The organism is Paenibacillus sp. P5_B5, assembly GCF_056400365.1.
The window spans coordinates 228,172-311,334 of sequence record NZ_JBFULK010000003.1 but is presented as its reverse complement, the minus strand read 5'-3'; the positions used below and the strand labels follow the sequence as shown (position 1 = coordinate 311,334).

Genomic DNA, 83,163 nt, shown 5'->3' with positions numbered 1-83,163 from the left:
GCCTCCTGATAGTCCACACGATCAGTAAGATTCTCCTCAATATAGCTTAAAGATTTGTTCAGTTGCGCCAGCATATCCATGATTATCGCCTCCCCTCGTTACTTAAAGCATAGCAGAGAAGGTAATTCCCTTCCCGACATTTAGTGCACAATCCTGCAGGGTCTTTTGATGGTCGTAGGACATCCCCTTTAACTTTGCGTCAATATACCCTGTATCAGGCAGTTGTAACATGATTGATTCACAACTTAATCTCATGATTGTAGACCTCCAAATATCACAATCCTCAGGAGCTAATTTTACCATGACGATTCGTGACTTATTAAAGAAAACTGCCCGTTACTTCAGTAAAGAAAAAGGATCGCCTTACTGCTCGGCAGCAGGCGATCCTTTTTAAGTAACGTGTCCCGTTAGCTTAATGACCAATGAAACGCAACTTACATTTGATCAATGATTACCATCATTATTTTGCACCATATTTCCCTTGGCTGTCCGCTCTCACATAACTACCATCTTCCAACTGTATTGCAATTGATTTTTCCATATCAATGTTCTGAATATCATAATATTTCGTTCCTACTGGAAATTTATTAGAAAAATTTCCAGTGTAAGTTCCTTCATTGTCAGAATAATAGGTAACTTCCCCAATTTCCTTCACAATGTTAGTTACTTTCTCAGAGGTAACTACATAGATGTAACCATCATAAACTACAAATTCATATGCCCATGATGCTGTTGACATTGTTGTTGTCTCAGAATTCTTTGTTTGTTGGGAAACGCATCCAGATAAAATGGTTAAGCATAAGCATAACGAAACTAACATGTTAAGTATTTTCATACTGAATCACCCCGCTATAATTGACGATAGAAATATTTTATTGTTGCATGATATATTGAGCAATCCTGCCCGTTAGCTTAATACCTCATGAACCTCACTTTGATTTTGACGGATGTTTTATACTTAACAGGTTCACCTTTTTTTCTAAGGATGTGTATTCGTAACTCGCCAGATACTCATGATTTTCTTCAATAAGATTCCAAGTATTCTCATCATCAATTGTTATTTTAAATTGTTGTTTTGATTTAGAGAATGGGTCAGTTGTGGTTATCCAGTATTCCTTTTCTGTTATCCCCTTATTAGTAATCATCAAATATGACGTTGTGATTGATTTTGTTGTTGAGCTGCATCCTGCCATCAACACTAGAATGAGTAAGTAAAAGCATCACTGAATTAAACTACCCTTCACTTGAACAAAGGGCTACCAGTCCGCAGCCCTATCATTATTAAACTATCATGTTCTGTTAACTTAACTTTTCGATTTCAACTCTAATGATCGTTTTCCATGTTTCAGGTAGATGACATCTCATTGCTGGTGTGAGATATATTTCTCTTCGGTTTCCCTTCACTAGGTACCCTTGCTCCTCAACGTAATTATTGATTTTCTGAAGAGTTATCTGAGTATCACCATAATGTCCGACATGTAGTTTTTGTGCACATAGAACGGAATCCTTCCCTATAAACTTAGTTTCTGGGATTGTTTGTCCACGTAGATTCTTTGCCACACGGTATTTCGCCTCTTCATACATTTCCACAGTAATACAATCTGGGATCTGCATCATTTGAGTAACAGAGTATTTCTGATCCTCTTTTAATTCGTGCCAGATGATTTCGGGTGGCATCAGCTTAAATTTGTATCCCAATGTCTTCTTTGCAGTCTGCTTTAACTGATTCACAATTTTACATACGATCCACTGTTCATCTAAAGGTTCTGGGCGGCCTGCCCAATTCATATGGAATGCTGTGTTCATTTCCTGAGAAACATATTGCAAATTAGGAATCTGTTGAATATGTACAGGGCCTGGTTTCACTGCGTAAACTTGAGGATATACCTTACGATTATCATTCGTAATTAGCTTCACTTGTGCAATATCCAAGTCATTGCCTCCCTAAGATATGATGGGATTTTTATCCAACTCTATTATATAGTATGATAGTTAGTTATGAAATCCTTATTCATATAAATAATTCGTGATTCCTGCCCCCTACCTAAACAGGCTACCAATGTGATCGGCAGCCTGTTGTTATTGTATTATCGTCTCCTTTACACCAGTCGCCAAGATCAGTTTGACCATAGGATGCATGCGTAACAGCATTTCTGGGCTGATTGTTGTCAAACAATGCTACACTCCGTCTTGCCCTGCTAAGCACTAGGGCTGCATTCAACCCAGAGGGTCCACCACCAATAATGGCACAATCGTAAATCATGAAGCTCATCTCCTTTAAGTCAGATATCAAAGACTAATTATATCTATGATAAAGCGAAAAAAAATCGCTTTTTATACGTAGTGAACCCTACTCTTCTTATTTATATATATTGGCTCACCTTAAACTTGCGTTGCTTTTTTCAGGTCCACTAACTTCGTATTTTTGAGATGCTGCTCCATCTTCTCTTCAGCTATCTTCATGACGGATTGAATCGTACATTCATCACCGTGGACAAAATTACATTCAAATAACGAAGCCGTACCCTCAATAGCATGGATAATATCCAAAAATGTAATGTCGTCTATGTTGCGAGATAGCCTGTATCCTCCGTTGGCTCCGGAAACCGATTCGATCATCCCTGCCTTCACAAGCCGCGTTAATATTTTGGATAGATAGGTTGGTGAAACACCTTGCGATTCCGCCAATTGCTGGACGCCTACCAGCTTAACAGGCGAAGATTCAATGAGCATAAGCATGGTGTGCAGTGCATAATTTGTTGCCTTTGTAAACTTCATGGTTTCACCTCAATTAAAGAGTTAACGGGTATATAATATCCCTATATTTACTAGTATGTCAAGTTGCATTTTGGTTTCTACACTTAGATTGGATGCGAATAACAGACCAAAAGGACCTTCAACAGGTCCTTTTCTGCCATCTTTCACTTGTAGTTAGTTCAATGACTTGCTCATATTATAATCCGTAATCATGTAACCTGATTTTTCATATAATTTCAGAGCTTTGGGATTGTTACCAAACACGTGTAACGATATTTTATCCGCTCCGAGTTCTCTCGCAACAACGTCCAATGCGGCCATCGTTTGTTTGCCATATCCCTGACTCTGGAAAGCCTCATAAATTAATATATCGTATAGGAATGCCGATTTTCCATAAGGGTGTTCCGAAATTTGTATCCAGACATACCCTACGGATTGCTCTGAGTCACATATGGAATAAAGATAGGCTCCCTTTGTCTCTAGTCCTTCCGGCAATAAGCGCTGGAATGATTCTTCCGACAATCGTGTGGCTTCTTCTTCTCTCCATGCGCCATTCATGACTTTGTCCGCCGCATAATCCAATACAGATCGGGATAAGAAACGATCATATTCATCTCTATTCATTCTATTAAGCTTCACCATTTCTTTTCCTCTTTTACTTATCATATTTTTATTATCCTATATAAATCCCATCAGTTCTTTGACTCGATTCGTGTTAGATTCTGAAGTTAGTTTCGCTAATAGAATAAAAGCAACCTCGAATCCTGTACTCGGATTAGCTGATGTAATGATATGATCCTCTACGACGATAAGCTGATCTTGAACAAGAGCACCATACTCTTTAAGCTGACCTCTTCGTATACTGGTCGGGTGATTGTATGTAGTTGCTTGGCGATCAACTAGAATACCAGCTCGTCCTAGAGCTAGTGCCGCCACACAGATGCTCGCAATTGGTTTATGTCCCTCATGAAAATGCCTTATGACATCCAAGAATTTATCGTCATATGCATCTTGATAGAACCCTGTTTCTTCAAAGCCTCCCGGAATTGCAAGTGCATCAAATTCATCCAAATCAAGCTCCGATACAAGCTTCTCTGGGATTACAGTAAAATTCCATGTACAGGATAACTTCGGATGCAACCCAGCTGTCACGACTTCCGTCGTGCCATCCCCTTCGAACTTATTCCATCCAAGGACGTCTGTAAATACACTTGCTTCAACAGCTTCAAATCCATTTGCTAACAATAACAGTACTTTTTTCATTTTACCATCTCCTTGTAGAAGATTATAGTAAACTTAAATGGAGATTGGGATACATAAGATAAGCTTATTCATCAAAATTTCTTTACTTAATCAGGTATTTATTCAATAATAAATAATTATTGAAGGTAGGTGTTAGAGTGGATCATATCGATCGTCAAATCATTCATGAACTACAGCTAAATGCCAAAATATCAATGAAGGATCTCGCGAATAAAGTATTCTTATCCTCCCCTGCAACGATTGAACGAGTTAGAAAGCTTGAAGAAAACGGAATCATTACAGGATATAGGGCCGTCATTGATCGCGACAAATTAAACAAATCCATTACTGCAATTGTGTTGTTCGAGACTACAAAATGCAAAGAACTATATGCATTCTGCCAAAGTCATCCAGATGTACTCGAATGCTATCGTGTTGCCGGTCAAATCAGCTATATTGCAAAGGTATGCACCGAATCAGTACACACCTTAGAACAATTTATCGATGAATCGATGGTATTCGGAACCCCATCGACAAATATCGTTCTATCCTCACATGAACATATGGAATTCAAATTATCTGAAACAAAACATGCTTAGATAACAAGAAGAAACGGCTTCGCCGACCTTATAGGACGGAAGGAACCGCCAAATACCTAGTTTCCTTCACCTTTTATTCTAGTGCTTGTTTAATAGTTTCAGTAACTCTTACTTGCTTTTCATATTCAATTTGAGGCCAAATGGGTAGCGATAATACTTCTTTCGCTGCCTCTTCCGTATGCTGCAAATGCAATTCCATGTGTTTATACATTGGAAACTGGTATACAGGGACGGGATAACAGATCATTGAAGTTATATTTTGTTCTGCAAGCATCTCATGAACAAGATCGCGCTTCCCCTCTTGTACACGAATCGTGTATTGATGATAGACATGCTTACCATAAGAGGCTTCAAAAGGTAGTACGATTCCCTTCACATCACGTAATAATTCATTATAGTGAAGAGCCACCGCATGTCTCATCCGATTCCATTGATCAAGACAAGGAAGCTTCAGTCTTAAAATAGCCGCTTGCAATTCATCTAACCTCGAATTATAGCCAATTAATTCATTATGGTATCTCTTACGAGAGCCATGAACTCTAAGCATACGGGCTGTTTCTGCCATCGTATCACTAGCGGTTGTTATTAAGCCCCCATCGCCATAAGCTCCGAGATTTTTAGTTGGAAAGAATGAATAGCAGCCAATTTCACCAAAGGAACCTAGCTTCTTTCCTCTATACTCACCGCCAAATGCTTGTGCGACATCTTCAATAACAATCAGATTATGATAAGAGCATAGATCAAGAAGTGGCTTCATATGTACCGACTGACCGAATAAATGCACCGGAATAACTGCTTTTGTTCTAGGAGTGATTACTTGTTCAATCGCATGATGATCCAAATTCAAGGTTTGCGGATCGATATCAACAAATACGGGAGTCGCACCCACAAGACTAATCGCCTCTGCAGTTGCAAAAAAAGTAAATGAAGTCGTTATAACCTCATCTCCATCTCCAATTCCAGCAGCCCTCAAACCGATAACAAGTGCATCTGTCCCTGAATTAACAGCTATTGCATGCTTTACGCCCAAGTAGGCAGCCGCTTCTTGTTCAAATGCCGTCACATGAGGTCCCATAATGAAGTGGCCAGACCGTAGAACCTGCCCAATCGCTACTTGCAGCTCATCCCATAATTCATCAATCTCTGGTTTTAAATCTAATATTGGAATTGAATTCACTCACTATTCCCTCCGAATCGTCTGCTGTGCTAGGCTGCAAATCAGACTACATGCCTAATGTAGATGTATTCACGATAAGAGAATGGTATGCTCAGCGTTTTCTAATTGCTCGTAGCCATAGCCATCCAGCTACTAGACATAAAGCAAACAATGCAATAAATAGCAGGATAGAGCTATTCGTAGAACTAGGTTCTAATAAGGAAAAATTATCCACCGGCTCCTTACCCGCTCCCAGATAACTTAGATCTGCAGATGCCTGAGACAGTAGCACTGTTCCTGAACAAAGTCCCGATTCAAGCGATTTCCCTTCGTTTTCGTATGCATATACCAAATACTCATCATTTATATTGAATTCATATCCACAGCTAGCTGAGCTTTCGGCAGTTGTTAGGGTGACTTTCTTCGTTGCAGGGCCTTTCCAAATCTCCGACACCACGAATGTCACTTCTACTGGATCAGCACTAGATTTAAAAATCGAAAAATTAGAATTTTTGATATTTACTACTTTGCCAGCAAATACAGCATCCTTCTTCGCAAAATTCTCCTCTACGGAAGTTATCGCTGCACATGAGCATGCATAAGCTGGACTAGCCGGCTTCATTAACATCACCACACTGAATATCAATACCAGGACAATAACAATACTTATGTTTCGTTTCAACCATCCTATGGCAAACATACCCCCGCCTCCTTTGTATACATCCATCTATACAAAGTAAACGTTCGGATGAACGATTATGTTTCGGATTACTTGGCTGTTTACTTTGCTTCTTCTTGTTCTTCACCGATTGCTCGACCAATTGGCGTCAACAAGCCATCCATGCTAATCGTATTTTTTTCTTGATGATAGGTTTTGAGTCCCTCCTCACCCTTCTTAACAGCCCACTGCTTGAGCGTATCCCGTTCGCCTTCGTATTGATAGAATGGAACACTGAAACCACAAGATGTTTTGACTGCATGTAACTTGGCATAAATGATTTGACGTGCACCTGGAATCAGGTCAAAATGACCAATTAATTCTTCCCATCTTGGAGTTCCAGATAGGATCACTTCACCTTTGCCATATAAACGAAGTATCATAGGTGAGCCTTCATAGGCCATAAACAGAATAGTGATTCTGCCATTCTCATCCATGTGAGCACTTGTTTCATTACCACTGCCTGTTAAGTCTAAATAAGCCACTTCTGTAGATGATAGTATACGCAGTACATCATGACCTTTGGGTGAAATGTTAACATGACCTTCCACATCTAGTGGAGCTGAGCCGACAAAAAATATTTTTTGCTTCTTGATAAACTCTTCATGCACTGGAAGTATTTCTGAAAATAACTTTCCCACGTAAATCCCCCTAATTATTTGTAACTTTACGAACGTTTGTTATGTGAAACTGCTTACTCTTATTGCTCTCGTAGCAAAAACTTCACTACACTATCTTCCTCATTCGAACCAATCACATGTGTGGCAACAGCCTTTAATCCTTCGACTGCATTGGCAACCGCAATGGAACGCGCAGCCATAGTGAATAGCTTATAATCATTCATTTCATCACCAAACACAGTTAAATCATCTACCTTATAACCAAATTGGTCCATAATTTGTTCGATTGCTTGATCTTTAGTAGCCTTCTTATGATGAATTGTGAGCCAGTACCAGCCCTTCGTATAATAGCTTTCATAGAAATAGATCTCCACTTCACCAGCGTATCTTTGGTGCAGCTCATCATAAATATCTTGAAGAGCCTCCTTGGTATCTATAATCGTAAAACAGACGATTTCCTCACCTATTGTTCTTCTGAGATTGTGACGATAGGTTAATCGCTTATCTCCAGCTTGAAGTCGATCTTGATAGTACCAATTCATGCCTTCATTCAGAACTTCAGAGTAATATAAACAATCATCCTGACCATTATAACTAGAAACGAAATAACCGGCATGATGCCGATCCAGTAGTAAGAACAGTTCAACGACAAGTGAGGGAGCAATTGCATTAATGATTTGATGCTGTCCCGTATGATAGTCCGTTACAAAAGCCCCATTGAATTCAACAATAGGTAAACGAAAATCAACATCCCCTAATATACGTTGCATCGCAACTACACTACGTGCACTTGCTACTGTGAAGTGCATACCACTCGCTAATAGTTGATTCAAATTATGTTGGCTAAATTCAGATAATCTCCCATTGTTATGTAATAGTGTTCCATCCAAATCAGAAACATATAGCTTCATCATAAGCCCTCCCTGTTATCTGAAATTTCATTTTATTATAACTTGTATGCATGCTACTACCAATACACTCATAGGCTAAATAGTAACACAATTTTAGAAAAATTTTACAAGGCGGTGTTGCCGTATCACTTGTAAGATTCTTTTTTGCTTTCCGTATTTACTCGAACAAGAATTCTATTTCAATAACCTCGGGGGACAAACGTATGAAGAAAAAAGAAATTGTCGCTATGCTGTTAGCAGGTGGTCAAGGTACAAGATTGAAGTCGTTAACGAAGAAAGTGGCTAAGCCAGCTGTCTACTTTGGAGGGAATTATCGAATTATTGATTTTACTCTCAGTAATTGTTCAAATTCTGGCATAGATACAGTTGGTGTGCTGACTCAATATGAACCACTCGTCTTACACTCTTATATTGGTATTGGAAGTGATTGGGGTTTAGACCGCAAAACTGGAGGAATTTATGTATTGCCCCCTCACGAGAAACAAGATGGAAGTAATTGGTACCATGGAACAGCCGATGCCATCTATCGGAATATGACCTTCATCGAACAATTTGATCCTGATCATGTCCTTATTCTTTCAGGGGATCATATCTACAAAATGGACTATGCGGATATGCTTCAGGCTCATAAAGACAAGGATGCAGACTGTACAATCTCTGTCATTGAAGTTCCCCTTCATGAAGCGAGTCGGTTTGGCATTATGAATACGGATGAAGATTTACGAATATACGAATTTGAAGAAAAACCTGCAAACCCTAAGAATAACTTGGCTTCTATGGGCGTTTACCTATTTAAATGGAAGGTTCTCAAGCAATATTTATTGCAAGATCAGCAGAATCCCGCTTCAGCCAAAGATTTTGGTAAGAATATTATCCCGATGATGGTTGATGATGAGCTGAGCGTTTTCGCCTATGCCTTTAATGGATATTGGAAAGATGTAGGAACGATTGAAAGTCTATGGCAGGCTAATATGGACTTATTATCTGACGACCCTCCTCTTAATTTGAATGATCCCAAATGGCGTATTTACACACGTAACCCCAATCAAGCGCCACATTATATGGGTTCTAGTGCTTCCGTTACGAATTCAATTATCAATGAAGGCTGTTCTATTTATGGTGAAGTCAATCAATCCGTGCTGTTCTACGGGGTAGAAATTGGTGAAGGAAGTGTCATTACGGAATCCATCCTAATGCCCAAGGTCAAAATCGGACGTAATGTACGCATACACAAAGCCATCATTAGTGAGAAAGTCGTCATTGAAGATGACACCATTATTCATCCCGATCAATCAGGATCGAATGAAATATCCCTTATTAGCAATGAAATAGAGATGATAAAGAAAAGGTGATCGCCATGCAACAACTTATGGGAATTATTAATCTAGACCATGAGCTCGATCAATTAAATGAATTGACTTACTTCCGCTGTGGTGCAGCAGTGCCATTCGCTGGACGATACCGTTTAATTGATTTTGTGCTATCAAACATGGTTCATGCTCAAATTAATGACATTGCTCTCTTCGTAAGACGTAAGTATCGTTCCTTGTTAGATCATTTAGGAGAAGGTAAGCCTTGGGATCTCGCACATAAACGTGGTGGATTATTCGTATTACCGCCAGATTGGCATGACCCAACAGATACTTCGCGTGGCGATTTACAACATTTTCACAATAACATGGATTTCTTCCACCGAGGCTCCGCTAATTACATTGTACATACAGGTAGTCAACATATTTGTACAATCGATTTTCAAGATGTATTTCGTTATCATCAGCAGCAAGGAGCAGATGTAACCCTCGTGTACACCAAGGTACCCCAGCTAGAGGAGCAGCATGCTTCCTGTATTCGACTTGAAATCGATGAAGAAACAGGGCAAGTTCACAATATCCATCATGAGCTTAATCATCCGAATGTGTATATGGAGACGTTCATTATAGAGAAGAGCTTATTTATCGAGTTAGTTCAGCGCTGCATCGCGCATGGTCAGAGCTTCTTTTTTCGGGATGCCATTCAGCGTAATAAACAAAACCTCAAGATCGCAGCTTATGAATATACGGGTTACCATGCAATCATCAATTCCGTCCAAAGCTACTACCGCACTAGCCTCGATTTATTAAATCAAGAGAACTATCAGCAGCTATTCAAGCCCAAAATGATCCACACCAAGATCAAATACGAACCACCTGCTAGATATCTGGGTCATGCGCAGGTCAGTAACTCTCTCATTTCTAATGGGTGTGTTATTGAAGGAATTGTGGAGAATAGTATTCTATTTCGCGGGGTTAAAGTGCATAAGGGAGCCATTATAAAGAATGCAATTATCATGCAAAAATGTGAGATTGACTCTAACACCCTACTTGAAAATGTCATTATGGATAAAGAGGTACATATTACGTCTAACCGCATGCTGATTGGTGATGTTAAGAAGCCATTCATGATCGCCAAAAGACATGTTCTATGAAAGTACTATTCATAGCAACAGAATGTACCCCTTTTATCAAAACGGGCGGATTAGCAGATGTGATTGGCGCCCTTCCCCAAGCTTTGGAGAAAGAGAACGTCGAAGTTCGAGTGATGTTACCCAAGTACGTGGATATACCTACGAATTATAAGGAACAGATGAAGCTCATCACAGTTCTAAATATAACTTTAGGTTGGCGGAATCAGTATTGTGGATTGTGGCAGCTTAAGCATGATCACATCACATACTATTTCATAGACAATGAATATTATTTCAAAAGATCCAGTCTATATGGGCATGGAGACGATGCGGAACGATTTGCATTCTTTAATCGTGCGGTCATGGAACTACTGCCTTATCTCGACTTTCAACCCGATATTCTTCACGCTAACGATTGGCATGCTGGACTTATTAGTTTGTATTTACAAGATTTTTATCGATTTCAGCCCTTTTATCAGAATATGCGATCGATCTTCACCATCCATAATCTCATGTATCAAGGCATTTATCCCCCCAATATTCTAGGAGATCTTTTGGGACTCGGCTCTGAATATTTAGCTGTAGATAAAATGGAGTATTTCGGACAAGTGAATTTCATGAAGGCAGCCTTACAATATGCGGATCGGATAACAACGGTTAGTCCCTCTTATGCGGAAGAAATACAAACTGCCTATTATGGTGAACACTTAGACGGTTTACTTCGTAAGCGTAGCGCTGACCTTTATGGCATTATCAATGGAATTGATATTGAGAATTATAATCCGTTAACGGACCGCCATCTCGTCGTCAACTATAGTCATTCCGAAAGCAAGAAGCAGGCTAATAAAGTGAAGATGCAAGAAATGCTACACTTGCCTGTGAATGCCCAAATTCCGATGATCGCTATCGTCTCCCGCCTCGTTGAGCAAAAAGGATTCGATCTTGTAGCACATATTCTAGATGAAATAGTGACTCTTGATATGCAGCTTATCATTCTAGGAACTGGCGAATATAAATATGAACAATTATTCCGAGAAGCAGCCCATAAGTATCCTGATAAAATATCGGCTCTCATTACCTTTAATGAGGGACTTAGCCACCAAATTTATGCCAGCAGCGATTTGTTTCTGATGCCATCCAGATTTGAGCCTTGTGGTATAGGGCAATTAATTGCACTCAGGTATGGATCAGCACCCATCGTGCGCGAAACTGGCGGATTGAAGGACACGATCAAATCCTTTAATGAGTATACACGTGAAGGAAATGGATTTACATTTACGAACTTTAATGCCCATGATTTATTACATACTATCCACTATGCTCTCCACCAGTATCATGATAAAAACAATTGGAATACGATAAAGCAGAACATCCAGAAATCGAGCTACAGCTGGCAGCAATCTGCTAAGGCTTACAAAGAGCTTTATCTCTCAACCCTCGTGAATCATGATTTGTAGGAGGCGCAACTTGTTTAATAGCAAATCAACATTCAAACAAGCTTTTGTAGACAATATCGTGAATAAGCTGGGAAAGCCAATTGAAGAGGCATCAAATCTCGACATTTATCAAGTATTGGGACATCTAATTCGTGAATCCATCGGTAAAGATTGGGTCGATACAAATAAAGAATATCTAGAACATCAGGAGAAGCAAGTCTACTATTTCTCAATGGAATTCTTAATAGGTCGCTTACTTGGAAATAATTTACTAAATCTTGGTACACTAAATCTTGTCCGTGAAGGCTTACAGGAGCTAGGCTTTAGCTTAGAGGATATTGAAGAACAGGAAACAGACGCAGGACTTGGAAACGGTGGCTTAGGAAGACTTGCTGCTTGCTTTCTTGATTCCTTAGCCTCTATGCAATATCCAGGTCATGGCTGTGGTATTCGTTATAAATATGGGCTTTTCGAACAAAAAATCATTGATGGCTACCAAGCTGAGTTACCTGATTACTGGCTGCAAAAGGATTATGTATGGGAAGTACGTCGCTCGGACAAAAAGATAGGTATCAAGTTCGGCGGATACGTGGAATCCTATGAGCGCAGCGGTAGAATGATCTATGAGCATCGAGATTATGAACATGTATGGGCCGTTCCCTATGATATACCTGTTATTGGCTACCATTATCACAATGTTAACACCTTACGACTGTGGAGTGCAGAGTCTAGTTTAGATCAATCAACGCGGATGAACGCTGCAGATCAAGACTATTACAAGTACTTAAATTATAGTCGGACGGTCGAATCCATTTCTGAGTTTCTATATCCTAATGATACGGAATATGAAGGTAAACGACTTCGACTTAAGCAGCAATATTTCTTATGCTCGGCGGGTCTACAAAGCATTCTGCGCACCTTTGACAAGAGTCAATTATCTTATCAAGCGTTATCCAGTAAAGTTGCCATACACATCAATGATACTCACCCTACTCTACTCATTCCTGAATTAATGCGGATCTTAATTGATGATAAGGGTTTAAGCTGGGACAATGCTTGGGATATTACAACACAGACTGTGTCCTATACCAATCATACTACTTTAAGCGAAGCGCTTGAGAAATGGCCCGTGTCAATGGTCAAAGAGCTGCTCCCTCGCATCTATATGATTATTGAAGAGATCAATGAGCGGTTCTGTCGTTTTCTATGGACTAAGTACCCAGGTCAGTTCAATCGTATTGCCCAAATGGCAATCATCGCAGATGGTCAAGTTAAAATGGCTCACTTAGCAATTGTCGGAAGTTATAGTATCAATGGGGTTGCGGAGCTTCATACCCAAATCCTGAAGGAGCGGGAAATGAAGCTGTTCTACGAGGTTTTTCCTAAACGTTTCAATAATAAAACGAATGGCATTACCCATCGCAGATGGCTTATGCATGCGAATCCGGATCTCTCCAGCTTAATACGCGAAGCCATTGGTGACCGGTGGATTGCACAGCCGCATAAGCTCATTGAGCTCCTACCATATCGCAATGACAAGGCTTTCCAGCAACGATTAGAGGCCATAAAACAAGGGAATAAAGAGAAGCTAGCCACTTATATACAATATAAGCATGACATCCGAGTAGATTCTAACTCCATATTTGATGTACTTGTAAAACGAATGCATGGGTATAAACGGCAATTACTGAATGTTCTTCATATCATGCACCTATATAATCGAATCAAGGATAATCCAGACATCGATCTCGTGCCTCGGACATTTATTTTTGGAGCCAAAGCAGCACCTAGCTATTATTTAGCCAAGAAGGTTATTAAACTCATCCATGTTGTAGCGAATACCATTAACCGAGATCCCGTGGTCAGCCAGAAAATTAAAATTGTCTTTATGGAAAATTACGGTGTTTCCCTTGCGGAGAAGATCATTCCTGCAACGGATATAAGCGAACAAATTTCTACTGCTAGTAAAGAGGCTTCTGGAACAAGCAATATGAAATTTATGATGAACGGAGCACTGACAATTGCTACATTAGATGGTGCCAATGTCGAAATGCATAATCTAATTGGTTCAGATCCTATGTTCATCTTTGGACTAAGTGCTGCAGAAGTTCTTCACTACAATCAATTTGGCGGGTATTCTGCACAGCAGACCTATAACAATGATGCTCGGATTAAGCAAGTCATGGATCAACTCATTCAATCGAGCCCATTCGTACAATCCTCTTCCGAATTCCTGGATATATACAATTCTATCCTAGGGTGTAATGATGAATTTTACCTACTCAAAGATTTTGATAGCTATGCGACTGCACATCAGCGGATTGACGCTGCCTATCGTAATCCAAGTGAATGGCTGCAGAACAGTATTATCAATATCGCTCATTCGGGTAAATTCGCTAGTGATCGGACGATTACCGAGTATGCAAAGGAAATATGGGATACTCATCCTGTTCCAGTTCATGTACACAGAGTCCATTCTTCTTAACAATTCCGACGGAAGGAAGCCTAAATGATGCCGATGAAGCCATATAACCTTCAATCACCCGATCATTTATTAAGCGAATATGACCTATATCTATATCATCAAGGTAATCTAAATCACAGCTATCGTATGTTAGGTGCTCATCTAATTGAAGTAGATGGTTTAACTGGTGTTCGTTTTGCCACTTGGGCTCCCCATGCTCACCGCGTATCAGTAGTTGGTAATTTTAATGAATGGGATGCGATTACGCATCCCATGAAACATATTAATAAGGAGGGTATTTGGGTAACCTTTATACCCGGCATTACCTCTCTCGCCATCTATAAATACCACATTATAACCCAAGAAGGTACAAGCTTAATTAAAGCTGATCCATACGCTTTCTATGCTGAGCTTAGACCGCTAACCGCTTCAGTCGTCTATCCTTTAGACGAATATGAATGGCAGGATGAGGATTGGCAATCCGCTCATAAGAATAAACAAGTGTACCAAGAACCAATGAACATTTATGAGGTTCATCTGAGTTCATGGAAGCATACAGCCGAAGGCTCCTTCTATACCTATAGAGAACTAGCCACTCAGCTAGTTGATTATGTCGTGAAGATGGGTTACACACATATTGAGATTTTACCGATTACCGAACATCCATACGACCGTTCATGGGGTTATCAAAGCACGGGATATTATGCGGTGACAAGCCGTTATGGCACTCCTGATGATTTTAAATACTTGGTAGATCGCTGTCACCAAGCAGGAATCGCCGTTATACTCGACTGGGTACCAGGACATTTTTGCAAAGATGATCATGGACTTAGGCAGTTTGATGGGATGCCTTTATACGAATATGAAGATTCTCAGAAAGCTGAGAAACGGGACTGGGGTACACTCAGCTTTGATTTTGGTAAGACTGAAGTGCAAAGCTTCCTTATCTCAAACATTATTTTCTGGATGGAGCAATTTCACATAGATGGCATTCGTGTAGATGCTGTCGCTAGTATGCTGTACCTAGATTTCGGCAAAAAAGACGGAGAATGGTCACCCAATGTGCTGGGAGGTCGTGAAAACTTAGAAGCCATCGCTTTCTTGAAGAAGCTAAATGAAGCTGTGTTTAGCCACTTTCCTCATGCCCTTATGATGGCTGAAGAATCGACGGACTTTCCTCTAACCACATCCCCTACCTATCTAGGTGGACTAGGCTTTAATTACAAGTGGAATATGGGCTGGATGAACGATATGCTTCGCTATATGGCCATTGATCCGAGCAATCGGAAGTGGCATCATCAGAAAATTACATTCTCATTCCTGTATGCTTTCTCGGAAAATTTCGTCCTTCCCCTCTCACATGATGAGGTTGTGCACGGTAAACGGTCACTCTTAAATCGAATGCCAGGCGATTACTGGCAGAAGTTCGCTAATCTTCGGGTACTGTTAGGTTATATGATCACTCATCCCGGCAAGAAGCTTCTATTTATGGGTGGCGAATTCGGTCAGTTCGATGAATGGAAGGATTTAGAGGATATTGATTGGGAGTTGCTCGACTTTGATATGCACAAAAAAATGCATAACTATGTGCAGGAGCTCAATCATTTTTATTTAGAGGAAACTGCACTTTGGGAGCTTGATCATGAGCATCAAGGGTTTACTTGGATTGATGCGGATAATAGTGATCAAAGTATTATTATTTTCACTCGCAACTCTCTTGCTGATAAAGAACGACTAATCGTACTCTGTAATTTCACCCCCACTTACTATCCAGAATATAGAGTTGGCGTGCCTGCCAAAGGAACCTACAAGGAAGTGTTTAATAGCGACCATCAGCACTATGGCGGATCGGGCAAACGAAATGCGGGTAAACGTCAAGCCAAATCCATTCCCTTACATAAGCAACCTTATCACATTACAATTTCCGTTCCTCCGCTCTCGATTATCATTTTGAAACACACTATTATGAATCAAATCATAGAAAATGAGGATCCGTTTTTTAAATTTTCGACTCCGCATCATATAACGATAGACAATTAAACCGCCTGAGGGCGGTTTTCTTTTGGCCAAAAATCAACAATAGGATTTAACACAGTCAAAAAGTTCTATTTCCATTTGAAGTCGAGAATCGAAATATGATCAATTGGTTAATAAAGTATATGTGATACTTAAAGGGGAGATAATATATCGAACTCAGAAATACCATGATCAACCAAGACCATATTCCATAACAAGAGAGGGATAAAAATAGATGGCATATTTCAAGAAACTATTAAAGAAAATATCTCATCGCCCTTCGATCGAACAAACCAATCAATGTAAGGTATCCCATGAAGAATTATTAAAAGCAAACCTCCAGGAAAATATCCAATACATAAAAAATAGGCTTGGAAATAGCAACGATATTGTGATCAGGGAAATTCAGATTGGAACAGAACATCGAATTAAAATATGCCTTTTCTATACGGACGGATTGACGGATTCCAAGTCCGTTCAGGACTTTATTATGGAATCACTCATGGCCCCTACCCCTACAACCCAACTGGATCAAATGATATCGTCTGAACAGAACGCCTTAAAGGTCTTGAAAAACCAGATACTTACTGTCGGGGGGATCGAGGATGTAACGGAGTTTAGTTCTTTGTTTACATCCATGTTATCAGGAGATGTTATCCTTTTATTGGATGGGTATACACAAGGTTTCACCATCAGTATGCGTGGATGGAAGGATCGTGGTGTAACAGAATCTACCACGGAAACCGTCATCCGGGGACCAAAGGAAAGTTTCACCGAAAACTTGCGGACCAATACCGCGTTAGTCCGCCGAAAAATAAAAGACCCCAATCTTTGGCTGGAAACGAAAAAAATCGGCAGAGTGACGAAAACCGATGTGGCGATTATGTATATTAATGGTATTGTAAATGACAAAATTGTGGAAGAAGTGCATCAACGCTTGGATCGAATCGATATCGATGGAATATTGGAAAGCGGTTATATTGAGGAGTTGATCCAAGATGAAACGTACACACCTTTTCCAACGATATATCATTCAGAACGCCCGGATGTGATTGCCGCTGAACTTTTGGAAGGGAAAGTTGCCATATTAGTGGATGGGACACCGATTGTTTTGGTTGTCCCGGCATTGCTTATCACTTTTATACAGGCTGCAGAGGATTATTATCAGCGTGCGGACATTAGCACACTCATTCGTATACTTCGTTTTTTCTCGGTTGTTATTGCTTTGCTGGGACAATCCCTATATATCGCCATCACCACATTTCATCAGGAAATGTTACCCACAGATATGCTAATCAGCTTAGCTGCTCAACGGGAAGGCGTTCCGATCCCTGCGTTCATCGAAGCACTTGGGATGGAAGTGACATTTGAAATATTGCGTGAGGCTGGCTTAAGAATGCCCAAGCCCATAGCGCAAGCAGTCTCCATTGTGGGAACGTTGGTAATTGGTACTGCGGCGGTTGAGGCTGGAATCATATCCGCTGCCATGGTAGTCGTCGTCGCAATCACAGCGATTTGCACCTTTGTGCTTCCTGCCTACGACATGTCCATGTCCTTTAGAATGCTCCGGTTCCCAGTAATGGCACTTGCCGCTTCCTTCGGTTTGTTTGGGATTATCATCGCGATCATTGCGATTATTCTTCACTTGTGCAGCCTGCGTACTTTTGGGATTCCCTATTTGAGTCCCTTTGCTCCTTTTGATCTTGAGGGGCAAAAGGATTCGGTTCTTCGGTTCCCCATTTGGGCAATGTTTTCCCGCCCTCGGCTCGCCAATCGGAAAAATAGAATACGCGAACAAAATAATCCCCCGGAACCTCCGCGGGATAAAACGGGTGGTTGACCTGCTATGCTAAAAAGAGCCTTACTTTTCTTATTAGTCACCTCACTGATATTCGTTGCCGGTTGCTGGAATAGCAAGGAATTGAATACACTGGCTATTGCTGTAGGTATGGGGATTGATAAAAATGGGGATCAATACAAAGTTTCCGTGCAAGTCGTGGAGCCGGGTGAAGTCGCAGGAAAAAAAGGAGGCGGCAAGACGCCGGTAATCCTGTTTCAAGCGACATCAACCAATATACTTGAAGCACTTCGTAAAATAACAACGGAAAGCCCACGAAAAGTTTATATGTCCCATCTTCGAATACTGGTCTTTGGCGAATCATTGGCCCGAGAAGGAATTGGTAAAGTGCTGGATTTTATATCGAGAGACCATGAAATGCGACAAGACTTTTTTATTGTTGTAGCAAGACAAACGACTGCCGAAAATACGCTAAAAGTATTGACTCACCTCGAAAAAATCCCTGCTTTCAAATTGTTTTCTACGTTGAGGACATCGCAGGATACATGGGCACCTACGACGACGGTTACATTAGATAAATTAATATCCGAGATCGTAAGCGAAGGATCACAACCTGTGTTAACAGGTCTTCGTATCGATGGAGAACAAGAAACAAGTGGAGACATGAAAAATGTACTATCCATCGATTCTCCCATGAAATTGAGGTATTCGGGAATGGCAGTATTTAATGGAGATAAGCAAATTGGTTGGTTGAACGAAGATGAAGGCGCCACGTACACTTTTGTTAATAACAAGGTTAAAAGTACGGTTGGTTCTATATCTTGTCCCCACGGGGAAGGAAGAGTTACGTTCGAAGTCATTCGCTCTAAAACGAAAGTCTACGGCAGCGTAAGCGATGAACAACCTAAAATCGATATCGAAATACGACCGGAAGTAAATTTAGCGGAGGTACAATGTGCGCTGGATCTGACAAAGACTGAAACGATTGACAAATTGGAGAAATTGGTAAATCAGAAGTTGGAAAATTATGTTATAACAAATATAAAAAAGGTGCAAAAAGATTTTAAAGTTGATATTTTTGGATTTGGCGAGGTTATTCATCGGTCGGAGCCGAAGGCATGGAAAAGATTGAAACATAACTGGGACCAAACCTTTATAAATATGCCGGTAACCGTAAAGGTTACTCATCAGATTCGGCATTTGGGTACAATATTCAATTCGAATCTGGAAGAGATAGAAAAAATGAAATGAGGTGAAGACGATTCTAGAGAAGGGTATAATTAGTATTCGCCAATTTATCCTGCTAGTGGCGCTCATTACCATTGGTGATTCGATTTTGGTATTACCTTCGATTCCCGCTTACGAAGCAAATCGAGATGCATGGATATCCGGACTGATTGGACTTATGGCAGGTTTGTTGGTCGTGACTATTTGCAGTATGGCAGGCAAACTCTATCCTCATTTGACCTTGGTTGAATCTATTCAAAAAATTCTAGGCAATTGGGTCGGGTCATTAGTATCTCTAATGTTCCTAGCCTACCCCTTTCTCTCTGCTGCCACGCATTTAAGGGAGATGGGGGACTTTATGACAACCGAAATCATGCCAGAGACTCCAATACAAGCGATTCTAATCTTAGCGACATGTATTATTGTCATGGCGGTACGTCTGGGCCTTGAGGTTATTGGACGTGCGGGGGAGATTTTCTTTCCCTGGGTCATCGTTTTTTTTCTCATATTGACTATTTTTCTACTTCCTCAAATCGAGATTGATAAAATAAAGCCGGTTCTTGAGAATGGGCTGAAGCCTGTATTGCGTGGGTCTCTTACCTTTACTGCCTTTCCCTTTATGGAACTTGTCGTTTTTTTGATGATATTTCCTAATGTTAAACAAGCTAATAAGATACATAAAGGCTTTTTACAAGGTGCATTGCTCGGAGGAATTGTATTAGTTATCCTTATGGTTATGTCCCTGCTTGTGCTTGGCGCAGATCAGACTGCGAGAAGCATATATCCCGCTTATTCTTTAGCTCGGAAGGTGCGTATCGGTCTCTATTTAGAACGAGTTGAAGTCATGTTAACGCTTATGTGGAATCTAACAATCTTTTTTAAAATTGCTTTTTATTTTTATGTTTTCAATCTAGGGTTAGCACAATTGTTAAAGCTCAAAGAATATCGGGTATTAGTCTTACCTACAGCCCTGACCATGATCGCACTTGCATTGTCCATTGCTCCAAATACCACCTATTTCTATAAGGTAATTGCAAAATACTGGCCATTTTTCGACTTAACCTATGCTGTCTTTCTACCTTTGTTATTGTTAGGGGTCTATTATATACGAAAAAGATTCAAGGGCTTGGAGTAAAACTTATAGGAAGAGGTGTAATGTCATAGTGTCTATAATAGGGATACTTGCAGTTGTTGTTGTAATCATCGCAATTGATGTTCCCCGACTCTTGAAAACAAAATTAAAAAAAGAGTTATGGATATTTTCCTTTCTTCTGTTGTTTGGAACCGTATTTAGTATTGCTCAAGCCCTACATATGAACATCCCCACCCCATTGGATTGGATGATTACCGTTTACAAACCGGTTGCTGATCTATTTGAAACATGGCAATGATACGATCAACCAATACCATATTAATACAACAGACCAAGGAGCGTAAGCTATGCAGCGGGAACATGATGTTAGGTAATGTATTCGACTTCTTTGAAATGCTTACAAAATTCTAATTTAATTTTAATTCTATCTTTCAACACTTTCGCTTGTTTAGCATTTACAAAATCACTCGTTGTCTATTTAACTAAATTATTCAGCTTTAAGTTGCCGTTTTAGTTAACAACACCATCCACTCATCTATAGATATAGATACAATTTCCCCATCTTCCATAACGAGTTCGATATATTCCTTTATCTCAGGGTCTGCCTGTAAAACATGCTGTTTAACATGATTAACCTGGTCTTCGGATTCAGTGGTGCGTTCTACCCAGGTCAAAAATTCGAAAGTCTTTTTACGGACCCGACTGTTTCTCTCCTGAAACCCCGCTTCATTCATCCAAAATAGCCACTCTGCTTTGCTATAACAACGTACATGGCTGTAATCTCTTAATTTTTCAAGTTGGTTTACAAAAATATCAAGAGAATCCTTATCTGACGCAATATTGTCAATGAGAAGCAGCTTTCCCCCTGGCTTTAACACTCTCGCTGCTTCGAGGATAAACTGCTGAGGATTAGGAAAATGGTGAGCTGCGATTCTACAAGTAACAGCTTCAAACGAATGATCCAAGAATGGCAGATTCTCTGCATCAGCCACGACATACCAAACATTAGCTACATGCTGGTTCACATGCTCTTGTGCAGCGGCTAACATTTCTTTCGTCATATCTGTAGCGAATAACTGTGCAACATGTGGGGCAAGCTGTTTCGCTACATGACCCCCGCCCGTAGCAATGTCTAAGACTACCCAATTGTTCTTAGGCTCTAGCCATTCCGTCAATAGGGCAAGATCATTACTCTTAGCATGCGTTTCACTAATTACATATTTATCTGCATTTTTAGCAAACTGCTCCATGATCTGTTGTTTAACGTTATGTGTATTCAACATATGATCACCGCTCCTGTTGGTTTCAATAAATGAAACTTAGTTTCATATGGTAATATTATATGTGAACAATCTTCAAATTAACACCATTATCTAACAATACTTCGAACATTTTATAACTTCTGTATGACTTTACGTTCGAAAGAAAGAGCTCCGGCACCCTCACTCTACATAATATATTTTATGGAAAAATATACTTGTACTTCGGACTGTAAATACTAGAATTAATCCTATGATGGTTTAAAACTTCAAAAGAGGTATTGGCTTGGTCCCATACAAATATCCATTAATGAACTTCAAAGATATTGTGGTCCTGAGGAAAATATGGAATACCATAATTCATTAGATTGCTGGGCAATCTTATGGGATAGTGAGCATCCGAATAATTTAAGCAAATGGAGCCAATTGGATAATAGTTTGTAATCAACAAGAAGACAGCCAAAAGGCTGTCTTCTTGTTCGGTATCCCTTGCCAAAAAACGAGCTAACGCTATATCAGCTTGTAATAAAGAACCGTTGATTGCATCTCCCCATTTTTTACTAACAGCAATCCATAATAAATTATCCGGCCTCACAACACCTCTCCAGTAATCTCACCCTGCGTCATTAAAATACCCACTCCTCTCGTAATACACCCATCCGAATCGAATCGTAGTAGTGCCCATTATAAAACCGACATTTGCGCATACGGCCTTCCATTAACATGCCTAATTTCTCAGCAGTACGAACCATTCTTTCATTGCCTGACCATGTGGTAAGTCCAACTCTTACAAGAGGCATTGTTTGAAATAAATGACTTATCCATAAACGTAAAGCCTCTGTGCCATAACCCGAACTCCAATAAGCTGATTTATAGATGACAATTCCAACTTCTAACCACTTAGACGACAATTTCCATTCAGGATTTGGATCTCCATAAATTAGTTGCCACATGATCGGATAATCTGCCTGTTGTATACTGCGAAGCGTCATTCTATCGCCTGTTAGGATGGTTGTCATACTGTCATCTTCCGTTCATACATAAAACGTAGATTATTATAGAAAAATTGATCCACCTTCCATTCGACAAATTCAAGTGGTATCGGAGTACTATTTAATGCTTCTACGGCTTGTCCACTCACAATATGAGAATCTACAATATGGAATAATTGCTGTAAATAATCTTTGAGCTTATTTGCTGCTTCGAAAGTACCTACTTGTCCATGGCCTGGAACGAGTTTCTTAATTGGTAGCTCACTAATTTCATCTAACACTACTATCCAGTGTTCAGGATCTCCATTCAACATCATCGGGTGATTATCAACAAGAACTGTATCAGCAGCAAAGAGAATTTGATCGTTTGGTATGTAAAGAATAGTGTCATCTATAGTATGAGCAGCCCCAACAGATCGTAGTTCAACATAGCGTTTAGTACCATGCAATGTAAGCTTCGTATCAAACAGTAAGCTTGGTAGCGTCAACTTAAGGGTTGGCAGTGAAAGAACGATCTCTTGTATCCCTGAGATTTCATCTGCAATAACAAGCTTACTTTGCTCATCTGGAGCAGCTTCAAGCTTCTCCCTTAAGGAAGTAATGTAGGACTCTATTTCCAGCAACCCGTCTATTTGCTTTTGGATGCGTTCTGGATGAATACTCTTCATAAGTTCGTAGGTGGTATTCGTTGCAATGATAGTTGAATCCTCAAAAACTTGGTTCCCACGAATATGATCCCCGTGCCAATGACTATTAACAACATATTGAGGAGCCCTATCTGTTAACTCACCAGCTGCTTTACGAAGGTCAAGTGCCGCTTGCTGTGTATTAAACGTATCAAATATTAAAGTTGCATTACCTAGATCTACTATCCCCGCATTACCTACTGACCCAGTCCCTTTAATCGCAATTGCTGCATAAACGCCATCACTTATTTGTTCTAGATCAAAATGCTTGGAGTTACTATATTTTAGATTATTCAATTTTTTAATCTCCTTCAAAATCGCCATCTACTTGGCATATCAATTTAACTTTACCAAATGAAAATACACATGGATAGACTTATTTTTTATCTGTTGAGGAGCATAGAGATGCAAAATGTCATTGATGGTTTAAATTATTGGATAAGAACAACCATATGTTATTGGATCTTATCAGCAAGAACAATGGGTAGGATTACAGGATTATCTAGAACAAATGGAACGGGAACATCATTCTAAAAATCACGTCTTCAAATAAAATGAATCGCAAAAAAACACCAAGCCATTTATGGACTTGGTGATTGTGTTTTTGCACGTTAATCATGAATACACATCATGCGCAGATGTTATAAAGGCAGGTCGCGTTTACGAAATAGAACAATAGCTAGACCGAATGAAACCAATCCGATAGCGGAAAGTATGATGGAGGTTACAAGTATATCTCCACTGCCGTTTATAATTTCACCCGGCTTATATAAGGAGAAGATTGAGAAGTATTTTGTCCAATCGAGCTTATCGCTGAATTTACCAAGGAGATCCAAACTGAAGAACCCAAAAGTAATCAATCCGGAAATGCCAAGCGCCTTCCTCTCGTCATTGCAAAGAGAGGACACGAGGAAGGCGATGCCGCCGACAGCAAAGAATAGCAAGAACGCAGAGATATTCATCTGCATGAATTTGGATGTATCAAACTCGTAGTCAGCTCCTAGAAACCAAACGTTTCCTGCAAACCCGGCGATGGTCGTGACGGCTATGATCAGGAATAGTCCGGTTGTCAAAACAGTTGCTTGCGTGAAAGCAACTTTCCCTCTAGTCGTCGGGGTCGACAAAATATAAGCCATGGAGCCTTGATCCACTAGTTTAGCCATGAGCTGAGTCGATAACTGGACACATAGGATCGCGAGGATGAGAACGAGAATTAATCCGTAGTATTCCCCCGAGATGAATGCCTCTGCAGTGCCAAAGCCGTTAAGACCAAAGGCTTTCCCAACTCCTGCCGGCATAGACTGAACCAGCTCGTCTATGGCTTTGGAGCTTTTGGCGATACCGGGATATAACCAGAACATAAGTAGGATATAAAATGCAGACCCAAATGCGTAGTTCATGAAGCCTTTCATGTTGACTTTCATCATCTGCTTATATAAGGTAGCATTCATTTCATCATCCCCTTCCGATCGTAGTAATCCATAAATATATCTTCTAAGTTCTGAGTAAAGATATCGATATTGCGCACCTTGTACTTTGACGTTTCTTCCACAAATTTATCATAATTGCCTAGAACGGCAACTCTCACCCGATTCCCTTCGTGCGATTCAATTAGTAAACCGGAATTCAGGAATGATTTCGCATCTGCTTGGTTATCAAAGGTGACTTCGAACAGCTTTCGCTGCATGGATTGCAGTTCATGGATATCCTTGATGGCAATGATAATGCCGTCCTTGATTATGGCAGCACGGTCGCAGGTCCTCTCAATTTCCGGAAAACTGTGTGATGACATCAGGAATGTTTTCCCTCTGGCCTTCTCCTCCAGCACAATTTCAATAAATACCTTCTGCATAAGCGGATCAAGACCGGATGTTGGTTCATCCAGAACAATCACTTCTGGGTCATGCATGAATGCGGCTACGATCCCCACCTTTTGTTTCATACCTTTGGACATTTTGCGGATGGGTGTATGAACGTCGAACTGCAGGCGGTCGATTAAGCGAGTGCGCTTGGACAGATCTTTGATTCCCTGCATGTTAGCCATGAAATCCAAGAACGTCTTCCCCGTCATCCCTTCAATAAAAGATATTTCTCCCGGTAAGTACCCGACATAGGATTGGACTTTCCCCTGCTCTTTCCATGTATCTAGTCCATGCACCTTCACATTCCCATTGTCCGCCTTCATGAAGCCCATGATATGCCGAATCGTTGTAGACTTCCCCGCTCCGTTCGGTCCCAAAAAGCCGAAAACTTCACCTTTCTTCACCGAAAAAGATACGTCGAATATTCCTTTCCCGTTCGAGAATGTCTTCGTTAAATGTTCAACGATTATCACACTGACACCTCCAATAATTAAAAAAAAAATGAAATATCCGTAATATAATATTTCATATATATGCTATACTATGCTCAGGTAGCTGTTTAGTCAATCATTTTATGAAATATATTTATATAATTATTTCATTAAATTAATTATATTCTATAAAGTTAGGGTGAACGAAGATGAATGGTTTCGAGAAAAGGGCCAACCTAATTAAAGAGAAAATTATGAAAACCACCTTGAACATACTCCGGACAACAGATCTTAAGAGGGTTCGGATCACTGATATTTCTAAGTTGGCTAAAGTTTCGCAGGTCACGATCTATAATTATTTCGGAAGCAAGGAAGCACTGCTCCGTGAAGTATTCAAGAACTACGTTAACAAGTCCATTCGCGATTTTGAGGAATATATGAACGAGGGACATTCGTTAAAGGAAAAGATCGAGCATATCATCCTTCTGAAGAAAGAATCCTTTAATGAATTCCCACCTAGCCTGATTAAAGAACTATTAATCGAAGATCACGAGCTAACCCGTTATATCGAAGAGCAATACAAAGAAAGAACGATCCCTTTGACTGTTCGGATCATTCAGGAAGGAAAAGATAGCGGTGAGATTTCGGACGACGTTTCCATTGATCATGTCCTGGCCTTTATTCAACTGTATATGAATCAGTATGAATCGATACTGGCAATGGCTGAGCAAAGTGGGAACATAGATAAATTTCTGGAGGGTATGGTCCATATGTTCTTTTACGGAATTTGCGGAAAACCATAAGAAAGGGAGGTTGATTCGTATTACAAATTGTAGAGGGCTATGGATCAGAGTTATTCGTTATATTGTAGAAAAATTAGCTGGTGCAGGCTTTTCGTATTTTTTACTTGCACTTCTCTTTTTGTTAATGTCTTTTGATATGTTCAAGTTTGTGGATCAATTCAGGAACACAAATTTGGTGCTAATTATATACGGATATGGTATGGCCTGTTCATTGTTCATTGATCTAATTACTTATCGAATTTCGAAATTCAAGAATAGAGTTCAATTAGTTCTTTAGCAAGCAAAAAAAGATACTACATAAGCAAATACGAGATTGCTTACATAGTATCCTTTATGTATTCAATAATTAAGATTATGACACTTTATACGGTACTGTTACGATGGGACCCTTCTGTCCGCTTGTACTCGTTGCATGAAACCGAGTTGTATAATTTCCTGCTGGAGCTTCGTGCGGAATTTTGAATTGAAGACGATAGCGTCCGTCCCCTAAATCTTGAAAAATTTGAAATATACCATATTCTATTACTGTAAATACCACATTCTTCACTGGCTCAGTTGCTCCGCTTAAATTAGCTACAATCACCAGATTATCTCCTCTACGTCCTTGATCTGTTGGTTCTACATTTACACTTAAGTCATAATTAAATTCGGACATTACGTACACTTCCTCTTCGAAATAATTATTCTGACTAGTCAGTATATTAACAATGTAAGCGTAAACTATGATTCTGTCAATAAAGGAAAATACTACAAAAAAACATCAAGTGATCTACACTTGATGTTTTTGAAATAAACTTTAGATACTTCTTCCAATGACCTCTTCGTAGGTTGGAAGTACCGCAACAGCCCCTACTTTGGTACAAACAATGGCACCTACCTGGTTGGCCAAACTACTACTTCACAAGTGCATCTAACACTTTGCCAACACTATCATGAATAATATAATTAGCGCGACCATCATAAGGTGTTGCTTCTTTATTAATGAGTATTAGTTTATTGCCTCGATAATAACGAATCAGCCCTGCAGCTGGGTTAACAGTGAGTGAAGTTCCTCCAATAATCAATACCTCAGCATCTGATATGAATTGTAAGGATTGCTCAAGTACATCTGAATCCAAAGCTTCTTCATATAAAACAACGTCTGGTTTAATGATTCCATCACATACCTTGCAATGGGGTACAATAGACTCACTAGCAATTACATAGGTCAAATCATAGAATTCTCCACAATCCATACAATGATTCCGATGTACGGAACCATGAAGTTCCATAACACGATGACTACCAGCGATCTGATGAAGTCCGTCGATATTTTGCGTAATGACGGATTTTAACTGGTCTCTACGCTCAAACTCCACTAGTGCATGATGAGTTTTATTCGGCTTCGCATGCGGGTAAACCATCTTGCTTTTATAAAAGGAATAGAAATCCTCCGTATGACTCTTAAAGAACGAATAACTTAACATAACCTCTGGAGGATATGCAGATCCCTTCGTATCTTTATATAAACCTGCAGCGGATCTAAAATCAGGGATATCACTTTCCGTCGATGTACCCGCTCCACCGAAAAATACGATATTTTGACTTGCCTTAACGAGTTCCTTTAGCTGATTCATATCCATATCTGTGACCTCTCTTTGTTTAGTTAATACAAATATACCTCAATCTATCCTATAGATACATATTATAAAAGCATCTAACCCTCATCAGATTAGATGCTCTCTTATTAATTCTTTTTGTTTCCCATGAAAACTAATCCAATAATACCCGCACCCGTATGAGTCCCAATGATCGGTCCTATGGAGCTGATAATGATTTCTTTAACGATATTTTTCTCTTGAATTAGCTCTGCCAGCTTCTCAGCATTCTCTAGATTATCACCATGTCCGATAATGACAGTTTGATTGTGTAAATCTACGCCTTCTTCAAGCATATGCTCTAGTAACACTTCGAGAGATTTCTTCTTACCCCTCACTTTAGTGACAGTAATCAAACGTCCTTCATGGTCTACACTCAAAACAGGTCTGATTTTCAAGGTAGATCCTATTAAAGCTTCTACAGACGTAATTCTTCCTCCACGTTTGAGATGATTCAAGTCTTCCACAGTGAACCAGTGACGCACATGATCTTTATTTTGTTCAATCCATTCCTGCAATTCATCCATATTCATGCCCTCTTGCTTTTTGTGCGCAGCATGATATACAAGAAGTCCTTCGCCAATTGATGCAGCAATAGAATCGATACTTACAATCATTCTTTCCGGATATTCTTCTAGAAGATCTCTTATGATAATCTGTGAAGTATTATAAGTACCACTTAATCCTGAAGAAAAAGCAATATATAGAATATCTTTACCCGCTTTAAGGATCTTTTCAAAAAATTCTCTATAAATACCATAATTAATTTGAGTAGTTTTGGATGTCTTTCCTTGTCTTAGATTATCATAGAACTCAGGAAAGCTCATTTCTCTTTCATCTGGATAATGCATGTAGCTCTGATCATCCAAATCAAAACTCATAGGTATGACTGAAACACCTATATGATCAAGTAGCTCTGACGGTAGGTCTGCTGTCGAATCTGTAACAATAACGTATTCTGGCACGTATAGTAATCCTCCTGATCTCTTTTATGCAAAAAAAGCGTAGTGTAGTTTAGAGATAGATAAATACCATTTTAACACTACCAAAATCGATCGTATATGCACAGAACATTACTTTTGTGTAAAATCTGCTCTATTGTTCTCTTGCTGCAAATCGTTCAAGCGCTTGCCTCATTGAACCTTCTACTGTGATTAATACTTGTTCAGTTATATGGTCAGGGTCCTCTTTCATACCATTTCGTAACCAATGACTCACAATCCCAACAAGTGAGATCGTATAATAATGGGCCACAAAATCCTTATCCTTCAATTGCACGTTCAAATCACAAGATATTTCATTTACAATTTCTCTAGTAACACGATATGTTACTGCGTACATATACTTTTCCAAATGTTCTCGTTCAAGAGAACATAAAGCACTTAATAAAAATTTACCTTCATTAGTTAAGTAGTTAAATAAGTGCAACAATCCTTCTCTCCAATTATGATAACTATTATAAATTTCTAACTGATTCAGGGCATCTTCTTTGTAAACCCACTCTAATAGCTCATAAATATCTCGGAAATGATAATAAAAGGTTCGTCTATTTAATTGACACTCATTTACAATCTCTTGAATCGTAATTCTCTCTAAAGGTTTATTATTCATGTGTTTTTTTAACGCATAACCTAGTAAAACTTTGGTTTTATGACTAGGAGGAAGTTCTTCCAAGATATATCCCCCCTTCTTTATGAAACTCAAAAATCAACTTCAAATTCCATTTTATATTACTCAAGTATTTAATCAATTTCAAGATATTTATGTAACAGCTCTCGCTCTTTACCCGCGTCTAATCCTGCTTTTCGCTTCATACTAATGTCCCTCGCTTTATCCCATTCGACTGTATCTTGAATCGTTTCACTTAAAGGACGAAATGCAAGTCCTACCTCAACTGCTTTCCGATTACTGACCTGTTGAAAATAAGCCATATCCGCATGATCTTCTGTTGCTGGTATCCATAAAGGCATTTCCATCCAAGCGCCAACTCCCTGTTCAACTAAGTATGTATCTTCGATCCATATGAGTTCAGCGTTACTTTGTGATGTTTGTATACAAGTCTCCAGTAAATCCTTCATTGTCAGCAATTGATCTGGTCCCGTAGCCTGATAAACACCCGTTTGTTTCACTTCTACCATCGTGATAATCCAATTCGCTAAGTCACGCACATCAATAAATTGTATAAGAGTATCTGGATTCCCTGGAGCAAGTACTTTACCCCCTTGGTCAATACGAACAGGCCAATAGGTGAATCGATCCGACGGATCTCTTGGTCCTACAATCAAGCCAGGGCGAATAATCAAAGCTTTATTAGGCATTATTTCTTCAACGATTTGTTCACATCGTGCTTTCAAGGGTCCATACCATTCGGCCACATTCTCCGATAATTCATCGTCTAACTGAGCAACTGGAGCTGTCTCATCCATTTGCGGCAAAGTGAAATCCTGATAGACCGAGATGCTCGAAATGAATGTATAATGATCCGTAGCATCGCGCAATAAAATTACCGAGTCACGTACAACCCGCGGTACATAACCAGATGTGTCAATTATTGCATCCCAGCGTCTTCCTTCTAAGGCTTGCAGGTTCCCATCACGATCACCAACTAATCGTTCAACCTCTGGAAATACATTCGGCTCACTCTTCCCACGCGTAAATATCGTCACCTCATGACCGTTACGTAGTGCCGCTTCAACTAGGTGATAACCAAGAAATAACGTTCCTCCCAAAATTAAGATCCGCATCCATCATTCCCCCTTTATAATGTAGTTTATTATAAGAACCACTAGGGAGCAATCCACCTATTTATATATAACAAAAAGGGTTCGAGATCATTCATTACGAATCCATCTCTAGCCCTTTTATGAATCAAACCTTATTCAATTAACTTCTATTCAAAGGATACGAACTGCATTCTCATAATTACATTTATTTCATGTCTATTGCTTTATCAGCTTTGGGTAGGTAAGCAAGCTTATAAATACCAGCAACAAATATAGCGCCACCAGTTAAATTACCTAGGAAAACCGGTGCAAAGTTCTGTAAATAATCAAGCCATGTCATATCTGCTCCGGCAAATATAGCTGCAGGTATAACGAACATATTCGCAACAACGTGCTGAAAACCGATCGCAACGAATGCCATAGTCGGGAACCAGATGCCAAGAATTTTACCACTTAAATCATTAGCTCCATAGGATAACCAAACTGCTAGAGCGACAAGCCAGTTACACCCAATGCCAGAAATAAATGCTTGTAAGAAGGAATCATGAATTTTATGCTCGGCAATGCTAATCGTTTTCTCCAAAAAAGGCCCTGTTTCGGTAAGTCCCACAATATGTCCGAAGAAGTAAGCAACGAACAGCGCTCCTGCAAAGTTACTAATTGTGACTAATACAATGTTTTTTGTCATTTGCATGGTTGATATTTTACGCTGCATACGTGCTAACGGCACAGCCATCATATTACCAGTTAATAATTCTCCACCCGCAATAAGCACAAGTATAAGTCCTACCGGGAATAACGATGCACCTATAAAGGTCGTCATGCTTCCCCATTCCGCAGGTGTATTAGCTATCACCCGAATATAGAGTAAATAACCAAGTGCGATAAAAGCACCCGCTGCAAATCCCAAGACTAGCACGCTTTGTGTAGATTGCGTTGCCTTTTTAGTCCCATTCTCAACTGTTATTTCTGCAATTTGCTGAGGTTTGTGGTAAGCCATCAAGCAACCCCCCTGTTCGTAATCGAAAATCAATATAACATCACTATTATAAATTAACATCATTAATAATAATGTGAAATAAATTACATATTAAACAAAAAAGAAATCCGTATCAAATGGATATGGATTTCTCATAAGTATATTTATAATTACTTTATCTTAAACCCAGCCGCGTGCGATTAATGCTTCAGAAATACGTTTAAGAGAGATCATGAATGCTGCTGTACGAAGATCTGTATTGTACTCTTTGGACAAGGTACGAACTGCAGCATAAGCATTCTTCATAGAAACTTCTAGCTTCTCGTTAACTTCTTCTTCACTCCAGTAGTAGTTCATTAGGTTCTGTACCCATTCGAAGTAAGAAACCGTTACACCACCAGCGTTAGCAAGAATATCAGGAATTACGATAATTCCTTTGTTATTCAGAACTTTGTCTGCCTCTGGAGTTGTTGGACCATTAGCTGCTTCAGCGATGATTTTTGCTTGAATACGATCTGCATTTGAAGAAGTGATTACGTTCTCAAGTGCCGCAGGAACTAAGATATCCACTTTAAGCTCAAGAATTTGTTCTGCACTAATTTCATATTCTTTACCGTAGTCGATTAATGAACCATTATCTTTGCAAGCTGTTAATTTCTTAACATCAAGACCATTCTTATTATAAAGCGCGGTTTTGGAATCAGATACTGCTACAATGTTGCAACCAATTTCGGATAACAATTCAGCAGCAATGCGGCCAGCGTTACCAAATCCTTGAATAGCTACTGTTGCTTCGCTTGGAGCAAGACCGATTTCTTTAAGCGCTTCTTGAATCGTGAACACGCAACCACGTGCTGTTGCTTCGTTACGACCCTTGGATCCACCAAGGATTAGTGGCTTACCAGTAATAACGCCTGGTTGGTTAGAACCTTTAAGACGGCTGTATGTATCCATCATCCATGCCATCGTTTGTGCATTCGTATAAACGTCTGGTGCAGGAATATCGCGGTCAGGTCCAATAATATCAGCAATAGCTTCGATATAAGCACGACTGACGCGCTCAAGCTCACCTTTGCTCATTTTCGTTGGGTCACAAATTACCCCACCTTTACCACCGCCGTACGGTAATCCTACTACGCCACATTTAAAGCTCATCCACATGGATAACGCTTTAACTTCATCTAGAGATACTTGTGGGTGAAAACGAATACCACCTTTAGTTGGTCCAATCGCATCACTATGTTGTGAGCGATAGCCTTCAAATACTTGACAAGTACCATCATCCATTTTTACTGGAAAGTTTACTGTGAGTACACGTTTTGGTTTTTTTAGCACCTCAACAATATGTTTAGGTAAGCTAAGTTTGGCAGCTGCTAGCTCCACTTGTATTTGAGCAATTTCATATGGGTTAAGTGATTCTTGTTGTGTAGCGTTTACAGTTGTCATAGTCTCATCATCCTTCTCTATCTTTTGTTAAGTATTCTAACATAATATATTTTAAAAGAAAATACAAAATCAATTAATGTTTTTTATTGGAGTGAAAAATACTTTTGCAGTAAAGCGCTAAAACGACACAACATAGAATAACTAATGATATATGGTAACTGATGTTTTATGCATTGTCTGTGTTATAATTTACAGGCAGCATCAAGAGCTTCAGATCATATAATTAACAAAGGAGAGCCATGAAACAGACCTTTACTATTAAGCAAAAGATACAGCAATTGCTTGTTATCTTACTCCCCATTCTTGTCACTCAATTAGCCCTTTTCTCCATGAGTTTCTTTGACACAACGATGTCTGGTCATGCGAGTCCAATTGATTTAGCCGGAGTTGCCATTGGCACAAGCATCTGGATGCCGGTCAACACCGGCCTTACGGGTATTCTATTAGCAGTTACCCCGATCATCGCTCAGCTCATTGGCGCTAAGCGTAAGGAACAGATTCCTTTTAAGATCATGCAAGCCCTTTATTTAGCGATAACAATCGCTGTCATTATCATCATTATTGGAGCCTTTGCACTATCTCCACTATTAAATACGATGAATCTAGAACAAGGGGTATACGATGTTGCGAAACATTTCTTAATAGCCATCTCACTTGGAATTGTCCCCCTATTTTCATACACTGTATTGCGCTGTTTTATCGATGCACATGGATTTACTCGTATTACGATGTTTATCACGCTAGTAACTTTGCCTGTCAATGTTTTGCTAAATTACTTGCTTATTTTCGGTAAATTCGGGTTTCCGAAGCTTGGAGGAGTTGGTTCAGGCTACGCCTCAGCAATTACATATTGGATTATTCTTCTGATCACGGTCTACTTTATTTGGAAGAAAGAACCCTTTATAGAATTACGTGTTTTCAGCAAATTACATCGCCTTTCACTTCAGACATGGAAAGAATTATTAAAACTCGGCGTACCTGTAGGCTTTGCTATCTTTTTTGAAACTGGCATTTTCGCTGCAGTAACCCTGATGATGAGTCAATTCAATACGATTACCATAGCTGCTCACCAAGCTGCTATGAACTTTGCATCTTTCTTGTATATGGTGCCACTTAGCATTTCGATGGGTCTTACGATTATGATTGGCCATGAGGTCGGTGCTAAGCGATATAAGGATGCCAAAATCTATAGTTATCTTGGAATAGGATTAGCGGTTTCATTATCCCTTCTATGTGCAGCTGGTTTGTTCATGTTCAGTGAACAGGTTGCAGGCTTCTATACAACCAATGATACCGTATTAGCTCTTGCTCAGCAGTTCCTCGTATTCGCAGTCTTCTTCCAACTGTCTGATGCAATTGCTGCACCGATCCAAGGGGCTCTACGCGGCTATAAAGATGTTAATTTTACCTTGATCATGGCATTCATATCCTATTGGATTATTAGCCTACCTCTAGGCTATATATTAGCTAATTACACATCATTACAAGCGTTCGGCTATTGGATTGGACTTATTTCTGGTCTTGGCATTGGGGCCATTGGTCTATTAGGGCGTTTGATCCGTTTACAACGTAAACAAGAGCGACTCACACCTGTTAAACCAACTGAAAGTAAACGTATAAGTAACTCATAATACCCAAAAGGCGCTATACCTCTTGCCGTACATTAGTACGATCAAGAAGTATAGCGCCTTTATACTTGCATAACTTTATACTGATATATCTTTATGCTTTACCTATATGTGTAATCGTTCATTCGAAGTTCATCATCTTCGCCTTGAGACCTTCCCCGTTTTCACCTTTGTCTTAGGGACACTGACTTTAGCTGGCTTCTTGGTGACTGAAGATGATTTCTTACTGCTTGAGCTACTCGAATTACTAGAATTGCTCGAGCTACCCTTATCCCGAATAATTTTACCAGTAATTCCACCTGAATCACTCGATTTCGTATCTTTCACTGATTCAGACTTCTTGCTTGTAGAACCAGTACTGCCACTGTTACGTTTCGTAATCGATCCCGTTTTATTTACCGTTATCGGTGGTTTAGCCTTCTTATCTTGCTCTGTTGGCTTGGTATAAACCGTCTTTGGCTGATACGTATCACGTGAGTTATAACCACGATATTTGCCCGATCCCATTGATCCTAAGGAATCAAAGATCGAACCAATAATAGATGCGGTTAGATACCCTTTCAGAAAATCAGAGGAATAATTGTTCTTCACATATTGCTTGGAACTGATTTCAATCAGGGAGTCTTCTGGTTTGGCTGTATCCTTTTGGACATGATAAATCTCATCATTGTAAACTAGGAACATACGCTCCGTATCTTCCTTGGAAATTTCCTTCGGTTTCTTCTCCTCGGCTATTTCCTTTGCAACCTCTGGTACGGTCTGATTCGCTGCGCGATACACATAAGAAGTTTCGTTGCCGTTCTTATTGACCGATTCTAGCGGAAAAGACTCGCTGACAGAATAAGTACATGCCGCAAGCAGTGGAATAATAAGGCTCACGACAAGCAAACATTTTAAACTGTATAAGAGCCGTTTAGCCACGTGATCACCTCACCTTTAAGTTCCTCGAATCACTTTAACGTCAGCATTCAAGATCCATTCACCTTCATATAGCATGAATCGTCCATCCTGCCACTCAATTCGAAGCAGCCTGGAGGAATCAGATTGGTACTGCCAAACATGTTGTTCTCCAACTTGTTGAAATGGCGTTCTACCATTTACTTGAACAAACCCGGAATACTGTTCTTCCAAATGATAGATTTCATCATCTAGCTCCATAGAGGTCGGAACTTCATCAGGGGAGTCCAGTCTGCCATCAATTGGTGTATATAATGAATAAACGAGTCTCTCTCGCTCTTCGATATGCAAGTAACGAATCGTATTGCCGTCTTGCAAGGTCAGAACGACAGCATTACGTTGTTTATTATGCAAGCGGCCTGTCACTTGGTAGGTTACAAGAGACACTTCACAAATGTCACCCGCTCCAAGCTGCAGCATACTTTTCTCTACAATTGGTGCTTCAGGCTTAGCTAGAATATTCTTAATACGCTTAAACAAACTCATTGCATAGTCTCCTTCATTAAAGTTGTCATTAGCTGATATAAGTTGCACCTACGATGATTAATGCACCGACCATATGCAAAGAACCAGCAATTAAACCATATGTGACTTTACCATCATGTGTACCTTCAACTAGCTTCATGCCAGTAATCAGTGATAGTAATAAACGAACGATTAATTCTAGTACTAATAAAATGAGGAATGCAATAAACGAGAATAGCAGCCCTGCCCACAAATCGTTAAATACACTGATCGATTCGGAAAGGATGTAACCTTGAGCAAATAGCTTCATGACAAATCTTAGTGTCACTGCCATATTGCCTTTTTTCATTTCTTCAAAATCTTTATAACGTGTTATTAACGAGTCAATCGTCATTAATACAAATAAAAGTACAGCCCCAGCACCTGCCCATACGAGCGTGCCAAGTACGACCGTCCATGCCATATCTGTTCCTCCCTAAGGCTAATAATACTTTCGGATAACATATAAATTCGATATCACGCAAAAAGAGAAACGTCCTAAGACGCTCTCTTCCTGCATGCAATAACCTCTTTATGCGTTTTATTCGTATTTTTTCATTAGGGCAGCAAGCTCATCATCGACAGCTTTGTTTGATCCTAATTTAGCGATCTCATCATCTAACGAAGCATCTTTCGCTGCAAGCTCGTTGCTTGCTTCAGCTTGAGCTTCCATTTGCATCATTTTTTCTTCCATGCGCTTAAGTCCATTAGCAGCCGTGTCGGAGCCTAAACCACTCATCGCTTTATTGATCTCATTTTGTGCTTTGGCAGCATTAAAACGAGCAACAAGCGTTTCACGTTTGTTCTTCATATCTACTAGCTGCTTACGCATTTCATCAAGTTTAGCACGCAGGTTATTTGCAGCTGTTTTGTTCTGATCGTACGCTGTTTTGTATTCAGCCATTTTCGCTTCTGCTGATTTCTTCTCTTCCAGCGCACGACGAGCTAAATCAATATTTTGTGCTTGAGCAGCAATATTGGCTTGCTCTTCACGTTTCTTCACAAGCGCTTCTTGCTCTTCGTACAAGGCTTTGAATTTCTTCTCAATCGCGATCTGTGCAGCTACTGCCTTCTCTGCATCCTCTAAATCTTCTTGCATATCACGTAAGTACTGATCAGTCATTTTGATTGGATCTTCTGCTTTTTCAATAAGGGAATAAATGTTAGACATTGTTAAATCTCTAAAACGTTTAAAAATAGACATATATGGTTTCCTCCTCGAGAAATGGTTTCATAACTGTAATACGCAACATGAAAAACTAAGTTTCAAAAGTATTCTACTTTATATCATTATTTTAGCATCATTTACCAAAGCTGTGTACTGGATATGATATAAAAAAACCGGAGCGCAATAAATGCGTATCCGGATTATCAATTGTTTTGAATAAATTAAGGCATGTATGTGCCAGAGCCCGGTCCAATTTCCCATCCCATGAATATCCAAATAATGAGCATGAAATTAACAATCTGATGAGGGGGGGCACCATTTAATGCAGAGCAAACTAAAAAGCTATATTCCAAGCAAATGGGAAAAAACGATTGTGTTAAACAGACATTCCAATATTCGCCGCTACATTCCCGAGACTGCTCTTTTTACGACTCATAAAACCAGACAATTGCTTAAACGCTACAAAGTCATGTTTATTAAGCCTGATACAGGTTCCAAAGGTATAGGGATCGTTCAAGCACTACAACAATCGAGCCATCATAAACAGCCCTTCCACTTAAAATGGAAAACAAAGAAAAAATCATTCCGTACCGCCGCACACATGTTCAAACAATTAGACAAACAAATGACTAAACGTAAATATATTGTGCAAAAAGGAGTTCGTTTACTAGAAAGAGATGGAAGGCCTTTTGATTTTCGTGTCATGATTCAGCGGAATAAAGATGGTAAGTGGGAAGGAAGCGGTGTTATAGGGAGACTCGCTCAGCGCAACAAAATTGTAACCAATGGCGCTCAGGGAGCTAGTTTACATTCGATCCACGAGCTGCTTGAACCTTATTTAACAGAGAATGAAATTGATGGATATATTAGCTTTTTATATTACTTAGGCACACAAGCGAGTAAGCAAATCCGAACTGCATTTCCTGATGTGTGGGAGATTGGGATGGATATTGGGATCGATAAGAATCTAAAGCCTTGGATCATTGAAGTGAATACACGTCCTGAATATGAACCCCTATCTAAGCTTCAAGACCAGACCATTTATCGCCGTTTATTACGTAATTGGAAACACGCCCGTGAACTAGGTTATAAGCGCTATAAATAGCAAAAGATCGATCGCCATTTGAACAACTCTGAAGGAATCGATCTTTTGCTCATTCTTAAACGTTCTTAAATACCACATTTAGAGGATGAGTCCTCTTCTGTCCCAGCTTCAACACTAATTTTATCAGAGATCGTATCTCGAATGATCCCCATAACCAGCTGGAGCATGTAATTAATATCCTCTTGTGATTGCTTGAATTCATTTACAATTGGTACTGAATCAAGCTCATCTTGTAGTTGATCGATTTCGTTCTCAATCTTCTGTACCATTTGTGAGTTCTGGAACGACTTGAACGCAACAATTTCTTTTTGTTTTTTCTTAATTTTATTAATTAATTGTTGAATACCTTCATTACTTGAGATTTGCTTCTCCGCTTGTTGAAAAAATTGAATTTCAGTAGATGTTGTTAATAGCTCTGCTAACTCTTTTGTTTTAGCCATGATATCTTCACGGATTACGAATTCAACATTCGTATGATGCTCTATCGGACAAGGTTCTAGCTCATTGTGGTTCGACATATTCATACACTCTCCCAGTTTGATCGAAATAATCGACAGTTTAGATAGTCATTTTTATTGCTTCCTCTACTTGATCCCCTTTAAGGAAGTAGGTTTTGGCTTCTGTAATTCGCACATTAACGAATGAACCGATGAGTGTTCTCGATCCGGTAAAGTGGACTAGCTTATTCGACCGAGTTCTACCCGAAAGTACATTAACATCATACTTACTATCGCCTTCAACAAGCACTTCAAGCACTTCGCCAATCAACTTATCATTGTTTTGTTTGCTATATTCACCTATTGCATCATTCAGGCGATATAAGCGCTGTTTCTTCGTTTCCATTGGGACATCATCTACCATAGATGCGGCAGGTGTTCCTTCTCGCGGTGAGTAGATGAACGTAAACGCCATATCAAAACCAACTTGTCTTACAAGTGACATCGTCTCTTCAAACTGCTCGTCCGTTTCCCCAGGAAAGCCTACGATAATGTCGGTAGACAGGACTGCATCTGGAATTGCTTCGCGGATTTGGTCAACAAGTTGAAGATACCGCTCACGTGTATATTTACGTCCCATTTTCTTCAGCACATCCGAGCTACCTGATTGAACAGGTAAATGAATATGCTCCATTAGATTACCTTTTTTAGCCAAAACTTCAACAAGTCGATCATCAAAATCACGGGGATGTGATGTCATGAATCGAATCCGAGGAACATCGATCTTATGAATGTCATCCATCAAATCGCCAAACGTATATTCCAAATCATCAAAATCTTTACCATAGGCGTTCACATTCTGACCAAGCAAAGTTATCTCCTTGAAGCCTTGCCGCGCGAGATCCCGTACCTCTGCTAGAACATCCTGAGGTCTGCGACTACGCTCCTTACCACGTGTATAAGGTACAATGCAGTACGTACAGAACTTATCACAACCATACATGATATTTACCCATGCACGCATACCTTCTCGCTTATGCGGTAAGTTCTCAACAATGTCGCCCTCTTTAGACCACACTTCAACGACCATTTCTTTGGAGAAATAAGCTTCCTGTAATAGACGTGGCAATCGATGTATATTGTGTGTACCGAAGATCATATCAACGAATACATGCTTCTGAAGAATTCGGCTAACTACGCCCTCTTCCTGTGACATACAACCGCATACCCCAAGGATAAGACCTGGTTTTTGTGTTTTGAGCGTTTTGAGATGTCCTAACTCACCGAACACTTTATCTTCTGCATTCTCACGAATCGCACAAGTGTTAAGTAGAATCACATCCGCCTGTTTTCTGTCCTCTGTCGGCTGATAACCCATTTGCTCGAGCAAGCCTTTCATCGTCTCAGAATCATGTTCATTCATTTGGCAGCCAAATGTATAAACTAAATAAAACTTACCTTTTCCGAGTTCCCTCAGCTCTTCCAAAACTGCATTTTCATAAAAAACTTGAATGTCTTCTCTGCCCCTGCGCTTCTCGTCTTTATGAGATGGCTGACTCTTAATTTGAACTTCACGTCCGCCAATCCGATACTTCTTACCGTTCTCATCCTCAGCAAGTAATTTAGCACCTGAGAAATCAAAGTATTTGGAGTAGTCCTTAGCACCCTTGACGGATTTTAAGTCCGTTGAGTCACTTGCCTCCTTCTTCATTCTGTAATCACATCCCTCTATGTTTATAAACAATTATCTTTATAGTCAATACAAAATTATATCATACTGAGACACCGTATTTCTATCTACTGAAAAAGGCAATATACGCACAAAACTTGATGAATTAAAAACAATTCAGATTTTTATGAGTGAAAATCAGGTTTGATCGTAAGGACAATCCGTTCACGCAGCGTTCATCTTGCGACACTATAAATAAAACTCCCCTAAATTATAGAGGAGTTTCGTATAACGAAGTGAATGAATCGATTACCCGATAATTTCTGCCATTTGACCGGTTCTTACACCAGCAGCATTGCCTTCATCCGTGTCGATATGCATATCAAGTGCAAAGGAATCCGATACACGAGCAATTACATCGTCAAAAGTTAAAGGACGGAGGCCATTAAGTTTTACTTTTAATACTTGCTTATCTTGAATGCCCCACTTAGCTGCATCTGAAGTGTGGAAATGAATGTGACGAGCAGCTACAATTACACCTTTGTCAAGTTCAACTTCACCCTTAGGTCCTGTTAGCTTCACGCCAGGTGTTCCTTCGATATGACCTGATTCACGTACTGGAGCTGGGATACCAAGCTTCATCGTATCAGTCATCGCAACTTCAAGTTGTGATTCTTTACGAGCTGGACCGAGAATACGAACCTTGTCGAAACCACCTTTAGGACCGGATACTGCTACAGTTTCTTCAGCTGCAAACTGTCCTGGTTGCGTAAGATCCTTCATCACTTTAAGCTCATATCCTGCACCGAATAAGATGTCAATATGTTCCTGTGATAAGTGAATATGTCTAGCTGAAATGCCGATTGGTACTAATTTGCTCTCTGAATTCGTTACTTGTTCATTATTCATGTGTTTGTCCCATCCTTCATTATGCGAGTACAGTATGATATGTCTACTTCATTTTATAAAAAACGAGCCTCAAAGTAAACCCATAGTCATATTAAGACAACATAGAAAAAGCATGTGGTTCGAAAACCACATGCTTAAGTAAGTAAAATAATTATTTGAATTCAGATACGAGTTTTTCGAAATCAGGCTTCGAAAGGTGAATATCTTGGTTAACAAGACCTTGTGTCTTAAATCCAGGCACCAAATCTTCATAGCTCTTTCTTGATTTATCTTGATAGATAATACCAGTGATTAGACCGTTAGTTTCCATCAATTTAGACATTGCAGCTATGCGGTTCGACGAATCGTAATCAGGTGTATCATCAAGATCTTGCACATGTTCTCTGAACCAATCGTAAGTGTTCACTTTATTGAAAGTTACACATGGGCTAAATACATTGATCATCGAGAAACCTTTATGATTAATACCTGCTTCAATAATAGCAGTTAATTGCTTAACATTGGATGAGAACGCTTGAGCTACGAACGTTGCACCTACTGCTAGAGCCATTTCTAATGGAGCTAGTGGCGTTTCAATTGAACCAGCTGGAGTACTCTTCGTCTTGAAGCCTTCACCACTACGAGGTGATGTTTGACCTTTAGTCAAACCATAGATTTGGTTATCCATTACAATATAAGTCATATCAATGTTACGACGAATCGCATGTACAGTATGACCCATACCAATTGCAAAACCATCTCCGTCACCGCCTGATGCGATAACTGTTAATTCTCTATTTGCCATTTTTAAACCTTGTGCAATCGGCAATGATCTACCATGTACACCATGTAAGCCGTATGCATTAATGTAACCAGAGATACGTCCTGAGCAACCGATCCCTGAAACGATAGCGAGTTGTTCTGGTTCAAGACCAAGATTCACAGAAGCTCTTTGAATAGATGCTTGAACAGAAAAGTCACCACAGCCGGGGCACCAGTTAGGTTTTACGTTATTACGGAAATCTTTTAATGTTGCCATGTGAGTGTCATCCCCTTACATTCTTCATGAATTTCAGCCGGTAAAAATGGATTACCGTTATATTTAAGAAGGTTCTTAATTTTATCGTGATTACCAATGTTTAGCTTAATCAAGTTTGCTAACTGACCTGTCGCGTTATTTTCAACAACAACTACAGTTTTAGCTTTATCAATCAAAGGTTTCAACTCTTCGACTGGGAACGGATGCATTAAACGAACTGTTACATGATTCGTTGCAATTCCATCAGCGCTTAAACGAGTTCTTGCTTCATCAATTGTACCGCCAGTCGAACCCATGCCGATAATCAACAAATCTGGATTTTCTACTGGAGCATCAACTAGAATTGGGTTTGTAACCTTCACATGCTTCATTTTCTCCATACGTTTATCCATCATTTGCTTACGGTTAACCGGGCTTTCAGATGGACGACCGAATTGGTCATGTTCCACACCAGTTACGTGGTGAATACCATTCTTAACACCTGGTATAATCCTTGGAGAAACACCATCTTCACTAAATTCATAACGCTTAAATAATTGATTCTCAGGAAGTGACGGTGCTTCGGTCACTAATCTACCGCGATCAATTACAATTTTATCATAATCAAGCAATTCAGACGATTGTTTACCTAGCGATAGTTGCAAATCTGTTAATAGAATAACAGGACATTGATATTTCTCTGCTAGATTAAACGCCTCAATAGTGTCATAGAAACATTCTTCAATTGTACTTGGTGAAAGTACGATCTTAGGAATCTCACCATGTGTACCATAGATCATTGCGTTCAAATCACTTTGTTCTTGCTTAGTTGGAAGTCCTGTACTTGGACCTCCACGCTGTGTATCTACAATAACAACTGGTGTTTCTGTAATACCAGCTAGACCAATTGCTTCAGTCATTAGTGAAAGGCCAGGACCTGCAGATGCAGTCATCGCTCTAACACCACCGTAACCAGCACCAATTGCCATTGTCACAGCTGCAATTTCATCCTCAGTCTGAATAACTGCACCGCCGTATTTAGGAAGCGTCTTAGTCAGATACTCCATAATTTCAGATGCTGGAGTAATCGGATAAGCTGGCATAAATCTGCAGCCCGCTGCAACAGCTCCTAAAGCAATCGCATCGTTACCAATGATAAACATTTTTTCTAAACCGTCTGCAGGTTCTAACTGCAATTCTGGAATAGGACCACCAGCAAGCTCAAGCACGAATTCTGCGCCCTTACGAACCGCCTCAATATTCTTCTCTACGATAGCGGCACCTTTACGTCCATATTCCTCTTCTACTGCTTTATTAAACACTTCAACTGGTAATCCAAGTAAAGCCCATGATGCACCAGATGCCGCCATATTCTTAAATAATGATGTGCCAAGCTCCTCAGCAATTGCTGTGATAGGTACTGGGAACAACCGTGCTTTTACCCCCTCAGGTAAAGTCGGGTTAAATTTTGCATCGGCAACAATAACACCTGTATTGCCAAGTTCGTGCGCATTAAGATCGATCGTTTCTTGGTCAAAAGCAACCAAGATGTCTAAATCATCGGATATCGAGCGAATTGGCTTTGTCGAAATACGAATCTTGTTATTCGTGTGACCACCTTTAATTCTTGAAGAAAAATGTCGATAGCCATACAAAAAATAGCCAAGCCGATTAAGGGCAGTTGAGAAAATACGGTCTGTACTTTCGACCCCTTCTCCCTGCTGACCTCCGATTTTCCAAGACAACTGACTAATCACTTGCGTCCTCTCCTTCTGTTTTGCAGCTTTTAAATAGCGCGTAAGTTGTTTAGATACAAGCTATGTTAAATAAATAATTAGTTAAATAAAAATTTTCTAACATATCTATAAATAAAATTTTATGTCTTCTACACAAAAAATACAAGTAGTTTTAATAAATTAGTGATATTCTATTTTTAGATTGAATCTATCTATATTTTAGATGGATTGAATTATTTAATTTGGTAAATTTTGTCGTAAAAATCGATGCCAATTTCCAAATAGAAATCCTTCTACCTCTTCCTTTTTATATCTTCTATAGAGTTCATTCCCCAAATTGACAAACCCTCCGGCATGTTCTAGGCCCGGAATCATTTGATCGAAGCCATCGAAATCCGAGCCAAAGGCTAGTTGGTTCACTCCTCCAAGCGCACATACATAATCTACGTGCCTAAGTAGATCGTCGATCGTAACTGGTTTTTCTTGTTTTACAAAATAAGGAACAAATGTCAAACCAACAATTCCATCCCGGTTTAGAAGCGCTTGCAGTTGATCTCTCCGTAAATTCCGATTATTCGGACATAAGTCATAAACATTGGAATGAGATGCAAAAAAAGGATTATTGGTTTCTTTTTCCAAATCCCAAAAAGCTCGTTCTGATAAATGAGAAACATCCAAAATAATTCCAATTCGTTCACATTCTCTCACAAATCGCTTGCCCTTTATTGTCAATCCACCCTGACGAGGTTCTACTGCTCCATCACCTGCCCAATTGCTATAATTCCATGTCAAACCAATTGTTCTCACACCTAAGCGAAAAGCTGTACGTAAGAGCATCAGATTACCATCAAATGCATCTGCTCCTTCTATATGTAGTAAAGTCCCTATTACACCTTCTGTATGAATTGCATCAAGCTCGGCCTTTGTACGCACGGGTCTAATGTTCGGATGACTTATAAGCTGTCTTTCGTAAATATCCACATATTCGAGTACTTGTTCAAACGTAGGAGTACCCACCTCATCCTCATCGATAAATATGGCACAGAATTGGAGCTTTACGCCACCTTCAACCAGCCTAGGTAAACCTGCTAGGAGCTCCTTACTATGCGGGTCATCAAAACGTAATCGTTTATCACTAAATAGCTTCAATAGTACATCACAATGTCCGTCTATCACCATTTTGTATCTACCTCCTACCTTTTTATACCTACTCAAGAAGAAATAGTTTCACCGTCTATATTAAGACGGGACGCGTTTCTTAAGGTGATTACTAGAAAGTATGTGTGCTTAGCCTATACTTTCTTAATGACTCAAAAAGAAAAGCCCTATTAAGGGCTATCTTTGGGTTACAATTATCTTGGTTCTACGATTAGTTTAATCGCAGTACGATCTTCACCATCAATTACAATATCCGTAAAAGCTGGTACACAAATCAAATCAACTCCACTGGGCGCTACGAATCCTCGAGCAATTGCTACTGCCTTGATCGCTTGATTAAGTGCACCTGCCCCAATCGCTTGGAGCTCTGCCGCACCGCGTTCCCGTAACACGCCAGCAAGTGCACCTGCTACGGAGTTTGGATTGGATTTTGCTGAAACTTTTAATACTTCCATGAATAAGTTCCTCCCCAGGAATAGCTAATAAATTCCATTATCAAGTCTATTCGCGATGGGAACCCTAAATTCCTTCTTCTACCAAGTAAGGAATAAAAAAGATTACGCAAAAATAAAACTATCTTCATCAAATCGTAGCAATTTAATCGATTCAGCTGCCCCAGTCGTATCATTTAATTCGATAAATACCGCATGGAAATGCCATTTTCCTTCATCGACATTGAAACGAACTGGTAATTGTGTCACGAATTTCTGAATGACTGCTGAACGCTCCATTCCAAGGATGCCATCTCTAGGACCTGTCATACCGATATCTGTTAAAACCGCTGTCCCTTGAGGTAAAATACGCTCGTCATTGGTCTGTACATGTGTATGTGTACCAACAACCGCTGATACTCTGCCATCCAAATACCAACCCATTGCGATTTTCTCAGAGGTTGCTTCCGCATGGAAATCAACAATTACATATTTGTATTGGTTACGTGCTTCTTCCAGAATTTCATCCACCTTACGGAATGGACAATCAATTGGTGGTAAGAACGTTCGTCCCTGCAAATTAATTAACAGGACTTCTCCTTCCATAGCCTTAAGAACAGTAGCACCAAGTCCAGGTGTTCCTTCTGGGAAGTTAGCAGGTCTAATTAGTCGATGATCATCATCTATAAAATCAAAAATTTCCTTCTGATCCCAGGTATGATTACCAAGTGTAATCCCACTAATTCCTTGCTCATAGAATTCTCTAGCGATTTGATGAGTGATACCGCGGCCACCTGCCGCATTCTCACCATTGGCAATAAACAGTGCGCGTGGGTAATTCGTCTTCAATCTGGGTAATACAGCTCGAAGCGCCTTACGTCCAACTGAACCTACAACATCTCCAATAAATACAACTTGTATGATCATTCACTCCCAAATACACTCTTTATATAAAAAAATGAAAAGTGGCATATCGCAGCCACTTTTCTAGTTTAAACTATTTACTTAGCGTATTCAACTGCACGCGTTTCGCGAATAACAGTTACTTTAATATGACCTGGATAATCGAGTTCTTCTTCGATCTTCTTCGTAATATCACGTGCTAAGCGGAATGATTCTGTATCATCGATCTTCTCAGGTTGTACCATAACGCGGACTTCACGTCCCGCTTGAATGGCATATGATTTTTCAACACCTTCGAAGGATTCTGTAATCTCTTCAAGCTTCTCAAGTCGTTTGATGTATGTTTCAAGCGTCTCACGTCTTGCTCCTGGTCTAGCCGCTGATAAAGCATCAGCTGCACCAACGAGCATAGCAATGATAGAAGTCGCTTCACAATCACCATGATGGGAAGCAATCGCGTTAATAACAACCGGATGCTCTTTGTATTTCTTCCCGATCTCCACGCCAATCTCAACGTGCGATCCCTCAACTTCGTGATCAAGCGCCTTGCCGATGTCATGCAAAAGCCCGGCACGTTTCGCCAAAGTTACGTCTTCACCGAGTTCTCCAGCCATCAATCCGGATAAATAAGCCACTTCCATTGAGTGTTTCAATACGTTCTGTCCGTAACTAGTTCTGAAGCGAAGTCTACCCAAAATCTTAATAAGGTCTGGATGTAATCCATGTACCCCTACCTCAAAAGTTGCTTGCTCACCATATTCACGGATACGCTCATCAATTTCCTTACGGGATTTCTCGACCATCTCTTCAATACGTGCAGGATGGATACGTCCATCTGCTACTAATTTTTCAAGAGAATTACGGGCAATCTCACGACGAATCGGATCGAAACCTGAAAGAATTACAGCTTCCGGAGTATCATCAATAATAAGATCAATACCCGTTAATGTTTCAAGTGCACGAATATTACGTCCTTCACGACCAATAATTCGGCCTTTCATCTCTTCATTCGGAAGGGTAACCACTGACACCGTTGTTTCCGCTACGTGATCGGCAGCACAGCGTTGGATAGCAAGTGTAATTACTTCTCTTGCTTTCTTATCGCCTTCTTCTTTGGCTTGCTGTTCAATCTCTTTAATCAATTGAGCAGCTTCATGACGCACTTCTTGTTCAACATTCGTAAGAATAATACTTTTGGCTTCTTCCATCGTTAAACCAGAGATGCGCTCTAATTCTGATACTTGTGATTTATAAAGCTCGTTGATCTGTGTTTGTGTTTCTTCAATTCGTTTCTCTTTGTTGGCTACTTGTTCCTCTTTTCGTTCAAGAGATTCTATTTTCTTATCCAGCGATTCCTCTTTTTGCAACAATCGTCTTTCTTGTCGCTGTGTTTCATTGCGACGTTCACGAATGTCTTTTTCAGCTTCAGTCCGGAGCTTATAAATATCATCTTTAGCTTCCAGAACCGTTTCCTTCTTCAGTGCTTCAGCTTCTTTGACTGCTGATTCCCTTATCTGTACGGCTGCAATTTCGGCACTGGAAATTTTTGCTTCTGCAAGAGATTTGCGGATAAAATAACCAATCCATAAGAAAACGAGGCCAACAACGAGAACGATGATGATCCATACCCAGGTGTCTAACATAGGCGTCTAGTTCACCTCCCCGTTGATTCTCCAAGTGTTTATCTTGGGACATTCGGTTTTTTAATCCGATTTTTAATTGGTTTGTTAGCGTATGTCTTTTCCATTGCCCTAAAAGAATCAGACAAGAAGAAACGGTTTCACCCGTCTCTATATGACGGATGCGCTTCTTAAAGTTACAAGAGTTTATACCTGCATATAAATTCTTATTAACCAAGAAGAAACGGTTTACGCCTTCCTTGCAAAGACGAGAGCGTTTCCTTAATTCATAAAGTACTAGCTTGTCTTCATGAATATTAATGCGCACAACATCTTCTGTGCTTGTTTGTTCAACTACCCACAAGTAAAAATTGGCGATTTTTACGATGAGTGAATCAAAATCATAATACAATATGAAGTTGATATAGAAAATATACAATTTTATTTTAGCTTTTGTCGAAGAGTATTGTCAAGGTAACCTGAATAAAGATAACTGGATTTTCTTCATATTGAACAAAAATATTGTCATATCTTCTTATTTATTGTAAATCAGTAGATTCTTCATCAAATTCTGTCGATCGTTGTATTTCTTCTATAACCCGTCTTACTAGTGATTGTGTATAGCCTCTACGAAGTAATAGACCCATAGTTTTGCGTTTCTTATCGATACGAGTACCAGAGGTACTCTTCCACTTACGCAAGGCAAGTGGAAGGGCAGCTTCATACTCAGCTTCTACGTCTAACGATTCCAATGTTTGTGCAATTTGCTCTTTGCTGACTCCCTTAGCTTGCAGTTCATGACGCACAAAGTTCCGCCCTTTGCGATTGAAGGAAATTCGCTGATCAGCTAATTGCTGTGCAAACATCGTATCATTCAAGTATCCTTGATCTTGCAGACGCTCGATCACATACTCACATACCTGTGCTTCATATCCAGCGGTTCTTAGCTTCTGCTTCATCTCTAACCTCGAATGCGACCTTCTGCCGAGTATTAGCAGCCCCCTGAGATAAGCCGCATGTCTCTCTTCATCCTGCATGATTCTTTCAACTGCTGGCCGATCGATCTCTTCACCCTTATGTAATCGATGCTTGATCAACATATCTTCGTGAAGTGAGAATGCATATTCCTCATTAATATAAATATTATAACGATTCTTCTTACGTACTTGTAGTTCCACCTTCGTAATGATGGAATGTGTGGATTGGTTATCTTCCCCCATCCAAATCACCCCTCTTCAATCAACATATTCTGTTGTCAAATGTAAAAGCACTCTGTATAAGTAGAAAGCACTTCTACATACAATCGATGTAAAAGTGCCACTCACTTATACTATGAATTTATTAATCCTCAAGTTCAAAATCATCTTCATCATCTTCAACAGCATCTTTGAGATTAACAGCTGCAGCCAAATTACTATTATCGCGAATCTTCTTCTCAATTTCATCAGCCATTTGCGGATTATCTTTGAGGAACTGCTTCGCATTTTCACGACCTTGACCAAGTCGTTCATTATTGTAGGAGTACCAGGCGCCACTTTTGTTGACGATATCGAGATCTGTTCCAATATCGATGATACTACCTTCTTTGGAAATACCTTCACCGTACATAATATCGATATCCGCTTGTTTAAACGGAGGAGCTACTTTATTCTTCACGACTTTAATTCGTGTACGGTTACCAACCATGTCATTGCCTTGCTTCAGTGTCTCAATCCGGCGAACGTCAAGACGAACGGACGAATAGAACTTAAGAGCACGACCACCTGGAGTTGTCTCCGGATTACCGAACATCACACCGATTTTCTCACGAAGCTGGTTAATAAAAATCGCAATTACATTCGATTTATTAATTGCACCAGATAGCTTACGTAATGCCTGTGACATTAAACGTGCTTGCAAACCAACATGTGAATCACCCATGTCACCTTCGATTTCGGCCTTCGGCACGAGTGCTGCGACGGAATCGACTACGATAATATCAACAGCTCCACTGCGTACTAGTGCTTCAGCGATTTCAAGCGCTTGTTCACCAGTATCTGGCTGAGATAGCAATAGTTCATCAATATTAATACCTAGGGCGCTTGCATACTTAGGGTCTAGCGCATGCTCAGCATCAATAAATGCTGCTTGTCCACCGGATCTTTGTACAGATGCAATTGCATGTAGAGCTACAGTTGTTTTACCAGATGATTCAGGACCATATATTTCAATAATACGTCCACGTGGATAACCACCAACACCTAGTGCAATATCCAGCGCTATGGAACCACTTGGGACTGTTTCAATTTGTGAATGTGCAGATTCTCCGAGTTTCATGATGGAGCCTTTTCCGAATTGCTTCTCTATTTGGCGTAGTGCCTGTTCTAATGCAGCTTTACGATCCGTCAAAACTGTCACTTCCTTTTATCATTATAGATATATAATAACTGCTTTTAACACCGTTGCCAAGTACTTTTTCGAACATATATTCGTCTTTTTGAGTTTCTTGATGTAATTTACCAATTTAGAGCTTATGAGAGATACATTCTGCCACAAAAAAAACCGTAGCAAAGATCATCTTTGCTACGGTTCTTCCGTTAACGTTGTTTCTATTATATAGCAATTTCCATAAAATTGCAAGAATCCTTATTTAATCCTTTGTCTGCTTGAGCATTTTCCACAGCAAGTAAAGTGCGCTCTTCGCAGAACGCAGCTTAATCGTGTCGCGGTTGCCATACGCATGCGTCTTCTGCACATGCGTATTGCCATGTATGTCTGCATAGCCGACATACACAAGCCCAACCGGCTTCCCTTCGGAAGAAGCCGGTCCCGCTACGCCGGTAATCGATACGGCGTAGTCTGCGCCTGTTGCTTGCAGCGTACCGCGTGCAAGCAGCTCCGCTGTCTCCGCTGACACAGCCCCTGGGGCGTCAGCGCCTTCTAGCACTTCCATCGGCACGCCCAGCAGCCGATGCTTGACCTCGTTCGTGTAACACACGAGGCCGCCTTTGAACACTGCTGAGCTGCCTGGGAGGGCTGTGACGAGGTCGCTGAGGCGACCGCCTGAGCAGCTCTCAGCTGCTGCGAAGGTCGCTCCGCGAGCGGTGAGGAGCTCTAGGATCGCCGATTCAAGCGAAGCTTCCTTCTCCGCATACAGATGCTCCCCTATGCGAGCACGAATCTCAGTCTCGACCTTCTCGAATCTGAGATTGGCTTCCTCTTCCGTAGCAGCACGCGTCGTAAGACGAATTGCAACCTCGCCTTCCTTCGCATAAGGCGCAATGGTTGGATCTGTCTGAGCTTGAATCAGATCAATTAACCGATCTTCAAGGGTGGATTCTCCAATGCCTCCGAACATAAGCATTTTGGAGCGAAGTGGCGTGTTTTCCTGCATGACACCAAGTAACCATGGCTTGGCATAATTCTTGAACATCGGTCGCATTTCACTCGGAGGTCCTGGTAACACGATATAATGATTATCCGCTTGTGACAGCCCAATACCAACAGCCATTCCTGTTTCGTTAAACAAAGGATCGCTTCCCTCAAGAAGTAGCGCTTGCCGTTTATTGCTTTCTACCATATGCGTCCCTCGAGTTTCGAAGAATGCTGTAATTTTAGCTAGTGATGGCTCATGCATAACAATGTTGCGATTTAAATACTTCGCTAGCACATCTTTGGTTAGATCATCTTGTGTTGGCCCAATTCCACCTGTACATACGATTAAATCAGCCCGCGAGGATGCAAGCTTGAATGCTTCCATTAACCTTCCTTCGTTATCACCAACGACAGTCTGAAAGTACACATCAATGCCCATCAGTGCTAATTCTTGTGATAAGAATTGCGCATTCGTATTCACAATTTGTCCTAACAACAGTTCTGTTCCAACCGCGATTATTTCGGCTTTCATCGCATGCCCTCCCATTCATAAACTACCTGTTTACAGCAAGAAGCAACTTACCATCCAAGACAAGATGGCCAAGCCGCTTCTTAGGGTGAAACCTTATTCGTCAATTAAGCTTTATCCGTAAAATCAAGAACATGCTTATTCTTAATGAAATAATCAATTCCTGAATAAACCGTAATTATCGCTGCAACCCATGAAGCAATAAGGTCAAACGGAAAATTAATGAACGCAAACGGAAAATTATTAATGAGTAGCGCAATAATCGCCGTAATCTGTGCTGCAGTTTTGAGCTTGCCCCATCCACTCGCTGCGATAACCTTACCTTCAAGTAATGCAATTTGACGCAATCCGGTTACGGCAAATTCCCTTGAAATAATGACTACCGCTATCCAAGCGTACAATTTGTCCATTTCTACAAGAGATACAAGCACCGCTGTAACAAGTAGTTTGTCAGCAAGCGGATCAAGAAGCTTACCTAAATTGGTAACTAGCTTATTCTTTCTTGCTATGTACCCATCAAGTGAATCTGTGCTAGCCGCAATAATGAAAATAAGCGCAGCAATAATCTGATTGTAAGTGATGCTGAAATCCTTGATATGAATTTCAGGAAACTTCACTTGAATCAGAAGGAAAAACATAATAATTGGAACAAGAAAAATTCTTGTTATTGTAATTTTATTGGCCAAATTCATTACACTACCACCCCAGATAAATCAAACTCAAAAGAATGTGTAACACGTACTTTCACTAGCTCACCAATCTCAATGTTGTCCCCTGTCACAAATACTTCTCCGTCAATTTCTGGTGCGTCATATTGAGACCTACCAATGTAGACGTTACTTCGTCCATCATAGCGCTCAATAAGTACGTCCAATTCCTCACCGACGCGATTTCCGCCACGTTTGTCTGAGATGCCTCGTTGTAATTCCATCAACGTATTCGCTCGGAATTCCTTGATATCTTCACTCAAATGATTAGGGAGTCTTGCAGCAGGTGTATCTTCTTCAGGTGAATACGTAAAGACACCAAGTCGATCAAATTCCATTTCCGTAATAAATTGTTTCAAGCCCTCAAAATCCACTTCTGTTTCACCAGGAAAGCCCACGATTAACGAAGTACGTAACGCCACGTTAGGAATACGATCACGAATCTTGCGAATCAATTCACGTGAATCCTTCTGTCTGCCTGGTCGTCTCATACGTTTTAGGATCGTATCCTCACTGTGTTGAAGTGGTACGTCAATGTATTTGCAAATTTTAGGATTTGAAGCAATCGTCTCAATTAACTCGTCTGTAAAAAAGCCTGGATAAGTATAGTGAAGTCGTACCCACTCAATCCCAGGTACATCACTTACTTTGTTCAGTAATTCAGGTAGCTTGAAGCCTTCGTATAGATCGGTTCCATAATTCGTAGAATCCTGCGCGATCAAGCTAACTTCCTTGACGCCTTGAGCTGCTAAATTGGTAACCTCAGCTACAATCGACTCCATCGATCGGCTACGGAATTTACCTCTCATAATCGGAATAGAGCAGAACGTACATGCGTTATCGCAACCTTCAGCAATTTTGATAAAGGCTGTATAACGAGGTGTCGTTACTCTTCTTGGTAATACTTGCTCATAGTTAAAAATTGGATTGCCCACATAAATCGGTTTTTTACCAGCAAGTGCAGCATCAACGATTTCATTAATGTTATGAAAATCACCTGTGCCTACAATCCCATCAATCTCTGGCATTTCTTGCATGAGCTGTTCTTTATAGCGCTGGGTTAGACAACCTGAGACAATCAATGCCTTTAAATTGCCTGTTTGTTTCAAATCCGCAATATCCAGAATTGTATTTACAGACTCTTCTTTAGCAGCGTCTATAAAACCACAAGTGTTAACAATGATTATGGTCGCCTCTTCATTGTCCTCCACAAGTGCATAACCGCGCTCATGAATTAATCCGGCCATAATTTCCGAATCAACCAGATTTTTCTCGCATCCAAGCGTAACTACTTTCACCTTCTCCGACATGTTGTTGAACCCTCCAGTTTCCTTACAGAACCATTCGCAGAGCCATTTCTAACAAGTATAATATATGGTGAAAATAGTGTCAAAAAAGAACACCCTTAAGTGTTATTCAACAACACTTAAGGGAATTCAATTCAATACTTACAGTTGCATGCTATTTAAAGTTAGCAAATGCTAATTCTAGAGGTATGTCAGCACCTTTAAGCAATTGCATCACTTGCTGTAAATCATCTTTGCTTTTACCTGTAACACGAATTTGATCGCCTTGGATCTGACTTTTGACTTTCAATTTGGAATCGCGAATTAGAACATTAATTTTCTTAGCATTCGTTTGGTCAATTCCAGACATTAATTTAATCCGTTGTTTCACTGTACTTGATGCGGCTGGTTCCACCTTGCCATGATCTAAGTTTTTGAGTGAAATTCCACGTTTGGACATTTTGGAATATAAGATATCGAGGACGTTCTGCAATTTAAAATCATCATCAGAGACAACAATTAGCTCCTCTTTCTCCAAAGTAATGGAGCTTTTGCTGCCTTTAAAATCGAACCGAGTCTCGATTTCTCGAAGTGCTTGGCTAATTGCATTGCTCATTTCTTGCATATCAAGCTTTGATACAATATCAAATGAACTTTCAGAACTCAAAGCAAAACACGCCCTTCCTATCTTAATAAGCCTTAAGGCTTTTGAATGTTTAATTGGATGTTTCTTACATTAAGGGAATCCCCGACTGGCACACTCATGCCGTTGGCTTTTAACTCAACAGCTCCTGCAGCTCCAAGAACGATCTGAGTTGTTGAGGTAACTTCCCACTCTTTAGTTTCGCCATTCTTAAGCGTACCGTTATGAATGTTGGTTTTCTTGTTGTTAGCATCAATTGTTGTAACACTTACCCAGCATTCCTTACCAATAACATTCAGTGCAATTGTCATTTTATCGGTATTGGTAACCTCGTATACCTCAAACTTACCATTTTTCCCTACCGATTTTAACTCAACAACTTGATTTGGTGTTGGTGTAGGCGTAGGCGTAGGAGTTGGAGTTGAAGACGGTGTCGTCGAAGGAGACAGAGTAGCTTCAATTGTCGGCGGAGACGCTTTTTCAGTAATTTTATTCGATTCTGCTGACGTTTCAGGGCTTCGATTGCTGTTATTATAATTAAAATAATAGATAACAATAATAATTAGCACAATGAAGGAAATAACGAGAACAGTTGAAGCAATTCGACTCCATTTTTCGGTATTTCGAGAACTGCGATTGCGTTTTCGAATCGTTGGTTCTACAGGCACCTCTTCCTCTGGTTCAGGTGAAGCCTCCATTTTATACAAACTGAGTGCTTCATTTGGATCGATACCAAGAGCTTCTGCATACGTGCGAATAAACGCTTTTACATAAAAGCTTCCCGGCAAAATCCGATAGTTACCATCTTCAATCGCTTCTAAATAACCTTTGCGTATTTTGGTTAGTTCCTGAAGCTCATCAAGTGATACCTTGTTCTTAAGTCTTGTCTCTCGTAGCAATTGACCAAGTTGTGACACAAACTCACCTCCCTTTTTGAAGTAATTACATGTTGTTTGTGAAGTCATCATAATGAATAACTTCATCTGGTGTGTTCCGCAATTCAATCATACAGGTAAAATCATCGTACGTATAGCGAGATTCACGAACAAATATATCCGGATGCTCGATAACTTTGGTCGCAGGCATTGCCATGATTTCTTCTAGAAGTATAAAATGCTGTTCATTCGACCTGAGCGTTGATACAATCCCATCAATAATGAACACATTGCTTGCGGACATTTCATCTACAGACATCTGATTGCGAACCGTTTGGCGGAGTAAGGTAGACGAGACGAATGACCAGCGTTTGCTTGCACATACACTCCCGGCAATAATAGATTCGGTTTTACCAACACGAGGCATTCCTCGAAGGCCTATTAATTGATGTCCATCCCTCTTACATAATTCACCAAGAAAATCGACCAGCAGTCCTAACTCATCCCGTACAAATCGAAATGTCTTCTGATCATCTGTATCACGCTCAATATAACGACCATGCCGAACAGCAAGCCGGTCAACAAGCTTAGGTTGGCGCAAGGCATTAATGGTAATATTATTTACTTTATTCAACATTTTACCCATCATTTCAACTTTTTCGTTGTCATCTGTTTGGATAATCATGCCACGTGCCCGATCGTCCATCCCATTAATTGCTACAATATTGATATCCAGCATACCCATTAAGGACGTTATGTCGCCAAGAAGACCAGGCCTGTTCTTATGAATTTCGTATTCAAAATACCAATCAGTGGTTACAGTAGTCTCATTTGACTTCTTAAGCGTATTATCGTCCAATTGGTTCACCCTTGCAAATTATTTGGCTTATACTTTATACCTAGTTATTAAAAAAAAATCTTTAATAAAATCATAATCCCTTCTTATATTTTACTTAATTCTCGCATTTGTGCAACTCACAATCTTTATCTATTCTTCAATCACAGTCATGATCCGTTGGTCATTGAAAAACCGTCGTACAGTTGAATCAATTTCAGATCAGATATGAAATTAATTCAGTTACCTTGTTTATCACAAAAAAAAGCCTCACAAATGAGGCTTGCTAAAAGTAACCATTATATTAAGATTTATCAACCATTTTGACCATCATACGCGCTAATGTTTTCTGTTCTTCCTCATTGCCTGCATCCCATAAATCTTTGAGCATACGCTCTTCATTATTTTCCGGGTCTACTTTATTAGATAGAAAATCACCAATATGAAAAGCAACTTTATTGATCATCTCGTCACTCATCCCGGCCCTATCACCTTGAGTTACTTTTTCGCCTAAGAATTGTTTCCACTTGTCAAACACACTAATTACGCTCATATGGGTACTTTGCCTCCTTCACTGTCTCTTTCACGAGTACATTACAGTTCTAGTGTTTGCAGATAGGTGGCAAAATATACGAACAGAAGTTACATTACGTAAGCCATCCGCCATTAGGCGAAATGATTTGCCCCGTAATATAACTTGATTCAGGCAATGCTAGGAAGTACACCAAAGAGGCAATTTCGTCTGGCATCCCAAATCTACCCATTGGAATATCATTTTCAATATCATTCTTATCTGAAGCATCAAAGCTCTGCATCATATCAGTGTCTACTGCACCTGGTGCAACTGCATTGACCGTAACGCCAGAAGGAGCAAGCTCCTTTGCAAGTGCTTTGGTAAATGCATTAATGCCACCTTTAGCAGTTGAATACACGACTTCACATGAAGCACCAGCGATCCCCCAGATCGATGAGACATTGATGATTCTGCCATATTTTTGAGCAATCATGTTAGGCATGAACGTTTGAGAGCATAGGAACGGTGCCTTTAAATTTACTGAAAGCACTCTGTCCCATTCCTCTTCCGTTACATCGGACAGAAGACCGTAATGTGATATACCAGCGTTATTAATTAGAATGTCTGGCATCATATCATAACTCTCTAATTTCTCTCTCATTTTCTCAATTTGGTCCTTACTCTGTAAATCAGCTGTTACAGTCATTACTTTGGCACCTGACTGTAAGCATGTACGTGCAACTTCATTGGCTAATTCGTGTGATTGTAAATAATGAATCACTACATTCATTCCTATGGACGCGAACCTCTGTGCGATAGCAGCGCCGATTCCCCGCGACGCTCCTGTTATCAGCACCGTTTGTTCATTAAATGGCTTCAACTGTACAGCCCCTAATTAGCTTCCTGCTTAGAGCGCACAATATTCACTGCTAAACGATTCCAGTTAAAGTGATTACGTAATCGGGAATTCACATCATCCAAAATCATTTGTTCATAGACCGGCAAAATATCAAACATATTTATGCCATTAAATAAATATTTGGTAAACTCATTAGCAATCGCTTCTGGAGAATTCAACATTCTCAGAAAGCTGCCAATTTTTTTATTGCGAGCACGTTCAAATGAAACTGAATCGATTCCATTCTCTAGCACCTGCTGTATTTCTTGCTTCAATCTTGAAACAAGCTGCTCAGGGTCTTTCGTGTCGCCTCCGATGATCGAGAATGCATATTGTTCAGCACAGTTATACTCATACCCGAATCCATCTGAAATGAGCCCTTCGTCATACAAACGTTGATAGATCGGTGAAGAACCCGAAAATAATAAATCAAGCATAAGCTTCGTAGTCAATTCTTGATGGAGTAATTCTTTGCCCTTTGCTTGTGGAGCACTTTCCTTAAAGCCCATAAGACATTTGGGTAAGGAGATGGATAGCTCACTAACCTTCAGTTTCTCATTAATTTCATTCGGCTCTTGTTCAAAAAACCGATGTATTTGACCTTGCTTTGGAAATGTTTTACTTGCTTGATTACTAATCACATATTGCATGATTTCTTCAGGCTGTACACCACCAACGACGAACAACACCATATTACTTGGGTGATAGAACGTATGGTAACAATCGAGTAGTAGTTGCTTCGTAATGTGTGAAATGGATTCAATCGTACCTGCAATATCAATATGGATTGGGTGTATTTTATACATGGCTTCTATTAAGCCATAATAAGCGCGCCAGTCGGGATGATCTTGATACATTTTGATCTCTTGACCAATAATCCCTTTCTCCTTCTCTACGCTCTCTTCTGTCCAATAGGGTGATTGTACAAAATCAAGTAAAGTTCCTAAACTTTCTGTGATATGCTCAGTTGCAGAGAATAAGTATACGGTGCGATCAAAGCTAGTAAACGCATTTGCAGAAGCACCTAGTCCAGCAAATTTATTAAAGACATCTCCCTCAGGCTCTTCGAACATCTTATGTTCCAAGAAATGTGCTATTCCGTCAGGTACCTTAATTTCTTGACTGCCCTCTACCTTAAAATGATTATCAATCGAACCATACTTTGTAGAGAAAGCAGCATATGTTTTCTTAAAACCATTCTTTGGCAACACATAAACGGTTAGCCCATTCGGTAATGTATCCGTATATAAGGTTTCGTTTAACCGAGGGTATGGGATTGTTTGCATCGTCATGATTAATTACCCCCTTTATCCCGCAAGAAATATATAGTATCCAGCTGTACTTGTTTGGCTACCTCTTGAATTGCAGCTAAATCAACTGCGTTTACTTCCTGTAACAAAGAGTGTACTGACCGCTCCTTACCAGACAATACGGTATTAAAATCAAGTGAAATAAGCTCATATGCTGAGTCTTGAATTTCCCGAAGATGATTGCTAAGCATTGCTCGAGTTTGCTCAATCTCAGACTCACTTATTTCTCCTTGCTTCATAGCTTCAAGTTGATTACGGATAATATCAACAGCTCGCTCATAATCCTCAACCTCAATACCAGATTGAATAGCAATAATCCCTTTATGACCATCTAATCTTGAGGAAGCATAGTAGGCAAGAGATGCCTTCTCTCTTACATTCATAAACAATTTAGAATGCGGATATCCGCCCAATATACCGTTATACATGAGAGCTGCAGCGTATGCGTCATCCGCATAAGTAACACTCGAACGAAGCCCTAAATTAAGCTTTCCCTGATTGACGTCAAGCTTCTCAATTATGGTCTTTGGATCCCTATTTACTGGCTGCAGCTGCCCCACTTGATAGGAATAGCACTCTTCTCGATTCAATTGGAATGCTTCTTTGACAAGCTGTTCTACTTCACCAAGAGTCGTTTGTCCAACAACATATAGATCAATTGGAGACGTACTGAGCCATTTTCTATACCCTTCGTACAGATTTACTGGCGTAATCGATTCCAGATCATCTATACGGCCAAGAGGATGTAATCTGAATGGATCACCCTGATTCATTTCCTCCATGCATCTCTCAGCTGCGTAGCGGATTTTATCGTTTATGATCGCTTCTATTTTCTTCTGTAAGGTTACTTTCTCAGCAGAAACATATTTATCACGAAAATGACCAGCTTCAAGCGCAGGTTTTGTAATGGCTTCTCCCATAAATTTAATCGCTTGCTTAAGTAATGACTCATTCGTGGATACGAATCTGTCATTAATCATATCCAAACGGAATTGTACCAATTGATTGTTACCACGTTTATAAATATCGAACCCAAAGCCCGCTCCATATAATTCATCCAATTTCTCACGAAACTGCTGCGTATCGGGCAGTTTCTGTGTTCCTCTCCTTAATACAAAAGGGGTTAAAGCAACTCGTGTCACGTCCTGTTCATTCAGAGGTTGCCCGATGTAAACCGATAAAGAAAATGTTTTAAATCGATCTGTTGGCAGTACATGTACACGAATGTTTCCTACAACACTTCTTTCAAAAGTTAATGTCATTAAATATATTTCTCCCTTCCGACACGTTCCTATTTCCATTATATTCATATAGAAACAGAAGAAGCAACCGATGCGGTTACTTCTTCGCTCAAAAATCAACTGGCCGTTATAGTTGCCTTACCTACAAAAAATATGTTGCCCTATAGTCTTATATTGGGGACGGGACCAAATCCATTTGGAAGTTGCTGTTTTGGGATTAAAGTAATACTCACAACCATCCGTAGGATCAGTCCCATTAATCGCATCATGTACAGCTCTCGTTGCTGTTTCATTGGGAGTCAGATAAATCTGCCCATCCGCAACAGCTGTAAATGCACCCGGTTGAAAAATAACACCATGTACTGTATTAGGGAAGCTTGATGATTTAACACGATTAAGTATAACCGCAGCTACTGCGACTTGTCCTTCGAATGGCTCACCTCGAGATTCACCATACACTGCATTCGACATCAATTGAATGTCTTCCTTCGAGTAGCCTCCGTGACCGGATTGATTTAAATTCGGTTTCGTTCCACTCGGTTTACTAGGTGACGGTGCAGCTTGTTCTGCTGTAGGTTCTGCTGTAGGTTTCCAATCCTTAGTTGCTTCCCATAACTTTAACTTCGTCTTGGAACCGACAAGGCCATCTACTTTCATGCCGAAAGCTTTTTGAAATTTCTTGACACCTTGTAAGGTTTCGTAACCAAAATCGCCATCAATTTTACCGTTAAAATATCCAAGGAATTTCATTCTGCCTTGTAATTCCCTTACGTCTGATCCGCTTGAACCGTACTTAACCATATTTTTGGAGAATGTTTCTTTGGTAGTTAAGTTTGTCTTCAATTGAATGCCGGCGAATAACAACATTACAGCGCATAAAGTAATGACAATCAATCGCTTGTTCATAGCCTTATTCAACCTTTCCTTCCACTAGCCAGTTTGATATGGCTTATTATGAGAAAGGTTGAAAGATCTTATTCACTGTTTAAGACGATATCCGATTATGGTTATACTGCTCAATCGATATCAATACTTCACGAGGTTTACTACCCTCATAAGGGCCGATAATACCTTTACCTTCAATGTAGTCAATTAGTCTTGCAGCACGTGTATAGCCGATTCTCATCCTACGCTGTAAAAGCGACACTGAGGCTTGCTTAGCTTCTAGGATAATTTGTACGGCTTGGTCAAACAGCTCGTCCTCTCGCTCATCAACAGTATCTGGCGTATCTTCTATCTCCGGCACCATTTCTTCTTGGTACTCAGCTTTCTCCTGTGAGCTAACAAAGCTAACAACCTGTTCAACCTCGTGATCGGATAGAAAAGCCCCTTGTACACGAACTGGCTTCGAAGCACCTACTGGTAAATATAGCATGTCCCCACGACCAAGTAACTTCTCCGCCCCAACCATGTCGAGAATTGTACGGGAATCAACTTGAGAGGAAACACCAAATGCTATTCTTGAAGGAATGTTCGCTTTAATAACACCTGTGATGACGTCAACAGACGGACGTTGTGTGGCGATGATCAAATGTATGCCAGCTGCACGTGCCATTTGCGCAAGACGACATATCGCATCTTCAACGTCATGAGCTGCAACCATCATCAAATCCGCAAGCTCGTCCACAATAACCACGATATACGGCAATGGCTCTTCTGTACCGTTCTCGGTTAATAGAGCATTGTATCCTTCAATATTACGCGTAGAGCTCTTGGAAAAGAGTTCATAACGTCGTTCCATTTCGGAGACAATTTTCTTAAGCGCTAATGATGCACGCCGCGGGTCCGTTACGACAGGCGCAAGTAAATGCGGAATTCCGTTATAAACATTTAATTCAACCATTTTGGGGTCAATCATCATAAACTTAACTTCATTTGGCTTAGCTTTATACAGAATGCTCGTTATAATGCCATTAATACAGACCGATTTACCTGAACCAGTTGCACCCGCAACGAGTAAATGTGGCATTTTCGCTAAATTACCTACAATTGGCTGGCCTGAAATATCGCGACCTAAGGTAACTGTAAGACGCGATGAAGCATCCTGAAATGCAGGTGTTTCCATAACTTCTCGTAATGTGACAATCGATACCTCCATATTCGGCACTTCGATACCAATCGCTGACTTACCAGGAATCGGCGCTTCCATGCGAATATCTTTGGCAGCAAGCGCCAAAGCGATATCATCTGTCAACGATACAATACGACTGACCTTAACGCCGACATCAGGTTGTATTTCGTATCTGGTAACAGCTGGTCCATGAACAACCTGCAACACCTTAGCACGCACACCAAAGCTCTCAAGTGTAGCTTCAAGCTTCTTCGCATTCGCTTTAGAATCGGCTTGTTCCCCAGACTTGGAGCCTTGGGGCTTCGCTAGTAAAGTAAACGAAGGCATTACATACGGAATTGCGGCAACTTGCTTTTCAAGTCTAGTTAGTGTTAGATCAATTGAATCATCTAACCCAGACTCAGAAGGCGCATGATTAGACTTGGCCACATTATGTACTACTTGGACATTCTGGACATTCTCCATCTCATCGTCACTACTATCGATGTGATCCTGAAAACTTCGAATTAGTGGCATTTCATCCTCAGTTTGATTGTCTTGAATGAGATCCTCTTGATCATCGTCTTGAATAGACTCAGTAAGTTTCATAGCAGCCGATTTATGTGTCTTCTCAGGTTGAAGCCTTTGCAGCCAAGTCGATTTCTTAGTAGGTGCAGTTTCCTCGACTAGCTCGTCCTCATATTCATCTTCTTCATATTCATCTATGTATGGTGTAGTTGTTTTTGATCCATTCACCAATGCTGGTTTAACAGCCTTCTTGCGAGACATAATCGAGCGTAGCCAGGCAACAAAGCGTTCCTCTAATTTACCTTTACCTTTGAAACGCGAGCGAAGCCTCTCAATAGCACCAACTACAGAAAACTCTGTAATCATGACAATAGAGATAATTAACATAACAATCAAAACAAATTTGGTTCCTGGAACATCGAATAAAAAGTATGTAGCTGTAAAAAGCGTTGCTCCGATTACTCCTCCGCCAATACTTTCAATTAAGCTATTAGCAGCCCCCGTCATTTTGAACGCATTCATGATCTCATCCCATGTAATCGACCAGATCATTCCTGCTGAACTGAAAATATTGGGACCGAACTCCTCATAGAAAGAAATGTGACTAAACCCAGCTAAGCATAGAACGAATAAGAAGATGCCAACATTACGCATCGTGATTACATTCGGCCAGCATCGTTTAATCATCACATGCAAACCAATCAAAATAGCTATTATTGGTACAATATAGCCGATTGGATTGCCCAAAAAAACAAAGCACACATTGATTAATGTACGTCCTACATGCCCTTGACCAGCGAGAGCAATGACCGAGAACGTTAGGATCAGAATTCCGTACAATTCAAACATTAAATTTCTCTTGATGGCGTTCTTCTTGCTTCTCTTACTCTTGCGTGCCACACCCTCACCTCCAATGACTCATTATATCATACATTATTGGAGGAGAATACTAGTAAGGGGAACAAATTTTCGCATATAAGAATCGATCTAATCTAGTGGAATTTGTACAATTGAGCCAGGTGACCAAATTGGATTTAAATAGTCCTGAGGATCAGGGCTGTACAACCGAATGATCCTTGCTTTACCTGAATCAAGTGCTTCAACCTGCATTTGAATGCCACTAATCACTACATTTACATATTGGGGTGAGAAGGTATCCATACCTTCAAATATAAGCTCCAAAGGAATAATCGAATCATGAATCATGAGATGTATCCTCATTGCCACCTATACGGCGTTCAGCTATTCGCCGGGTCAATTCCTTCATTGCATCACCAATTCCCCCAACTGCATTAATCAGCCCATATTTAACAGCGTCTGTACCAATTACAGTCGTCCCAATATCTCTAGCTAGATCTCCTGTTTTGTATAACAACTCTTTAAATTTCTCTTCAGTGACTTGAGAATGACCCATTACAAACCGATTAATTCGATCCTGCATTTTATCCAAGTATTCAAATGATTGTGGAACGCCGATTACAAGACCCGTTAAGCGAATCGGGTGAATGGTCATAGTCGCTGTATCTGCAATAAACGAATAATCTGCACTAACCGCAATGGGAACGCCAATCGAATGTCCACCACCAAGTACGAGTGCAACCGTTGGTTTCGACAAGGTTGCAATCATTTCTGAAATAGCAAGACCCGCTTCCACATCACCACCCACTGTATTGAGTACAATTAGAACTCCTTCAATAGTAGGATTTTGCTCCACTGCAACAAGCTGTGGAATCAAATGTTCATACTTCGTCGTTTTATTTTGCGGTGGCAGCACCATATGACCTTCAACTTGACCAATGATGGTTAGACAGAATACGTTGCTCTCAGGTGGAGCAGCGGCTGCTTGAGTTTGTCCAAGCTGCTGAATATTATCTACCACCGTGTTCTTTTCTTTAGTCGGATCACTTGGTTCTACAGTAGGTTCAGTCGGTTCTGTATTAGGTTCATCATTCGATATACTACTTAGTAGATCACTCTTTAAAGTAAGAATTTGATCTTTAAAGTACACATCTTCATTGTTTTCATTCAACATAGGTAGCAGCATCCTCTCTTGTCAATATCTCAACTAGTATGAGAAAGGATCTCCTATTTCAATCATAAAAAATAAATATATTTTCATCTCAATGCGGCATAAATAAAAACAAGCTTTCCTTATACACGCATCGTGTAATTAAGAAAGCTTGTTAATTTTCGGTTCCTGTTTCAAGTGACTTATGGTTTAGACTTCCATAATGATTGGTAAAATCATTGGTCTTCTTTTGGTTTGTTCATATAAAAATCGTCCAAGCGCATCTCTTACATGTGTTTTAAGGGATGCCCATTCATTTACATTGTCGCTCATTAATTTCGTTAATGTGTTTGAAACAATCCGATTTGCTTCGTCTAATAAACCTTCCGACTCGCGGACATAGACAAAGCCTCTAGAAATAATATCTGGACCTGACATGATCTTACCATCTTGCTTACTTAGTGTTACAACAACAACTAAGATACCATCTTGTGACAGCAATTTACGATCACGAAGTACAATATTTCCTACATCACCAACACCAAGTCCATCAATTAGAATGTTACCAGCCTGCACTCTGCCAGCTTTGCGTGCAACGCCATTCTGAATCTCAACTGTATCTCCATTGTCCAAAATGAAAATATCGTTCTTATCAATACCGACAGACTCAGCTAGTAATCCATGCTGACGTAACATACGGTATTCTCCGTGAATCGGAATAAAGTACTTAGGCTTCATTAAGTTCAACATCAGCTTTAATTCTTCCTGCGAACCGTGTCCAGATACGTGAACACCAGTTACTGAACCTGATCCATAAATAACGTTGGCACCAATACGGAACAATTCATCAACCGTACGGCCAACATCACGTTCATTACCAGGAATCGGTGTAGCTGCAATAATAACGGTATCGCCTGGTAGAATATCTACCTTACGATGTGTCGAACGTGCCATTCGTGTAAGCGCCGACATTGGTTCTCCCTGAGAACCTGTTGACAATATCGCTACGCGATCTGCAGAAAGTCGATTAATTTCTTCTGGTTCAACTAACATTCCTTCAGGGACATTCAAATATCCGAGCTCTGAAGCAATTGAAACCACGTTAACCATCGAACGACCGATAACCGTTAATTTTCTGCCAGTTACTGCAGCAGCATCAATAACTTGTTGTACACGATGGATATTGGACGCAAATGTAGCTACGATAACTCTTTGTTTCGCTTTACGGAATATATCTTCAATTACGACCCCGACGCTCTTCTCGGATCCGGTCTGGCCGGCTCTCTCCGCATTCGTCGAGTCCGATAATAATGCTAATACACCTTTACTTCCAATTTCTGCCATACGATGCAAATCTGCATATTGGTCATTGACTGGTGTTTGATCAAACTTAAAGTCACCTGTGTGGACGACAACGCCTTCTGGAGTTTCAAGCGCAATTCCGACGGAATCAGGAATACTGTGATTCGTTCTAAAGAATGAAGCAGTGATCGATCCAAGCTTAACGATTGAATCAGCATTGATTAGATGGCGCTTCGTTTCTCCGAGCAAATTAGCTTCCCTTAGCTTGTTCTCTACAAGACCGAGCGTCAACTTCGTTCCATACAAGGGGACGTTCAGATGTCTTAACACATAAGGCAAACCGCCAATATGATCTTCATGTCCGTGAGTAATTAGAATACCGCGAACTTTGTCTTTGTTTTCCAATAGGTATGTAATATCTGGGATTACGACATCAATTCCAAGCATATCAACCTCTGGGAACTTTAGACCACTATCAACAACTACAATATCGTTTGCATATTGCACCACATACATATTTTTTCCGATCTCGCCTACGCCGCCTAAGGCAAAAATCGTAACTTTATCAATATTCTTTTTAGACAAACTCAATACCTCCTCAAATTATTAGACGACGATTTATATGATGAAACCGAACCTAGTCACTTGTCATTCATTATACAGGATAAGACGAAGCAATTACAAGCTAACTGTCAAATGAAAATTGCTTACCTGAAATATAGCTTTATTATAGGTTTCCCAAACAAGAATAAACTAATCCCTTAGGCCCATTGTCATATTTAAATAAATCTGTATAAAAATAAAATCGATGCTTATGCAGCATCGATCCAATAATTTAATTATGATAAAAGTGAATTTACGAATGCACCCTCTGATTCCGTTAATGGAATTAATGGCAGGCGCACGCTGCCAACTGCAACACCTTTTTGAATAAGTGCATGCTTGATTGGCCCTGGACTTGGATAGCGGAATATACCTGTGAAAATAGGAAGTAATTGAGCATGCAGCTTGGCTGCACCTTGTACATCTCCGCTCAAGAATCGATCAACCATTGCGTGCATCTCTTTACCCACAATATGACTAGCTACAGAAACAATCCCGTGGGCACCTACAGTAAGTGCTGTAAGCGCTGCTGAATCATCACCACTATAAACATGGAATCCTTCTGCTGCTCCATCAACAATGCGAGTTAACTGGTTTGCATCTGCACAATCCTTTGTTGCAACGATATTTGGAATATGAGATAAACGGATCGTTGTGTCCGCATCAATGTTAACAGCACTTCTGCTCGGAACATTATAAATCATAATTGGAAGATCGACAGCTTCTGCAACAGCTTTGAAATGCTGATACAAGCCCTCTTGCGAAGGTCTATTATAGTATGGAGCTACAAGAAGCAGTCCATCAACACCAAGCTTCGCTACCTCTTGGGACAAATGAATAGTATGCGCTGTTGAGTTAGATCCAGTACCAGCTATAATTTTACAACGACCAGCTGCTGCATCTTTGACTGCCGCTATTAATTGAACCTTCTCATCATCTGTTAACGTTGGGGATTCCCCTGTCGTTCCGCATACGACTAAAGTGTCACTTCGTTGTTCTTCTATTAAATAATCTACAAGTGGTGCAACCTGGTTCCAATTAATTTGTAAGCTATCATCGAACGGAGTCACCATAGCAGTGACTACTCTACCGAAATCCATCTGAATTCCCTCCGTATAAACAATCATGTTACTTAAATTATTTGTTCAATTCGAATTTACGATGTAAAGCACGAACAGCATTCACCATATTATCATGACCTACAAGCACCCAGATCGTTGTATTGGAGTCAGCAGATTGCAATATCCGGATGTCCTCTTCAGTAAGCGCCTCAACAATATGAGCCATAATACCTGGAACACCATTAATTCCACCACCGATTACCGCAACCTTAGCACAACCTGACAACCATCTAGGCTCTAGACCTGCATCCCTCAATAACTGGACAGCACGCTCTGCTTCAGAGTCAAATACAGTATATACAACACCAGAAGGGTTTACATTAATAAAATCGACTGATATTTGGTGCTGTGCCATTGTTTTAAATACTTTTAATTGAAGATCATACTGCTGGTCAGTAGCTGTTACCTGTATTTGTGTTACCCCACCAGTATGGGCGATCCCTGTTACGAATCGATCTGCAACACGGTTAGAATCAGATTTAATTGATTCCGAAGAAGTAACAAGCGTTCCCTCATTTTTGGAGAATGTGGAACGAACACGAATCGGAATATTAGCTTGCATCGCTATTTCAACAGCGCGTGGATGGATGACTTTAGCTCCATTCTGCGCCATATTACATATTTCAACAAAGCTAACTTGTGTGAGTGCCCTTGCATCTTCCACAATTCGAGGATCAGCTGTCAAAATACCATTCACATCGGTAAATATATCAACAATCTCAGCTTGTAATGCAGCACCAAGTGCTGTAGCGGAAGTATCACTTCCACCACGCCCTAATGTTGTCCATTCATTCGTGGTCGTCATACCTTGAAATCCGGTTACTATCACCACTTGATCTTGATTTAAGTATTCAATAATAGGTTCTGTCTTGATGTTAACGATTTGAGCATTACCGAACACATTATTCGTTTGTATTCCAGCTTGCCCTCCAGTTAGTACAACTGAAGATATACCCTCAGCATGCAATAAGGAACATAAATTCGTAGCAGAAATAATCTCGCCGCAGCATAGGAGCATATCTTTCTCTCTAGTAGGTAAAACATTTCCATGTTGTGATATTAGACCAAGTAAGCTATCCGTTGCATATGGATCACCTAATCTTCCCATGGCTGAAACTACAACGACGAGTTTATAATTTTGTGCTAAAGCATCTTTGATGTGTTCAAGAACATGTTGTCTAGCTTCGTCTGTGGAAAGAGAAGTTCCACCGAATTTCTGTACCAATATTCGCATAGCCCGCTCCCCTACTCTTGCTCTATTGCAATATATTCAGCAATTTGCACAGCGTTCCATGCCGCACCTTTAAGCAAGTTGTCAGATACGATCCACATGTTGAGTGCACGAGGATTACTCAAGTCCCTGCGAACACGACCAACGAATGTTTCGTTCTTACCAGCAGCATTAGATGCTAGTGGATATACTTGTTCAGCAGGATTATCTTGAAGCACAATACCAGGTGCATCTGCAAGTAAACTATTTACTTCACTAAGTTCAAAATCACTTTTCAGCTCCACATATACGGATTCTGAATGTCCATAAACAACTGGAACACGAACACAAGTTGCTGTGACTTCAAGTGATTCATCGCTCAAAATTTTCTTTGTTTCATTTATCATTTTCAACTCTTCATACGTAAACCCATTCTCATGGAATTTATCGATTTGAGGAATTGCATTAAAAGCGATTTGATGTTTAACCGGTAGAGATGATACAGGAAGAATATCAGGTGTAGTGCTACCATTCTCTAGAATGTCTTTGGATTGACGAAGCATTTCACCAATTGCTGAAGCACCTGCTCCAGAAACGGCTTGATACGTAGAAACGATAATACGAGAAATGCCATAACGGTCATATAAAGGTTTAAGTGCATGAACCATCTGAATAGTTGAACAGTTTGGATTCGCAATTACACCTTTATGGTCGTTGATTTTGTCTACATTCACTTCTGGGACAACAAGTGGTGTTTCGGGATCCATACGGTATGCGCTCGTATTGTCGATACAAATTGTACCGCGTTCGATCGCTGCGGGCACTAATTCACGCGAAACATCGCCACCTGCTGAGAATAGAGCAATTTCCACACCGTCAAAGCTCTCAGGCTTAGCTTCTTGAATCGTAACGTCCTGGCCTTTGAACTTAACAGTTTTGCCAGCAGATCTAGCAGAAGATAATAGCTTCAGCTCACCTACTGGAAAATTTCTTTCTTCTAAGAGACGAAGAATTTGTACACCTACTGCTCCTGTTGCGCCGACTACCGCTACGTTGAAAAGTTTTTGATTCGACATGATCATCTCTCCCCTAAACGACATTATAATTTTAATACATCGTATAAAACACTCTAGTAATTATATCTTTCTATTAACATAGGCTGTAACTGTTTACCGCTAAGCGCCATTTCGCATGTCTCCATCACAAGATCCATACGTGCAACTAATGAATTGCTTTTGACCGAAGGAGCATCCTGCCCAAACGGAACAAAATATATATTCTTGGTAATTAAAAGTTTAGCAATATTCATCGCGTTCAGTCCCAGCCCGTCATTCGTCGAAATTGCAAGTACTAGCGGACGCTGATTACGCATTTGGGCTTTTGCAGCCATCAGAACAGGACTTTCAGTCATCGCATTAGCAAGCTTGCTAGTTGTATTCCCTGTACACGGCGCAATTAGCATAACATCTAGCAGTTTAGACGGACCCAATGGCTCCGCCTCGACAATAGAGCTAATAATCTCATTGCCAGTCATATCTCGAATTTGTTGTAACCAATCCACAGATTTGCCAAAGCGTGTATCTGTTGTCATTACCGTATTCGAAACAATCGGCACTACTTTAGCTCCATGATCTACAAATCGTTTGATTTGTGGCATGATTTCCTCTAAAGTACAGTGCGATCCAGTCAAGGCAAATCCAACAGTTATTCCGTCCCAATTCATTCCGCATCATTCCCCTTTATGAAGTCTTCCTCAATGAGCCGACTTAGCGTACTCGCAATGATTCGTCCAGCTGTTTTGGGGGCGACTATTCCAGGTAGTCCGGGTGCCAGCATCGCTTTAACGCCACGCTTCTCAGCGAACCGAAAATCGGTTCCACCTGGTCGCGAAGCAAGGTCGATAATGACTGCTCGGTGCGGAATATTGGTGATAACTTGCGCTGTGACTATCATAGTCGGAATTGTATTAAAAAGCAAGTCAATATTAGCCACTTGCTCGAATAAATCCTTGATATAGAAGGGTTTAAAGCCCATCTCCCACACTCGTGCATAATGCTCTGGTCGTCTAACTCCCACTTTGACACATGCACCTAAACCCTTAAGTGTACGTGCCATTGTAAATCCTGTTCGCCCAAATCCAAGTACCATCGATTGCGATCCATGGATTGTAATATCCGTATTCTGAATCGCTAGCATAATTGCGCCTTCCGCTGTTGGAATTGAGTTATAGATCGCGACATCATCTCTCTCAAACAATTCAATTACTTGCACGCCATGCCCTTCACACAGCTGCTTCAAAAATTTCTTTGCCATCCCAGTATAAACCTTCGCATGACTTGGTAATGCAGCGATAATATGATCTGTTAACACGAGTTCTTTGGTTGAAAAAATGGAATCAACTCGCCCCATATCATCCGTACCTACAGGTGGTAATATTACGATGTCCTTGCCTACGAATGCTTCCTCTGTTAAGTCCATTAATTTATGAACTCCATTAAATGATTGCTGCAGATTATCAAAGCCAATTAAAGTAATTGACGCATCCATCTGACTTAACTTGTCAATGACCTCCAGCTGTCTAGCATCCCCGCCAACGAAGGCCACTTCAATTCCTGTTAACAAGAGACTTCCGCCTCCCTTCATATCAATGGAATATAATATGCGTATGCCCAAAGCGAGGTGCAGAATATGGTTCAGTAACTAGAATCGACATCGTATCGCAGGCAAGAAAAAGCACTCTGCAGCTTATCGCTGAAGAGTGCTCTGTATTAAATAATCTTATTTACCTGTATGACCGAATCCACCGGCTCCTCGTACAGTATCGCTTAACTCTGACACCTCAAATAGACTGATACTTGGAACTACTTGGAAAACCATTTGTGCGATACGCTCGCCACGCTGAACCACGAATGGCTCCTGCCCTAAATTAATCAAGAGCACCTTTACTTCACCGCGATAATCAGCATCGATTGTCCCAGGTGAATTAAGCGTTGTCACGCCATGCTTGTAAGCAAGACCACTACGAGGTCTAATTTGAGCTTCTAACTCGACTGGCATCGCCAGTGCAAAGCCAGTTGGGATCAGCGACCGTTGCCCAGGAGCAAGTGTAATGGGCTCAGCCACCGCTGCACACAGATCGAACCCGCTAGCTGCTTCTGACATTTTCTTAGGCAATGATAGATCCTCATTACCAGCAAGCTTCATTATTTCAACATCATATACACTAACCAATTAATTCACCTCTGTTAAATGAATGCAGCACGTTATCATCCGTACCAACCATCGCAACTGCAAAAGGATTTGCAAATAACCGTTTGATTAATTCATCTATTTGATCCATTTTTACACTATCAATCCTATTGATCATTTCGTCAAGTGTAAAATGACGACCTGTCATCAGCTCATTCTTACCCAAGCGATTCATGCGTGAGCTTGTGCTTTCAAGGCTTAAGATAAGCGAGCCTTTAAGCTGCTCCTTGCCTTTCTTCAGTTCCGTATCTGTCATACCCGTTCTTACAAGTTCATTAAGGAGTTCCACAGTTACATCTAGTACTTCTTGTGTTTGTTTAGGAGCAGTACCTGCATAGATGGTGAATAGTCCCGCGTCCGCATGAGCTGAATGATAGGAGAACACAGAATACGCCAGTCCCCGCTTCTCACGAATTTCTTGGAACATACGTGAGCTCATGCCTCCACCAATTACATTGTTCAAAAGAACCATTGGATAGAGATTGTCCTCACTGAGTGCTAATCCAGGAACGGACATACAGATGTGATTCTGCTCTGTTTTCTTAGCATGAAATACAAGTTCATTTTGAAATACAGGAGCATCATACTGTGTCTTCTCACCTGTATTTTGGAAATGACCAAAGTGCTGCTCAAGCAGATCTTTTACCGAATCATCAATATTACCTGCAATCGCTAACACCGTATTTTCAACATTATAAAATTCATTCATATAATTACGAAGATCACTTGAATTCATACTAGATAGAACATCTTGTGTACCTAGAATCGTATAACCAAGTGGATGTGTGCCGTAGGCTGCTTTTGCTATGAGATCATGCACTAAATCATCTGGTGTATCTTCATACATCGAAATTTCCTCAAAAATAACGTTCTTCTCTTTCTTAAGCTCAGTTTCATCAAACTCAGAATGAAAGAACATATCAGCAAGGATGTCTACAGCAATCGGTAAATGCTCATCTAGCACCTTGGCATAGAAGCAAGTATATTCCTTGGAAGTAAATGCATTAACATTACCACCAATTCCATCAAATATCTCAGCGATTTCTTTAGCCGAATGGCGAGAAGTGCCTTTAAACAACATATGTTCGATAAAATGGGATATCCCATTGTTCAGTTTATTCTCGTTCCTTGAACCCGTCTTAACCCAAATACCGAACGCAACCGAACGAAAGGTCGGTATTTGCTCAGCAACGACGCGAATTCCGTTAGATAATGTGTATTTATTCAAAAGTGTTACCTCCTAAGATTGGCATAGCAAATTACATCGCTAAGTCAAACGAATCATTTACTAATAAAATCTTATTTTATCAAAAATAACTGTTATACTCAATGGATGTTCGCCTACTCTTCTATTTATTATTACTCAGCATCTGCTGGGTAACGCGCTTTGGAGATAAGAGTTCGGATACAGTATCGAGAACGAGACCTTTACCCTTAATGATTTTAATCATCCCTTCTAAACTATCTGATGAGGATTTCGTTGGATGCATTAGGATCATCGTTCCACTGCTCACCTTCGCCTGCATTTTTTGCAAAATAGCTTGTTTCCCCGGATTCATCCAATCAATCGTATCCACCGTCCACAGAACAGTCCGCATACCTAACTCAGCTGCTTGCTTGACCGTATCTTGATTAAAAGCACCAGAGGGTGGTGCGAATAACGAATTGTTCACACCTAATCCCGTTGATAGCAGATCCTGTGTTTTGGACATTTCCTGTAAGGCATTATAACGACTGAGCTTATCCATATCTTTGTGGGAATAAGCATGATTCGATACTTCGTGTCCCTCTGCTTGAATTTCCTTGGCAATATCTAAGTGTTTCTTTAACCATGACCCGTCAAAAAAGAAGGTTGCATGTACCTGCTCACGTTTAAGAACTTCTAACATCCCAGGTAAATATTCTTCTCCCCATGCTACATTGATCATTAATGATACCATTGGTTTATTCGGATTGCCTTTACGAATTTCTTTGGGCTCTAGCTCATCAAGTCCAATCGTCGGCGGAACCTCATAGGTGACAAGTGTTGCCTCACTAAATCCACCTGCCTTAGAGGCGAGCTTATAGGTCTTCTCCTCATCAACTTCAAGCCCATTGTAGCCAGGTATTAGTCCCCAAACACGGTCTGATTGTGCATTGATCGCTGGCTGTCTTCGTTTCTGCGCTTCAAGATGAATCTGCTCACGTAGCTCATCTTCCTTAGACGAATTGAGCTGACCAAACGTTGCTTGTGTTGGTCCCGCCTTTAAAGAAACAATGTAAGCATCTAACTCTTCAGATTGATTCAGAAGAAAATAGGTAACGACTAAACTACCACACAGAACCATCAATCTTCTCCATTTCATACCTAGCACCTCTACCCATAGTGTTTGTCCTAGGCATATGCGAAAAAAGAGTTAATTATACTTTTCTTTCACAAAAAAAGCACCTCAAAATCCACGAATACATCATGGATTCTAAAGTGCATCTGCTGTTTATCATTTATTAAGCTTGTGCTTCAACCTGCAAAGTAGCTTTACGAGATAAATTGATACGGCCTTGTCCATCAATCTCAGTCACTTTAACTGTGATTTGATCCCCAACTGCTACTACGTCCTCTGTCTTAGCTACGCGCTCAGTTGAGAGCTGTGAAATATGTACAAGTCCTTCTTTACCTGGTAATATTTCAACGAATGCGCCGAACTTCTCAACACGCTTAACTGTACCCAGGTATGTCTCACCAATAACAGCTTCACGTACGATCCCTTCGATGATTGATTGTGCTTTCTCATTCATCGCTTGATTAGAGGAAGCAATAAATACGCGACCATCTTGCTCAATATCGATTTTCACGCCAGTTTCTTCAATAATTTTATTAATGATTTTACCACCAGCTCCGATAACATCACGAATCTTATCAGGATTGATGTTCATCACAATAATTTTAGGTGCATAAGCGGAAAGTGAAGTCTTCGGCTGCTGGATACGATCCATGAGTTTACCAAGAATAAACATACGACCTTCTTTGGCTTGCTCAAGAGCTTGACGTAGGATTTCACGGTTAATACCTTCAATCTTAATATCCATTTGAAGTGCAGTAACACCTTTAGCTGTACCTGCAACCTTAAAGTCCATATCACCAAGATGATCTTCCATACCTTGAATATCTGACAATATGGAGAAATGCTCGCCATCTTTAATTAATCCCATCGCAATACCTGTAACTGGCGCTTTAATCGGTACACCAGCATCCATCATCGCAAGTGTTGAAGCACAGATACTCGCTTGTGAAGAAGAACCATTCGATTCCAATACTTCAGATACAAGACGAATCGTATACGGGAATTCAGTTTCAGATGGAATTACATATGATAGTGCTCTTTCACCAAGTGCACCGTGACCAATCTCTCTACGTCCTGGTGGACGAAGTGGTCTAGCTTCACCTACTGAGAATGGCGGGAAATTATAGTGATGCATGAAACGTTTTGTTGTTTCTTCTAGATCAAGCCCGTCAAGAATTTGCACATCGCCTAGCGCGCCTAGCGTACAAATAGAAAGTGCTTGCGTTTGACCACGTGTAAATAATCCAGAACCATGCGTACGCGGCAGAATCTCAATATCGCAATCAATTGGACGGATTTCGGATAAACCACGACCATCTGGTCTAACTTTATCATGAGTAATCAAGCGACGCACTTCATCTTTAACGATGTCATGTAGCGCTTCATTTACATCTTTCATTAATTCAGGAGTTGCTTCATACACTGCTTTAAAATGCTCAGTTGCATCGCTATTAACAGCATCAATCGCATCTTGTCTAGCATGCTTCTCATAAACTTTAATGGCTTCAACCAGTCTAGCTTCTGCAAATGCACGAACTGCTGCATTGACTTCTGGTTCAACACCATGAAGCTTAACTTCCATCTTTGGCTTACCAGCATCAAGAACGAATTGTTCTTGAATGGCTACGATTTTACGAATCTCTTCGTGGCCAAACATGATTGCTTCAAGCATAACCTCTTCCGGAACTTCAGCAGCACCAGCTTCAACCATCATAATAGCGTCTTTGGTTCCTGCTACAACTAGATCGATATCGCTAACTAATGACTGTTCTGTCGTTGGATTAATGACGAATTGTCCATCAACACGTCCAACAATAACACCACCAACAGGTCCATTGAATGGTACGTCTGAGATACTTAACGCAGCCGATGTACCGATCATAGCGGCAATCTCAGGTGCGCATTCTTGATCCACGCTCATCACGATGGAGACAATTTGTACATCATTGCGGAAGCCCTCTGGGAATAAGGGACGAATTGGACGGTCAGTCAAGCGGCTCGATAGAATTGCTTTTTCACTAGGACGGCCTTCTCTTTTGATAAAGCCACCAGGAATTTTACCTACCGAATAAAGTCTTTCTTCATAGTTCACAGTTAGCGGGAAGAAATCCAAGTCTTTTGGATCTTTGGACGCTGTTACTGTACATAATACGACTGTGTCACCGTAACGAACGGTTACAGAACCATTTGCTTGCTTAGCTAATTGACCCGTTTCAAGAATTAGTGGTCTACCACCTAAGTCCATTTGTACTTTTTTAATCATAATTAACCTCCTGTAAGTAAAACCAACATGAATACTTCAAACTTTTTATGGTAAATAGGTGAAAGTATCAACGTAAATAGTATACCTTCTTATTTACAAATAAAATTCCGAACGATCATTCTTGCTTGTCCAAAATCATCGAACGGACTAATATAAATAATTAATCTCCATATGTATTCTGCGTATTATTTAGTATTTCCTTCTTTTCCACTTTTAAAATATGTATATAAGAAGAAACGGTTTCACCATCTTGATGAGGAGAAAAGCGTTTCTTAAGATGAATAAACAAGAAAAGCAACCTGCTTGGCGCGCGCGGCTCGCATTAGGAGCTCAGGCGCGCGAAGCGCGGTTGCTTTTGGGCAACTGTGATTATCTGCGTAAACCGAGCTTTTCGATCAAAGCACTGTAACGTCTTACATCTTTGTTCTTCAAGTAAGCCAATAATTTACGACGTTGACCTACCATTTTAAGCAAACCACGACGGGAATGATGATCCTTCTTGTGTGTGCGCAAATGGTTCGTTAAATTAACGATATTTTCCGTAAGGATAGCTACTTGCACTTCAGGAGATCCTGTATCGGACTCGTGAGTTTTGTGTTCTTGAATCAATTGTGTTTTACGTTCTTGAGTTAATGCCATCCTTTTCACCTCCTATTCTACATTTCTAATCGCCTACAGCCCAGAAAACGTCGGTGAAAACGAAAACCACGCTGAGGTTCTAATTACGTAAGGCTAGCTAATAGCTTCAGCCTAAATCGTAACGTCAATCAGTATAACATTTATTTATTACCGAATCAAGAGAAAATCAAATTGGATGCTGTCATTTATTCCACTTATATAGGAAGTTTCGACAATAATGCTCTCGCTGTATCTGCATCTGACTGAATTTGCTTGACCAGTTCATCTATGGAAGGAAACTTGCGTTCACCTCTAATGAAATCAATCAACTTGACAGTTAATTGCTGTCCATAAATTTCCTCAGAGAAGTCAAGAATATGAACTTCTAATGATACCTTAAGTTCTTTATTCTCGAAAGTAGGCTTAATCCCAATATTCATAACACCATCGAAAACGGAGCCATTGAACTCAACACGAACAGCATATACGCCATTACTAGGAATCACATAAGGATCAGTCAATCGCAAATTAGCAGTTGGAAATCCAATCGTTCGACCGCGGGCATCGCCATGAATAACTTCACCATGAACACTGTAATTGCGTCCAAGCAATAGATTAGCTGCTGCAACATTACCTTCAGCAAGTGCTGTCCGAATCGAGGAAGAGCTTACTTTGGTTTCTGCTCCTTCTTTTAAGTAAGGACGGACAACCTCTACTGCAAATCTTCCTTTACTCAGTTCGCATAAGGTATCTACATTTCCTTCGGCCTTATGTCCGAAACGGAAATCAAACCCCACGATTATCGTTTCAGGATGAAGCGGAATAAGAATTGTCTCAACAAATTCTGACGCACTTAAACGCATGAAGTTTTCATTAAACGTTACTAAATAAGTTCGATCTATACCGAGTTTTTCAAATAAATCCAACTTAATTGGATTAGGTGCAAGCAACTGATCATAACCCTCTACTCCAATTATTTTGCGAGGATGTGGATCAAACGTCATGATGGCTAACTCAGAATGTGATGCTAGAGCAGATTTACTTGCTCTTGCAATCACTTCTTGATGACCGCGATGTACGCCATCAAACTCTCCAATAGCAATGGTTTGCTTACTACACGGTGCTTCGGAAATATCGATAAATGGGTATGTTAATGAAATTATGTCCATAAATGATCACCTACCAAAAGTTAAACCGGTAAAGAGAGAGGTTCACAAAAGATTTTGTGTGGTAACAGCAATCGTTCCGTTTGGTTCCATTCGAACAATCCGACAAAACGGTCATGAGTATCGTACACTCGAATAATCGCATTATCTTGCACAGCATCCATAGGATGATCATCATGAAGACGAATTCTTCTTCCTTGCGCTGCTTGAATCGCCTGCGTATCTGAAAGTTGTACGAGTGGCATATGCCCGATCGCAAGATCCGCCCGTAAAAGTCGTTCAGATAACAATCCATTCTCTGATAACTCCGCGATTTGTTCCAAACTTAAAGAATCTTCAAGTGTTAAATTCCCTGTTCTTGTCCGAACTAACTGCTTCATTACAGCAGGAAATCCAAGCCTTTTACCGATATCCACACACAGTGTTCGAATATAGGTCCCTTTGGAACACGTGACACGGAAGGAGAATTCAGGTAATGATTCACCTAAACGTAATTCAAGTATTTCAAGCTCGTATATTGTAACTTTGCGCGCCTTTCGTTCCACCTGTTCGCCCTTACGAGCTAGTTCATACAATCTTTTGCCATCTACTTTAACAGCTGAATACATCGGTGGTACCTGTTCGATTTCTCCAATGAAAGAGATAATCGCTGAACGAATATCAGCCTCAGAGATTGTGACTTCATTCACACGCTCAGTTACAGTACCAGTTAAATCTTCTGTATCTGTAGCCAAACCTATTACGACAGTAGCTTCATATTGCTTAGGAAGTTCTTGAATATATTCGACAACTCTTGTTGCCCGGCCAATACAAAGTGGCAGAACACCTGTCACTTGCGGATCGAGTGTCCCAGTATGCCCAATACGCTTAACGCCTACGAGTCTACGAACTTTGGCTACAACGTCATGGGAAGTCCATCCAGCTGGCTTCATGACAGCCAAGACGCCTTCGAGCTGCTGTTTTGTCATCTTAGCTGTTTCCCTACTTCCTGTAACAGTTGGGCGATAATATCCTCTACCTGACCATGCATCGTACAGCCGGAAGCACGTACATGACCTCCACCACCAAAGCCTTTAGCGATTAGTGCCACGTCTACTTTACCTGCTGAACGAAAGGAAACTTTATACTCTGAATCTCCTCTTTGTTTAAGAAGCAGCCCAACCTCTACACCTTGAACATTACGTGGAAAATTAATAAGTCCATCTAAATCTTCATTAGAAGCACCCGCTCCAGCAATCAATTCAGAAGTTGCGACAATCCATGCAATCTTTCGATCTTGTGAAAAGGTAAGTGTAGGCAAAGCATTCTGCAACAATGATATTTGTTCAAATGTCATTCTCTCAAGCAGGAGGTTAGCAAGCTCTGGACCTTGGGCTCCAAGTTCCAGTAATCTTGCTGCAGTTTTGAGTACCTTGGACGTTGTTGATGAGTAACGAAACCCACCAGTGTCCGTAAGTAGCCCTGTATAAATCAGTGTTGCAAAGTCTGCATCAAGCTTAAGGTCTAACAGCTTGGCCAAATCGTATAGGATTTCAACGGTAGCTGCCGCGTCAGCCTTAATTAATTGATGCGTACCATAGTAATCATTTGTCGGGTGATGATCTATGTTGAGTAGTTCTGCACCTTCTGCAATGAACGAATTAATCGAACCAATTCGAGAATAATCGGCACAGTCCAGTGCAATCACTTGTGAGAACTTACTTTCAGAATCAAAGCTAGTCCCATCCAAAAGATCCACGACTCCAGGTAGAAAATGAAACTTCGCAGGCACGTTGTTCTCATTCATCATCGTGTATTTCTTACCAAGCTGTTTCAAAATCCAACCCATTGCGGCCGTAGAAGCAATCGCATCTCCATCCGGTTGAATATGAGCCACTACAAGAAAATTATCATGATCTAAGATAAATTTCCCCGCTTGCGAAAACATTGGCTCATATTCTTTTCCATCAAAGGTTATCATTCTGGCGAATTCTCCTCGTTAATTTTATGAAGAAGATTCTCAATTCGCGAGCTATAGTCAATTGAAGTATCAATTTTGAAGAGCAGCTCAGGAACCTTACGCAAACGAATACGTTTACCCAGCTCTGACCGAATGTAGCCAGTTGCTTTGGTTAAAGCTTGAAGTGCATTATTTCGAACTTCATCTGTACCAAGAACGCTTAAATAAACTTTAGCTTGTGATAAATCATTCGTCACATCAACACCAGTTACTGTCAAGAATCCAACGCGTGGATCTTTAATATCCGATTGAATGATTTGAGAGAGCTCTTTCTTGATCTGTTCGCCTACTCGGCCAACACGTACTCTAGCCATATGATCACCTCTCTACAGTTTCCATGATGAAGGCTTCAATAATATCTCCTTCTTTAATATCATTAAATTTCTCTAAAGATATTCCGCACTCATAACCCTGAGCAACTTCTTTAACGTCGTCTTTAAAACGTTTAAGTGAATCGATTTTACCTTCAAGTACAACGATTCCGTTACGAATTAAGCGGATTTCAGCGTTACGAGAAATTTTGCCCTGAGTAATCATACAACCAGCAATTGTACCTGAACCGGTAACTTTGAACACGTTACGAACTTCTGCATGACCAGTAATATTTTCCTTAAATATTGGATCAAGCATTCCCTTCATCGCTTGTTCAATTTCTTCAATTACTGTATAGATAATCCGATGTAAACGAATATCAACCTTCTCTTGATCGGCTGTATTCTTAGCTTGTGGTTCTGGACGAACGTTAAAGCCGATAACAATCGCGTTGGATGCTGATGCCAAAATAATATCAGATTCCGTAATCGCACCAACACCATTAAGAATGATTTTGACACGAACACCTTCAACTTCGATTTTCTCAAGTGATCCTTTGAGTGCTTCGACTGAGCCTTGTACATCACCTTTAATAATCACATTCAAGTCCTTAACTTCACCTTCTTGAATATGCTTATACAATTCTTCCAAGGTAACTCTTGAATTCGCACGAACTTCTGATTGTTTAAGTGCAATTGCACGCTTATCAGCAATGTCACGAGCCTTGCGCTCATCTTCAAATACGATGAATGGATCGCCAGCTTGTGGAACCTCAGTTAATCCAGTAATTTCAACTGGTGTAGATGGGCCTGCTTCTTTTAAACGTTTACCTTTATCGTTAACCATTGCTCTGACACGACCGAAGCATACGCCAGCAACGAAGGAATCTCCCACTTTAAGTGTTCCGTGCTGGATTAATAGACGAGCAACAGGTCCGCGGCCCTTGTCTAGCTCAGCTTCAATAATCGTACCACGAGCACGTTTATCAGGATTTGCTTTATATTCTTGAACCTCTGCAACAAGCAGAATCATTTCAAGCATGTTCTCAAGACCGATACGTTGTTTAGCTGAAACTTCGCAGAAAATAGTATCTCCGCCCCACTCTTCAGGAACAAGTTCATATTCAGTCAACGATTGCTTAATTTTATCTACGTCTGCACCAGGCTTATCAATTTTGTTAACTGCAACGATAATAGGTACTTGAGCTGCTTTGGCATGGGCAATTGCTTCAACCGTTTGAGGCATCACACCATCGTCAGCTGCAACTACGATGATCGTAATATCTGTGACTTGAGCACCACGAGCACGCATTGTTGTGAACGCTTCGTGACCAGGTGTATCAAGGAATGTAATCTTCTTGCCACTTACTTCAACTTGGTAAGCACCGATATGCTGTGTAATTCCGCCTGCTTCGCCTTCACTTACACTCGTATGACGGATAGCATCAAGCAATGTTGTTTTACCATGATCGACGTGACCCATGATTGTAACAACTGGAGGACGTTCCATCAAATCAGCTTCGTCATCCTTCTCTTCAACTAATTCGAACTTATCTTCCTCAACAGGAATTTTCAGTTCAACTTCAACACCGAATTCCGAAGCAATCATCTGAACGGATTCAATATCAAGCTCTTGATTAATCGTTGCCATTACACCTAAGAACAACAACTTTTTGATAACTTCTGAAGCATCCTTGTGAAGC

Annotated in this window: 82 protein-coding genes and 1 pseudogene (1 of these 83 only partly in view); 13 read left to right on the top strand and 70 right to left on the bottom strand. The window is 40.3% G+C overall.

The window, feature by feature from the left end:
- Positions 1-102: 102 nt before the first annotated feature.
- The 8 genes and pseudogenes from AC1DOK_RS06485 to AC1DOK_RS06450 all read right to left on the bottom strand — a co-directional run bounded on the left by AC1DOK_RS06485 (position 103) and on the right by AC1DOK_RS06450 (position 4,020).
- Positions 103-255, bottom strand: coding sequence for a hypothetical protein (locus AC1DOK_RS06485; RefSeq protein ID WP_477553425.1), 153 nt, complete (start codon positions 253-255; stop codon positions 103-105).
- Positions 256-460: 205 nt separating this feature from the next.
- Positions 461-739, bottom strand: coding sequence for a hypothetical protein (locus AC1DOK_RS06480; protein ID WP_477553424.1), 279 nt, complete (start codon positions 737-739; stop codon positions 461-463).
- Between the two features lie 190 nt (positions 740-929).
- A complete protein-coding gene (locus tag AC1DOK_RS06475; RefSeq protein ID WP_477553423.1) occupies positions 930-1,145 on the bottom strand; it encodes a hypothetical protein in 216 nt (71 codons plus the stop codon).
- A gap of 154 nt (positions 1,146-1,299) precedes the next feature.
- Positions 1,300-1,932: a hypothetical protein gene (locus tag AC1DOK_RS06470; protein WP_477553422.1), complete on the bottom strand. Its 633-nt coding sequence runs from the start codon at positions 1,930-1,932 to the stop codon at positions 1,300-1,302.
- Positions 1,933-2,125: 193 nt separating this feature from the next.
- A pseudogene (locus tag AC1DOK_RS06465) lies at positions 2,126-2,263 on the bottom strand (FAD-dependent oxidoreductase); the annotation flags it as partial.
- A 119-nt stretch (positions 2,264-2,382) separates the two neighbouring features.
- Complete coding sequence (locus AC1DOK_RS06460; RefSeq protein WP_477553421.1) at positions 2,383-2,778, bottom strand: Rrf2 family transcriptional regulator; 396 nt, start codon at positions 2,776-2,778, stop codon at positions 2,383-2,385.
- A gap of 153 nt (positions 2,779-2,931) precedes the next feature.
- Positions 2,932-3,423 (bottom strand): GNAT family N-acetyltransferase, encoded by a 492-nt coding sequence (locus AC1DOK_RS06455; protein WP_477553420.1) that lies wholly within the window; start codon positions 3,421-3,423, stop codon positions 2,932-2,934.
- Between the two features lie 12 nt (positions 3,424-3,435).
- The gene (locus AC1DOK_RS06450) at positions 3,436-4,020 is read right to left on the bottom strand and encodes a DJ-1/PfpI family protein (protein ID WP_477553419.1); all 585 of its coding nucleotides are present in this window, start codon (positions 4,018-4,020) and stop codon (positions 3,436-3,438) included.
- Between the two features lie 137 nt (positions 4,021-4,157).
- On the opposite strand from AC1DOK_RS06450, the gene AC1DOK_RS06445 reads away from it, so the two are divergent.
- On the top strand, positions 4,158-4,598 hold the full coding sequence (locus AC1DOK_RS06445; RefSeq protein ID WP_477553418.1) for an Lrp/AsnC family transcriptional regulator: 441 nt from the start codon (positions 4,158-4,160) through the stop codon (positions 4,596-4,598).
- A 73-nt stretch (positions 4,599-4,671) separates the two neighbouring features.
- On the opposite strand, the gene AC1DOK_RS06440 is transcribed toward AC1DOK_RS06445, so the two are convergent.
- From AC1DOK_RS06440 to AC1DOK_RS06425, 4 genes are all read right to left on the bottom strand, one after another.
- On the bottom strand, positions 4,672-5,775 hold the full coding sequence (locus AC1DOK_RS06440; RefSeq protein WP_477553417.1) for a DegT/DnrJ/EryC1/StrS family aminotransferase: 1,104 nt from the start codon (positions 5,773-5,775) through the stop codon (positions 4,672-4,674).
- Between the two features lie 91 nt (positions 5,776-5,866).
- On the bottom strand, positions 5,867-6,454 hold the full coding sequence (locus AC1DOK_RS06435) for a hypothetical protein (protein ID WP_477553416.1): 588 nt from the start codon (positions 6,452-6,454) through the stop codon (positions 5,867-5,869).
- 80 nt (positions 6,455-6,534) lie between these two features.
- Positions 6,535-7,113: a pyridoxamine 5'-phosphate oxidase family protein gene (locus tag AC1DOK_RS06430; RefSeq protein WP_477553415.1), complete on the bottom strand. Its 579-nt coding sequence runs from the start codon at positions 7,111-7,113 to the stop codon at positions 6,535-6,537.
- Between the two features lie 59 nt (positions 7,114-7,172).
- Positions 7,173-8,003: an HAD family hydrolase gene (locus AC1DOK_RS06425; protein WP_477553414.1), complete on the bottom strand. Its 831-nt coding sequence runs from the start codon at positions 8,001-8,003 to the stop codon at positions 7,173-7,175.
- 203 nt (positions 8,004-8,206) lie between these two features.
- Here AC1DOK_RS06425 and AC1DOK_RS06420 point away from each other — a divergent pair, with 203 nt between their 5' ends.
- The 9 genes from AC1DOK_RS06420 to AC1DOK_RS06380 all read left to right on the top strand — a co-directional run bounded on the left by AC1DOK_RS06420 (position 8,207) and on the right by AC1DOK_RS06380 (position 20,778).
- Positions 8,207-9,355 carry a glucose-1-phosphate adenylyltransferase gene (locus AC1DOK_RS06420; RefSeq protein ID WP_477553413.1) on the top strand — a complete coding sequence of 383 codons (1,149 nt, stop codon included), beginning with the start codon at positions 8,207-8,209 and terminating at the stop codon, positions 9,353-9,355.
- Between the two features lie 5 nt (positions 9,356-9,360).
- Entirely contained in the window at positions 9,361-10,467 is a 1,107-nt protein-coding gene (gene glgD / locus AC1DOK_RS06415) for a glucose-1-phosphate adenylyltransferase subunit GlgD (RefSeq protein WP_477553412.1), read from the top strand.
- The gene (glgA, locus tag AC1DOK_RS06410) at positions 10,464-11,903 is read left to right on the top strand and encodes a glycogen synthase GlgA (RefSeq protein WP_477553411.1); all 1,440 of its coding nucleotides are present in this window, start codon (positions 10,464-10,466) and stop codon (positions 11,901-11,903) included. Before glgD ends, glgA begins: the two co-directional genes overlap by 4 nt.
- Before the next feature lie 10 nt (positions 11,904-11,913).
- Positions 11,914-14,367: a glycogen/starch/alpha-glucan phosphorylase gene (locus AC1DOK_RS06405; RefSeq protein WP_477553410.1), complete on the top strand. Its 2,454-nt coding sequence runs from the start codon at positions 11,914-11,916 to the stop codon at positions 14,365-14,367.
- 27 nt (positions 14,368-14,394) lie between these two features.
- Complete coding sequence (gene glgB, locus AC1DOK_RS06400; protein ID WP_477553409.1) at positions 14,395-16,386, top strand: 1,4-alpha-glucan branching protein GlgB; 1,992 nt, start codon at positions 14,395-14,397, stop codon at positions 16,384-16,386.
- 211 nt (positions 16,387-16,597) lie between these two features.
- The gene (locus tag AC1DOK_RS06395; protein ID WP_477553408.1) at positions 16,598-18,202 is read left to right on the top strand and encodes a spore germination protein; all 1,605 of its coding nucleotides are present in this window, start codon (positions 16,598-16,600) and stop codon (positions 18,200-18,202) included.
- 6 nt (positions 18,203-18,208) lie between these two features.
- Complete coding sequence (locus AC1DOK_RS06390) at positions 18,209-19,411, top strand: Ger(x)C family spore germination protein (protein WP_477553407.1); 1,203 nt, start codon at positions 18,209-18,211, stop codon at positions 19,409-19,411.
- A gap of 1 nt (position 19,412) precedes the next feature.
- Entirely contained in the window at positions 19,413-20,522 is a 1,110-nt protein-coding gene (locus AC1DOK_RS06385) for a GerAB/ArcD/ProY family transporter (protein ID WP_477553406.1), read from the top strand.
- 28 nt (positions 20,523-20,550) lie between these two features.
- Positions 20,551-20,778: a hypothetical protein gene (locus tag AC1DOK_RS06380; RefSeq protein ID WP_477553405.1), complete on the top strand. Its 228-nt coding sequence runs from the start codon at positions 20,551-20,553 to the stop codon at positions 20,776-20,778.
- A gap of 199 nt (positions 20,779-20,977) precedes the next feature.
- Here the strand turns inward: AC1DOK_RS06380 and AC1DOK_RS06375 are convergent, their stop codons facing one another.
- The 6 genes from AC1DOK_RS06375 to AC1DOK_RS06350 all read right to left on the bottom strand — a co-directional run bounded on the left by AC1DOK_RS06375 (position 20,978) and on the right by AC1DOK_RS06350 (position 25,752).
- Complete coding sequence (locus AC1DOK_RS06375; RefSeq protein WP_477553404.1) at positions 20,978-21,763, bottom strand: class I SAM-dependent methyltransferase; 786 nt, start codon at positions 21,761-21,763, stop codon at positions 20,978-20,980.
- A gap of 283 nt (positions 21,764-22,046) precedes the next feature.
- Positions 22,047-22,334: a hypothetical protein gene (locus AC1DOK_RS06370; RefSeq protein WP_477553403.1), complete on the bottom strand. Its 288-nt coding sequence runs from the start codon at positions 22,332-22,334 to the stop codon at positions 22,047-22,049.
- A gap of 31 nt (positions 22,335-22,365) precedes the next feature.
- Positions 22,366-22,758: a GNAT family N-acetyltransferase gene (locus AC1DOK_RS06365; RefSeq protein ID WP_477553402.1), complete on the bottom strand. Its 393-nt coding sequence runs from the start codon at positions 22,756-22,758 to the stop codon at positions 22,366-22,368.
- On the bottom strand, positions 22,755-23,714 hold the full coding sequence (locus AC1DOK_RS06360; RefSeq protein ID WP_477553401.1) for an MBL fold metallo-hydrolase: 960 nt from the start codon (positions 23,712-23,714) through the stop codon (positions 22,755-22,757). Before AC1DOK_RS06360 ends, AC1DOK_RS06365 begins: the two co-directional genes overlap by 4 nt.
- A 344-nt stretch (positions 23,715-24,058) precedes the next feature.
- Complete coding sequence (locus AC1DOK_RS06355) at positions 24,059-24,868, bottom strand: ABC transporter permease subunit (protein ID WP_477553400.1); 810 nt, start codon at positions 24,866-24,868, stop codon at positions 24,059-24,061.
- Positions 24,865-25,752, bottom strand: coding sequence for an ABC transporter ATP-binding protein (locus AC1DOK_RS06350; protein WP_477553399.1), 888 nt, complete (start codon positions 25,750-25,752; stop codon positions 24,865-24,867). Before AC1DOK_RS06350 ends, AC1DOK_RS06355 begins: the two co-directional genes overlap by 4 nt.
- A gap of 167 nt (positions 25,753-25,919) precedes the next feature.
- Here AC1DOK_RS06350 and AC1DOK_RS06345 point away from each other — a divergent pair, with 167 nt between their 5' ends.
- Positions 25,920-26,513 (top strand): TetR/AcrR family transcriptional regulator, encoded by a 594-nt coding sequence (locus AC1DOK_RS06345; RefSeq protein WP_477553398.1) that lies wholly within the window; start codon positions 25,920-25,922, stop codon positions 26,511-26,513.
- A gap of 352 nt (positions 26,514-26,865) precedes the next feature.
- Here AC1DOK_RS06345 and AC1DOK_RS06340 read toward each other — a convergent pair whose 3' ends face one another.
- The 7 genes from AC1DOK_RS06340 to AC1DOK_RS06310 all read right to left on the bottom strand — a co-directional run bounded on the left by AC1DOK_RS06340 (position 26,866) and on the right by AC1DOK_RS06310 (position 33,298).
- Complete coding sequence (locus AC1DOK_RS06340) at positions 26,866-27,168, bottom strand: hypothetical protein (RefSeq protein WP_477553397.1); 303 nt, start codon at positions 27,166-27,168, stop codon at positions 26,866-26,868.
- 238 nt (positions 27,169-27,406) lie between these two features.
- Positions 27,407-28,135: an NAD-dependent protein deacylase gene (locus AC1DOK_RS06335; RefSeq protein ID WP_477553396.1), complete on the bottom strand. Its 729-nt coding sequence runs from the start codon at positions 28,133-28,135 to the stop codon at positions 27,407-27,409.
- A gap of 104 nt (positions 28,136-28,239) precedes the next feature.
- Entirely contained in the window at positions 28,240-29,115 is an 876-nt protein-coding gene (locus AC1DOK_RS06330) for a DegV family protein (protein ID WP_477553395.1), read from the bottom strand.
- 130 nt (positions 29,116-29,245) lie between these two features.
- Positions 29,246-29,824: a TetR/AcrR family transcriptional regulator gene (locus tag AC1DOK_RS06325; protein ID WP_477553394.1), complete on the bottom strand. Its 579-nt coding sequence runs from the start codon at positions 29,822-29,824 to the stop codon at positions 29,246-29,248.
- Between the two features lie 68 nt (positions 29,825-29,892).
- Positions 29,893-30,894 (bottom strand): NAD-dependent epimerase/dehydratase family protein, encoded by a 1,002-nt coding sequence (locus tag AC1DOK_RS06320; protein WP_477553393.1) that lies wholly within the window; start codon positions 30,892-30,894, stop codon positions 29,893-29,895.
- A gap of 184 nt (positions 30,895-31,078) precedes the next feature.
- Positions 31,079-31,873, bottom strand: coding sequence for a formate/nitrite transporter family protein (locus tag AC1DOK_RS06315; protein ID WP_477553392.1), 795 nt, complete (start codon positions 31,871-31,873; stop codon positions 31,079-31,081).
- Positions 31,874-32,032: 159 nt separating this feature from the next.
- Positions 32,033-33,298: a Glu/Leu/Phe/Val family dehydrogenase gene (locus AC1DOK_RS06310; RefSeq protein ID WP_477553391.1), complete on the bottom strand. Its 1,266-nt coding sequence runs from the start codon at positions 33,296-33,298 to the stop codon at positions 32,033-32,035.
- A gap of 239 nt (positions 33,299-33,537) precedes the next feature.
- Here AC1DOK_RS06310 and AC1DOK_RS06305 point away from each other — a divergent pair, with 239 nt between their 5' ends.
- The gene (locus tag AC1DOK_RS06305; RefSeq protein WP_477553390.1) at positions 33,538-34,929 is read left to right on the top strand and encodes an MATE family efflux transporter; all 1,392 of its coding nucleotides are present in this window, start codon (positions 33,538-33,540) and stop codon (positions 34,927-34,929) included.
- 132 nt (positions 34,930-35,061) lie between these two features.
- Here AC1DOK_RS06305 and AC1DOK_RS06300 read toward each other — a convergent pair whose 3' ends face one another.
- The 4 genes from AC1DOK_RS06300 to AC1DOK_RS06285 all read right to left on the bottom strand — a co-directional run bounded on the left by AC1DOK_RS06300 (position 35,062) and on the right by AC1DOK_RS06285 (position 37,591).
- Complete coding sequence (locus tag AC1DOK_RS06300; RefSeq protein WP_477553389.1) at positions 35,062-35,847, bottom strand: DUF4247 domain-containing protein; 786 nt, start codon at positions 35,845-35,847, stop codon at positions 35,062-35,064.
- A 15-nt stretch (positions 35,848-35,862) separates the two neighbouring features.
- A complete protein-coding gene (locus AC1DOK_RS06295; RefSeq protein WP_477553388.1) occupies positions 35,863-36,369 on the bottom strand; it encodes a DUF4178 domain-containing protein in 507 nt (168 codons plus the stop codon).
- Between the two features lie 28 nt (positions 36,370-36,397).
- Positions 36,398-36,811: a DUF350 domain-containing protein gene (locus AC1DOK_RS06290; RefSeq protein ID WP_477553387.1), complete on the bottom strand. Its 414-nt coding sequence runs from the start codon at positions 36,809-36,811 to the stop codon at positions 36,398-36,400.
- Between the two features lie 117 nt (positions 36,812-36,928).
- Positions 36,929-37,591, bottom strand: a complete 663-nt coding sequence (locus tag AC1DOK_RS06285) for a PspA/IM30 family protein (RefSeq protein WP_477553386.1) — start codon at positions 37,589-37,591, stop codon at positions 36,929-36,931.
- Positions 37,592-37,877: 286 nt separating this feature from the next.
- On the opposite strand from AC1DOK_RS06285, the gene AC1DOK_RS06280 reads away from it, so the two are divergent.
- Positions 37,878-38,660, top strand: coding sequence for a YheC/YheD family protein (locus AC1DOK_RS06280; protein WP_477553385.1), 783 nt, complete (start codon positions 37,878-37,880; stop codon positions 38,658-38,660).
- 65 nt (positions 38,661-38,725) lie between these two features.
- Here AC1DOK_RS06280 and AC1DOK_RS06275 read toward each other — a convergent pair whose 3' ends face one another.
- From AC1DOK_RS06275 to infB, 41 genes are all read right to left on the bottom strand, one after another.
- Entirely contained in the window at positions 38,726-39,178 is a 453-nt protein-coding gene (locus AC1DOK_RS06275; RefSeq protein WP_477553384.1) for a YlbF/YmcA family competence regulator, read from the bottom strand.
- Between the two features lie 40 nt (positions 39,179-39,218).
- The gene (gene miaB / locus AC1DOK_RS06270; RefSeq protein WP_477553383.1) at positions 39,219-40,808 is read right to left on the bottom strand and encodes a tRNA (N6-isopentenyl adenosine(37)-C2)-methylthiotransferase MiaB; all 1,590 of its coding nucleotides are present in this window, start codon (positions 40,806-40,808) and stop codon (positions 39,219-39,221) included.
- A gap of 267 nt (positions 40,809-41,075) precedes the next feature.
- Positions 41,076-41,675 (bottom strand): phosphate propanoyltransferase, encoded by a 600-nt coding sequence (gene pduL / locus AC1DOK_RS06265; RefSeq protein WP_477553382.1) that lies wholly within the window; start codon positions 41,673-41,675, stop codon positions 41,076-41,078.
- 151 nt (positions 41,676-41,826) lie between these two features.
- Positions 41,827-42,693, bottom strand: coding sequence for a 2-oxoacid:ferredoxin oxidoreductase subunit beta (locus tag AC1DOK_RS06260; RefSeq protein WP_477553381.1), 867 nt, complete (start codon positions 42,691-42,693; stop codon positions 41,827-41,829).
- Positions 42,681-44,429 (bottom strand): 2-oxoacid:acceptor oxidoreductase subunit alpha, encoded by a 1,749-nt coding sequence (locus AC1DOK_RS06255; RefSeq protein WP_477553380.1) that lies wholly within the window; start codon positions 44,427-44,429, stop codon positions 42,681-42,683. Before AC1DOK_RS06255 ends, AC1DOK_RS06260 begins: the two co-directional genes overlap by 13 nt.
- A 216-nt stretch (positions 44,430-44,645) precedes the next feature.
- Positions 44,646-45,587: a dipeptidase gene (locus AC1DOK_RS06250; RefSeq protein WP_477553379.1), complete on the bottom strand. Its 942-nt coding sequence runs from the start codon at positions 45,585-45,587 to the stop codon at positions 44,646-44,648.
- A 173-nt stretch (positions 45,588-45,760) separates the two neighbouring features.
- Positions 45,761-46,021, bottom strand: coding sequence for a stage V sporulation protein S (locus AC1DOK_RS06245; protein ID WP_005550495.1), 261 nt, complete (start codon positions 46,019-46,021; stop codon positions 45,761-45,763).
- 102 nt (positions 46,022-46,123) lie between these two features.
- Positions 46,124-46,918, bottom strand: coding sequence for a TIGR00282 family metallophosphoesterase (locus AC1DOK_RS06240; RefSeq protein WP_477553436.1), 795 nt, complete (start codon positions 46,916-46,918; stop codon positions 46,124-46,126).
- Between the two features lie 80 nt (positions 46,919-46,998).
- The gene (rny, locus tag AC1DOK_RS06235) at positions 46,999-48,543 is read right to left on the bottom strand and encodes a ribonuclease Y (RefSeq protein WP_477553378.1); all 1,545 of its coding nucleotides are present in this window, start codon (positions 48,541-48,543) and stop codon (positions 46,999-47,001) included.
- A 515-nt stretch (positions 48,544-49,058) separates the two neighbouring features.
- Positions 49,059-49,739, bottom strand: coding sequence for a regulatory protein RecX (locus tag AC1DOK_RS06230; RefSeq protein WP_477553377.1), 681 nt, complete (start codon positions 49,737-49,739; stop codon positions 49,059-49,061).
- A gap of 121 nt (positions 49,740-49,860) precedes the next feature.
- Positions 49,861-50,907 carry a recombinase RecA gene (gene recA / locus AC1DOK_RS06225; RefSeq protein WP_477553376.1) on the bottom strand — a complete coding sequence of 349 codons (1,047 nt, stop codon included), beginning with the start codon at positions 50,905-50,907 and terminating at the stop codon, positions 49,861-49,863.
- 241 nt (positions 50,908-51,148) lie between these two features.
- Positions 51,149-52,405 carry a competence/damage-inducible protein A gene (locus tag AC1DOK_RS06220; protein ID WP_477553375.1) on the bottom strand — a complete coding sequence of 419 codons (1,257 nt, stop codon included), beginning with the start codon at positions 52,403-52,405 and terminating at the stop codon, positions 51,149-51,151.
- Between the two features lie 104 nt (positions 52,406-52,509).
- Entirely contained in the window at positions 52,510-53,094 is a 585-nt protein-coding gene (pgsA, locus tag AC1DOK_RS06215; protein WP_477553374.1) for a CDP-diacylglycerol--glycerol-3-phosphate 3-phosphatidyltransferase, read from the bottom strand.
- On the bottom strand, positions 53,094-54,419 hold the full coding sequence (rimO, locus tag AC1DOK_RS06210) for a 30S ribosomal protein S12 methylthiotransferase RimO (protein ID WP_477553373.1): 1,326 nt from the start codon (positions 54,417-54,419) through the stop codon (positions 53,094-53,096). Before rimO ends, pgsA begins: the two co-directional genes overlap by 1 nt.
- 151 nt (positions 54,420-54,570) lie before the next feature.
- Positions 54,571-55,062, bottom strand: a complete 492-nt coding sequence (locus tag AC1DOK_RS06205; protein ID WP_477553372.1) for a YajQ family cyclic di-GMP-binding protein — start codon at positions 55,060-55,062, stop codon at positions 54,571-54,573.
- Between the two features lie 32 nt (positions 55,063-55,094).
- A complete protein-coding gene (locus AC1DOK_RS06200; protein WP_477553371.1) occupies positions 55,095-55,955 on the bottom strand; it encodes a helix-turn-helix domain-containing protein in 861 nt (286 codons plus the stop codon).
- 25 nt (positions 55,956-55,980) lie between these two features.
- Positions 55,981-56,781: a YmfK family protein gene (locus AC1DOK_RS06195; protein WP_477553370.1), complete on the bottom strand. Its 801-nt coding sequence runs from the start codon at positions 56,779-56,781 to the stop codon at positions 55,981-55,983.
- 271 nt (positions 56,782-57,052) lie between these two features.
- Positions 57,053-57,301 (bottom strand): DUF3243 family protein, encoded by a 249-nt coding sequence (locus AC1DOK_RS06190; RefSeq protein WP_477553369.1) that lies wholly within the window; start codon positions 57,299-57,301, stop codon positions 57,053-57,055.
- A 94-nt stretch (positions 57,302-57,395) separates the two neighbouring features.
- Positions 57,396-58,142: an elongation factor P 5-aminopentanone reductase gene (gene ymfI / locus AC1DOK_RS06185; RefSeq protein ID WP_477553368.1), complete on the bottom strand. Its 747-nt coding sequence runs from the start codon at positions 58,140-58,142 to the stop codon at positions 57,396-57,398.
- 11 nt (positions 58,143-58,153) lie between these two features.
- Positions 58,154-59,446, bottom strand: coding sequence for an EF-P 5-aminopentanol modification-associated protein YfmH (gene yfmH / locus AC1DOK_RS06180; RefSeq protein WP_477553435.1), 1,293 nt, complete (start codon positions 59,444-59,446; stop codon positions 58,154-58,156).
- Between the two features lie 8 nt (positions 59,447-59,454).
- On the bottom strand, positions 59,455-60,732 hold the full coding sequence (gene yfmF / locus AC1DOK_RS06175) for an EF-P 5-aminopentanol modification-associated protein YfmF (protein WP_477553367.1): 1,278 nt from the start codon (positions 60,730-60,732) through the stop codon (positions 59,455-59,457).
- Positions 60,733-60,849: 117 nt separating this feature from the next.
- Entirely contained in the window at positions 60,850-61,617 is a 768-nt protein-coding gene (gene sleB, locus AC1DOK_RS06170) for a spore cortex-lytic enzyme (protein WP_477553366.1), read from the bottom strand.
- Positions 61,618-61,696: 79 nt separating this feature from the next.
- Entirely contained in the window at positions 61,697-64,189 is a 2,493-nt protein-coding gene (locus tag AC1DOK_RS06165) for an FtsK/SpoIIIE family DNA translocase (protein WP_477553365.1), read from the bottom strand.
- A gap of 87 nt (positions 64,190-64,276) precedes the next feature.
- Entirely contained in the window at positions 64,277-64,495 is a 219-nt protein-coding gene (locus AC1DOK_RS06160; protein WP_477553364.1) for a YlzJ-like family protein, read from the bottom strand.
- Positions 64,485-65,246: a ClpP family protease gene (locus AC1DOK_RS06155; protein ID WP_477553434.1), complete on the bottom strand. Its 762-nt coding sequence runs from the start codon at positions 65,244-65,246 to the stop codon at positions 64,485-64,487. Before AC1DOK_RS06155 ends, AC1DOK_RS06160 begins: the two co-directional genes overlap by 11 nt.
- A 261-nt stretch (positions 65,247-65,507) precedes the next feature.
- Complete coding sequence (locus tag AC1DOK_RS06150; protein WP_477553363.1) at positions 65,508-67,184, bottom strand: ribonuclease J; 1,677 nt, start codon at positions 67,182-67,184, stop codon at positions 65,508-65,510.
- A 254-nt stretch (positions 67,185-67,438) separates the two neighbouring features.
- Positions 67,439-68,302, bottom strand: a complete 864-nt coding sequence (dapA, locus tag AC1DOK_RS06145) for a 4-hydroxy-tetrahydrodipicolinate synthase (RefSeq protein ID WP_477553362.1) — start codon at positions 68,300-68,302, stop codon at positions 67,439-67,441.
- Between the two features lie 37 nt (positions 68,303-68,339).
- Entirely contained in the window at positions 68,340-69,557 is a 1,218-nt protein-coding gene (gene dapG, locus AC1DOK_RS06140) for an aspartate kinase (protein WP_477553361.1), read from the bottom strand.
- Positions 69,558-69,568: 11 nt separating this feature from the next.
- Positions 69,569-70,609: an aspartate-semialdehyde dehydrogenase gene (locus AC1DOK_RS06135; protein WP_477553360.1), complete on the bottom strand. Its 1,041-nt coding sequence runs from the start codon at positions 70,607-70,609 to the stop codon at positions 69,569-69,571.
- A 53-nt stretch (positions 70,610-70,662) separates the two neighbouring features.
- Positions 70,663-71,256 (bottom strand): dipicolinate synthase subunit B, encoded by a 594-nt coding sequence (locus AC1DOK_RS06130; protein ID WP_477553359.1) that lies wholly within the window; start codon positions 71,254-71,256, stop codon positions 70,663-70,665.
- A complete protein-coding gene (gene dpsA, locus AC1DOK_RS06125; protein WP_477553358.1) occupies positions 71,253-72,155 on the bottom strand; it encodes a dipicolinate synthase subunit DpsA in 903 nt (300 codons plus the stop codon). Before dpsA ends, AC1DOK_RS06130 begins: the two co-directional genes overlap by 4 nt.
- Positions 72,156-72,311: 156 nt before the next feature.
- Positions 72,312-72,737 (bottom strand): dUTP diphosphatase, encoded by a 426-nt coding sequence (gene dut, locus AC1DOK_RS06120; RefSeq protein ID WP_477553433.1) that lies wholly within the window; start codon positions 72,735-72,737, stop codon positions 72,312-72,314.
- Between the two features lie 19 nt (positions 72,738-72,756).
- On the bottom strand, positions 72,757-74,010 hold the full coding sequence (locus AC1DOK_RS06115; protein WP_477553357.1) for a M16 family metallopeptidase: 1,254 nt from the start codon (positions 74,008-74,010) through the stop codon (positions 72,757-72,759).
- 121 nt (positions 74,011-74,131) lie between these two features.
- A complete protein-coding gene (locus AC1DOK_RS06110; protein ID WP_477553356.1) occupies positions 74,132-75,127 on the bottom strand; it encodes a polysaccharide deacetylase family protein in 996 nt (331 codons plus the stop codon).
- 139 nt (positions 75,128-75,266) lie between these two features.
- Positions 75,267-77,366 (bottom strand): polyribonucleotide nucleotidyltransferase, encoded by a 2,100-nt coding sequence (pnp, locus tag AC1DOK_RS06105; protein WP_477553355.1) that lies wholly within the window; start codon positions 77,364-77,366, stop codon positions 75,267-75,269.
- Between the two features lie 369 nt (positions 77,367-77,735).
- A complete protein-coding gene (gene rpsO, locus AC1DOK_RS06100) occupies positions 77,736-78,005 on the bottom strand; it encodes a 30S ribosomal protein S15 (RefSeq protein WP_477553354.1) in 270 nt (89 codons plus the stop codon).
- Positions 78,006-78,199: 194 nt separating this feature from the next.
- Positions 78,200-79,153 (bottom strand): bifunctional riboflavin kinase/FAD synthetase, encoded by a 954-nt coding sequence (locus tag AC1DOK_RS06095; protein WP_477553353.1) that lies wholly within the window; start codon positions 79,151-79,153, stop codon positions 78,200-78,202.
- Between the two features lie 20 nt (positions 79,154-79,173).
- Positions 79,174-80,118 (bottom strand): tRNA pseudouridine(55) synthase TruB, encoded by a 945-nt coding sequence (gene truB / locus AC1DOK_RS06090; RefSeq protein ID WP_477553352.1) that lies wholly within the window; start codon positions 80,116-80,118, stop codon positions 79,174-79,176.
- A complete protein-coding gene (locus AC1DOK_RS06085) occupies positions 80,115-81,110 on the bottom strand; it encodes a DHH family phosphoesterase (protein WP_477553351.1) in 996 nt (331 codons plus the stop codon). The genes truB and AC1DOK_RS06085 overlap by 4 nt, the downstream gene beginning before the upstream one ends.
- Entirely contained in the window at positions 81,107-81,463 is a 357-nt protein-coding gene (gene rbfA / locus AC1DOK_RS06080) for a 30S ribosome-binding factor RbfA (RefSeq protein WP_477553350.1), read from the bottom strand. The genes AC1DOK_RS06085 and rbfA overlap by 4 nt, the downstream gene beginning before the upstream one ends.
- A gap of 4 nt (positions 81,464-81,467) precedes the next feature.
- On the bottom strand, positions 81,468-83,163 hold the 3' portion of the coding sequence (gene infB, locus AC1DOK_RS06075) for a translation initiation factor IF-2 (RefSeq protein ID WP_477553432.1). It continues 917 nt past the right edge of the window; the window shows 1,696 of its 2,613 coding nt (coding positions 918-2,613); its start codon lies off the right edge, out of view — the gene reads right to left on this strand; the stop codon is at positions 81,468-81,470.

What these genes read in the sequence shown, in the direction of transcription:
- AC1DOK_RS06355 (WP_477553400.1), bottom strand. Translation starts at nt 24,868, where the DNA reads ATGAATGCTACCTTATATAAGCAGATGATGAAAGTCAACATGAAAGGC.
- AC1DOK_RS06230 (WP_477553377.1), bottom strand. Translation starts at nt 49,739, where the DNA reads ATGGGGGAAGATAACCAATCCACACATTCCATCATTACGAAGGTGGAA.
- AC1DOK_RS06135 (WP_477553360.1), bottom strand. Translation starts at nt 70,609, where the DNA reads ATGTCGAATCAAAAACTTTTCAACGTAGCGGTAGTCGGCGCAACAGGA.
- yfmF (WP_477553367.1), bottom strand. Translation starts at nt 60,732, where the DNA reads ATGACATTAACTTTTGAAAGAAGTGTTGTAGGAAACATTCGTGTACAT.
- dapA (WP_477553362.1), bottom strand. Translation starts at nt 68,302, where the DNA reads ATGGATTTCGGTAGAGTAGTCACTGCTATGGTGACTCCGTTCGATGAT.
- dapG (WP_477553361.1), bottom strand. Translation starts at nt 69,557, where the DNA reads ATGCGAATATTGGTACAGAAATTCGGTGGAACTTCTCTTTCCACAGAC.
- AC1DOK_RS06160 (WP_477553364.1), bottom strand. Translation starts at nt 64,495, where the DNA reads ATGATTCATGATTCGATTATTCCTTTGGAGCTTATATTTGAAGGTATG.
- AC1DOK_RS06475 (WP_477553423.1), bottom strand. Translation starts at nt 1,145, where the DNA reads ATGATTACTAATAAGGGGATAACAGAAAAGGAATACTGGATAACCACA.
- glgD (WP_477553412.1), top strand. Translation starts at nt 9,361, where the DNA reads ATGCAACAACTTATGGGAATTATTAATCTAGACCATGAGCTCGATCAA.
- AC1DOK_RS06290 (WP_477553387.1), bottom strand. Translation starts at nt 36,811, where the DNA reads ATGGCATGGACGGTCGTACTTGGCACGCTCGTATGGGCAGGTGCTGGG.
- rny (WP_477553378.1), bottom strand. Translation starts at nt 48,543, where the DNA reads ATGTTAGACACCTGGGTATGGATCATCATCGTTCTCGTTGTTGGCCTC.
- AC1DOK_RS06435 (WP_477553416.1), bottom strand. Translation starts at nt 6,454, where the DNA reads ATGTTTGCCATAGGATGGTTGAAACGAAACATAAGTATTGTTATTGTC.
- AC1DOK_RS06420 (WP_477553413.1), top strand. Translation starts at nt 8,207, where the DNA reads ATGAAGAAAAAAGAAATTGTCGCTATGCTGTTAGCAGGTGGTCAAGGT.
- AC1DOK_RS06245 (WP_005550495.1), bottom strand. Translation starts at nt 46,021, where the DNA reads ATGGAAGTATTAAAAGTTTCAGCAAAATCCAATCCAAACTCCGTAGCA.
- AC1DOK_RS06335 (WP_477553396.1), bottom strand. Translation starts at nt 28,135, where the DNA reads ATGGATATGAATCAGCTAAAGGAACTCGTTAAGGCAAGTCAAAATATC.
- AC1DOK_RS06260 (WP_477553381.1), bottom strand. Translation starts at nt 42,693, where the DNA reads ATGGCAACATTAAAAGATTTCCGTAATAACGTAAAACCTAACTGGTGC.
- AC1DOK_RS06305 (WP_477553390.1), top strand. Translation starts at nt 33,538, where the DNA reads ATGAAACAGACCTTTACTATTAAGCAAAAGATACAGCAATTGCTTGTT.
- AC1DOK_RS06460 (WP_477553421.1), bottom strand. Translation starts at nt 2,778, where the DNA reads ATGAAGTTTACAAAGGCAACAAATTATGCACTGCACACCATGCTTATG.
- AC1DOK_RS06365 (WP_477553402.1), bottom strand. Translation starts at nt 22,758, where the DNA reads ATGACAACCATCCTAACAGGCGATAGAATGACGCTTCGCAGTATACAA.
- AC1DOK_RS06455 (WP_477553420.1), bottom strand. Translation starts at nt 3,423, where the DNA reads ATGATAAGTAAAAGAGGAAAAGAAATGGTGAAGCTTAATAGAATGAAT.
- truB (WP_477553352.1), bottom strand. Translation starts at nt 80,118, where the DNA reads ATGACAAAACAGCAGCTCGAAGGCGTCTTGGCTGTCATGAAGCCAGCT.
- yfmH (WP_477553435.1), bottom strand. Translation starts at nt 59,446, where the DNA reads ATGCAAACAATCCCATACCCTCGGTTAAACGAAACCTTATATACGGAT.
- AC1DOK_RS06130 (WP_477553359.1), bottom strand. Translation starts at nt 71,256, where the DNA reads ATGAATTGGGACGGAATAACTGTTGGATTTGCCTTGACTGGATCGCAC.
- AC1DOK_RS06340 (WP_477553397.1), bottom strand. Translation starts at nt 27,168, where the DNA reads ATGTCCGAATTTAATTATGACTTAAGTGTAAATGTAGAACCAACAGAT.
- pgsA (WP_477553374.1), bottom strand. Translation starts at nt 53,094, where the DNA reads ATGAATTTGGCCAATAAAATTACAATAACAAGAATTTTTCTTGTTCCA.
- AC1DOK_RS06085 (WP_477553351.1), bottom strand. Translation starts at nt 81,110, where the DNA reads ATGATAACCTTTGATGGAAAAGAATATGAGCCAATGTTTTCGCAAGCG.
- AC1DOK_RS06395 (WP_477553408.1), top strand. Translation starts at nt 16,598, where the DNA reads ATGGCATATTTCAAGAAACTATTAAAGAAAATATCTCATCGCCCTTCG.
- rbfA (WP_477553350.1), bottom strand. Translation starts at nt 81,463, where the DNA reads ATGGCTAGAGTACGTGTTGGCCGAGTAGGCGAACAGATCAAGAAAGAG.
- AC1DOK_RS06220 (WP_477553375.1), bottom strand. Translation starts at nt 52,405, where the DNA reads ATGAAAGCCGAAATAATCGCGGTTGGAACAGAACTGTTGTTAGGACAA.
- AC1DOK_RS06280 (WP_477553385.1), top strand. Translation starts at nt 37,878, where the DNA reads ATGCAGAGCAAACTAAAAAGCTATATTCCAAGCAAATGGGAAAAAACG.
- AC1DOK_RS06250 (WP_477553379.1), bottom strand. Translation starts at nt 45,587, where the DNA reads ATGGTGATAGACGGACATTGTGATGTACTATTGAAGCTATTTAGTGAT.
- AC1DOK_RS06375 (WP_477553404.1), bottom strand. Translation starts at nt 21,763, where the DNA reads ATGTTGAATACACATAACGTTAAACAACAGATCATGGAGCAGTTTGCT.
- AC1DOK_RS06315 (WP_477553392.1), bottom strand. Translation starts at nt 31,873, where the DNA reads ATGGCTTACCACAAACCTCAGCAAATTGCAGAAATAACAGTTGAGAAT.
- AC1DOK_RS06310 (WP_477553391.1), bottom strand. Translation starts at nt 33,298, where the DNA reads ATGACAACTGTAAACGCTACACAACAAGAATCACTTAACCCATATGAA.
- AC1DOK_RS06450 (WP_477553419.1), bottom strand. Translation starts at nt 4,020, where the DNA reads ATGAAAAAAGTACTGTTATTGTTAGCAAATGGATTTGAAGCTGTTGAA.
- AC1DOK_RS06425 (WP_477553414.1), bottom strand. Translation starts at nt 8,003, where the DNA reads ATGAAGCTATATGTTTCTGATTTGGATGGAACACTATTACATAACAAT.
- AC1DOK_RS06480 (WP_477553424.1), bottom strand. Translation starts at nt 739, where the DNA reads ATGTCAACAGCATCATGGGCATATGAATTTGTAGTTTATGATGGTTAC.
- AC1DOK_RS06275 (WP_477553384.1), bottom strand. Translation starts at nt 39,178, where the DNA reads ATGTCGAACCACAATGAGCTAGAACCTTGTCCGATAGAGCATCATACG.
- glgB (WP_477553409.1), top strand. Translation starts at nt 14,395, where the DNA reads ATGCCGATGAAGCCATATAACCTTCAATCACCCGATCATTTATTAAGC.
- pduL (WP_477553382.1), bottom strand. Translation starts at nt 41,675, where the DNA reads ATGAATAATGAACAAGTAACGAATTCAGAGAGCAAATTAGTACCAATC.
- pnp (WP_477553355.1), bottom strand. Translation starts at nt 77,366, where the DNA reads ATGATTAAAAAAGTACAAATGGACTTAGGTGGTAGACCACTAATTCTT.
- sleB (WP_477553366.1), bottom strand. Translation starts at nt 61,617, where the DNA reads ATGAACAAGCGATTGATTGTCATTACTTTATGCGCTGTAATGTTGTTA.
- dut (WP_477553433.1), bottom strand. Translation starts at nt 72,737, where the DNA reads ATGAAGCTTGCTGGTAATGAGGATCTATCATTGCCTAAGAAAATGTCA.
- AC1DOK_RS06390 (WP_477553407.1), top strand. Translation starts at nt 18,209, where the DNA reads ATGCTAAAAAGAGCCTTACTTTTCTTATTAGTCACCTCACTGATATTC.
- rimO (WP_477553373.1), bottom strand. Translation starts at nt 54,419, where the DNA reads ATGTCGGAGAAGGTGAAAGTAGTTACGCTTGGATGCGAGAAAAATCTG.
- AC1DOK_RS06295 (WP_477553388.1), bottom strand. Translation starts at nt 36,369, where the DNA reads ATGAGTTTGTTTAAGCGTATTAAGAATATTCTAGCTAAGCCTGAAGCA.
- AC1DOK_RS06110 (WP_477553356.1), bottom strand. Translation starts at nt 75,127, where the DNA reads ATGAAATGGAGAAGATTGATGGTTCTGTGTGGTAGTTTAGTCGTTACC.
- glgA (WP_477553411.1), top strand. Translation starts at nt 10,464, where the DNA reads ATGAAAGTACTATTCATAGCAACAGAATGTACCCCTTTTATCAAAACG.
- rpsO (WP_477553354.1), bottom strand. Translation starts at nt 78,005, where the DNA reads ATGGCATTAACTCAAGAACGTAAAACACAATTGATTCAAGAACACAAA.
- miaB (WP_477553383.1), bottom strand. Translation starts at nt 40,808, where the DNA reads ATGAAGAAGGAGGCAAGTGACTCAACGGACTTAAAATCCGTCAAGGGT.
- AC1DOK_RS06190 (WP_477553369.1), bottom strand. Translation starts at nt 57,301, where the DNA reads ATGAGCGTAATTAGTGTGTTTGACAAGTGGAAACAATTCTTAGGCGAA.
- AC1DOK_RS06285 (WP_477553386.1), bottom strand. Translation starts at nt 37,591, where the DNA reads ATGTCTATTTTTAAACGTTTTAGAGATTTAACAATGTCTAACATTTAT.
- AC1DOK_RS06320 (WP_477553393.1), bottom strand. Translation starts at nt 30,894, where the DNA reads ATGCGGATCTTAATTTTGGGAGGAACGTTATTTCTTGGTTATCACCTA.
- AC1DOK_RS06345 (WP_477553398.1), top strand. Translation starts at nt 25,920, where the DNA reads ATGAATGGTTTCGAGAAAAGGGCCAACCTAATTAAAGAGAAAATTATG.
- AC1DOK_RS06485 (WP_477553425.1), bottom strand. Translation starts at nt 255, where the DNA reads ATGAGATTAAGTTGTGAATCAATCATGTTACAACTGCCTGATACAGGG.
- AC1DOK_RS06095 (WP_477553353.1), bottom strand. Translation starts at nt 79,153, where the DNA reads ATGGACATAATTTCATTAACATACCCATTTATCGATATTTCCGAAGCA.